The 115,343-nt window shown below is 47.1% G+C and carries 75 protein-coding genes, 1 tRNA gene, 1 other RNA gene, 2 pseudogenes, 1 riboswitch and 1 other annotated feature (2 of these 81 cut by a window edge); of the genes and pseudogenes, 58 read left to right on the forward strand and 21 right to left on the reverse strand.

Annotated features, from left to right (window positions below; all coding sequences use genetic code 11):
- The 9 genes from cdaS to ACXN9U_RS04990 all read left to right on the forward strand — a co-directional run.
- On the forward strand, positions 1-453 hold the 3' portion of the coding sequence (gene cdaS, locus ACXN9U_RS04950) for a sporulation-specific diadenylate cyclase CdaS (RefSeq protein WP_060962550.1). 174 nt of this gene lie to the left of the window's left edge; the window shows 453 of its 627 coding nt (coding positions 175-627); its start codon lies off the left edge, out of view; its stop codon occupies positions 451-453.
- 118 nt (positions 454-571) lie between these two features.
- Positions 572-1,783 carry a macrolide family glycosyltransferase gene (locus ACXN9U_RS04955; RefSeq protein WP_489202244.1) on the forward strand — a complete coding sequence of 404 codons (1,212 nt, stop codon included), beginning with the start codon at positions 572-574 and terminating at the stop codon, positions 1,781-1,783.
- 323 nt (positions 1,784-2,106) lie between these two features.
- Positions 2,107-3,348, forward strand: coding sequence for a C40 family peptidase (locus ACXN9U_RS04960; protein WP_489202245.1), 1,242 nt, complete (start codon positions 2,107-2,109; stop codon positions 3,346-3,348).
- An 80-nt stretch (positions 3,349-3,428) separates the two neighbouring features.
- The gene (locus tag ACXN9U_RS04965; protein WP_489202246.1) at positions 3,429-4,019 is read left to right on the forward strand and encodes a superoxide dismutase family protein; all 591 of its coding nucleotides are present in this window, start codon (positions 3,429-3,431) and stop codon (positions 4,017-4,019) included.
- Positions 4,020-4,096: 77 nt separating this feature from the next.
- Positions 4,097-4,987 (forward strand): AAA family ATPase, encoded by an 891-nt coding sequence (locus ACXN9U_RS04970; RefSeq protein WP_060962554.1) that lies wholly within the window; start codon positions 4,097-4,099, stop codon positions 4,985-4,987.
- Between the two features lie 10 nt (positions 4,988-4,997).
- Complete coding sequence (locus ACXN9U_RS04975; protein WP_489202247.1) at positions 4,998-6,914, forward strand: vWA domain-containing protein; 1,917 nt, start codon at positions 4,998-5,000, stop codon at positions 6,912-6,914.
- A 227-nt stretch (positions 6,915-7,141) separates the two neighbouring features.
- Entirely contained in the window at positions 7,142-9,976 is a 2,835-nt protein-coding gene (gene sucA / locus ACXN9U_RS04980) for a 2-oxoglutarate dehydrogenase E1 component (RefSeq protein ID WP_060962556.1), read from the forward strand.
- 15 nt (positions 9,977-9,991) lie between these two features.
- Complete coding sequence (gene odhB, locus ACXN9U_RS04985) at positions 9,992-11,239, forward strand: 2-oxoglutarate dehydrogenase complex dihydrolipoyllysine-residue succinyltransferase (RefSeq protein WP_047474626.1); 1,248 nt, start codon at positions 9,992-9,994, stop codon at positions 11,237-11,239.
- Positions 11,240-11,312: 73 nt separating this feature from the next.
- On the forward strand, positions 11,313-12,059 hold the full coding sequence (locus ACXN9U_RS04990; protein WP_060965032.1) for an MBL fold metallo-hydrolase: 747 nt from the start codon (positions 11,313-11,315) through the stop codon (positions 12,057-12,059).
- 27 nt (positions 12,060-12,086) lie between these two features.
- Here ACXN9U_RS04990 and ACXN9U_RS04995 read toward each other — a convergent pair whose 3' ends face one another.
- Positions 12,087-13,058 (reverse strand): bile acid:sodium symporter family transporter, encoded by a 972-nt coding sequence (locus ACXN9U_RS04995; protein WP_060962557.1) that lies wholly within the window; start codon positions 13,056-13,058, stop codon positions 12,087-12,089.
- Positions 13,059-13,262: 204 nt separating this feature from the next.
- Between ACXN9U_RS04995 and ACXN9U_RS05000 the strand changes: the two genes are divergently transcribed.
- Complete coding sequence (locus tag ACXN9U_RS05000; protein WP_060962558.1) at positions 13,263-14,600, forward strand: sodium-dependent transporter; 1,338 nt, start codon at positions 13,263-13,265, stop codon at positions 14,598-14,600.
- Between the two features lie 39 nt (positions 14,601-14,639).
- Here the strand turns inward: ACXN9U_RS05000 and ACXN9U_RS05005 are convergent, their stop codons facing one another.
- The 3 genes from ACXN9U_RS05005 to ACXN9U_RS05015 form a co-directional block, all read right to left on the reverse strand.
- Complete coding sequence (locus ACXN9U_RS05005) at positions 14,640-15,485, reverse strand: superoxide dismutase (RefSeq protein WP_060962559.1); 846 nt, start codon at positions 15,483-15,485, stop codon at positions 14,640-14,642.
- Complete coding sequence (locus tag ACXN9U_RS05010; protein WP_060962560.1) at positions 15,482-17,365, reverse strand: terpene cyclase/mutase family protein; 1,884 nt, start codon at positions 17,363-17,365, stop codon at positions 15,482-15,484. The genes ACXN9U_RS05005 and ACXN9U_RS05010 overlap by 4 nt, the downstream gene beginning before the upstream one ends.
- Before the next feature lie 95 nt (positions 17,366-17,460).
- Positions 17,461-18,948, reverse strand: coding sequence for an aldehyde dehydrogenase family protein (locus ACXN9U_RS05015; protein ID WP_060962561.1), 1,488 nt, complete (start codon positions 18,946-18,948; stop codon positions 17,461-17,463).
- A 182-nt stretch (positions 18,949-19,130) separates the two neighbouring features.
- On the opposite strand from ACXN9U_RS05015, the gene ACXN9U_RS05020 reads away from it, so the two are divergent.
- The gene (locus ACXN9U_RS05020) at positions 19,131-19,334 is read left to right on the forward strand and encodes a DUF6501 family protein (protein ID WP_007407979.1); all 204 of its coding nucleotides are present in this window, start codon (positions 19,131-19,133) and stop codon (positions 19,332-19,334) included.
- Positions 19,335-19,707: 373 nt separating this feature from the next.
- Positions 19,708-20,052 carry a PH domain-containing protein gene (locus ACXN9U_RS05025; protein WP_003153783.1) on the forward strand — a complete coding sequence of 115 codons (345 nt, stop codon included), beginning with the start codon at positions 19,708-19,710 and terminating at the stop codon, positions 20,050-20,052.
- Positions 20,053-20,096: 44 nt separating this feature from the next.
- Here ACXN9U_RS05025 and ACXN9U_RS05030 read toward each other — a convergent pair whose 3' ends face one another.
- On the reverse strand, positions 20,097-20,330 hold the full coding sequence (locus ACXN9U_RS05030) for a hypothetical protein (protein WP_003153785.1): 234 nt from the start codon (positions 20,328-20,330) through the stop codon (positions 20,097-20,099).
- A complete protein-coding gene (locus ACXN9U_RS05035) occupies positions 20,327-20,599 on the reverse strand; it encodes a hypothetical protein (RefSeq protein ID WP_060962562.1) in 273 nt (90 codons plus the stop codon). The genes ACXN9U_RS05030 and ACXN9U_RS05035 overlap by 4 nt, the downstream gene beginning before the upstream one ends.
- A 73-nt stretch (positions 20,600-20,672) precedes the next feature.
- On the opposite strand from ACXN9U_RS05035, the gene ACXN9U_RS05040 reads away from it, so the two are divergent.
- Complete coding sequence (locus ACXN9U_RS05040; RefSeq protein ID WP_060962563.1) at positions 20,673-21,155, forward strand: Hsp20/alpha crystallin family protein; 483 nt, start codon at positions 20,673-20,675, stop codon at positions 21,153-21,155.
- Here the strand turns inward: ACXN9U_RS05040 and ACXN9U_RS05045 are convergent.
- Positions 21,142-21,375 (reverse strand): hypothetical protein, encoded by a 234-nt coding sequence (locus ACXN9U_RS05045; RefSeq protein WP_045926173.1) that lies wholly within the window; start codon positions 21,373-21,375, stop codon positions 21,142-21,144. The genes ACXN9U_RS05040 and ACXN9U_RS05045 overlap by 14 nt on opposite strands.
- Before the next feature lie 92 nt (positions 21,376-21,467).
- Here ACXN9U_RS05045 and ACXN9U_RS05050 point away from each other — a divergent pair, with 92 nt between their 5' ends.
- The 7 genes from ACXN9U_RS05050 (at position 21,468) to ACXN9U_RS05080 (ending at position 27,148) form a co-directional block, all read left to right on the forward strand.
- Positions 21,468-21,848, forward strand: coding sequence for a hypothetical protein (locus tag ACXN9U_RS05050; protein WP_489202248.1), 381 nt, complete (start codon positions 21,468-21,470; stop codon positions 21,846-21,848).
- Between the two features lie 83 nt (positions 21,849-21,931).
- Positions 21,932-22,423, forward strand: a complete 492-nt coding sequence (locus tag ACXN9U_RS05055) for a TraR/DksA family transcriptional regulator (protein ID WP_438420048.1) — start codon at positions 21,932-21,934, stop codon at positions 22,421-22,423.
- A 144-nt stretch (positions 22,424-22,567) separates the two neighbouring features.
- Positions 22,568-23,194: an FMN-dependent NADH-azoreductase gene (locus ACXN9U_RS05060; protein ID WP_003153791.1), complete on the forward strand. Its 627-nt coding sequence runs from the start codon at positions 22,568-22,570 to the stop codon at positions 23,192-23,194.
- Positions 23,195-23,418: 224 nt separating this feature from the next.
- Positions 23,419-23,604: non-coding RNA, 6S RNA (ssrS, locus tag ACXN9U_RS05065), on the forward strand.
- A gap of 107 nt (positions 23,605-23,711) precedes the next feature.
- The gene (recQ, locus tag ACXN9U_RS05070; protein WP_060962566.1) at positions 23,712-25,490 is read left to right on the forward strand and encodes a DNA helicase RecQ; all 1,779 of its coding nucleotides are present in this window, start codon (positions 23,712-23,714) and stop codon (positions 25,488-25,490) included.
- A 235-nt stretch (positions 25,491-25,725) separates the two neighbouring features.
- Positions 25,726-26,592 (forward strand): 3D domain-containing protein, encoded by an 867-nt coding sequence (locus ACXN9U_RS05075; RefSeq protein WP_060962567.1) that lies wholly within the window; start codon positions 25,726-25,728, stop codon positions 26,590-26,592.
- Between the two features lie 163 nt (positions 26,593-26,755).
- Positions 26,756-27,148, forward strand: a complete 393-nt coding sequence (locus ACXN9U_RS05080; protein WP_060962568.1) for a hypothetical protein — start codon at positions 26,756-26,758, stop codon at positions 27,146-27,148.
- A gap of 33 nt (positions 27,149-27,181) precedes the next feature.
- On the opposite strand, the gene ACXN9U_RS05085 is transcribed toward ACXN9U_RS05080, so the two are convergent.
- Together ACXN9U_RS05085 and ACXN9U_RS05090 are read right to left on the reverse strand one after the other, a co-directional pair.
- A complete protein-coding gene (locus ACXN9U_RS05085) occupies positions 27,182-28,159 on the reverse strand; it encodes a S66 family peptidase (RefSeq protein WP_060962569.1) in 978 nt (325 codons plus the stop codon).
- A 65-nt stretch (positions 28,160-28,224) separates the two neighbouring features.
- Positions 28,225-28,728 (reverse strand): hypothetical protein, encoded by a 504-nt coding sequence (locus tag ACXN9U_RS05090; RefSeq protein ID WP_395941011.1) that lies wholly within the window; start codon positions 28,726-28,728, stop codon positions 28,225-28,227.
- Positions 28,729-28,917: 189 nt separating this feature from the next.
- Between ACXN9U_RS05090 and ACXN9U_RS05095 the strand changes: the two genes are divergently transcribed.
- The gene (locus ACXN9U_RS05095) at positions 28,918-29,700 is read left to right on the forward strand and encodes a VLRF1 family aeRF1-type release factor (RefSeq protein WP_101605456.1); all 783 of its coding nucleotides are present in this window, start codon (positions 28,918-28,920) and stop codon (positions 29,698-29,700) included.
- A gap of 144 nt (positions 29,701-29,844) precedes the next feature.
- Positions 29,845-30,381 carry a DUF420 domain-containing protein gene (locus ACXN9U_RS05100; RefSeq protein WP_060962570.1) on the forward strand — a complete coding sequence of 179 codons (537 nt, stop codon included), beginning with the start codon at positions 29,845-29,847 and terminating at the stop codon, positions 30,379-30,381.
- A 63-nt stretch (positions 30,382-30,444) separates the two neighbouring features.
- Here ACXN9U_RS05100 and ACXN9U_RS05105 read toward each other — a convergent pair whose 3' ends face one another.
- Entirely contained in the window at positions 30,445-31,110 is a 666-nt protein-coding gene (locus ACXN9U_RS05105; RefSeq protein ID WP_060962571.1) for a lysozyme family protein, read from the reverse strand.
- Positions 31,111-31,301: 191 nt separating this feature from the next.
- Here ACXN9U_RS05105 and czrA point away from each other — a divergent pair, with 191 nt between their 5' ends.
- Positions 31,302-31,634 carry a Zn(II)-responsive metalloregulatory transcriptional repressor CzrA gene (gene czrA, locus ACXN9U_RS05110; RefSeq protein ID WP_060962572.1) on the forward strand — a complete coding sequence of 111 codons (333 nt, stop codon included), beginning with the start codon at positions 31,302-31,304 and terminating at the stop codon, positions 31,632-31,634.
- Between the two features lie 29 nt (positions 31,635-31,663).
- Here czrA and ACXN9U_RS05115 read toward each other — a convergent pair whose 3' ends face one another.
- A complete protein-coding gene (locus ACXN9U_RS05115) occupies positions 31,664-32,185 on the reverse strand; it encodes a CcdC protein domain-containing protein (RefSeq protein ID WP_060962573.1) in 522 nt (173 codons plus the stop codon).
- Positions 32,186-32,409: 224 nt separating this feature from the next.
- On the opposite strand from ACXN9U_RS05115, the gene ACXN9U_RS05120 reads away from it, so the two are divergent.
- The 6 genes from ACXN9U_RS05120 to ACXN9U_RS05145 all read left to right on the forward strand — a co-directional run bounded on the left by ACXN9U_RS05120 (position 32,410) and on the right by ACXN9U_RS05145 (position 37,466).
- Positions 32,410-33,129: an MBL fold metallo-hydrolase gene (locus ACXN9U_RS05120; RefSeq protein WP_060962574.1), complete on the forward strand. Its 720-nt coding sequence runs from the start codon at positions 32,410-32,412 to the stop codon at positions 33,127-33,129.
- A complete protein-coding gene (locus ACXN9U_RS05125; RefSeq protein WP_060962575.1) occupies positions 33,129-33,695 on the forward strand; it encodes a TetR/AcrR family transcriptional regulator in 567 nt (188 codons plus the stop codon). Before ACXN9U_RS05120 ends, ACXN9U_RS05125 begins: the two co-directional genes overlap by 1 nt.
- Before the next feature lie 50 nt (positions 33,696-33,745).
- Positions 33,746-34,456: an AraC family transcriptional regulator gene (locus ACXN9U_RS05130; RefSeq protein ID WP_060962576.1), complete on the forward strand. Its 711-nt coding sequence runs from the start codon at positions 33,746-33,748 to the stop codon at positions 34,454-34,456.
- Between the two features lie 68 nt (positions 34,457-34,524).
- Positions 34,525-34,857 carry a chaperone CsaA gene (csaA, locus tag ACXN9U_RS05135; protein WP_060962577.1) on the forward strand — a complete coding sequence of 111 codons (333 nt, stop codon included), beginning with the start codon at positions 34,525-34,527 and terminating at the stop codon, positions 34,855-34,857.
- 331 nt (positions 34,858-35,188) lie between these two features.
- Positions 35,189-36,988 (forward strand): T7SS effector LXG polymorphic toxin, encoded by a 1,800-nt coding sequence (locus ACXN9U_RS05140; protein WP_060962614.1) that lies wholly within the window; start codon positions 35,189-35,191, stop codon positions 36,986-36,988.
- A gap of 13 nt (positions 36,989-37,001) precedes the next feature.
- Positions 37,002-37,466, forward strand: coding sequence for an SMI1/KNR4 family protein (locus ACXN9U_RS05145; protein WP_060962615.1), 465 nt, complete (start codon positions 37,002-37,004; stop codon positions 37,464-37,466).
- A 37-nt stretch (positions 37,467-37,503) separates the two neighbouring features.
- Here ACXN9U_RS05145 and ACXN9U_RS05150 read toward each other — a convergent pair whose 3' ends face one another.
- Both ACXN9U_RS05150 and ACXN9U_RS05155 read right to left on the reverse strand, forming a co-directional pair.
- Entirely contained in the window at positions 37,504-37,785 is a 282-nt protein-coding gene (locus tag ACXN9U_RS05150) for a hypothetical protein (RefSeq protein WP_060962616.1), read from the reverse strand.
- Entirely contained in the window at positions 37,778-38,356 is a 579-nt protein-coding gene (locus tag ACXN9U_RS05155; RefSeq protein ID WP_060962617.1) for a MarR family winged helix-turn-helix transcriptional regulator, read from the reverse strand. Before ACXN9U_RS05155 ends, ACXN9U_RS05150 begins: the two co-directional genes overlap by 8 nt.
- Before the next feature lie 177 nt (positions 38,357-38,533).
- Here ACXN9U_RS05155 and ACXN9U_RS05160 point away from each other — a divergent pair, with 177 nt between their 5' ends.
- On the forward strand, positions 38,534-38,758 hold the full coding sequence (locus ACXN9U_RS05160) for a hypothetical protein (protein ID WP_060962618.1): 225 nt from the start codon (positions 38,534-38,536) through the stop codon (positions 38,756-38,758).
- Between the two features lie 45 nt (positions 38,759-38,803).
- On the opposite strand, the gene ACXN9U_RS05165 is transcribed toward ACXN9U_RS05160, so the two are convergent.
- Together ACXN9U_RS05165 and ACXN9U_RS05170 are read right to left on the reverse strand one after the other, a co-directional pair.
- Positions 38,804-39,088, reverse strand: coding sequence for a hypothetical protein (locus tag ACXN9U_RS05165; RefSeq protein WP_060962619.1), 285 nt, complete (start codon positions 39,086-39,088; stop codon positions 38,804-38,806).
- Between the two features lie 83 nt (positions 39,089-39,171).
- Positions 39,172-41,226 carry a molybdopterin oxidoreductase family protein gene (locus tag ACXN9U_RS05170; protein ID WP_060962620.1) on the reverse strand — a complete coding sequence of 685 codons (2,055 nt, stop codon included), beginning with the start codon at positions 41,224-41,226 and terminating at the stop codon, positions 39,172-39,174.
- 146 nt (positions 41,227-41,372) lie between these two features.
- Positions 41,373-41,465, forward strand: a riboswitch (SAM riboswitch).
- A gap of 121 nt (positions 41,466-41,586) precedes the next feature.
- Between ACXN9U_RS05170 and ACXN9U_RS05175 the strand changes: the two genes are divergently transcribed.
- Genes ACXN9U_RS05175 through ACXN9U_RS05185 form a run of 3 tightly spaced genes read left to right on the forward strand, consistent with a single transcriptional unit; the run spans position 41,587 to position 45,367 of the window.
- Positions 41,587-42,588: a 2-hydroxyacid dehydrogenase gene (locus ACXN9U_RS05175; RefSeq protein WP_060962621.1), complete on the forward strand. Its 1,002-nt coding sequence runs from the start codon at positions 41,587-41,589 to the stop codon at positions 42,586-42,588.
- A gap of 18 nt (positions 42,589-42,606) precedes the next feature.
- A complete protein-coding gene (locus ACXN9U_RS05180) occupies positions 42,607-44,082 on the forward strand; it encodes an FGGY-family carbohydrate kinase (RefSeq protein WP_489202249.1) in 1,476 nt (491 codons plus the stop codon).
- Between the two features lie 37 nt (positions 44,083-44,119).
- Positions 44,120-45,367, forward strand: a complete 1,248-nt coding sequence (locus ACXN9U_RS05185) for an RbtT/DalT/CsbX family MFS transporter (protein ID WP_489202250.1) — start codon at positions 44,120-44,122, stop codon at positions 45,365-45,367.
- Positions 45,368-45,398: 31 nt separating this feature from the next.
- On the opposite strand, the gene ACXN9U_RS05190 is transcribed toward ACXN9U_RS05185, so the two are convergent.
- Entirely contained in the window at positions 45,399-46,160 is a 762-nt protein-coding gene (locus ACXN9U_RS05190) for a hypothetical protein (RefSeq protein ID WP_060962623.1), read from the reverse strand.
- Positions 46,161-46,224: 64 nt separating this feature from the next.
- Positions 46,225-46,530 (reverse strand): DUF948 domain-containing protein, encoded by a 306-nt coding sequence (locus ACXN9U_RS05195; RefSeq protein ID WP_489202251.1) that lies wholly within the window; start codon positions 46,528-46,530, stop codon positions 46,225-46,227.
- Between the two features lie 128 nt (positions 46,531-46,658).
- On the opposite strand from ACXN9U_RS05195, the gene ACXN9U_RS05200 reads away from it, so the two are divergent.
- The 4 genes from ACXN9U_RS05200 (at position 46,659) to proB (ending at position 50,191) form a co-directional block, all read left to right on the forward strand.
- Positions 46,659-47,375 carry a 3-ketoacyl-ACP reductase gene (locus ACXN9U_RS05200; protein WP_060962625.1) on the forward strand — a complete coding sequence of 239 codons (717 nt, stop codon included), beginning with the start codon at positions 46,659-46,661 and terminating at the stop codon, positions 47,373-47,375.
- 283 nt (positions 47,376-47,658) lie between these two features.
- Complete coding sequence (rtp, locus tag ACXN9U_RS05205; RefSeq protein WP_016936568.1) at positions 47,659-48,027, forward strand: replication termination protein; 369 nt, start codon at positions 47,659-47,661, stop codon at positions 48,025-48,027.
- A 175-nt stretch (positions 48,028-48,202) separates the two neighbouring features.
- Entirely contained in the window at positions 48,203-49,051 is an 849-nt protein-coding gene (gene proC, locus ACXN9U_RS05210; RefSeq protein WP_082761589.1) for a pyrroline-5-carboxylate reductase, read from the forward strand.
- A gap of 21 nt (positions 49,052-49,072) precedes the next feature.
- Positions 49,073-50,191: a glutamate 5-kinase gene (gene proB / locus ACXN9U_RS05215; protein ID WP_060962627.1), complete on the forward strand. Its 1,119-nt coding sequence runs from the start codon at positions 49,073-49,075 to the stop codon at positions 50,189-50,191.
- Between the two features lie 58 nt (positions 50,192-50,249).
- Here the strand turns inward: proB and gltC are convergent, their stop codons facing one another.
- Entirely contained in the window at positions 50,250-51,152 is a 903-nt protein-coding gene (gene gltC, locus ACXN9U_RS05220) for a glutamate biosynthesis transcriptional regulator GltC (RefSeq protein WP_016936565.1), read from the reverse strand.
- A gap of 145 nt (positions 51,153-51,297) precedes the next feature.
- Between gltC and gltB the strand changes: the two genes are divergently transcribed.
- Both gltB and gltD read left to right on the forward strand, forming a co-directional pair.
- Positions 51,298-55,857, forward strand: coding sequence for a glutamate synthase large subunit (gene gltB, locus ACXN9U_RS05225; protein ID WP_060962628.1), 4,560 nt, complete (start codon positions 51,298-51,300; stop codon positions 55,855-55,857).
- Positions 55,858-55,873: 16 nt separating this feature from the next.
- Positions 55,874-57,355: a glutamate synthase small subunit gene (gene gltD / locus ACXN9U_RS05230; RefSeq protein WP_060962629.1), complete on the forward strand. Its 1,482-nt coding sequence runs from the start codon at positions 55,874-55,876 to the stop codon at positions 57,353-57,355.
- A gap of 432 nt (positions 57,356-57,787) precedes the next feature.
- Here gltD and ACXN9U_RS05235 read toward each other — a convergent pair whose 3' ends face one another.
- Positions 57,788-58,768, reverse strand: a complete 981-nt coding sequence (locus ACXN9U_RS05235; RefSeq protein WP_060962631.1) for a zinc-binding dehydrogenase — start codon at positions 58,766-58,768, stop codon at positions 57,788-57,790.
- Between the two features lie 118 nt (positions 58,769-58,886).
- Here ACXN9U_RS05235 and ACXN9U_RS05240 point away from each other — a divergent pair, with 118 nt between their 5' ends.
- From ACXN9U_RS05240 to ACXN9U_RS05255, 4 genes are all read left to right on the forward strand, one after another.
- Positions 58,887-59,753, forward strand: coding sequence for a LysR family transcriptional regulator (locus tag ACXN9U_RS05240; protein WP_060962632.1), 867 nt, complete (start codon positions 58,887-58,889; stop codon positions 59,751-59,753).
- Between the two features lie 363 nt (positions 59,754-60,116).
- Positions 60,117-60,341, forward strand: a binding site (T-box leader).
- Between the two features lie 51 nt (positions 60,342-60,392).
- On the forward strand, positions 60,393-62,321 hold the full coding sequence (gene thrS, locus ACXN9U_RS05245) for a threonine--tRNA ligase (protein ID WP_489202252.1): 1,929 nt from the start codon (positions 60,393-60,395) through the stop codon (positions 62,319-62,321).
- Positions 62,322-62,352: 31 nt separating this feature from the next.
- Positions 62,353-62,655, forward strand: coding sequence for an ArsR/SmtB family transcription factor (locus ACXN9U_RS05250; protein ID WP_007407355.1), 303 nt, complete (start codon positions 62,353-62,355; stop codon positions 62,653-62,655).
- A 139-nt stretch (positions 62,656-62,794) separates the two neighbouring features.
- A complete protein-coding gene (locus ACXN9U_RS05255; RefSeq protein ID WP_489202253.1) occupies positions 62,795-63,970 on the forward strand; it encodes an MFS transporter in 1,176 nt (391 codons plus the stop codon).
- Between the two features lie 47 nt (positions 63,971-64,017).
- On the opposite strand, the gene ggt is transcribed toward ACXN9U_RS05255, so the two are convergent.
- The gene (gene ggt, locus ACXN9U_RS05260; RefSeq protein ID WP_489202254.1) at positions 64,018-65,793 is read right to left on the reverse strand and encodes a gamma-glutamyltransferase; all 1,776 of its coding nucleotides are present in this window, start codon (positions 65,791-65,793) and stop codon (positions 64,018-64,020) included.
- A gap of 243 nt (positions 65,794-66,036) precedes the next feature.
- Here ggt and ACXN9U_RS05265 point away from each other — a divergent pair, with 243 nt between their 5' ends.
- From ACXN9U_RS05265 to ACXN9U_RS05275, 3 genes are all read left to right on the forward strand, one after another.
- Positions 66,037-66,267 (forward strand): excisionase family DNA-binding protein, encoded by a 231-nt coding sequence (locus ACXN9U_RS05265; protein ID WP_058906086.1) that lies wholly within the window; start codon positions 66,037-66,039, stop codon positions 66,265-66,267.
- A gap of 316 nt (positions 66,268-66,583) precedes the next feature.
- Entirely contained in the window at positions 66,584-67,129 is a 546-nt protein-coding gene (locus ACXN9U_RS05270; protein WP_045926205.1) for a site-specific integrase, read from the forward strand.
- A 42-nt stretch (positions 67,130-67,171) separates the two neighbouring features.
- Positions 67,172-67,244: transfer RNA gene (locus ACXN9U_RS05275), tRNA-Arg, on the forward strand.
- Between the two features lie 301 nt (positions 67,245-67,545).
- Here the strand turns inward: ACXN9U_RS05275 and ACXN9U_RS05280 are convergent.
- On the reverse strand, positions 67,546-68,088 hold the full coding sequence (locus tag ACXN9U_RS05280; RefSeq protein WP_060962636.1) for a DL-endopeptidase inhibitor IseA: 543 nt from the start codon (positions 68,086-68,088) through the stop codon (positions 67,546-67,548).
- A 228-nt stretch (positions 68,089-68,316) separates the two neighbouring features.
- Here ACXN9U_RS05280 and ACXN9U_RS05285 point away from each other — a divergent pair, with 228 nt between their 5' ends.
- The 12 genes and pseudogenes from ACXN9U_RS05285 to ACXN9U_RS05340 all read left to right on the forward strand — a co-directional run.
- Entirely contained in the window at positions 68,317-69,705 is a 1,389-nt protein-coding gene (locus tag ACXN9U_RS05285) for an MATE family efflux transporter (protein WP_489202255.1), read from the forward strand.
- A gap of 115 nt (positions 69,706-69,820) precedes the next feature.
- Entirely contained in the window at positions 69,821-70,789 is a 969-nt protein-coding gene (locus ACXN9U_RS05290) for an aldose 1-epimerase (protein WP_489202256.1), read from the forward strand.
- A 19-nt stretch (positions 70,790-70,808) separates the two neighbouring features.
- Complete coding sequence (gene dacB, locus ACXN9U_RS05295) at positions 70,809-72,284, forward strand: D-alanyl-D-alanine carboxypeptidase/D-alanyl-D-alanine endopeptidase (RefSeq protein WP_060962638.1); 1,476 nt, start codon at positions 70,809-70,811, stop codon at positions 72,282-72,284.
- 475 nt (positions 72,285-72,759) lie between these two features.
- Entirely contained in the window at positions 72,760-80,418 is a 7,659-nt protein-coding gene (locus ACXN9U_RS05300; protein WP_489202257.1) for an amino acid adenylation domain-containing protein, read from the forward strand.
- 25 nt (positions 80,419-80,443) lie between these two features.
- Positions 80,444-88,141 (forward strand): amino acid adenylation domain-containing protein, encoded by a 7,698-nt coding sequence (locus ACXN9U_RS05305; protein WP_489202258.1) that lies wholly within the window; start codon positions 80,444-80,446, stop codon positions 88,139-88,141.
- A gap of 15 nt (positions 88,142-88,156) precedes the next feature.
- Positions 88,157-95,803 carry an amino acid adenylation domain-containing protein gene (locus ACXN9U_RS05310; RefSeq protein WP_489202259.1) on the forward strand — a complete coding sequence of 2,549 codons (7,647 nt, stop codon included), beginning with the start codon at positions 88,157-88,159 and terminating at the stop codon, positions 95,801-95,803.
- Between the two features lie 25 nt (positions 95,804-95,828).
- A pseudogene (locus ACXN9U_RS05315) lies at positions 95,829-106,605 on the forward strand (non-ribosomal peptide synthetase).
- 18 nt (positions 106,606-106,623) lie between these two features.
- Positions 106,624-110,427 (forward strand): non-ribosomal peptide synthetase, encoded by a 3,804-nt coding sequence (locus ACXN9U_RS05320; protein WP_489202260.1) that lies wholly within the window; start codon positions 106,624-106,626, stop codon positions 110,425-110,427.
- A gap of 72 nt (positions 110,428-110,499) precedes the next feature.
- Positions 110,500-110,880 carry a DUF1360 domain-containing protein gene (locus ACXN9U_RS05325; RefSeq protein WP_045927036.1) on the forward strand — a complete coding sequence of 127 codons (381 nt, stop codon included), beginning with the start codon at positions 110,500-110,502 and terminating at the stop codon, positions 110,878-110,880.
- Between the two features lie 117 nt (positions 110,881-110,997).
- Complete coding sequence (locus ACXN9U_RS05330; protein WP_489202261.1) at positions 110,998-112,536, forward strand: glycoside hydrolase family 10-like protein; 1,539 nt, start codon at positions 110,998-111,000, stop codon at positions 112,534-112,536.
- 140 nt (positions 112,537-112,676) lie between these two features.
- A complete protein-coding gene (locus ACXN9U_RS05335; RefSeq protein ID WP_489202262.1) occupies positions 112,677-113,819 on the forward strand; it encodes an acyl-CoA dehydrogenase family protein in 1,143 nt (380 codons plus the stop codon).
- Between the two features lie 32 nt (positions 113,820-113,851).
- Positions 113,852-115,343 (forward strand): annotated as a pseudogene (locus ACXN9U_RS05340) (AMP-binding protein) (its annotated part continues 161 nt past the right edge of the window); the annotation flags it as partial.

The following is a 115,343-nucleotide window of genomic DNA, read 5'->3' on the forward strand; positions in this document are numbered from 1 at the left end:
TCGTCATTTTACCTGCAGACATATATCGAACATTTTACGCCTTCTTATACAGAGCTGGCGAGAGCCGTGCAGCATCTGGCAGAAGAGAAGCACGGAGCGCTGATTGTGATTGAACGGGCAGATCCGCTGGACGGAATGATACAAAAAGGGACAAGTCTTCATGCTGAAATCAGTTCAGCTTTAATTGAGAGTATTTTTTACCCCGGCAATCCGCTTCACGACGGAGCCGTATTGGTCAGAGAAAACCGGGTTGTATCGGCCGCCAATGTGCTTCCGCTCACAACAAAAAATGTCGGCGTCAAATACGGGACGCGCCACAGAGCCGCGATGGGTCTTTCGGCCGTGACTGATGCGCTCGTGCTCGTTGTTTCAGAAGAAACGGGGAAAATGTCCTTTGCTAAAGACGGCGGGCTGTATCCGCTTGTTTCGCCGCGGGCGCTTCATACGAAATAATAAGAAAATGGGAATATTGTACCCATTTAATATTAATAAGGTGAACATCTTTACCTTTTTCTGTATCGATGTTATTGTTTAAATATACATAAAATTTAAAAGAACAGGGAGTGGGAAGATGGCAAATGTATTGATGATCGGCTTTCCGGGAGAAGGCCATATCAATCCGTCTTTAGGCGTTGTAAAGGAATTAAAGGCGAAGGGCGAACATGTCGTATATTACGGCGTGAAGGAATATGAGAATAAAATCGCGTCAAGCGGAGCGGAATTCCGTGAATACGAAGATTTCCGAAAAGATGAATTCGGAAAAAACGCAACGGGTGATGAACATCGGGACGCTACAGAGTTTTTACTATTAATGATTGAGACCTCTAAAAAAGCCGCACTCCGCATTCTTGAGGATGTAAAAGATGAATCCTACGACTACATCATGTACGATCATCATTTTCTGGCAGGCAGGCTTGTGAGAAACATGCTGAAACTGCCGGCATATTCACTTTGTACGACATTTGCAATGAATGAAGCATTTATTAAAGAAGTCTTCTCAAATACAAACCTTGTATCAGAGGAATCATCCCATTATCCGGCTTATACTGAAGCGGTCAGCCAGCTCAATGAAGAATTCAGTGCAGACATTAAAACGCCGTATGATATTTTCTCAAATGACGGCAGAAAAACCATCGTGTTTACTTCAAGAGCGTTTCAGCCGAAAGAAGAAGAGTTCGGAGATTCCTATCTCTTTGTCGGTCCGTCCATAACCGACAGGGCGGCGTCCCATGATTTCCCGTTTGAACAGCTTGAAGGGGAAAACGTCCTGTTTATTTCAATGGGAACGATTTTTAACAACCAGAAGGAATTGTTTAATAAATGCTTAAAAGCAGCCAGAAGCTTTAACGGGAAAGCCATCATGTCAATCGGCAAACATCTTGATCCGGATGAACTGGATGAAATTCCGGAGAATGTCATTGTAAAGCCTTATGTTCCGCAGCTTGAGATTTTAAAGAGAGCGGACTTATTTATCACGCACGGCGGAATGAACAGTACGAGCGAAGGGCTTTATTACAAAACCCCGATGATCGTCATTCCGATGGGCGCAGATCAGTTCGCCGTCGGAAGCCAAGTGGAAAACACGGGAGCGGGCAAGATGTTTAAAAAAGAAAATGTGACAGTGGAATTGCTTACTGAAGCAATAAAAGAATTGAGTGAAAATCCTGAATATCAGAAAAAAGCTGATGAGATCGGAGAATCCTTGAAAGCGGCCGGCGGAGCACAGCGTGCAGCGGAATTGATATTAGAAGACGTGAAAACTGCCGTGACCCGGGTGCTGTAATCGCTCATTACCTGCTTCCTTTAAAGGAAGCGGGCTTTTTTTTGCTTGTTTTTCGGGGAGGATTTTTCCTGCCGCAAAGAGAATTGTATGAAAAACAGACAAGAAAGGTGGAATGTCGCGGAAAAAAGCCATGTTATGAAAATGATTCCAAAGTCTTTTGTGAAATGATCTCTATTTATGTAAAATGTGTGGCATTAGTGATGATTTAAGGTGTAAATGAAACGGAAATGATGTCGACTTCTGCATGAATCCTGTATAACAGGCGGCGTTTGAAGAAAAGGAATGCCCCTTTCAGTAATGATAAATAGGAGGTTTTTCGTTATATGAAGAAAAAAATCGCAGCCGGTCTGGCTGTATCTGCAGTAATGACTTCAACCTTCGCCGTGCATCCCGCTGAAGCAAAAACCATTCAAGTAAAAAACGGCGATTCTCTTTGGAAGCTTTCCCGACAATATCATACAAGCATTTCAGCCCTCCAGGCGGAAAACAAATTGAAATCAACGATCCTTTACCCCGGACAGCGGCTGAACATTCCTGACGGCAGCAGCACACATAAAACAAATCAAAAGGAAAAACGAAGCACGGGCGCTTACACGGTTACATACGGAGATTCCTTATGGGTGATCGCAAAAAAATACCGCATGAGTGTTTCGGAGCTGAGAAGCCTGAACCGTTTGAGCTCAGATGTCATCTATCCGGGCCAAAAACTGAAAATTAAAGGGTCTGCCCCCGGCACGGACAGAGGCGGCAAACAGACAAAACCTGATAAAGCCGCATCAGGGACTTACACTGTAAAACCGGGTGATTCGCTTTGGAAAATCGCCAATCAAATCGGCATCACCATCGCTGAACTGAAAAAGCTGAATCAATTAACGTCAGACTTGCTGTATCCGAACCAAGTGTTAAAAACCAAAGGCTCTCCACATAACGGAAACAGCGGCACAACACCGCCATCTCATCCAAACCCTTCTGAGAAGCCGTCCACATACAAAGTAAAAGCAGGCGATTCCCTCTGGAAAATTGCCAATCGGTTCGGCATCACCGCCCAGCTCATCAGAGAAAAAAATAAACTGACAACTGATGTGCTGCAAATCGGACAAGTTCTCGTGATAAACGGGACGGAAAAAACGAAAGACCCTGTGCGCCAGCCGGAAAACAAGCCGGCAAAGCCAAACAAACCTCATATTCCCGAACCTCCGGTGACAGGGTCAAAGATTGACAGAATGATAGGCGAAGCAAAAAAATACGTCGGCGTGCCTTACCGATGGGGAGGCAATACGCCTGCGGGATTCGATTGCAGCGGCTATATCTATTACCTTTTAAATAAGGTAAGCTCTGTTTCACGTCTGAGCACCGCCGGATACTGGAATACAATGAAACAAATCAGCCAGCCGTCAGCAGGCGACTTCGTCTTCTTTACGACATATAAATCAGGTCCTTCTCATATGGGAATATATTTGGGCGGAGGAGATTTCATTCACGCAAGTTCCTCCGGGGTTGAAATTTCAAACTTAAGCAATCCATATTGGAAAAAAGCTTATTTAGGAGCGCGCAGTTATTTTTAAAAAAAGCCTTTCGGGGCTTTTTTTGTTTACCATATTTATGTTTTGACAAGACTGATGGGTAAAAATAAGGGGGAGAAAGCATGAACCGTCTCTTGCTTTTTCTCATGCTCGCATCAATCACGCTTGGCGGCTGCGGAGGCAGGACCGCTCCAGTTCCTCCCAAAAAACATGAAGAAAGCCGCGCATTGGAAGCGTCAGCATACCGCGAGCATGCCGGACTCATCAATCAAAAAGGTAAAAACATCGGATATATTGAAGTGAAAGATTCTGATGAGGAAGGGTCAGACATCCATATATCAGCAGGACATCTGCCGCCGGGCGCTTCTCTCGGGTTTCATATTTATGAAAAAGGGGTATGCCAGACACCTGATTTCGAATCAGCCGGCGGCCCGTTCAACCCTTTGAACAAAGAGCACGGCTTCAACAATCCGATGGGGCATCACGCCGGGGATCTCCCCAATCTTGAAGTGGGGGCTGACGGTAAAGTGGATGTCATTATGAACGCGCCGCAGACTTCTTTAAAAGAAGGAAGCAGACTCAGCCTGCTTGACCGGGACGGGAGCGCGTTCGTCATTCATGAACATACGGATGATTATTTAACAAACCCGAGCGGAAATTCCGGAGCCAGAATCGCCTGCGCTCCTCTGACAAAAAGCGCCCGCAGGGAATGAGCCCTTTTGTATTGAGTATACAAGGGCTTTTTTAGTATACTCGGTTATGGAATATGAATGGAAAGGAAACATCACCTATGACTTCAGAATTACAGCACTTATCACTGCCCCAAGATATACAAAACAAACTGCAAGCTTATCAGAATCATCCCGTTTCCCAAGAATTTCAGGAGTTAATCGGATCATCGGGCTATGAGGCCGAAGATAAAGCAATTATATTTGATGCGATCATCGCTTTGACAATGGGAAAAAATATCTTATTAAAAGGACCTACGGGTTCAGGGAAAACAAAATTGGCGGAAACGCTTTCGAACTATTTTCATAAACCGATGCACAGCGTCAACTGCTCTGTAGACCTTGATGCAGAAGCGCTTGTCGGTTATAAAACGATTGAAAATGAACACGGGCAGGCGACAATTGAATTCGTTCCCGGACCGGTAACAAAGGCAATGAACGAGGGGCATTTTCTATACATTGACGAAATCAATATGGCAAAGCCTGAAACCCTTCCGATTTTAAACGGCGTGCTTGATTACAGAAAAATGATGACAAACCCGTTTACAGGAGAAGTGATTAAGGCGAGCGAAGGATTCGGTGTCATCGCAGCCATTAATGAAGGCTACGTCGGCACCGTGCCGCTGAACGAAGCCCTTAAAAACCGCTTTGTCATTATTGATGTTCCGTATATTAAAGGAAGCCTTCTGAAGCAGGTTCTGACCTCTCAGTCTGTCTTAAAAGATGAGAAATTAATTGAGCGTTTCATGACATTGTCTTCTGATTTAATCGCACAAGCGCATAACGGACAAGTGTCAGAGGAAGCGGCGTCAATCAGGGCTCTCATTGATACGTGCGACTTGGCTGCGTATATTCCGCCGAAACGGGCGATTGAAAGAGGCATCGTGGAAAAGCTTGATGATGACAGGGAGAAAGCCGCTGTCAGAAATATTGCAGAAACGCTGTTCGAATGAGGGATATACAATGAAGTTTATCAAATTTAACGACAGCACGATCGATTCATTTTTGTTCATGATGCTGACTGATCTGGCCAAAACACTGACCAGGAGCAGTGAAGTGGAAGTGGAATACGGCGTGCAGTCTTACTACAATCCCTTTGAAAAGAAAATTTACATGAGCCACTTTTGGAAAGACAGATCAGCCGGGGATATGGAAGCCGGCTTGAAAAGCGATGTGTATTTGCGCGCTGTCGGAACACGCAGCAGCTCATTCCGTGAATTTGCCGGGTTTTTAAATGATGTCCGCCGGCACTTCAAACGCCAAAGCTTTGCAAAGCAGCTGTTCATGCTGCTTGAAGATATCAGAATTGAAGAGCTGATCAAAAAAGAGCGGCCGGGAACGAAACGTGTATTTCAGAAGCGGAGAGAAATGTACAGGAAATACTTCACAACACAGCTGACATTGAACTTAGAACGGAGTATTTTCACCGACGCTTTGTATTGCGCGATGTTTGTCAAACTGACGGCTGAGTCTCCGCTTGAAGGCATTCCCTCCATGCAGGAAGATATTGATATGATGATACCGTATATTGAACGCCAGCTCATCCGGGTGTATGAGGCCGAATCTACGCAACAGATCGCAAAAATAACAGAAGACCTCATCGAAGGCCTTGATGAAGTGCTGGAGAAAGATATGCTGAACACCTACTTCTTTCTGCCGGAACTTGATTACGAGAAAGCAGCTGAAGAGCCTTTATTCGAAAGCATCAAAAGAGCGCCGTCATTAAGCGACGATATCACGCTCCCTGAGTCTTCCGACGGAGATGAAGATATCCATGAAGAGAAAATGAATACGTGGCACCGGGAAACTGAAGCGCCGTCAAAAAGTTTCCTTCAATTTGATATTGAACACGGCGCGAAATCAGACCTTGGGAATGACGCCGCCAGAGAAGGCGATGACGGTGATCAGGCGCTCGCCTCCGTTCAAGGCTCAGCACGCCAGACGAAAAGAGAGGATTATTCCCAGCTGGAAGCGCTTGAATCCAGACAGGATGAACACGGGGGAGCGGGACTGGCTGACGGAAAAGAAAACAAATTTGCCTTCCCGGTTCACCAAACACCGCACAAAGCGTCTCTGGAAGATGAACAGTCCTATAAAGAGCAGGCGAAAACGATAGAATCATATCAAAAGCGCCTGAAGCAGATGATACAAAAAACACTTGAACACAAAAAAACGCTCCCGCGGACCGATCTTCATGCAGGCAGGCTGAATCGCAAGCTGCTCCGCTACTTTACAGAACAGAATCCGCGCCTTTTCTATAAAAAGCAGGACCCGTCTTCAGAAATTGACGCTGTGTTTACATTGCTTGTCGATTGTTCGGCCAGCATGTTCGACAAAATGGATGAAACAAAGAGAGGGATCGTCCTTTTTCATGAAGCATTGAAATCAGTGTCCGTTCCGCACCAGATCGTTGGTTTTTGGGAGGATACAAACGAAGCGACCGAAACGAGCCAGCCGAACTTCTTCAATACGGTGATTCCGTTTGAAGAGTCGCTGCTGCAGGCGGCGGGTCCTTTGATCATGCAGCTTGCGCCGGAAGAAGATAACAGAGACGGATATGCCATCAGACAAATGACAAAACAGCTGATGAGGCGGAGTGAGGCACAAAAGTTTTTAATCGTGTTTTCAGATGGGGAGCCCGCAGCGTTCGGCTACGAACAAAACGGCATCGTCGATACGAGCGAGGCTGTCATCGAAGCGAGAAAAAGAGGGATAGAAGTCATAAATGTTTTTCTGTCCAATACCGCGATAGAAGAATCCCAGATGAAAACCATTCAGGATATGTACGGAAAGTACAGTATTTTTGTTCCGGACGTCGATCAGCTCCCCGATGTGCTGTATCCGCTCTTGAAAAAACTGCTTCATAAAAGCATAGGATAAGCTTTTTCCTATGCTTTTTCGCTTTTTATTTTAAAATGATTTAATTTTTTCGTTATGGATCTGTTTTTTTTACTATTTTGTGAACAATCAAGGTAGAATCCAAACACAATCAGTGGTAAAATATCCTTGGAAGCGTTTTTATTACATAATTTTGGGCACAGCGTTCAAAAGTTATTTCAAGATAGTGAAATGATCACTTGATTATCTAGGTTGGGGGTAATATTCAAATGTTTCAAAATAATATGAAACAAAGAATGAATTGGGAAGATTTTTACGGACCGAACCTCGGCTACGCACTGGAGCTGTACGACCAATATGCTGAAGATCCAGACAGCATTGATCCGGATCTGAAAGACATGTTTGACGAACTCGGCGCTCCGCCAAGCCAGATAAAAGAGGCATCGGGAACAAAGGAACAGGGACGCGTCACCGCAGATCTGATTCAAAAGATCGCAGCAGCAGTTAAACTTGCAGAAGATATTCGAACCTATGGCCATCTGAACGCTTCCGTCAATCCGCTCAGAAAGGATCAAATAAAGAGCGAGCTCTTTCCGTTATCCGAGTACGGGCTTACAGAAGAAGAACTGAAAGCAATACCCGCGTCTGTCATCTGTAAAGACGCACCTGCCAATATAACGAACGGCTTAGAAGCCATCCAGCATTTACGCAATACGTATAAAAGAACCATCTCCTTTGAATTTGACCATGTGCATGATTTCGAAGAGCGCGCATGGATTACAAAAATGGTCGAATCCGGAGAACTGTTCCGGAAAAATTCACCGGAAAAACTGTCAGCCGTTTTAGAAAGACTGACGGAAGTAGAAGGATTTGAACAATTTTTACACCGGACATTCGTCGGTCAGAAACGTTTCTCAATTGAGGGATTAGACGCGCTTGTGCCGGTTCTTGACGACATTATCGCCCAGTCTGTGAAAGCAGGCACAACCAATGTCAATATCGGAATGGCGCACAGAGGCCGTTTAAATGTCCTCGCGCATGTGCTCGGAAAACCATATGAAATTATTTTCTCAGAATTCCAGCACGCGCCGAATAAAGATCTTGTACCGTCTGAAGGCTCGACCGGAATCAGCTACGGCTGGACGGGAGATGTAAAATACCACCTCGGTGCAGACAGACAGCTTCAGGATGCTGAAACCAAAAGCGCGCGGATTACGCTCGCGAATAACCCGAGCCACCTGGAATTCATCAATCCGATTATTGAAGGAAGCACGCGGGCGGCACAGGAAACAAGAACGCAAAAGGGGTACCCGGTTCAAGACGAAACAAAATCGCTCGCCATTTTAATTCACGGTGACGCAGCGTTCCCGGGAGAAGGAATTGTCGCTGAGACGCTGAACTTAAGCTCTCTGAAAGGCTATCAGGTCGGGGGGGCCATTCATATCATCGCCAATAATATGATCGGCTTTACAACTGAAAGCGATGAATCCCGTTCTACAAAATATGCCAGTGATTTGGCGAAGGGCTATGAAATACCGATCGTTCACGTCAACGCGGATGATCCTGAAGCATGCCTGTCAGCCGTTAAGTTTGCGGTCGAATACCGGAAGCGTTTCAATAAAGATTTCTTAATCGATTTAATCGGTTACAGACGGTACGGCCACAATGAAATGGATGAGCCGTCCACGACACAGCCGATGCTGTATGACGCCGTCAGAAAACACCCGACTGTCAAGCGGATCTTTGCGGAAAAACTCGTAAGTGAAGGCCTGATCAGCGAGGAAAAAGCGCAAAACATTGAAACGGCAGTGACAAAACGAATCGAAGACGCCTATAAAAAGGTGCCCGCCAAAAAAGAAGACGCCGTACGGGAAATCGAATTGCCGGAACCGGTGTCCAACGGTTTTCCTGACGTTGACACAGCCATTGATTTTGACGTTCTCCGCAAGCTGAACGGCGAACTCATCAACTGGCCGGAATCCTTTAACGTGTTCGGCAAGCTGAAAAGAATTTTGGAAAGACGAGCCAAAGCGTTTGATGATGATCGTAAAGTGGAATGGTCATTGGCTGAATCGCTTGCGTTTGCTTCCATTTTGAAAGACGGCACGCCGATCCGGCTGACCGGACAGGATTCAGAGCGCGGAACGTTCGCTCAGCGAAACCTTGTGCTGCATGACAGCGAAACAGGAGAAGAATTTGTTGCGCTCCATCATTTAGACGACTGTGCTTCTTCATTTACGGTGCATAACAGCCCGCTTTCTGAAGGGTCGGTTCTCGGTTTTGAATATGGGTACAACGTGTATTCGCCTGAAACGCTTGTGATGTGGGAGGCGCAGTACGGGGACTTTGCCAATGCGGCTCAAGTCTATTTTGATCAATTCATCTCTGCAGGACGGGCAAAATGGGGACAAAAATCAGGATTAGTCATGCTTCTCCCTCACGGTTACGAAGGACAGGGGCCTGAACACTCCAGCGCCCGCGTCGAGCGGTTCCTGCAGCTGGCGGCAGAAAACAACTGGACGGTGGCCAACCTGACAAGTGCGGCTCAATATTTCCATATTTTAAGAAGACAAGCGAAAATGCTGCTTCGTGAGGAAATCCGTCCGCTTGTGATCATGACGCCGAAGAGCCTGCTGCGCAATCCGAATACGGTATCTGAAGTGCAGGAACTGAGCGAAAGCAGATTCAAGCCGGTCTATGAGCAATCCGGTCTTTCCCACGCTTACGAAAAAGTGACTCGCGTCGTGTTATCAAGCGGAAAAGTGTCAATTGACATCAGCGATCACTTTAACAAAATGGAAGGCGATAAAGATTGGCTTCATATTGCCAGAATCGAACAGCTGTATCCGTTCCCGGCAAAAGACGCGAAAGAACTTTTCGCCAAACTGCCGAACCTGCAAGAGATCGTTTGGGTTCAGGAAGAGCCGCAGAACATGGGGGCTTGGAGTTATATCAGCCCGTATCTGACGGAAATCGCGCCGAAAGGAGTAAATGTTCAATACATCGGCCGAAGAAGACGATCCAGTCCCGCAGAAGGAGATCCGACAGTCCACAAAAAAGAACAGGAACGCATTGTATCTGATAGCTTGACTCGCAAAAACTAAGGGGGAAATGTAAAAATGGCGGAAATTAAGGTACCTGAATTAGCAGAATCAATCTCAGAAGGAACGATAGCCCAATGGTTAAAGCAGCCCGGTGACTATGTAGAACAGGGTGAGTATTTGCTTGAACTGGAGACGGACAAAGTAAATGTTGAATTGACAGCAGAAGAATCGGGTGTTCTAAAAGAGGTATTGAAAGATTCGGGTGATACCGTCCAAGTAGGAGAAATTATCGGCACCATTACAGAAGGCGCTGGCGAAAGTTCTGCACCTGCCCCTTCAGAAAGTGCTCCAGCCAATGAACAAACGAAAGAGGAAGCAAAAGCTGAACCGGCTGCTCAAGAAGTCAGCCAGGAAGCACAATCAGAAACAAAATCAAAAACGGTTGCGTCTCCGGCTGCACGCAAGCTGGCAAGGGAAAAAGGAATTGACCTTTCACAAATTCCGACGGGGGACCCGCTCGGCCGCGTACGCAAACATGATGTGGAAGCTTATGAAAAGCCGGCTCCAAAACCTGCGGCACAGCCGAAACAGCAGGCTCAAAAAACACAGCAAAGCTTTGACAAACCTGTCGAAGTGCAAAAAATGTCCCGCCGCCGACAAACGATCGCGAAACGATTGGTTGAAGTGCAGCAGACTTCTGCGATGCTGACGACGTTTAATGAAGTGGATATGACGGCCGTTATGAATTTAAGAAAACGCCGTAAAGACCAATTTCTTGAGCAAAATGAAGTAAAACTCGGTTTCATGTCGTTCTTCACAAAAGCCGTCGTGGCAGCATTGAAAAAATATCCGCTCCTTAACGCTGAAATTCAAGGCGATGAGCTGATCGTGAAAAAGTTTTATGATATCGGTATCGCTGTTGCGGCTGAAGAAGGGCTTGTCGTCCCAGTCGTGCGTGACGCTGATCGTCTGACATTCGCCGGCATAGAAAGAGAAATCGGCGAACTCGCGAAGAAAGCGCGAAACAATAAATTAACATTAGGTGAGCTGCAAGGAGGCTCCTTCACGATCACAAACGGAGGTACATTCGGCTCGCTTATGTCAACACCAATCCTAAACAGCCCTCAGGTTGGGATCTTAGGTATGCATAAAATTCAGCTGCGCCCTGTAGCGATTGATGCCGAGCGCTCTGAAAACCGTCCGATGATGTACATCGCTTTATCATATGATCACAGAATTGTAGATGGTAAAGAAGCGGTCGGATTCCTTGTCACCATTAAAAATCTGCTTGAAGATCCGGAACAGCTGTTGCTGGAAGGGTAATTTGTGTCAGATGAAAAGTACACTGCTTTTACAAGCGGTGTACTTTTTTTATTGAGGAAGGGGAGAAATGCAGATGAAAAACTGTTATCCGCTTGAGATTGAATTTGAACATAATGGAGAATGGCATTCTATCACGCCGGTTCTTCTGCAAGACGAACATGACACGATTTTAATAGACTGCGGATATCCCGGTTTTACAAACCATCTTCAACATGCTGCTGCCCGGCGCGGTATGCCGCTTCATTCATTGACGAAAATCATTGTAACGCATCACGACATAGACCATATCGGCTCACTCGCTGCATTGCTCCGATTGTATCCGGATATCAGCGTGACAGCACACGAACATGAAGCGCCGTATATTGACGGCTCAAAAAAATCTTTACGGCTTGAGCAGGCTGAATCAACGTTTTGTTCATTGCCAGAGGAAGCAAAAACTCATGCAAAACAGTTCATCCGCTCGCTTCAATCAGCCGAATCGGCTCCGGTTCACCGGACAGTTACTGACGGCGAGCTGCTGCCTTGGTGCGGAGGCATTCGCATTGTGGCCACGCCGGGTCATACACCCGGCCATATCAGCCTTTATCTGCCTGCCGAAAAAATAATGATCACAGGCGATGCGGTCGTTATTGAAGACGGAAAGCTGAATCTTGCTCATCCCGGCTATACGTTACATATGGGAGATGCGGTCCGTTCCGTAGAGCGGCTGCTCGATTACGATATCCGCCAATTGATTTGTTATCATGGAGGTTTATTTCAGGGGAATGTAAAAAAAGCGCTTTTGCGCCTGTTTCGTGATCTGCAGAAAAAACAAGGATAGAGCGGCAGCCGCCCTATCCTTGTTCAGTTATGAAAGCGGAATCTTTGCCGTTTCATCCTCTTCTGCGCTGTTTTTTCCTTTTTTCTTAGACCAATAGGTGGCAAGAGCAGATCCTGACAAATTGTGCCATATGCTGAAAATCGCACTAGGTACGGCTGACAGAGGGGAGAAGTGTGCTGTCGCAAGCGCCGCGCCCAGTCCGGAGTTTTGCATCCCGACTTCGATCGCAATCGCTTTTTGCGAAGCATAATCCATTTTGAACAGCTTTGCAGTCAGGAATCCTAACAAATATCCGATTCCGTTATGTAAGATGACGACTGTCACAATCAGCAGTCCTGATTGAAGCAGATGTTCACGATTTACGCTTACAACAGAGGAAACAATCGCTACGATGCCGATTACCGACACGAGAGGAAGCGCGTGAACGGCTTGGCCGACTTGTTTTTTGAAGAGCAGCTTCACAATCACACCGAGGATGATCGGTAAAAGCACGGCTTGAATAATGGAAACAAAAAGTGAGCCGAAAGAAACAGGGAGCCATTCTTTTGCAAACAGCATAATAAGTGCCGGCGTTACAATAGGAGCAAGCAATGTTGAGATTGTAGTGACCGCAACTGAAAGCGCCGTATTGCCTTTTGCCAAAAAGGTCATGACATTTGAGGCGGTGCCGCCCGGACAGCATCCGACCAGAATGACGCCCGCTGCAATTTCTGCGGGGAGGCGGAGCCCGGCTGATAAACAGAAAGCCGTAAGCGGCATAATCGTAAACTGAGCAACGACTCCGATGATGACATGCCAAGGTTTTCTGATTAATTCCTTAAAATCGTCTGTTTGAAGAGTAAGCCCCATTCCAAACATAATAATACCTAGAAAAACCGTCATATAAGAACTGATCCAAGAAAACAAATCAGGATAGGCAAATCCTAAACCAGCAAAGACGATCACCCATAAGCCGAAAGTTTGTCCCGCAAACCCGCTTATTTTTTTCATCCATTCCATAAACACAGCTCCTTTTTCATCCAATCAATCAAGTCAGAAAATCTGACTGACTTTTCTGTATTCCATTATAAATAATATTCTGAATAATTCAATATTAAATATAAGTTTTTTATAATTATATTATGTCAACTAATATCTTCTTGACTATTCAGACATATATTCTTACAATTGATTTTTATACTGAAATGAATTGGGAGTGCTGAAGTGAAAGAAGCTAATCAATGGTCATCTAAGCTGGGATTTATTTTAGCTACGGCCGGCTCTGCAATAGGGCTCGGCGCAATATGGAAGTTCCCTTACGTAGCGGGAACCAGCGGAGGCGGCGCTTTTCTGCTCGTTTTTATTTTATTTACTGTTTTAATCGGACTGCCGCTTCTGCTTGCTGAATTTATTATCGGCAGAAAAACGCAAAAAAACGCCGTTGAATCTTATAAGGCGCTTGCGCCGGGGAAAAAGTGGCATTGGATCGGATATCTCGGAATCATTACGTGTTTTATTCTATTATCCTTCTACAGCGTAGTGGGGGGATGGATATTAATCTACATTATAAAGGGCTTTACAGGCGGTTTATCGCTCACATCCGGATTTGATACGTTATTTATCGATACCATTTCAAACCCTTATGCAGCGGTTTTCGGCCAGCTGCTGTTTATCGTGCTGACGATTTTAGTTGTTGCAAAGGGGGTAAGCAGCGGTATCGAAAAAGTAAGCCAGGTGCTGATGCCGGCTCTGTTTATTCTCTTTATTCTTCTAATGATCCGCTCCGTCACGCTTCATGATGCAGCGAAGGGATTAAAATTCTTCTTCATGCCCGATTTCGGCGCGATGGACGCCAATACCATTTTATATGCGATGGGACAGTCATTTTTCTCGTTAAGCGTCGGAGTATCCGTAATGGTTACATACAGTGCGTATTTAGAAAAAGAAGAAAATATTGTTCAATCCGCTGTATCAGTGACGGTATTAAATGTCCTTGTTGCCGTGATGGCGGGCGTGGCGATTTTTCCGGCGGTGTTTTCATTCGGCCTAAAGCCGGATCAGGGCCCGCAGCTTTTGTTTAACGTGCTGCCGACCGTCTTTAACCATATGCCGTTCGGCATCGTGTTTTTACTCGCCTTTTTGCTGCTGTTTTTATTTGCGACGCTGACATCGGCTTTTTCAATGCTTGAGATTTTGGTTGCCGTTTTGTCAAAAGGCGATTCGGCAAAACGAAAGCGGTATGCATGGATTGGGGGACTTGCCATCTTTATTGTCGGCGTGCCTTCTGCGCTGTCGTACGGAATATTGAGTGATGTTTCAATTTTTCACCGCAGTATTTTTGACGCCGCAGACTTTCTCGTCAGCAATGTCTTAATGCCGCTGGGCGCGCTTTTAATTGCCGTATTCGTCCCGCTGAAAATTCCGAAACAGGCGCTGTTTGATGAACTGAAAAGCGGTTCAGGGATTAAACGGAAATGGTTTGCAGTCTGGCTCCTGTTAATCCGTTATGTGTCTCCTGTAGCCATTATTATCGTTTTTCTGCACGTGCTCGGTATTTTTTAAATGAAAAGAAGCAAGCCCCCGTTCAAAACGGGGGCTTTTTTAATAAAGCGGCCACATTACGCGGTGCGCTTGCTCGAACCGTTTCTCCGCCTCCCGCCAGTCAACGACATTCCACCATTGATCCACGTAAGCCGCTCGGTCGTTTTTATATTGTAAATAATAGGCGTGTTCCCACACATCTAAAGGGAGCAAAGGAATGACGTCCCACTGGCTGTAGAGCTGATGCTTCTCAGCGGCCAAAATCTCCAGCCGCCCGGCGCGCGGCGCCCAGACTAGGATAGCCCAGCCGACTCCTTCGACTTTTTTCGCCGCTTGAGAAAATTGCTCTTTAAAAGCGGAGTAGCTTCCGAATGACACATCAATCATTTGAAAGAGCGCCCCCGTCGGCCGTCTTTTTCCGTTTGGGTTCATGGAAAACCAGAAAATACTGTGCAAATAATGGCCGGCGCCGTGAAACGCCAATTGCCGCTCCCAATGCGCCACTAAGTCGTACTGTTTCATCTGCCGCGCTTTTTTCAGCTCCAGTTCAGCATGATTCAGGCCGTCAACATAGGTCTGATGGTGTTTTGTATGGTGAAGTTTCATGATTTCCCTTGAAATATACGGTTCCAGTGCGGAATAACTGTAAGGCAGTTTAGGCAGTACATGCTTGCCGATCGGCACAAAAGCTCTGCGCTCATCCGGCTCTTCCGATTGGGTAATGTCCCGGTAAAGTCCTGATGCCTGTTCGTACCATTCCGCCTCCGTTAATCCATCATCCTGAAGAGTGTGAAAAATCCGGTCGATTTGTGCCGCGAAGCGATCGAACCGGCCTTGCTGAATGACTTGTTCCTTCAAGGTTTCACACCAATTCAGCATCTCGGTTTGATAAGCGTGCCGTTTCATTTTTCTTCCTCCTTTTCACTCACTTTCATAAAAGTGCTGAGCGCAAGCAAAGAAAATACATACGGGTAGCTGTGATACTTGATGTAAAATTGTTTCGGAAGGCCGATTCCAGTCGGATAGCTGAAAGGAGCTCCCTCGTAATGCCGGTTTTCAATAAGAAAAGATATGCCTTTTGTGATGGCCTGGTGATGCGGTTTTTCGTATTGCAGCAAAGCTTCCGCAGCCCAGGCCGTCTGTATAACCGTTCCATAAGAAAGGGGCACATACGTTTTGATTTCTGCGCTTTTACAGGATTCTCCCCAGCTTCCGTCCTCATTTTGAATAGACTTCAGCCAGCGGATCGCTTTTTTTACGGCCGGGTGGTTTTGGCTGACACCGCAAGCTTTCATGCCCGTCAGCGCAGCCCATGTTCCGTAAATATAACACACACCCCATCTGCCGTACCATGAACCGTCCTCTTCTTGATGGCGGAACAGCCATTGAACGGCTTTTTCAATCTGGGGGTGATCAGAAGAAAGCCCCGCTTCCCCTAAACAGTGAAGCACCCGTCCGGTTAAGTCGCTTGTTGAAGGATCAATGGCAGCTTCCTCAGCCGATTCAAGCGGGAGCAGGCGGATCAGCGGATGATTGACATTTTTCTCAAAAGCAGAGAAGCCCCCGTCACTGTTTTGCATGGACAAAAGCCAGCTCAGTCCGCGTTCCCATGAGCCGGGATAAAGTTTTCGCGGGATGGCTTTGAGCACTGCCGCTGTGTCATCACAATCAGGATTATTCGTATTGATGTTTGAAAAACCCCATCCTCCCGGTTCTGCATGCGGGTTGTGGACGGCCCAATCCGCCACTTTCGTCTGCTGCCGTTCACGCAGAAAGCGGGCGGCGCTGGTTATCATCTGATCGTTATCTGAAATGCCGCTTTTCATGAGCGCATAGTTGAGAAGCGCCGTATCCCAAACGGTCGATGTTGAATTTTCCAGATACGGTATATTGCCGCAAGACGTGAGTAAGGCTTTCGTGCCGGCAAGCGCTTTTCTGATAACGGGGGAGTGGCGTGATACACCAAGAGCGAGCAGGCTGTACACCATAAAAATAGTGGCGCTCGCATAGCTGTACAATGTGCCGTCTTCTTCAATCCGGTCAAGCATATACGTTTTGGCCGTACGGAGACCAAGCTGATAAAAAGCGGCGGGAATCTGCAAAAGCCGTTTCCAATGCGCAAATAGAGAAGAGAGATCTCTGTCCTCTTCCTGATCGGAACGAAGCCATGTAAACGGATTTTTGGTCATATGCCGATCTAAGTGCGCGAGAGGCGGGACGTTGGGATTTTTCAGTGAAAATCTTTTATTAAGCGTCACAGCCATCGGCACAAAATGGATCCGCGCGTATGTACTGAACTGATAAAAATGCAGCGGAAAAGAGGGGGGAATCACTAAGAAAGATAATGGCAGGTGCAGTGCGGGCCACGGATAAAGGCCGTTTGCCGCAAGCATCCACTTTGTCATGAAATGAACGTTCCGCAAGCCGCCGTTAGAGATGATAAAACGTTCGGCCTGAATCATATGCGCCTCAGAACGGTTATATAAGCCGGAAGCCAGCAAGCCGACATAGCCCTGTACAGTGGCGGTCACATTTCCCTTCCGTTCATCGGGATAATTGGCAAATGTTCCGTCCGGACGCTGCTTTGCGCGGATGCCTTTTGCAAGCTCAGCGATCAGTTCTTTATCATTGTCTCCGAGAGAAGTGAGAAGGAGGATCAGAAAGGCGTTTGTCAAAATCGGGCCTTCAAAACAAAATGACCATGAGCCGTCAGCATTTTGCTTTTCTCTTAATAGGGAGATGGTTTTCTTTTGACGGCTTCTGACTTTTTCACGAATTGTGCTCACACTCGCTCAACTCCTTCAGAAGCATATATATTCATATGCAAAAGGCGGCATGACACAAAAAAGAAACTGCTGGCAGGCAGCAGTTTCTCGTTTTATTAATCTTCCAGACTGATCCAGACGCTTTTCACTTCTGTATAATTATCCAGTGCGTAAGAGCCCATTTCCCGTCCGAGGCCGGATTGCTTATAGCCGCCGAAAGGAGAGGCCGCGTCGAATACATTGTAGCAGTTGACCCAGATGGTGCCGGCCTGGAGACGGTCAGCAATGTAATGGGCGTTTTTTACATTCTCAGTCCAAAGTCCGGCTGCAAGGCCGTATTCCGAGCGGTTCGCACGCTCAATGACTTCATCTACTGTATCATACGGAATAGCGGCTAAAACCGGGCCGAAAATTTCTTCTTTTGCGATGGCCATGCTGTCATCCACGTCCGCAAATATTGTCGGGGAGACAAAATACCCTTCTTCAAACGGACAGCTTCCGCCTGTAACAGCTTTGGCGCCTTCTGCTTTTCCTTTTTCAATATAAGAAAGCACGCGTTCATGCTGTTCCTTACTGACGAGCGGACCGATTTGCGTATCTTGGTGAAGACCGGCTCCCTGCCGAAGCGATTTCGCATATGAAACCATTTCGCTTACGACCTCATCATATTTATCTTTGTGAATGAAGACACGGGAGCCGGCACAGCATACCTGCCCCTGATTAAACATGACCCCGTTTAAAGCGCCGGGAATGGCTTTTTTCAAGTTGGCGTCAGGCAAAATGATGTTAGGTGACTTACCGCCAAGCTCCAGCGTTACGCGCTTGATACTTTTCGCGGCTTTCTCCATAATCTTTTTGCCGATTTCTGTAGAACCGGTAAAAGCAAGTTTATCGATATCGTCATGGTTGGTCAGCGCTTCCCCGGCCGTCTCGCCGAACCCGGGAACAATATTGATAACGCCGTCAGGGAAGCCCGCCTGATCAATTAATTCAGCTAAATAGAGGGCGGTCAGCGGTGTCTGCTCCGCCGGTTTCAAAACGATTGTACATCCTGTGGCAAGGGCGGCGCCCATTTTCCACATCGCCATAAGGAGCGGGAAGTTCCAAGGGATGATTTGCCCCACGACGCCGACAGGCTCATGGCGGGTGTAATTAAAATATGAGCCGGCGACCGGAATCGTTTGTCCGGTTATCTTTGTGGACCACCCGGCATAATAACGCATATGCTCAATTGCCAGCGGAATATCTCCATTCGTCGTTTCATTAATCGGTTTTCCGTTATCAAGTGTTTCAAGCTGCGCGAGTTCAGTTTTGTGCTCTTCCATTAAATCGGCAAGCTTATACATCAGCCTGCTTCTGGAAGCGGCCGGCATAGTGCGCCATTCGCCGTGATCAAAGGCTTTGCGTGCCGCTTTCACTGCACTGTCAATGTCTTCTGCCTGTGCCTCGTAAAGCGTCATCAAAGTTTCTCCGGTTGCCGGATTCGGTGTGACAAAGGTTGATCCTGAAGCGCTCGGAACAAATTTTCCGTCAATATAAAGCTTCTTCGTGCCTTGCAAAAATGTTTCCAGCCTTTTTGTGATCTGCATCGTTAAAGAACTCATTCGTAACAAACCTCCCGAATTTTTTTATGGTCTGTTTTGAGCATCTTGATGTCCGCGCAAAGTAAGCGCATACAGTCATTCTATAATACAGACCCAGGTAAAATCAATTGATAACCGTTATTGCAATTCACAAGAAAAAACGGCTACAATAAGCTTATCGATGAAGAAAAGGAGTTTTACAGATGATTCATAATAATTGGCAGACAAAAGAAAGCGTTAAAAAGGTAAAATGCGTACATACAGATGCGAAAAAATACATTGTCAAAAACGTACTGACGCCCGGCAAAGAGTATGAAGTCAAAAATGAAACAGAAGAATTTATTTTTGTCGTGGACAATACAAATAAAGTCGGCGGCTTCTACAAAGAGTATTTTGAAGAAGTCTAAAGCTGAATGAATTTATTTTGCTTCAGCATGTTCGGAAAAAGGCACGGACAAATAAGGAACAATTGAAGATACGGATCGTTGATGTTTTGTTGAAACCGCGGCATTCAGAGGCCGCGGTTTTTTACAGCGGTAAGAAAAAACTGACTTTTCGAAAAAAATATGGTTTTCTTGAAACCTTTTCTTCTGCAAAACCGTATTACTTCATAACAGAGCACCTTTCGCGAAAAGGCTAATCCGATGAACGTTCTGAAAATGTAATCTGTTCGTAATGGTTTAAATGCTGTCTATGTCGTATTCTTATATAGGGATAAAGAACTTATTTTTTTATGTATTTGATAAAATATAGTATAGAAGCAGAAAGTGGGGTTCTTCATTGGGAATTTTTTCTGTCAGCAGATCAACCGACACAAAAAAGCTGGAGGCTTTGCTCGTTGAGGGAGAACGGATTGAAACGATTTATAAACTGCGGGTTGACCAAATATGCTTTACAAATAAACGAGTGATTTTCTTTGATAATAAAATGTTCTCCAAAAAGAAAGTGCGCGTCTTCCTTCCATATAAAACAATTGAAAGCTTCGCCATTCAAGAAGCAGGGATGTTTGATCCTGATACGGGCCTCGTATTAATGACAAGGGGAAAAACATTCGAATTGGAATTTGCAAAAGAAACGGACTTGACCGAGGTTCAAGCCATTTTAACAAAATACTTATGCAGCTAAATATGACATAAAAGCCATCCGAATGCAGGCGGATGGCTTTTTTATTAGATAATGCTTGTTTTTCCGGAGTTCGAATCAATGAGATCCGGATCAGCAATAGAACTGATGGGGATATAAATCGGCGCCAAATCACCGTTTTCTTCACCGAAGCCATAGTTAATCTTATTGGATAAAAAATAATCGATTTGCTGATACGGGCCGATCGTAATGGAAGAGCCCCGGTCGACCGCATTCACTTTAAAGCCTCCTACATTGACCAAAACCGGCGAAAACATCATAATGGGTCTCCTTTCCCGGCGGGGATTTTGCCGCATGCTGACTCGAAGGCAGACGGAGAATCAATTTGATCTCTGTCATCCACTTTGCCGTTCGTGCCGATGAAGCCGCTTGCATCCCCGAAGTTCTGTCCGTATCCTTGATTCTTTTTATCGGAATTCTGCCATTCCGCCAGTAAATTCTGTCCGACATTCACTGCTGAAGCATTTTCAAAGGAATTAATTTTCAACATGAAAATATTAATATTGATATATGGAGTTGGTTGAACCACAGGCAAACCTCCTTTAATACAGGTGTATGCCGGCTGTTATGACCGTATGCTTAGACAGGAGGGCGATAAAAAAATGGATTTCGACAAGATGAAGCAATGGATGGAAATGGCGCAAAACATGTCCGGCGGTGATTTTTGGAAAAACATTTTTGATGATGAGCAATTGAAAACATTTCAAAACGGTCATTCTCATTTTCCCTTTCAACAGGGAGATGGGCAAATGAGAAGAAATGAGGATGCTTTTCCTCTTATAGATATAGTGGAAACCCATGATGAACTCCAATTTTTGCTGTATCTGCCCGGCTATCGGAAACAAGATGTTCAGCTTTTGTCCTACGGAGAATACATTGTCGTAAAAGGCACGAGAAAATCCTACTTCAATGAACAGGATTTTAAACAGAAGGCCGGAAAATACGGCGATTTCGAAAAAAAACTCGATCTTCCTCATTCCGCTCAGGGAACGAAGGGGATGCAGGCGGTATTCAAAGACGGAATTTTATATATATCAATTGCTAAACATTTGGGGGATGCAAACCATATTATTATCGAAGGCTGACCTTATTTGCGGTGCCGTCTATCAGATCTGAATCATCAATACTCATGATGGGGATAGCGACCACAGTGCAATCTCCGCTTTGTTCACCATATCCTTCATTTCTTTTATTAGCGGCAGTGCGCCTCAGTATAACGGAAGAACCGGTGTTAAAAGTCGCTCCGCTGCTGATTCCGTTCATTTTTATATGCTCAAAGTTAATAACGGATGGAAAAAACATCATCATTCACCTCCTTTTTGTATACCATGTTTATATATTCGCAATGCGGGACGCCTAGAACTTTCCAAGAGTGACGGGGAAAGAAGTGATTTTCTTTGAAAAAAATAATGAAAGAGCTTTTCAAAAAAGTATGTGAAGAAGAATTAGACAGGCTTCAGAAAGTGGAACAGCAGCTTGATGAGCTTCAGAATAAATGTCATTCTGAACCCCAAACGGTTGAAGGGGAAAAAACGTATGTCCATATCGAGAGCGTCAAAGTGGACAAAGTGGAATACAACATTGACTTTGAAAAGCTGAGTATAACAGAGATGAGCGGTGTGCTGAATATCGGCGCCACATACCATACGCCGGAGCACCAGCTTAAAAAAGCCGGCGCTGAAGAATTTAGGGACAACCAGGATAATGATCCTGTGAGAGAAAAAAGACAGACAAAACAGCAGACACCGAGTATCAACATCAGGGGGAGAACACATTGAGACCCATTGTTTCAGCGGCCTTTTTCGAGGGTATGTAATAACTGAAAGCAACAGGAATACAGACGAAAAAGGAGATGCTGAATATGTCATTATCAAAAGAACAGCGGGACAGCCTTTACCATAAATTAATCGATTTAAAGGACGGTCTTCAAGGAGAATCAAAAGAAAAACATTCAATGAGCGAAGACACGGGAGAACTGTCAAACGGAGTAGATAATCACTTAGCTGATCACGGAAGCATTTATTTGGACAGGGTTACGAATCAGACTTTGGATGAAGTCGATCAGAATCTTTTAGATGAGGTGAATGCCGCACTTGAGCGGATGGATAAAGGAACATACGGGATATGCGAAAAAACGGGAAAAGAAATCCCTTATGAAAGGCTTGAAGCCGTTCCGTACGCCAGAATGACCGTTGAAGCGCAGCGGGAAGCAGAGGGGGATGTGGAAACAGACGCCCCTTCATATGAAAGGGAATTTCACGAGCAGGTGAAAGACCTCTCAAATAAAGAAACCGTTGATCAAAAAAGCTCACAAACTTACGAAATCCTGGATCGCGAGCAGGATTCACAATAATATCAGCAGGTACATTCATATGTACCTGTTTTTTTATTCCATAAAAAATCTCAGAATCGAAATAAAATCATTGACTTTATATAAAAAAGAAAGTAACATACTATTTGTAAGTAAATATTAAAAGTTTACCGGGAGGAATTTAGAATGTCTCAAGTATTATTTGTAAAATCAAGTGACCGTACGGCTGAAGAAGGCGTATCCGTAAAATTATACGAAGCGTTTCTGGCTGCTTATAAAGAAAACAATCCGAATGATGAAGTGATCGAACTTGATCTTCATAAAGAAAACCTTCCTTACCTCGGAAGAGATATGATTAACGGAACATTCAAAGCTTCAAAAGGAATTGAAATGACAGACGAAGAGAAAAAACAAGCGTCAACGGCTGACATTTACTTAAACCAATTTGTCAAAGCTGACAAAGTCGTGTTTGCATTCCCGCTTTGGAACTTCACAGTGCCTGCTGTGCTTCATACTTATGTTGATTACCTGTCTCGCGCAGGGGTTACTTTCACATACACGCCTGAAGGCCCTAAAGGTCTGATGGGAGATAAAAAAGTAGCGCTCTTAAACGCACGCGGCGGAGTATATTCTGAAGGACCGATGGCTTCTCTTGAAATGTCATTAAACTTCATGAAAACTGTTCTCGGCTTCTGGGGAGTTCAAGATCTTCACACTGTTGTCGTTGAAGGCCACAATGCTGCGCCTGATAACGCTCAAGCGATCATTGAAAAAGGACTGCAAGAAGCGAAAGATCTGGCTGCAAAATTCTAATCTAATTGCCGAAAACTCTTGCACCCCTATAGGGTGTGAGAGTTTTTTCTATTATATATAGAAGAAACTGGTGACAGCTTTCGCAGCAATCTTATATTGATATATTGATATTTTGTCGAAAAAACAACTTTTATGGAGAAAAAAGCATTTTTTGCACAGAAAAAAGGTTTTCTGTAAAAGAATTAACCCCCTTGCCAAAATACGACTGATGGTGTAGGATATAAGAGAAGCTACATTGTTCGTATTGTTAATTAAGTTTTAACCTTTAAGCTGTAATAGGGAGTTTTATATCGAAGCCGGAATGTCATGCCTCCATTGCAGAGGACGACAGGAACGCTTCTGCAAACACCCACTTTGAGGAGTGGTGGTTTAAAACTTTCTTACTTGCGTACGGCATACGTAGCGAAAGCCATTTCCCTTGCGGAGATGGCTTTTTATTTTGACTTGACCTTGAGCAGCGTACTTTATCAGTATGATAAAATAAAAGAATCAAAGACAAAGTGAGGTTTTACGACATATGCTGGATCAAGCCGAATCCCTTCTGGCGCATTATTTTGGCTACGACAGCCTTCGCGCGGGGCAAAAACAGGCGATACAATCAGTTGCAGAGGAGAGAAAAAACACGGTCTGCATTATGCCGACGGGGGGCGGAAAATCAATCTGCTATCAGATTCCCGCACTGCTGTTTGAAGGAACCACAATTGTTATTTCCCCTCTTATTTCCTTAATGAAAGACCAAGTCGACGCGCTTGAAGAAGCGGGTATCGCGGCAGCTTATATTAACAGCACTCAGACAAGCCGTGACATTCATGAGCGCCTGAACGGTTTGAAGGAAGGGGCTTACCGGCTCTTTTACATCACGCCGGAGCGTTTGACTTCTCCTGAATTCATTCACATCCTGCAGAATATTACGGTTCCTCTTGTCGCCATTGACGAAGCTCACTGTATATCGCAATGGGGGCATGATTTCAGGCCGAGTTACCGGAATATCGAAATTCTTTTTAATGAATTAAAAGAACCGCCCGTCATCATCGCGCTAACGGCGACGGCTACGCCTGAGGTTCATGATGACATCTGCAAGCAGCTTCACATCAATAAAGAACAAACTGTGTATACCGGCTTTGCCAGAGAGAATTTAACATTCAAAGTCGTAAAGGGCGAAAACAAAGACCGGTTTATCGAGCAGTACCTCGAAAGAAATAAACACGAAGCCGGCATTATTTATACAGCAACAAGAAAAGAAACGGACCGTTTATATGAGAAATTAAAACGCAGCGGCATCAATGCCGGCCGTTATCACGGCGGATTGGCGGATGATGACAGAAAAGATCAGCAGGAGCGGTTTCTTAACGATCAGATACAAGTGATGGTTGCTACGTCCGCTTTCGGAATGGGAATCGATAAGAGCAACATCAGATTCGTTCTGCACGCGCAGATTCCGAAAGATATGGAGAGCTATTACCAGGAAGCCGGACGGGCCGGGCGCGACGGCCTCAATAGCGAGTGCGTGCTCTTGTTTTCGGCGCAGGATATTATGGTGCAGCGTTTTTTGATAGATCAATCGGCTGCCGGAGAAGAAAAACAAAAGCAGGATCTCAAAAAACTGAGGCAGATGGTGGATTACTGTCATACCGAAGATTGCCTGCAGCGGTTTATTCTGAAATATTTCGGCGAGAATGAGGCGGAAGCTTGCGGAGCATGCGGCAATTGCACTGATACAAGAAGCGCGCATGACGTCACTAAAGAAGCGCAGATGGTATTGTCATGCATCATCAGAATGAATGAGCGTTTCGGAAAAACGATGGTGGCGCAGGTGCTTAGCGGGTCAAAAAATAAAAAAGTGCTGGAAAACGGCTTCAGCAGCCTGTCCACTTACGGCATTATGAAGCATCAAACCGCAGCGGAAATCAGTGATTTTATCGAATTCCTTATTTCAGATGAATACATCAGAATGGCAGATGGGACTTTTCCGACGCTTATGGTCACCCAAAAAGGAAGGGACGTTCTGCTTGGAAAGAGCGCAGTCGCGAGAAAAGAAGCCTTACAGGCCGCCGCCGTCACCGAAAATGATGAATTATTTGAGATTCTCCGGCGTCTCCGCAAAGAGATCGCAGCGGAACAGGGCGTGCCTCCATTTGTCGTGTTCTCAGATCAGACGTTAAAAGAAATGTCGGCGAAACTTCCGAAAACGGATCATGATCTTCTTTCTGTAAAAGGGGTAGGGGAACAAAAACGATTGAAATACGGAGCGCTTTTTTTAGAAGAAATCCGAAATTATGTAAGAGAAACAGAGTGAAAAAAACTTTTTTTAGAAATTTGCACATTGTGTTTTACAGCCGCGCCGGAAAAATCAGAAGCTTGAAAACCCTTGCTGTATCAAGGTTTCAGCAAGACTTACCAAGTGAGAGAAATGTTTCATGTAAAGGAACTGTAATCTAATTCAAATCGTTTTGTTATTGAACTGACATTTTCATATGTTACGATATCACCTGTTAGCCGCCAATAAAAAGCTAACAAGGGAGGATTTACTTATGAAGAAGACGATTATGTCCTTTGTCGCAGTTGCAGCAATTTCAACAACTGCATTCGGAGCTCACGCTTCTGCTAAAGAAATCACGGTGCAAAAGGGTGACACGCTCTGGGGGATCTCGCAAAAAAACGGAGTGAACCTAAAGGACTTAAAAGAATGGAATCAGTTATCTTCTGATTTAATCATTGAAGGAGAGAAACTGACTATTTCTTCAGTAGAAACAACCACATCTGGGCAGTACACAGTGAAGCAGGGCGACAGCCTCTGGAAAATTGCTCAGCAATTCGGAACATCAGTCGGTAATCTGAAAAGCTTGAATAACTTGCAATCAGATATCATTTACGCAGGCACAACATTAAAGGTGAAAGGTCAGGCGCAGGCTGCACAGCCGGCTCAAGCCAGCCAGCCGCAACCTGAACAAAAACCAGCTGCCGAGACAGAACAGCCGAAACAAGAAGCTGTCCAAAAAGAGCAGCCTAAACAAGAACCTGTTCAAGAACAACAACCTAAACAAGAAGTGAAGGCTGTCGAAGCAAAACAGCAGCCTGTTCAATCAAATACAAACCAACAAGAGCCTAAAAAGCAGCTGACAATGACTGCAACTGCTTACTCCGCTAACGACGGCGGCATTTCCGGTGTAACGGCAACCGGTGTTGACTTAAACAAAAACCCTGATGCAAAAGTCATCGCGGTAGACCCTAGTGTCATTCCGCTTGGCTCCAAGGTTTATGTTGAAGGTTACGGAGTGGCAACAGCAGCAGATACAGGCGGCGCAATTAAAGGAAATAAAATTGACGTATTTGTTGCAAAGAAAAGTGACGCTAACAACTGGGGCGTCAGAACAGTAAATGTTAAAGTGTTAGACTAGTTTCATATAGAGAGTAAAGGACACAAGGCTAAATGCTTTGTGTTCTTTTTTTCTTCCCTTTTTTGTCTGTGCATAATCGTTATATGCTGAAAAAGAAAAAGCGTTCCCCGAATAGGATATAGAGAGAATGAGTTTGAAAGCGGCATCTGAAGGGATGAATTGAATGGAGCCCGAACTTATATTTTTATGGAATACCTTCACAGAATCACCGGTATTTCAAGCAGGGATGTACACCGCTTGTGCCGTTGTGCTGGTCATCGGATTGTCTATGCCGGCTGTCAGGCTGTTTCAGGCGCTTGAAAGAGGGAAGGGAAGGCCCGCCGTTATTGAAAAGGTGAGACGTACTGGCGTGATGAAGAATGGCAGACACGAGCTTGTACTTATTTTAAACGTAACAAACCAAGACGGAACGCATGATAAACGTGAACTGTCACATGCCGCGTGTCATGAAGAAATCAGCTGTTTTTATGAAGGTGCGCCCGTATGGGTGACGACAGCGGCTGACGGCCGGTTCATGATCGCTCCGCGCACGTCGGGGCATAAGACACCGAAATAATAAAAGACGGGGCTGTTTTCCCGTCTTTTTGTGTTAATGCCGGCCGATCCATATCCGTCCGCCTTCTGAGCTGGCTTCTATTCTGCATGCTCCTCCGATCGGGAAAGTCATCAGAGGAGAAGTATGGCCGAAGTCAGCGTTTGCGATAACGGGCATAGACGACAGTTCTTTTTTTGTACGGATGACGGCGCAGAGAGCCTCTTCAGACACATTTGAAGCATGCTGGAACCGTCCGATGACAATTCCTTTCACGGCTGAAAAAGCGGGAAGATGAATGAGTGACTGCAAATCCCGATCAAACATATGAATGTCAGACATATGATCATCTTCTATAAACAGAATCACTTGTTCCATCTCCGGAAAGTATTCCGTGCCTTGCAGAAGATTCAGGGTGCATAGGTTTCCTCCGATCAGTGTTCCTTCCGCATAACCGGGTTGAATGACGAGCGGACCCGGATTCCGATAAAAACGTCTGTCCTCCTGGTTCATGTACCATTTATCATCACTCCACTCGGCCGAAGGCTTTACTTCATACGGCTTATCAGAAGCGCAGCAGGCTAAGAAAGAGTCAATCGTATAGTCCAATCCTTTTTTCATGGCGAATGAAGAAAAATGGGGGCCGGAATATGTGACAAGCCCGGTTTTTTGATAAATGGCATGGCCAAGGGCGGTAATATCTGAATAGCCGCAAAGGATTTTCGGGTGCCGCTTGATGTTTTCATAATCAAGATAACGGAGCAGCTGATTTGATTGGAACCCGCCGAGTGTCGTCAAAATCGCTTTGATGTCAGGATCAGCGAAAGCTTCGTGCAGATCCCGGACACGCGATTCAATGGATGACGAATCAAATTCATTTATTTCTTTCGCATGCTCTGAAAAAGAGACACAAAAACCCAGCTCCTCCAATTTTGTCTTTGCGGCATTTATATTTTCATCTGTCATAACGGACATGCTCGTTGCCGGAGAAACAATGCGAATGCCGTCACCTTTTTTCAGTTTTTCCGGATACAAAAAAAACCCTCCTTATATGGTTTTATCTATTACACCATAGAAAAGAGGGTTTTTCTATCACTTTTTTACAGGTCGACCCATTTAATGCCGCCTGATTGTGTATCCTTGTCAATCCAGACATCAAATTGATGCTTTTCATAAAAATGAACGAGTCTGTCGACATGATCCCAATCACGCTTAGCGATGTCGCCCGTTACTTTCGGGATATTCTGCTCCCTGGCGATATGTTTTAAAAATTTCATGCAGATCGAACCGTAGCCGTGGTTCGGCGGGCCTTTAATGTCCCCGATATGAATGGCATTTTCATAATAGGAAGCAATCAGTGAAAAACATCCTCTTCCCCGGTAGGCTGATTCACAGTCAGTCAGCATAATCTTACATGTTTGGCCATCATCAATCGAGGAAACAATGATCCAATCGTCATTGTTCGATTGATCAATACCAAGCACTCGCGCGTCTTTTGATACATCTATCAGATTCTCCCGCATTCTGAAAATCTGAAATTCAAGCTTATGAAGCTCTTTTTCCAGCTCTTTCTGATCTCTTTCTTCTGCAGTAAACAAAATCATACTCCTTTCACAGCGTAAAACGTCTTAGTCAAACACAAGTATCCATTGTAGTAAATGATGTCTTGGTTTGTAAATGGGTTTTGCAAAAACTTTTTTAGAAAAGTCTGCCGTATATATGCAGATTGACGTTTTTAAGGAGGCCGGGATAGGGAAAGGAACAGGGAACAGCGGAAAAAGGAGGAATCTATGATGGCAATTGATTCACTCATCGGCAAATTGAAGTACGTCATGACGGAATCTCCTGATAAAATACTTTCCTTATATGTAAATACGGATATGAGAAATCCGGATCAGCAGGGGGGAGAGTGGAAAATCGCTTTAAAAACCGGTTTTCGGAGATTAAAGGAGTATCTGACTGTCAGTGATCCAAAAGAAGAAAAATCCCTCGTCCGCATCATGGAACGTGTCTATCAATATATCGATGGGCTCGGTAAAGAAATGCCGCGAAGTCTCGTATTTTTTGCATCGGGAGAAAGCGGTATTTGGGAGACGATTGAGCTGCAGGTGCCTGTCGAAACACGGTTTTATTGGGAAGAAACGGCCGTCCTTGACCAATTGGAACTTCTCCGTGAACAATATCCGAGCACGGCTTTTATTCTCACCCAGCAAAATGAAGTGAAGATTATCGAAACCGTACTCGGAAAAATTGAAGGTGTAGAGCATTATCAATACGACGTCATCAATGAATCCTGGAAACCGCAGGATGTAAGCGAGAGCTCCGCATCAATGGCCGAAGATGCTGCTAAAGCCCACGTCGAAGAAAATCAAAACAGGCTGTATAAACGATTGGCTTCAAACCTTGATCAAAAGGCCGCATCACATAAATGGGAGCGCCTCGTAATCGCGGGGGATAAGGAAACAGCCGATATTCTCGATCAGCATATGAACAAACCGATTGATCGGATCATTCCAAAAAATCTGTTGAATGAAAACGAACATAAGGTGATAGAAGAACTGTTGAAGGAAGCTTAATATGACAAAAGGCCGGGCCTCAAACGCCCGGTCTTTTTAGGGCTTAAGTTTGTCTAATTTCTGACGAAGCGGGCGAAACCGTTGACATCAAAGCTGAATTCTCATACCATTTGGATAGTCAGTAAAATTGAGAGAGGTCATAAGATGAATCAGACAGAAAACAAACCTAAAAGTTATACCGGTATCGTGCTGACATTGACCGTTTTGATCAACGGGTTAATTGCGGTGCTGTTTTTTATGCCGAAATCAGGTCAGGTCAGCATTGCCAATATTCATATTCTGCCGATGTTAAATGCCATTTTTAACAGCTTTACTTTTATCTTTTTGCTGGCAGCGCTCTTTATGATTAAGCAAAAAAATATTCAAGCGCATAAACGCTTTATTTTAGCGGCGTTTACGACGACTCTGCTGTTTTTGATCTGCTATGTCGTGTATCACTCGATAGCTGAGAATACTTTATTCGGCGGCCACGGCATCATTCGGGGGATTTATTTCTTTATTTTGATTACGCATATTTGCCTTTCCGCCATCATCGTGCCGCTTGCGCTGTTTACGCTGATCAGAGGTTTCAGCATGCAGGTGGAGCGCCACAAAAAAATCGCCAGATGGACGATGCCGCTCTGGCTGTATGTCAGTCTGACGGGTGTCATTGTATACTTAATGATATCGCCGTATTATTAAAAAAAGCCGTGCTTCGCGCGGTTTTTTTCTATTGAAAAAAAGGCGCCTCATACAGGGCGCCTTTTACTCTTCAAGCGTTTCAAGTGTTGTTACATTTAAGGATTGTTCAACGGTTTTTGTTTTTGCTTTTACTTTTTCTGCGTACGTGTAATCACCATAGCAGTAGGGATAACGGAAATTGCCTTTGTTCCCTCCGCAAGTGTAAAGTTTCGGATTCTTTTTGACCTGCTGCTCGGAGTATTGTTTTGCCAGTTCCTCAGTATGCGATCCTCCATGTTCAGCCACAAAATCAATATAGCCGGCTCCCATGTTGTAGCTTTGTATAATCGTATCCAAGTCTACGCCTTTTTTCTTGCCTGTTTGGTACATGAGAGTGAATTGTTTGATTCCCTGTTTGATACTGGTTTGAGGGTTTTTGATTTGATTTCGCTTTAAACCCAGAGATTCTGAAGACTGCATGGGATCATTTCCTCTTCCTTTTGACTCCTGATATATCATGCCGAGTACCAGCGATGTATATCTAGTGAGCCCTTTTTCATCCAGCTCGTCCTCCACAAGCGGTTTGTAATCCGTCAGCCGTTCAAGCACGATCGGTTTGACATCAAACGGAAGACTTTTGAGCCATTCATTATTTGAAAATAACAGGATGAGAAAGAAGGACACCATGACAAAAACACATATCATCATAAGACCCGCAGCAGCGAAACAGCCTTTTTTCTTTTTCTCCACTGTGTTTCACCCTCAATTTCAGGAGCATTATGACTTTTTCATTATGACACAGATGAATGCGCGAAACCAAGCAGAAACCCGTATTTGAAACATAAATTTAAAATAACGGTTCTTTTGTCAGGCGCAGGATGTATCTGCATCAATTGACATTTGGTATAATTGGGCTACTTGAGAAAAGAAGGGTGAGGTATATGACTGAATTTCACGAATCCGGAAACACGAATGACCCCGCTATCGATTTAGATGAGGAAACATTATTTTTGGTTGCCCAGACTTTTAAGGCGCTGTCTGATCCGACCAGAATCAGAATTCTCCATTTGCTGTCACTGGGTGAGCACGCGGTAAATGATATCGCAGAAAAGCTGAATTTACTGCAGTCTACCGTTTCTCATCAGCTGCGTTTTCTTAAAAATCTGCGCCTCGTCAAATCACGCAGAGAAGGAACATCCATCTATTATTCTCCTGAGGATGAACATGTGTTAGATGTGCTTCAGCAAATGATTCATCATACGCGGCACGATTAAAAAACATCCCTGCTTTTTAGGCAGGGATGTCAGCCATATTGACTGTTATTTGTCTGGTCTCTGCTCGTTTTTAAAACATAAAAAGAGAAGCCGCTGTAATAAACAGCGATGAAATAAAAGACACTGATGGTCAGCGGATCGGCGCCGACCGTTTGGCTGTATGCCTCCGGATGGGTAAAATCCGCTGTGACCCGGTAAATTTCAATAACCCGATAAACAAATCTCGATAGGAATAACGTTAATAGAATAAGTTCAATCCACAGATGAGTCCGAAAATACATTTTTCCGCGGCGCTCTTCAAAAGAAATGTTTCGTTTGGCAAACAGAACCAGAAGCCAGCCGCAAAAAGTGCCGGATATAAGATACCCGTATAAAGCCGGGTGTGTGATGCTGAAAAACGCCAGAGCGGCGGCCAGCAATGAAAATAAAATCATTCTTGTATAAAGCCAGCGGGGTTTCAAAGGCTGAAAGCCGACGGACCGTTTCACCTTTTTATACAGAAAAAAGGCAATCATTAAGACAGGGCAGATGCTTTGAAGTGTGATATGCATGATGTGGAACTCCCCCTCCGTTGAGTAGTGTATGCTTATCCGGCTGGTTTTAGTAGTCTGAATTATTCGCAGGCTGAAAGCATCTTTTATCACAGTATGCGTGTTTCTTTTTTTGGCATGAGAGAAGCGCCCGCGCCTTTTTCAAGATTTAAACGGAAAATGCTTGATAAACTAACGGTATTAGTTATAATGAAACTAATAACATTAGTTTTAGGGGGATATTGATGAGAATTTTACAATACGGAAACGTTTGGCAGCTGACCTTTTTTCCTGCGCTTTTCCCGGTGAATTGTTATTTGGTTGAGGAGGAAGAAGGGGTAACCCTGATTGACGCCGGCCTTCCCAACAGCCATAAAGGAATCAAACAAGCTTTGCAGCAGCTTGGGAAACCGCTGAATACCATATTGCTCACCCACGCGCATGGAGATCATATCGGTTCGCTTGACTCATTATCTGCGGAATTTCCGGATGCTGATGTCTGTATTTCTGAACGTGATTCTTTCTTGCTGAAAGGTGACACTTCATTAATTGAGCATGAAGCACAAACGCCGATAAAGGGAGGAGTGCCGAAAAATATTCAGACCGAACCTGATCGTCTGTTGAAAGGCGGCGAGCGGATCGGATCTTTGCTTGTCATTCCCGCTCCCGGTCATACGCCGGGGAGTCTTGCTTTTAAAGATTTGAGAGATGATATGCTGATCGTCGGAGATGCCTTTCAAGTACGGGGCGGCCTTGCGGTTTCAGGAAAGCTGAAATGGAGATTTCCGTTTCCCGCCTTTGCCACCTGGAATAAAGAAGTTGCTGTAAAAACAGCAAGAACGCTTATCGCTCATCAACCAAGCTGTCTGGCCGCCGGTCATGGAAATGTTCTCTATCATCCTGCTGAAATGATGGCTGAGGCTGCTGATGAAGCCGAACGAAGCCTGCCGGGAGGCCGATTATAATGTCACCGAGAGTCGGAATGAGCCTGGACATGATATTGAGAGCCGCAGCAGGCATCGCTGACGAAAAAGGGCTGAATGAAGTGACGCTTGCGGCCGTGGCAAAGTCCTTAAACGTAAAACCGCCTTCCCTATATAATTTTGTCAATGGTCTTCAAGGAATTAAGACAGAGTTGGCCGTCTCCGGTTTAACCATGTTATATGAAAACATGGCGGCATCCTCAGAAGGACTGACAGGTGAAAGGGCCATGCTTTCACTTGCTGATGCCTATATCAATTTCGCTGAAGCCAATCCCGGATTATATGAAGCAACATTTCAAAAAATAAAAGACGGCCGAATGGAGAATCTGTCCAGCCGGCTTGTGAATCTTGTTGTCAGGCTGCTGACAGCAAACGGTTATGCACGTCCCGAAAACGCAATCCATGCCGCAAGAGGACTGAGAAGCCTGCTTCACGGTTTTGCTGCGCTTCGGAAACAGAGTGCATTTGAATTGACTGAATCAATTAAGGAAAGCCGGAAGTTTGCCGTTGTTGCTTTTTTAAGAGGTTTACAACTAGATAAACAATAATATTATTATGTAAACTAAAAACGGAACAGATTATTCTAAAGGAGGGGCAAATGGATTCATTACAGAACATCGTTTGTGAGCGGCGCACTTATTCACATATTTTTGATTCCCATGTTCACACATACTGTCAAATGCTCTTTCCTCTCGAAGGACAGCTGGACTTGGAGACAGAAAGACGTGAGGTGAGATTAAAACCGGATCAAATGCTGTATATTCCGCCAGGACATGAACACCGGTTCCGTTCTTTGGAGCGAAATGAATGTCTCGTTCTTGACATGCCGGCATACTTTTTAAAAGGCCCATTTGACCCCGGTGTGATCAATAAGCTTGATTCCTTTTGGACTTCGATCCGGTTTCTGCTGACAGAAGAGGCAAAGCAGCAGTCGTCTCATTCATTGAGTCTGCTCGCAGAATATATTGCTGAAAAGATACAAGAAAGCCGTACAAATGATTCAATCACATATATCCGCCGAAATCTCTCAAAGACTTTTACTATTAAAGAGCTTGCCGCAATCGAACATTACCACCCGGCTTATTATTCAGACTGGTTTAAAAGTCAGACGGGGAAAAGCCCGCAAGCTTATATTTCCGAGCTCCGTCTGAAGAAAGCGGAACAAATGCTTATTGAAACAAAATGCCGGCTGACAGACATCAGTCATGAGGTCGGCTTTCAAAATTTGTCTTCCTTTACCAGATGGTTTGTCAGACATAAGGGAATTACGCCGCGCGCCTATCGAAACACCTTTCAAACAGATAAATAAGCCCAAAGGCCGGTTAAATAAACTGTGTCTTTTTTTGGTATCATGATTGTAAAAAAGGAGTTTTTGATATGGCAGTCATCGAAGATTTTATGAAGCTTGATCTCAGAATAGGAACGGTCGTAAAAGCAGAAGTATTTCCGGAAGCAAAGGTCCCGGCCATTAAGATGACGATAGATTTCGGCGGAGAAATCGGCATAAAGCAATCAAGCGCCCAAATTACAAAACGGTATGAGCCAGGTGATTTAACAGGCAGGCAAGTTACCGCTATTGTCAACTTTCCGCCGCGGCGGATCGCCGGATTCAAGTCAGAGGTGCTCGTTCTCGGCGGCATCCCGGAAAAAGGAGACGTCGTCCTGCTTACGCCTGAGCAGACCGTACCGAACGGAACGAAAATCGGATAATAAAAAAAGACGTTTGCAGAAGCAAACGTCTTTTGCGTATTGAGGCGATACACCACACGCCACATTCGTGTGCGCCGCAAGGGCATGTGCATCGGCTTACACAATTCAGCTCATCGCTATATGAATATAGCATGGCGGCTGTAGAAATGCAAGAGATTTATATATATATGTTATATCTGGCTTTGTTTTGCTAATCATCATGACTACTTGGTGTAAGGTTTTGTTCAAATTCTATGATCTTGCATAAAACAGTGCGACAAATGAAAGAGGTTCAGCTTATCTTATATCCTATGGTAAAATTTAGACGGGAAGAAGCGGAAAGGAGACGTAAATGAAGATATTTGAAGCAGCCTCGTTCATTTCAGCTGCAGAAAAGCGGGCAAAACAATACAATCAGGTTAGAGACCAATTTATCAATCTCAGGAAAGCTTTTCAGGGAATGGCTGATTTAGATGACAGTGAGTTTTCAGGTAAAGGTGCTGATAACATCAAAGCATTCTTCCAAGATCACGCTGGTGTCACAGACAGCTGGCTTGATCTGATCGATATGAAGATTGCTTTTCTAAACAGTATCTCAGGAAAAGTAGCTGATGCAGGATTAGTCGATTCGTTTGTGGAAGAGTCATTTTTAGAACATGAGTTGATTCATGCGAAGAATAAATCAAAAGCCATCATGCAAGAACAGCGGAATGAAATGAGGGATATTCTTAACGAGATAAGCGATATTGTCCCTATGCAGGTTTTCTCAACAGAGGATGTCGATCAAAAGCTGGATTCAGCAGACAAGAAACGGGACAATACCATACACAAGCTCGGAAAGCTCGATCATGATCTAACGAAGGAATATGCAGAAACCGAGGCAAATGAACATTTCATTCAAGCAGATTTTCAACAGCTCCAAAATGCCACGGGAAAAGGGAAAAACGCAACACCACTTCACTATAACGCTAAGGCGTACAGAGAAAGTGACATACATAAGAAAAAAGGCGAGATTGCAAGACATTCAGATGCTTATTTGACAATGAAGAAGGAAGAAGCGAAAGAGCGGGAAATCAAGGATCTAAAGAAAAAGCTTGCTGATGGAGTAACTGATCCGGATGAATACTTAGAGGTTGCGAAGAAGATCGGGTACGAGAATCTTGAATCGTCCCAGCAACAATATGTCATTCAGCTTGAACAAGCAAAACAGATGGAAGAAGCAGGGGAAGTGACTTGGGATATTTTAAAAGGAGCCGGCGTTGGTTTATATGATGTTGGGAAAGACGCGTTAACCGGTTTATGGCAGCTGATTACCAATCCTGATGAAGTTGTTGAAGGTATCGTAGGGGCAGTTGCTCATCCGATTAACACTTATAATGCCATTTCAACAGCTATTGAGGAATCGTATCAAAAAGATATGGTGAACGGAGATGCTTACTCCAGATCAAGATGGGTGACATATGCAATTGGTTCAGCAGCTGTGGCTGTAGTCGGAACGAAAGGCGCAGGAGCCGTTAACAAGGCTGATGCGGCGGGGAAGGTCATAAACAAGGCAGGACAGGCAGGGAAGAAACTTAAGGATGTAAACCTTCCAGATCTGCTTCCCTATCATCCGAAGTACAAACTTGCTCTAGCTGATAACGTACCATACAATGTGGTAGACAGCCAAAACCTTAAAAATGAACTTTTGACCAATGCAAAGAAAATCCCGGATGGAACGAGAAAGCCGTTTACCGGTCAAGAAGTAAACCTTCCTTGGTTAAATAAAGAAAAGTACGGTGTTTTTGAAATAGACGGCAAAGTAAAAGTTAAAGGACAAATTAGAGATGTAAGCCGTAGAGTCTATACCTTAAATGACATTGATATTAATCAAAAAACTCCAAAAGGAAAAACCAACCTGGAATTAATGAAAGATGGTAAGTCTCCTTATGCTAAAGACGGAACACAGATTAACTTACATCACCTCATACAAGAAGAAAGTGGACCGTTGCTTGAGATACCTAATAGTTTACATACAAAGTATAGCGACGTAATACATGGCCTTAAAGGTAATGGAGAAAGCTTCAGGAATGATGTTTACCTGGAGAAACAGTACAATAATTTTAAGACAAGGTATTGGAAGTGGAGAGCAAAACAATATGAGAAAGAATAAGGGGTTATAAACAATGGATTTTTATTTGAAAGTAAAAGAATTCATAGCAGATAATGCAAAAGAAAAAGATTTTACGGGTGGGGTTGGAGAAGATAAAATTTTAAAAATTGAGCAAGATCTTCAAGTCGCGCTGCCAGATAGCTACAAATGGTTTCTTAGAAACTATGGTTCTGGCGGGGTTTATGGAATCGATTTATTAGGCTATGATTTTGGCGGTGCTTCAGTTGTAGAAACAACCAGGGAATATCATGAATATAGGGGGTTGCCAAGTGGCTTAGTAGTCATAGAACATGTTGATTTTTTTGGGTATTGCTTAGATACCAATAAAATCAACAGTGAAGGAGAATGTCCAGTTGTTATTTGGAGTGAATTCGGTGGCTATAAAGAACTTAATTCTGCCCATTTTATAAAGTTCTTTTATGAAAGACTTCATGATATGAAAGAAAACTGGGAAGAAGATGAAGACTGGGACGATTAATAAAAGAAAGCTCTCTTTTAGAGAGCTTTTTTCAGGCTTATTCTTTAACAGGATTTACAATGAGCAGACAGGCATTGCTCAAAATACTCGCGGCACCTATCCAAAGCAGCCATTGTGTTTCGGTCAGCCACGAGGCAGTTAGGATAAAGAGTCCAATGGCAATTGATATATAATTGCCGGCTCGGTCCAGTTTGCGTTTGCGATCAATTTTATATTTGGCATGAGAAATAAATTGATCAATTTTATCTTTCAGCTCATAGCTTTTTTCCTTTATCTTATTCTCTGCCTCTTTTACTTTTCGATAAAGCATATTATTCATCGTCTCCACTCCCGTATCGCCGTTTTGAAAATTCAGCCATGATTTTTTCTTCATAGCCATCTGAGATGAATTGAGCCTGGTCTTCAACTTTCAAATGTGCATTTTCTTCAAAACCATCCTGTTCTTCACCATCAAAACGATAAAGTTTTTGCAATAGCCTCCAGAATGTTTCAACTTCTTCAGTTGTGAACTCATGAAACATATCCGCTAAAAAATAGGTGGATTTTTCTGAACAGGAAATTAACGCTTTTGTTCCTTCAGGGGTAATCTCAATATTGATTGCACGTTTATCCTGTTTACTTGATACAGTGCGAACATATCCTTTTTTCGCAAGGCTTGAAATTAATTTGTTAGCGGTTTGTTTTGTTGTGCCCAGCTTTTTAGCGATATTCATAAGTGTGGTATCTTCCGTCGGTAAATGGGCAATAGCGATAAGAGTCATGTGCTGTCGTGAAGTCAACATGTCTAAGTATTCGTCTCCGCGAGTTTGCACCTTATTGACGACCGAAAACAGTGATGCGTAACTTTGTTGCATAAAATGCAGTTCTTTCATTAGTAAATTAATATCCATAAGTGATCTCCAATCTAAATTGTCACCATGTTGACAATTACAATATACATCGAAATAGGAAATAAGTCAACTTGGTGACTAAAAGGGGGGAGGTATGGCTGTTTTACAAATGTCACAGGCAGTCGGAGTGTTTTCAAAAGGTGAAATAAGTATAATAAATGCGAGAAGGTGTTTGACATGCAGAAAGTGAACTGGTCAGAACAGTATGAATGGTTCAATAAACAGGATGAAAAAGACGGGCGTTTAATGGCGCTCCTTCGTCATGAGCTTGCATACGAGGAAGTCATACGGTTATATACGAAAGGGTTTTATTTGAAATCCAAAGAAGGGGATGTTTCGTTAAGTAAGAACGATATCTGTCGTGTGTTTGGGGTTGAAGAGAGGCAGGGGGGCAAATCTTAATGAACGGGAAGAGAAGAACTCTCTTCCCGCTATTCACGGCAGCTGTTATTCTTTTTCCAGCATGGAAGTCAGCCATTCTCTTAATGCAGTTTTCTGTACATACCGCTTCCCGTTTCTGGTGATATGCGGAATGTCGGAAGTGTCAGGCACGATATGTTTTGCTTCTTCCTTAGTCACTCCTAAATAATAGCCAATATAATAGTGTAAGTCTTTTTCTTTAACGAGAATTTGGTCAGTGTGTTCATGAGGATCAGGTGATTTAAAGTTTTTTAATCCGTCTCCTATGAAATATCCTGCTAAAGCGATGCCAATGCCCGTAATGATATCCATACAGCAAACCTCCAATAAAAGTCATTATGTTTTATACGGTCAAATCCGCCGAAAGGATTCACCTTCAGTAAGAGCGGGGGAGCTTATTTTTGCTTTCCGATCTTTTCCACCTGCACCTTTCCGGAGAAGAAAACAGCGCCTCCGCCCATATCTGCAAGCCGATCGGGAGTGAGTGAATTGACCAGCTGTTTTTTATCATCCGCGTCGGCCCAAAGACCTTGGCTGACTGCAACGCCGGGAAGCACCTGTTCGCCGACTGAAGCTGTCAATTCACATTCGCCGCGGTTGTTCCAAATTCTCACGGTTTCTCCGTCTTCGATGTTCCGGCACTCAGCATCTTTTGAATGAATAAAAAGCTTTGGCGCTTTTTCCAGTTTTACGTGTTTTTCATTATTCGAAAATGTCGAATTTAAAAAGTTATGATTCGGTCCCGGGACAAATAACAGCGGGAAATTATCATCGCTCTCAAGAGGGATGTGCGTCGGCAGCGCCGGATAACCGTCCTGTTTCATCTTTTCAGAATATAACTCAATTTTTCCGCTCGGCGTCTTGAGCTTGCCCGGAAAAAGCGGTTTTTTCCGTTTCGCTCTCATGAAAGAATGGGATGAAAGCGAATCGTAATCAATATCCTCGATATACGGATTGGCGGGAAAGTCCAGCGCCTGTCTGATTAATCCTTCATCGGAATCCTGAAGCTCCTGCTCGGTAAAGCCCATCGCCCCGGCAAGCAAACGGAACACTTCCGTATTCGATTTGCTGTCCCCATATGGTTCGATCACCGGTTTTTGCAGCTGAATAAAATGGTGCCAGTAAGACGTGTAAAAATCCGTGTTTTCAAAAGCGGATGCAGCAGGGAGAACGATATCCGCATATTTGGCGGTTTCCGTTAAAAACAGATCGTGAACGACTGTAAATAAATCGTCCCGCTGCAGGCCTTTTCTGACTTTATTCGCTTCCGGCGCAACTACCGCGGGATTGGTTCCGTAAATAAACAAGGAGCGCACGGGCGGTTTTGTTTCTAAAAGAACGCTTCCGAGCCTGTTCATATTAAATGATCTTGGCTTCCTGCCGTAAAGCAGATCAGGCCGCTGGAGCGCTTGTCTGTTATAGTTTAATACCGCGCTGTTGTGCTTGATTGCGCCTCCCCCGGTGCGGAGCCACTGTCCTGTCACAGCCGGAAGGCAGGCGACGGTGCGGACGATCATACCGCCATTGTCATGGTGCTGAATGCCGTTTCCGATTCTGATAAGGGAAGGGGAGGTTTCCCCGTACATTCTCGCAAGGCGTCTGATATCGTCTGCTTTAACGCCTGTCATAACAGAAACCGTTTCCGGATCATACTGTTTGACATGCGCTTTTAATTCTTCACTGCCTTCGGTGTATTCTGTGAGAAATGCTTCATCGTGAAGGTTCTCGGCAAATAAAACATGCATGATACCGAGAGCGAGTGCGGCATCTGTGCCGGGGCGAATGGGAATAAACCAATCGGCAAGCCGGCCTGTTTGGTTCTTATGTACATCGATAACGACAATCTTAGCTCCTTTTTTCCGGGCTTTTTGAGCAATCATGACCTGATGCATATTCGTGCTGACGGCATTGATTCCCCAAAAAATAAAGAGCTTTGCATGTATGGTCTCTTCCGGATCAGTACCTGCGCCTTCTCCCATTGTATAGTTATAGCCCTCAGATCCGGCTTTGCTGCAGATCGTCCGTTCGAGCTGGCTCGCCCCGAGTCGGTGGAAAAAACGGCGGTCCATTCCCTCTGCCGCCAGTTTTCCCATATTACCGTAAAAGCTGTACGGGAGAATGCTTTCCGCTCCTTCTTCGGCAATAAGCTCTTTCCAGCGCGCACTGATCGTATTGATTGCTTCGTCCCATGAAATAGGCGCAAACACGGCTTCGCCTTTTTCGCCGATCCGTTTTAACGGGACGGTTAAGCGTTTTTCATCATAAATGCGCTCAGCCATGTGTCTGACTTTGTTGCAAATATTCCCTGATGTGACGGGGTGATCCGGGTCTCCCTGAATGTTAACGATTTTTCCGTCCTTTTTTGTCACAAGTAAGCCGCATTGATCGGGACAGTCCAGTGAGCACACCGACTTAAAGACCCCATTTGGCTGTTTTGCAGCAGAATTCATAGCCCATTTCTCCTCTTTTTTTATATTGTAAGCATTATAACATTTCGAAATAGATCGTCAATTCAGAAAAAAAGTGTTGACATCACGGAAAGACTTATCTATGATGAGTTTATTCTTTTAAAAGTCTGACAATTTCATCATTTTATTTTCTATCAAGAGAGGTGGAGGGACTGGCCCTATGAAACCTCGGCAACATTTATTGTGCCAATTCCAGCAAGCGTATGCTTGAAAGATAGGAAAGAATGGTCTATACATATTTGTGCGCTTCAAGCGGATAAAGACGGTATATGAATCTCTTTCCTTCTTCGGGGAAAGAGATTTTTTTGTGAAAAAATTTATGTGAAAAGGATGTTTTGCACCATGACGGTTTTAATTACCGCACCCTATCACGACGAGGGGCTGAAGGAGCTGACAGATCTGTTCGGCCGGACTGTGCACCTGCCGTGGAAGAAGCACGGCCGGGCCTATCGGGAAGATGAATTAATCCGGATGATTCAAGAGACAAACGCGTCGGGGCTTATTACCGAACTTGATAAGGTATCAGAGCAAGTGATTGATATATTGCCGGATTCCGCTTTTATCGGCGTCTGCAGAGGGATGCCGTCTAATGTGGATATCACGGCGGCGACTAAAAGAAAAATCCCTGTCTTCTATACACCGGCCCGCAATGCCCAGGCTGTTGCTGAAATGTTTATCGGAAATGTCATTTCGTTTTTGCGCCACACGTATTCTTCTCATCAGTGGCTGAAGGACGGGAAGTGGAATGGTGATTATTTGCAGGCTTACGTCAAATTCAGGGGAAATGAGCTGACGGGGAAAACAGTCGGCCTTATCGGTTTCGGAGCTGTCGGACAGAGAATCGCCCGGCTGTTGACGGCTTTTGACTGCAAGGTGCTGTACTATGACCCCTTTGTCAATCATGAGAACCGGGAGTATGAAAAAACGACGATTGAACGGGTATTTTCTGAAAGTGATATTGTCTCCGTTCATTTGCCGCGCACCGAAGAAACCATCGGCCTGATCGGCGCCCGGCACTTTCAATTGATGAAGCAAGAAGCTGTTTTTGTCAATACATCAAGAGCGGCGGTTACAGACAGAAAAGAGCTGCTGCGGGTGCTGAAAGAACGGCGGATTAAAGGAGCGATCCTTGACGTGTTTTATCACGAACCGCCTGAATCTTCTGATTATGAATTGATCTCACTGCCGAATGTGTTCGCGACTCCCCATTTAGCGGGCGCAACATTTGAGGTGGAGGATCATCATGTGAGGATTTTAAATGAGGCGCTTTTCAAATGGAAAAAAGATCAGCTCTGCTCAATACGTGAACTTTATAACAAAAGAGATCTTGAGATGGAAGGATAGAAAAAGGAGGAGGCTGTAATGGCTGAACAAAAAGGCTACCTTGTATTTGACATCGGGACGGGGAATGCGCGAGTCGCGGTTGTGACTGCCGGCGGCGACGTGACAGCATTGGAAAGGGAAGACATTGAATATGTGACGGATCCGCTTTATCCGGACGGCCGTTATTTCTCGCCGGAAAGATTATGGATGCAAATCAGCGCTATGGCAAAAAAGGCTATTGCCAAAAGCCCTCATATTACATTAATCGGAATCACCTCAACAAGCCAGAGGCAGGGAATTGTTCTGATTAATAAAGAAAAAAAGGCATTTCTCGGTCTGCCTAACATTGATAACAGAGGGCGCGAATGGGAGGGAGCGATCGAGTTAAAAGAAGAAGTGCACCAGCGCGCCGGACGCCTTCCGAGCGCTTTATTTTCTGCCATGAAACTTGTCGGGTTAAAAAAAAGACAGCCGTTATTATGGAAAGAAGTGAAGTACATCACAAGCATCAGTGACTGGGTGACATTTGAGCTGAGCGGAGTTTTAAGCTATGAACCGTCACAGGCCGCTGAAACACTGCTGTTTGACGTAAGGAAAAAGGCGTGGTCGGAGAAATTATGCAGCATCTTCGGGGTGCCTTCTGCCATTCTTCCTTCACTCGTCCGATCTGGGACGGTTGTCGGAATGTTAACGTTTAAGAAAGCGGCGGTTCTCGGTCTTTCTGAAAGAGTGCCTGTAATTGCAGGCGGGGGAGACACACAGCTTGCCATCAAAAGTGCAGATGCAAAGCCCGGAGATATCGTCATCGTATCCGGCACAACGACGCCGATTACAAAGATAACAGCGGAGACCGGAACCGAAAGTTTAGAGAATGCATGGCTGAATTGCCATACAGAAGAAGGTCAATGGCTTCTTGAAACGAATCCGGGTGTAACGGGACTCAATTATCAAAAATTAAAATCCATTTTTTATCCGAATGAATCCTACAGCGTCATGGAACGGGAAATCGCCAGTCTGCCGAAACATGATCAAGCTTGTGTTTCTGCGTTAGGCTCCTATTTATCGCCTGAGAAAAACGCACTCGCAAAAGGCGGATTTATTTTTGATGCCCCGCTGTCCCAAAGTTTAAGCCGAGCGCATTTTGTCAAAGCCGCTCTGATGGAAATCGCTTTTTCAATCAAATGGAACTATGAGGCGTTAACAGAAGTGACTTCCTTTTCCCAAAATGTGAAGGTGTGCGGCGGGGGTTTCCAAAGTGAATCGTTGACACAGTTTCTTGCTAACTTTCTGCAAAAGAAGATTTATAAGAGAGAAGGCTTCAGCCAGGCATCCGTAATGGGGGCGGCGATGATCTGCAACGAGGCTCTCGGTGTGAAAGAAGAACTTTCGAACCGCACAAAGCTAATTGAACCGGAATCGGATCAGACGGATCTCTTCCTATATGAAGAATGGAAACATACGCAAAAATTATTTGCGCATTTTCAGCCCAGCGGTGAAAGCCTGACTTGGGGATGAGATGACAACATGTAAGATTGCTGAGGAGGAACAAAAAATGCTTAATAAAATAGGAATTCCGAAACAGCTTGCCTGGGGATTTTTAGGGGTCGTGCTGTTTATGATGGGGGACGGCCTTGAACAAGGCTGGCTCAGCCCGTTTTTAGTTGAAAACGGCTTGACGGTACAGCAATCAGCATCCCTGTTTACGGTTTACGGTATTGCTCTCGCTGTGGCGTCTTGGTTTTCAGGCGTCTGTCTCGAAGCCTTCGGCGCAAAGCGGACAATGTTTATGGGGCTGTTATTTTACGTTATCGGAACATCCGCGTTTATCGCATACGGATTTGAAAATCTTAATTTGCCGGTGATGTATGTCACGTATTTTATTAAAGGGCTGGGCTATCCGCTGTTTGCCTATTCTTTTTTGACATGGGTGATTTACCGGTCGCCGAAAAGCAAGCTCAGTACGGCGGTCGGCTGGTTCTGGATTGCTTATTGCTGCGGCATGTTTGTATTCGGAGCCTGGTATTCGAGCTGGGCCATCAAATCTTTCGGCTATTTGAATACGCTGTGGAGTTCGATTTTTTGGGTATGCCTCGGCGCGTTTTTTGCTTTGATTTTAAATAGGGACCGCTTTGAAAAGAAAAAAGCAAGTAAACAGGAAAAGGTGCAGGAATTAATGAAAGGAATCACCATCCTTGCTGAAAATCCGCGTGTGCTTTCAGGGGGGATTGTTCGGATCATCAACAGTATCGGAACATACGGATTTCCGGTATTTCTCACAATGCATATGGGGCAGCACGGCATTTCTACAAATGTATGGCTGCAGATTTGGGGCACGATCTTTCTTGGCAATATCGTCTTTAACTTAATCTTCGGTGCAGTCGGCGATGCGTTCGGCTGGAAAAAGACTGTCATGTGGTTCGGGGGAGCGGGCTGCGGCATTTTTACCCTTTTATTATATTATGCTCCTGTTGTATCACATGGGAACTTGCTTTTCGTCAGCATTGTCGGCTTTATTTGGGGAGGGCTTCTGGCCGGATTCGTTCCGATCGGAGCTATCGTGCCGACAGCGGCCGGCAGTGATAAAGGTGCTGCCATGTCTGTGTTAAATCTGGCCGCGGGCCTGTCGGCATTTGTCGGCCCCGCGCTTGCCTGGGCGTTTATCGGGCTTGTCGGCGCACAAGGCGTAGTATGGATTTTCGCGGCGCTCTATTTCGCAAGTGCAATCCTGACAAATCAAATCAAAATACCTGAAGAAAAAACGGCAAAACACGATAAATCATTGCCTGAATATGCTTCTTAACAGAAACGCCCCGAAGGCTCGGGGGCGTTTTTTACAGCTTCTGAAGAAACCCGGCAAAGCGCTGAATTTGTTCACGTAACGATTGTTTGTTTTCGTGAAATTGTTTGAAACGATGTCCGTTTGCGCCGGACGGATGCGGGAAGCCTTCCAAAATGACCGCATGATTCATCCTCCCGTTCTTTTTCAGCATGCGGCAGGCGGATTCTGCTGCTTTTCCGAGAGGGACGAGCAGAATGTCCTTTTTCATCATTTCTATTTCGTCCGGAAAATATTTCAGCGCATAACGGCTGAGAAGAGCTGACCTGCTGATGGGCGGCTGATGTCCCGTATAGTTTTTCTGTTGATAAAAAACAGGGTGTTTGATAACGGATGTCGTATGAAGCAGCTCCCGTTTTGCACCAAATAAACAGGATGAATTCTCAACTCGGAACGCGGCCGGCAGACCGCATTCATTAAGCATTTCGATCATGTGCTGCCTCATTGAACCGGAAAGCCCGGCCGCTTTTTTTGTTTCATATGCAACCACCTCAAGAGATTCGCCGTTTTTTAAAAGCTGTGCCGCTGCTTTGTAAGCCCGCTGCATCTGAAAAAAACCGGGTGTAATTCCGGAGATGACAACTGCAGCATGAGGGTTGATATACTCATTATGAGGCGAATAATACATATCCAGATCTCCGTCCTTTGCTAAATGGAACTCCGGAGTCAGCAAATCCGATTTTGTAAATCCTCCCGAAGATGATAATGCTTTAAGCTGGCGCGAAAAATGTGCAAGCCGCTCACGATTGCAAATCATATTATGCCTCCTTGAACCCGCTCATTCTCTTAGTGTCAGCAAAAACGGCGGATGGCATGCAGGCTCATAAATCGCTTTTACCGGCGTTCCAGAGCATCTTCAGAACATGAGGCGTTCCTTTTGCTTCGGCAGCCGTCGTTTGCACGGCTGTTTTTTTAGTGAGAAAGTCTTCCTGCAGTTCTTTCTGCTTTTGTGATAACAGACGGGTTTCTGTTTTGATTTCTTCAACGGACGTCTGCATGGACGCTGCCGTGGCGTTAATCTTCTTTATATCAGGCGCTGTCTTTCTTTTAAAACGCACGGCTGATACGGCTAAATAAACCAAGGCGCCAGCCGCAACGGCAGCACTGATATACAAAATGATCATCATCTGCTTTTCACTCCTTTTTTCAGTTGATACCCTTTATGGAGTCTGTTGAATCGTTTTATTTGCTAATTGTTTTTTTTCTGCTTATAATGTGAAATCGTACTTAAGGACATTCAGAAAGGGTGAAAGACATGGAAAGCATACAGAACAAAACGGCTCTTATTACGGGTGCGGGCAGAGGAATCGGCCGCGCCGCCGCTATTGCTTTAGCGAAAGAAGGAGTCAATATCGGTTTAATCGGCCGCACTGAAGCAAATGTTAAAAAGGTTGCAGAAGAAGTGGAAGCCCTTGGTGTAAAGACATCATTCGCTGCTGCCGATGTGAAAAGTCAAAAAGAGGTCGAACAAGCCGTCGCTTCTATTAAAGAAGATCTCGGTGAGATTGACATCCTTATTAACAATGCCGGAATCAGCAAATTCGGCGGATTTTTAGATCTTACGCCAGAAGAGTGGGAAGACATCATTCAAGTTAATGTAATGGGTGTATACCATGTGACACGCGCCATTCTTCCTGAAATGATCGAGAGAAAATCAGGAGATATCATTAATATTTCCTCTACGGCTGGCCAAAGAGGCGCCGCGGCGACAAGTGCGTACAGCGCTTCGAAATTTGCCGTTCTCGGTCTGACTGAATCTCTCATGCAGGAAGTGAGAAAACACAATATCCGTGTCAGCGCAATGACTCCGAGCACGGTTGCCAGCGATATGTCAATTGAATTAAATCTGACAGACGGCAATCCGGAAAAAGTCATGCAGCCTGAGGATCTTGCAGAATATATGGTTGCTCAATTGAAATTACATCCGCGCATTTTCGTCAAAACTGCCGGTTTATGGTCAACCAATCCTTAAAAAAAACGGGATCTGTCTTTTTAGACAGGTCTTTTTTTGTTTCCTTAAAACCGAATGAGCAGATATAAAGGATTTGTGCGAAAAAAGGAATGAAAAAGAAACCGATATCAGTTATAATTTAAACTAAATAAACTATGTACCAAATGTTCAAATATATTTTTTCCGCCGTTCAAAAAAACAAATCAATACAAATTAAACTGTTCGCACAATGAAAGGGAAAACGGAATATAAAGAGAATATTTAGTACATGGAATAATTTGTTAGAGGAAAGGGTGTGCACATATTGAAAGAAGAAAAAAGAAGTTCAACCGGTTTTTTAGTGAAACAAAGGGCTTTTTTAAAGCTTTACATGATTACAATGACAGAGCAGGAACGGCTTTACGGACTGAAGCTTCTCGAGGTGCTGCGCTCCGAATTTAAACCCATCGGTTTCAAGCCGAATCATACTGAGGTATACCGTTCACTCCACGAACTCTTGGATGACGGGATCTTAAAACAGGTAAAGGTCAAAAAAGAAGGAGCCAAACTCCAGGAAGTCGTTCTCTATCAATTTAAAGACTATGAAGCTGCGAAGCTTTACAAAAAACAGCTTAAGACAGAGCTTGACCGCTGCAAAAAGCTGATAGAAAAAGCCCTTTCCGATAATTTTTAAATCTGTCCGGAACACACCCCGCCGCCCGGGCTCAGGCGGTGTGTTCTGTGATTCATTATACATAATAACAGGCTCGGAACAATACATATCAATAAAACCTTCAAACTTGACATTGACTCCTGACATGATAACATAAAAAACGTGTGAAAATGCGAACAAAATACGAACAAGGGAGATGTTACCGATCTTAGATCAAAAGAAAGTTGCTTTTATAGGAGCAGGATCAATGGCTGAAGGAATGATATCAGGCATGGTCCGCGCAAAAAAAATTCCCAATCAAAACATCTGCGTGACAAACCGCCGAAATACAGAGCGACTCGCTGAATTGGAACATCAATACGGAATTAAAGGCACGGATTTTGACAGCATGAAAACCGAAGACATTGATGTCTTTATTTTAGCTATGAAACCGAAGGATGCTGAAATCGCTCTGGAGACGCTGAAACGGCGTATTCAACCTCATCAAATCATCCTGTCTGTCTTGGCAGGCATAACAACCTCATTTATACAACAATCATTACATGAGAATCAGCCGGTTGTAAGAGTCATGCCGAACACATCCAGCATGATCGGCGAATCGGCAACAGCTGCGGCTTTCGGAGACCATGTCTCTCAAAGTTCAGCACAAACTGCGGTATCCCTTCTGGAATGTCTCGGTGAAGTATATGTGATCAAGGAAGATCAGATGGACATTTTCACCGGCATCGCAGGCAGCGGGCCGGCATACTTTTATTATTTAATGGAGTTTATCGAAAAAGCAGGTGAAGAAGCCGGCTTAGATAAAGAACTGTCCCGCAAAATCGGCGCGCAAACATTATTAGGCGCAGCCAAAATGCTGATGGAGACAGGGGAAAAACCGGGTGTGCTTCGAGAAAACATCACCTCTCCAAACGGCACGACTGCAGCCGGCCTTGATGCGCTCAGGTCTGAAGGCGGCGGGGAAGCCATTGCCAAAGCCATTAAACATGCGACTGAACGTTCTATTGAGATCAGCAAAACAATTGAAAAAACAGCAGCACTATAAAATAAAAACAGGAGTGATACAGTGACGTCTCGGACGGAGATCAAAAGAGTCGCGGTGAAAATCGGCAGCAGCTCACTGACGAGCCTGCACGGAGAAATCAGCAGAAGAAAACTGGAGACATTGGTGGATCAAATCGCACAGCTGAAAGACAGCGGTTATGAAGTGATTTTAGTATCTTCCGGCGCAGTGGCGGCAGGTTATCGGAAGCTCGGCTTTATTCAGAAACCGGAAAGCCTCCCTGAAAAACAGGCTTCTGCTTCCATCGGGCAGGGATTATTAATGGAAGCTTATTCAAAGCTTTTTTTAGCGCACGGTTATGTCGCGTCACAAATTTTAATTACAAGAAGCGACTTTTCTGATGAATACCGCTATCATAATGTCCGCAATACAATGAACGTCCTTTTGGAACGAGGCATTATTCCGATTATTAATGAAAATGACACCGTCACAGTCAATCGGCTGAAATTCGGTGATAATGATACACTCGCGGCAAAGGTCGCAGGCTTAATTGATGCTGACATGCTTGTGATTTTATCAGATATCGACGGATTATATGATGATAATCCGCGCAGCAACCCGGAAGCGGCACGAATCAGACATGTAAGTGACATCACCCCGGAAATAGAAGCAAGCGCGGGAGATGCCGGGAGTGAGATGGGAACCGGCGGAATGCGTTCAAAGCTGGATGCTTTTAAAATTGTGATGGCCTCCGGTATTAAAGGCTTTCTCGGGCAGGCTAATACCCCGGACATTCTGCTTCAAGCGGTAGAAGAGGCGGCTGAAGGAACTTATTTTGAAGCGGAAGGAACCCTCCCGTTAAACCACAAAGAACAATGGCTTGCATTTAATTCCGGCCCCGAAGGCGAGATTGTGATGGAGAAGAAAAGCAGCCGCGATATAGCGAACGGAAATGTGGCGCTCTCACCGCAGGATATCGAACAGATTAACGGCAGATTCAGCAGCGGGGCGGTTGTCAGACTGCTTGATCAGCAGGGAGAAGAGCTTGGGCTCGGCATCGTCAATTATTCCTCGGCTCAGCTGAAGACATATAAAGAAACGCCGCATAAACAGACCGGCCAATCAGTCATTGATCCGGAAGCGTTTGTCTGCCACGTTGAACTGTCCATCCCGATCGGCTGAGAAAAGTCAATAAAATATGGCAAAGCCCGAGGCTTCGTTTTGAAGCTCGGGTTTGTTTTTATTGATATTGTTCAAGTTTGGAGAAAAATTGAATGACAAAATGATAGAAATCATTCGCAGACGGAGCCAGTTCTCTGCCTTTTGGCTTAATAATGCCTACGGTGCGCTTCACTTGAGGGAATTCAATCGGAATTTTGACCGTGAACCGAGGTGTGGTTTCCGCAAAGGTGCTTTCAGGCAATAAAGTAACGCCCATCCCTGCGGAGACTAATCCTTTAATGGCATCTAAATCCTCGCCCTCCGTTGATACAAGCGGCGCAAAGCCTGCCTGTCTGCAAGCGTCAATCGCCATATTGCGGAGAATAAATCCTTCAGGAAATAAAACAAATTGGTCGCCGCGCAGATCAATTAAATGGATATTTTTTTGTTTGGCAAGCGGATGATGCAGCGGAACAAGCGCGTAAATCTTTTCTGTGAATAAGATATTGCCTGTTATGTCGGGAAATTCCGTCGGAACGGGGCCGAGAAGCGCCGCATCTATGTCCCTGTTTCTTACGGCTTCGATTAAAAATTTATAAGATCCTTGGCGGAGCAAAAACTCAACGTTCGGGTGCTCCTCTTTAAATGCTGAAATCACTGTCGGCAAAAGCTGACTTGCAAGGCTCGTCGGAAATCCTATTTTGACGGTTCCGCGATTAGGGTCAAGATATTCATCGATTTGTTCCTTCGCGTAATCAATTGCTTTCATCGCTGTTTTAACATGTTCTAAAAATTGTTTGCCGATCGGCGTTAACTTAATATTTCTGCCTTCCCGTTCAAATAAAGTGACCTTCAGCTCTTCTTCAAGATTTGCAATCTGCCTGCTGATGGCGGATTGGGCGACATGCAGATGATCAGCCGCTTCTGACACATGTTCCCGTTCTGCTACCTCCATAAAATACCGAAGCTGGCGTAATTCCATTGCGTTCACACCTATCTATCTCATTTTGAGATGTATTTGATCTAAATTATATATTGTTTATATTGTTTTGAAAACTTACAATTAATTTAAAGTTGTCAGATTTTATGACCGATAATTAACGGAAACTGATCGGGGGAGAGGAATTATGACTTACAATCAAATGCCGAAAGCACAAGGTCTCTACCGTCCGGAATTTGAGCATGATGCATGCGGAATCGGCTTGTATGCCCATTTAAAAGGGAAACCTTCACATGACATTGTCAAAAAAGGACTGCAGATGCTTTGCCAGCTGGATCACAGAGGAGGACAGGGCAGTGACCCGAATACGGGAGACGGCGCCGGCCTGATGGTTCAGATCCCTGATGCTTTTTTTAAGAAAGAGTGCGGAGAAATGAAGCTGCCTGAAAAAGGCCGTTACGGGGTAGGAATGGTCTTTTTCTCGCAAAATGAAGAAGAAAGAAAAAAGATCGAAAAACAGGTGAATGCATTCATTGAGCAGGAAGGGCAGACCGTTCTCGGCTGGAGAACCGTCCCTGTTAATGTCGGAAAAATCGGAACAGTGGCACAAAGTACTTGCCCGTACGTGCGCCAAGTATTTATCGGTGCCGCAAACGATTTGAAAGACAGCCTTGCTTTTGAACGCAAACTGTATGTCATCCGGAAGCAGGCTGAAAATTGGGGCGTTCAAGAACAGCTTGATTTTTACTTCGCAAGCCTGTCAAGCCAGACTATCGTTTATAAAGGTTTGTTAACGCCTGAGCAGGTTGACGCGTTTTATTTGGATTTGCAGGATGAAACCTTCGTATCTGCATTTTCACTCGTACATTCACGGTTCAGCACAAATACCTTTCCTACTTGGGAACGTGCCCATCCGAACCGCTATCTGATCCATAACGGAGAAATCAATACGCTCCGGGGCAATATCAATTGGATGCGGGCGAGAGAGCAGCAGTTCGTTTCAGAAAGCTTCGGAGACGATCTTCATAAAGTGCTGCCGATTTTAAATGCTGAGGGCAGTGACTCATCCATTCTTGATAATGCGTTTGAATTTTTCGTGATGGCGGGACGGAAGCCGGCACATACGGCAATGATGCTGATCCCGGAACCATGGACCGAAAACACTCACATGTCTAAAGCGAAACGGGCTTTTTACGAATATCACAGCTCTTTAATGGAGCCGTGGGACGGACCGACCGCCATTTCGTTTACAGACGGTAAACAAATCGGCGCCATCCTTGACCGTAACGGCCTGCGTCCGGCACGTTACTATGTGACAAAAGATGACCATATTATTTTCTCATCTGAGGTGGGCGTTATTGAAGTGGAACAGGAAAACATTCTTCATAAAAAACGCCTGGAACCCGGAAAAATGCTGCTCATTGACTTAGGGGAAGGCCGGATTATTTCAGATGAAGAAGTAAAAACGGAAATCGCCAATGAATTCCCGTATCAAAAATGGCTTGAAGAGGAATTGGTTCAAGTGAATCCTGATCCGGAAATCCGGGAAGAGGAACAATTCGATGATCTTCTCGTCCGGCAAAAAGCGTTTGGCTATACGTATGAAGATATTCAGAAATATTTAATTCCTGTTATTAAAGAAGGCAAAGACCCGCTCGGCTCCATGGGAAATGACTCGCCGCTCGCCGTTTTATCCGATCGCGCCCAATCACTGTTTCATTATTTTAAACAGCTGTTTGCGCAAGTCACAAACCCGCCGATTGACGCGATCCGCGAGCAGCTGGTGACCTCCACGGTGACATGGCTCGGAGCTGAAGGCGATCTGCTGCATCCGAGTGAAAGAAATGCCCGCCGCATAAAACTGTACACTCCTGTATTATCTAACGAACAGTTTTATGCGCTGAAAACACTTGTGCATCCTGACATTAAGAGCCAGAACATCCGCACGCTGTTTTCCGATGACCTAGAAAAAGGCCTGAAAGATTTGTTTCAGCAGGCGGAAAAAGCAATCAAGGAAGGCGTATCTCTGTTAATTTTATCTGACAGGGCAATGAGTAAAGAATTGACGCCGATTCCGCCGCTTTTGGCCGTCAGTGCGCTGCATCAGCATTTGATCCGTCAAGGTCTGCGCACTAAAGCAAGCATTATCGTTGAATCAGGCGAAGCGCGTGAAGTTCATCACTTTGCGGCTCTCATCGGATATGGGGCCGATGCTGTCAATCCGTATTTGACTTATGCTACGTATAAGCAGGAAATCGATGAAGGACGGCTTGATATTCCGTATGAAGAAGCTGTCAGCAAATACGGAAAGAGCGTGACAGAAGGCGTCGTGAAAGTGATGTCAAAAATGGGAATTTCAACTGTGCAAAGTTACAGGGGCGCCCAAATTTTTGAAGCGGTCGGCATCGGTGAAGACGTCATCTCCAAATACTTTACGGGAACTGCATCCCAGCTTGGCGGAATCGATAGCGAAACGATTGCGCAAGAAGCGAAACAGCGTCATCAAGCGGCTTACAAGGATGATTACAGCCAAACTCTTGAGCCGGGTAGTGAATTCCAATGGCGAAACGGGGGAGAGCACCACGCTTTCAATCCGAAAACCATCCATACCCTGCAATGGGCGTGCCGTAAGAATGATTACAGCCTGTTTAAGCAATATTCTCATGCAGCGGATGAAGAACGAATCGGATTTTTGCGTAATCTGTTCGCCTTCAAAGAAGACCGCAAACCTTTAAAATTAGAAGAAGTCGAATCAGCTGCGTCTATCGTGAAACGTTTTAAAACAGGGGCGATGTCGTTCGGTTCATTAAGCAAGGAAGCGCATGAAGCTTTGGCAATAGCGATGAACCGGCTCGGCGGAAAAAGCAACAGCGGAGAAGGCGGCGAAGACCCGAAACGTTTTATTCCGGATGAAAATGGTGACGACAGAAGAAGTGCAATTAAACAGATCGCATCCGGCCGTTTTGGCGTAAAAAGCCATTATCTCGTCAATGCGGATGAATTGCAGATCAAAATGGCGCAAGGGGCGAAGCCGGGAGAAGGCGGCCAGCTTCCGGGCAACAAAGTATATCCTTGGGTCGCGGATGTCCGCGGTTCTACACCAGGTGTCGGGCTGATTTCACCGCCTCCTCATCATGACATTTATTCAATTGAAGATCTGGCTCAGCTGATCCATGATTTAAAAAATGCAAATCGAAACGCGCGAATCAGCGTCAAGCTCGTGTCAAAAGCCGGCGTCGGCACGATTGCGGCCGGTGTGGCAAAAGGTACGGCGGATGTCATCGTCATTAGTGGGTACGACGGCGGAACGGGTGCTTCACCGAAAACGAGTATTAAACATACAGGTCTTCCGTGGGAGCTTGGTCTTGCAGAAGCACACCAAACGCTGATGCTGAACGGTTTACGGGATCGCGTGGTATTGGAGACGGACGGTAAGCTGATGACAGGGCGCGACGTCGTGATGGCCGCCTTGCTAGGCGCGGAAGAATTCGGCTTTGCCACAGCGCCGCTCGTCGTTCTAGGCTGCGTCATGATGCGCGCCTGCCACTTAGATACATGTCCTGTAGGTGTCGCGACGCAAAATCCGGAGCTGCGCAAAAAGTTTATGGGCGATCCTGATCATATCGTAAACTACATGCTGTTTGTCGCGGAAGAAGTGCGTGAATATATGGCGCAGTTAGGTTTTAAAACGCTGGATGAAATGATCGGCCGTACGGACGTTCTTCATGTCAGCGAACGTGCAAAAGCGCATTGGAAAGCGGGACAGCTTGATTTATCCACGCTGCTGTATCAGCCTGAAGGCGTGCGCACTTTCCGGACTGCGCAAAATCATAAAATCAGCCAGTCACTTGATATGACGGAAATTCTTCCGGCGGTGCAGGCTGCAATTGAAGCCGGTCAGGAAGCGGAAGCGGAAATCAAGATCAATAATACAAATCGCGTAGCCGGAACCGTGACGGGAAGTGAAATTTCCAAACGCTACGGAGCGGAAGGACTGCCGGATGATACGATCAGGCTTCATTTCACCGGATCAGCAGGACAGAGTTTCGGCGCATTTGTCCCTAAAGGGATGACGCTTCATTTGACCGGGGATTCAAATGACTATGTAGGAAAAGGGCTGTCCGGCGGAAAAATCATCGTGAAAGCGCCTGATGTGTTCAATTGCGAAACGCATGAGAACGTTATTATCGGGAACGTCGCCTTTTACGGAGCAACAAGCGGGGAAGCGTACATTAACGGGCGCGCCGGTGAACGTTTTGCGGTCCGCAACAGCGGAGTCAATGTCGTTGTAGAAGGTATCGGAGATCACGGCTGTGAATACATGACAGGCGGCAGGGTTGTCGTCCTCGGTGAAGTCGGCAAAAACTTCGGAGCGGGGATGTCAGGCGGTATCGCATACGTCCTGAGCGATGATGCCAAAGCATTTAAACGCAAATGCAACACGGAAATGATTTCATTTGAAAAACTGACGGATGAAACGGAGATCAAAGAAGTGAAAGAAATGGTCAAACGGCATGCGGCGCTGACAAACAGCAAAAAAGCCGCAGACCTCCTGGATCATTGGGAAGACGCCGCAAAGACCTTTATCAAAGTCATTCCGAAAAACTATAAACAAATGCTCCTCAGCATCGAAGAACAAAAAGCGGCGGGGTTATCAGAAGAAGACGCCATTATGTATGCTTTTGAAGCCAACACAAAGGCTCACAAAACGCCGGCCAAAGATCAAAAACAAGCGGTAGTGCAGTAAGAAAGGGGAGAGGAACATGGGGAAACCAACTGGATTCATGGAAGAAAAAAGAGAAAAACCGGCTGAGCGGGACCCTCTCACTCGCTTAAAAGATTGGAAAGAGTATTCGGCTCCATTTTCAGATGAAGCGTCAAAGCGGCAGGGGGCGCGGTGTATGGATTGCGGCACACCGTTTTGCCAAATCGGCGCTGATATTAACGGTTTTACATCCGGATGTCCGATTTATAATTTAATACCGGAATGGAATGACCTCGTCTATCGGGGGCGCTGGAAAGAAGCACTGGAGCGCCTTCTGAAAACGAACAACTTTCCTGAATTCACAGGGCGGGTCTGTCCCGCTCCCTGTGAAGGATCTTGTACACTGGCCATTTCAGATCCGGCTGTTTCAATTAAAAACATCGAGCGGACGATCATTGACAAAGGTTTTGAGAACGGATGGATTCAGCCGAGAATTCCAGCGAAACGCACAGGTAAGAAAGTCGCTGTCGTCGGTTCAGGCCCGGCAGGTCTGGCAAGCGCTGATCAGCTGAACCAAGCCGGTCATTCCGTAACGGTCTATGAGCGTGCTGACAGAGCCGGCGGCCTGCTGATGTACGGCATTCCGAGCATGAAACTTGAAAAAAATGTCGTCGAACGCCGTATTAAGCTTTTGACGCAGGAAGGTATAGATTTTGTGACAAATACCGAAATCGGCGTTGACATAACGGCTGATGAGCTCAAAGAACAATTTGATGCCGTCATTTTGTGCACAGGCGCCCAAAAGCAGCGCAATCTGCTGATTGAAGGCCGGGAAGCAAAAGGCGTCCATTACGCAATGGATTATTTAACACTGGCGACGAAAAGCTATTTAGATTCCAACTTCAAAGATAAACAATTTATAGACGCTAAAGGGAAAGACGTCATCGTGATCGGCGGGGGAGACACAGGAGCTGACTGCGTGGCAACCGCGCTGCGCCAAAAAGCGCGCAGCGTGCATCAGTTCGGGAAACATCCTAAACTTCCTCAGACGCGCACGAATGACAATATGTGGCCTGAACAGCCGCACGTCTTCACCATTGAATACGCCTATGAAGAAGCGCAGGCAAAGTTCGGCAAAGATCCGAGAGAATATTCAATTCAGACGACAAAAATGGTGGCCGATAAACAAGGCCGCTTAAAAGAGATCCATACCATCCAAATGGAAAAAGTCAGAAATGAATTCGGCAAGTATGAATTTCATGAACTGCCCGGAACGGAAAAAGTATGGCCTGCTCAGCTGGTGTTTATCGCCATCGGTTTTGAAGGAACTGAACAGCCATTATTGAAGCAGTTTGGTGTCGATTCGGCAAATCATAAAATTCAGGCGGCATATGGGGATTATAAAACGAATGTTGACGGTGTTTTCGCCGCAGGGGATGCGAGAAGAGGCCAAAGCCTGATTGTATGGGCGATTAATGAGGGCCGGGAAGCAGCGCGCGAAGTCGACAGTTATTTAATGGGGAGCACTGTTTTACCGTAAATAAAGGGGATTATTTATAGAACCGGCTGGGCTCAGCCGGTTTTTTCATATGTCATGGAACTGAACTGTCAGCATGATCTGCTTTCTGAAACAGAGCGCCGTATGATTTGTTCTTCCGTTCATCAGTTTCAAATCGGTGAAAGTTTAGAAGGCCTGTTTTGATAGCTGCCGCAAAACGTTACTTCAAGGATTGTGCTGACAAAAGTTATCTGGAAGCGCTGTGCAAGCTCGGACGGCGCCGTTTAAAGTCACCAACACATTTGCTGTGCATTTTATTGACGGGCACTTTAGCCGTCGTGTGGCTGTATCATCGAAAAGTTTTAAAAGCCGGGGGAAACACTTTTTTATTTTTTTTGATAGAAACATATCAAGAGTATGTCAGAGCGGAAGGCTCATAAACAAAAAAGAGAACGGAAGGGTCCGCTCCTCTTTTTAGACATCTATATGAAAGCCGATATTGCCGAACTGCCGTCCTTCCTGCAACCTCTTAATGGCATCAGCTGCTTCTCTTAGAGGGTACATACGGTCGATAATGGGGCGGATGCCGCAGCGTTTTATCAATTCCAGCATTTGCGCGAATTCCTCATTGCTTCCCATTGATGTACCGAGAATATGAATCTGCGGAAAAAACAGCGAGCGAATAGGAAATCCGAGCTGATCACCTGAACTGGCACCGAATGTTACGATCCGGCCATTCGGTTTCATAATGTCAAGGTAGTGCTGATATAAAGCGGGACCGACACCGTCAAGTATGATATCTGCTTTTTGGCCATTCAGCGCTTCATTCCAGTCGCCGTAACTGTCAATTGCCCGGTCTGCACCGTATGACAGTGCGGTTTGTTTTTTGTTTTCGCTGCGGGAGGTGACGCTGACTGTCGCTCCGATTGCTTTTGCCATTCGTAAGGCGTATGTTGCCACGCCGCTCCCGATGCCCGGAAGGATAAGGTGTTCGCCCTTTTTCAATTGTCCTTTTGTAAATAAGGCGCGATAAGCGGTTAATGCTGATAACGGCAGCACGCCCGCTTCCTCCCATGTCAGATGATCGGGTTTTACAATGGCATTTTCCGCAGGAACGATGACATAAGGTGAAAAAGTTCCGTCGCTTGGACCGCCTAAAATATCAGGGACGGCTGGTACATCCTCAACAGTCTTCCAATTCAGCACCGGGTTGATGATGACTTCCGCATGCAGTAAATGAGAACGGACGCCGTGTCCTATTTCAGTTACGATTCCCGCGCCGTCTGAACCGAGAATAAATTCACGGTTTCCGGTTTCGTGGTTTTTCATCAAAAATAAATCGCGATGGTTTAATCCGGCTGTTTTCAGCTTTATTTTGACTTCTCCGTTCCCCGGATGTTTGTCAGGTATCTGCCTGAAATGAAAGCTATTTTCGTGTATGATAATGGCATCCATTATTTTTCTCTCCTTTATGGTTGATGAGAAAAATTTTACAGGCTGTAACAGCTGCAGTAAATGAAGGAAAATTGATAGCCGGCTATCAATAAAAATCATAGCAAGAAGGTGTCCTTACATGGAAAGCGGAGACTTAAAGATTTTTCAGGCTGTCGCCCGCAAAGGCAGTATTTCAAAGGCGGCCGAAAGTCTGCATTATGTTCAATCAAATGTAACAAACCGGATTCAGCAGCTGGAACGGCAATTGCAAACACAGCTGTTTTACCGGACGAATCGGGGAATGACGCTGACGCCAGCAGGTGAAAGCTTATTGAAAGATGCAGACAGAATTCTGCAGCTGCTATATGAGGCGCAAAAAAATGCGCAAGAGGCAGGACATCCGAACGGCCCGCTCCGCATCGGTTCTTTAGAAACGGCGGCAGCCGTCCATCTCCCTCAATTTTTCACGGAGTATTGCAGACGATATCCGAAAGTACAGCTGTCACTGTCGACCGGTGATACACATACCTTAGTGCAGCGCGTCCTGCAGTATGAGCTGGACGGGGCTTTTGTTTATGGGCCGGTTGAACACGAAGACCTTAAACAATCCGCCGTATTCCAAGAAGAATTGATCGTGGTTTCAAATGTGCGGGAAGGCAGCTTGCAAAGCCTGCTGCGAGAGCCGATTCTGTTTTTTGCCGCCGGCTGTTCGCACCGCCGAAAAATAAAAAACATATTGAAAGAAGAGGCAGTGCCTGAACATAAAATCATTGAATTCGGAACGCTGGAAGCCATTATTGGAGCGGTGCAGGCAGGGCTGGGTGTTTCCTTTTTGCCTGCGTCAGCCGCCCGTTATTTTCAAAACCGGGAAAATCTTTTTCATCATCAGCTCCCTGAACGTTTTCGGGATATGAATATATCATTCATCTACCGGCGTGATTTATTTTTGACATCGGCGTTTGAAGAACTGCTGAATGGATTAAAAGCGTTACCGAATGGAAGATGACGTAACAGGACAGCTGAATATGCCGAATTTTTTACCGATTTTTTTAAAAAAACTTTCTTTTCACGGAAATTTATGTATAATAAAAGAAAGTTTTTTCGGATAAAGAATCTGCAATGATAAGGACATGAGTCATTTTAACCGGCCATACAGAGAGGGGAGGCAAGGCTGAGACCTTCCCGGCACGAAGAATGGGCTTACCGCCTTTTGAGCTGTATCGGTGAACGAAAGCAGCCGATACCGTACAGCCGCGTTACGGCAACAATGAGCCGCCGCTTGAAGTGGCGGGAATTTGGGTGGAACCGCGGGTCTGACACACACTCGTCCCTTCTTTTGGGATGAGTGTGTTTTTATGTTGATATAAGAAAAATGGCAATGATAAGGACATGAGTCATTCGAACCGGCCATACAGAGAGGGGGGGCAAGGCTGAGACCTTCCCGGCACGAAGAATGGGCTTACCGCCTTTTGAGCTGTATCGGTGAACGAAAGCAGCCGATACCGTACAGCCGCGTTACGGCAACAATGAGCCGCCGCTTAAAGTGGCGGGAATTTGGGTGGAACCGCGGGTCTGACACACACTCGTCCCTTCTTTTGGGATGAGTGTGTTTTTATTTTCTTAAAAATAAAGGAGAGATCAGACCGTGAAGAAACCGCACATTGTCATTACTTTTCCTGACGGGAAACAAAAAGAATACCAGAAAGGTGTTACGTTAGAAGAGATTGCCCAATCAATCAGTCCGGGTTTGAAAAAGGCGTCAGCCGCCGGCAAGGTAAACGGATCGTTATATGACCTTAGAAGAAGCATTCATGAAGACGCTGAAATTGAACTATGCAGTTTTCAGTCTGAAGAGGGGCTGGGAGTGATGAGACACACAGCAGCGCATGTATTGGCGCAAGCGGTAAAACGTCTGTATCCGAAGGTCTGTTTAGGGACCGGTCCCGTTATTGAAAATGGCTTTTATTATGATTTTGACATGAATGAAACGATTACAGAAAGAGAATTGGCCGTCATTGAAAAAGAGATGAACCGAATCATTTCTGAAAATCCGGAAATCATTAGAGAAGAAATCTCCAGAGAAGAGGCAGAGCATCTGTTTGCTCACGAGCCGCTGAAGCTCGAGCTTTTAGCCGATATTCCGCATCATGATACAATCAGTATCTACCGTCAGGGCGACTTCATTGATTTATGCCGGGGGCCGCACTTGGCGTCTGCCGGTCAGATAAAAGCTTTTTCGCTCACTCATGTGTCAGGGGCTTATTGGCGGGGCGACAGCAATCAAAAAATGCTGCAGCGCATTTATGGGAAGGCATTTTCTTCAAAAAAGGAGCTGAACAGGCATTTTCAGCTGATAAAACAGGCGGAGAAGAGAAATCATCGAAAATTGGGAGCGGAATTACAGCTTTTTATGTTTTCAGAAGAAGCGCCGGGTATGCCTTTTTATCTGCCGAACGGTCAGTTCATCCGAAATACGCTTGAATCATTTCTGCGTTCAAAGCAGGATGCCTATCATTATCAGGAAGTGCGCACACCTATGATGATGAACCAGCGTCTTTGGGAGCAATCAGGCCATTGGGATCATTATAAAGAGAATATGTATTTCTCAGAAGCCGAGCATCAGCGCTTCGCGTTAAAGCCGATGAACTGTCCCGGCCACATGCTCATTTTTAAAGAAAAGCTTCGTTCTTATCGCGATCTTCCGATTCGGATGGCTGAATTCGGCCAGGTGCACCGTCACGAATTCAGCGGGGCGCTCAATGGCCTGCTTCGCGTCAGGTCCTTTTGCCAGGATGATGCGCATATTTTTGTAACGCCTGATCAGATCGAGAGCGAAATCACTTCAGCGCTTCAGCTGATTCACGAGGTGTACACCGCATTCAGTTTTTCCTATGATATTGAGCTGTCAACAAGACCGGACAATTACATGGGAAGCGAACATTTGTGGAACCGAGCTGAGAGCGCATTAGAGAAAGTATTAAAAGAACAGGGATATCATTTTCGGTTTAATCGGGGGGATGGCGCATTTTACGGCCCGAAAATTGATATTCATATAAAAGATGCGCTGAATCGAAGCCATCAATGCGCTACTGTCCAGCTCGATTTTCAAATGCCGGAGAAATTTGATTTAACATATATTGATGAAAAAAATCAAAAAGTCCGTCCTGTAGTTATTCACCGGGCGGTATTCGGATCTCTTGACAGATTTTTCGGAATCATTACTGAACATTTCGGGGGAGCGTTCCCTTTATGGCTTGCTCCGGTACAGGCAAAAATCATCTCGGTATCCAATACCGCACACCGGGACTGCGCAGAACAGGCGCACCGGCAGCTGAAGAACGCGGGTATCAGGGCTGAGCTTGATCAGCGGGATGAAAAACTCGGGTATAAAATCAGAGAAGCACAAATGAAAAAAATACCGTATATTGCTGTTGTGGGTGATCATGAGTGCCGCCATCAATCTGTACAGGTAAGACAATACGGACGGGAAAACACATTTGAAGAGAGTGTGAGTGATTTTGTTTCCCGGATCATAAATGAAACAAAACAAGAGATTCAAGTAAATCGACATTGACATATCGTAAAATCACGATATAATAAAATGTATGAAACCTATTGATGTTTTTAAAGCGTTATCTAATGAGTCCCGGCTTGAGATTTTACAATGGCTGAAAGAGCCGGACCGTCACTTCGCCCCGCATGATGGCATTGATATGAATGAAATCGGAGTATGTGTGAGTCAGATCACCGATAAGCTTCAGATGACACAGTCAACGGCGTCTCAATATCTTTCCATCCTTCAGCGGGCGGGCCTTATCCAAACGAAACGGATCGGCAAATATACCTATTATAAAAGAGATGAAGAAGCGATAAAGGCGATGGCCGATTATTTTCAGCGCGAAATGTAGGGCTGAATCCTTTGAAGAGGGATTCAGTTTCTTTTTCTGATTACATATCGACATATTGCGATTTGTTTCTGTTTTAATCTTTTATATCGATATATCACAATATATCTTTATATAAATCATCAATGAAGGAGTGTATCAGATGCAAAATACATGGAAGGTTTACATTTTAGCGATTATCAGCTTTTTAGTTGGGACCTCTGAATATGTGATATCCGGGGTGCTTGATAAAATTGCAGGTTCTTTGGGCGTCACTGTGGCAGCCGCAGGGCAGCAGATTACAATTTTTTCACTCGTTTATGCAATCGGAACGCCCGTCGTGATGGTTCTGACAGCAAGGCTGGACAGAAGGAAGCTTGTGATCTATGCTCTGGGGCTGTTTGTTATCGGAAATATCATTTCTTTCCTTGTGCAGGGATTCGGCTTATTTGCGGGAGCGCGGGTGATCATGGCGCTTGGAGCGGGAACCGTGGTGGTAACCGCGCTTACGATCGCAGCAAAAATCGCTCCTCCGGGAAAGCAGGCAAGCTCTCTTGCGACAGTCATTATGGGATTTACGGCGGCGCTCATTATCGGTGTGCCGATCGGAAGAACCGTGTCTGAAGCTTTCGGCTGGAAGATGGTTTTCGCCGGTATTGCGGCACTCGGAATCATTGCCATGCTGATTATACGTTTCGCGCTGCCTGAGATAAAAGGAGATAAACCCGTGCCGCTCATTCAGCAGCTCTCTTTTTTGAAGAAACGCAAAGTGGCTGTCGGCTTGGCCATCACGTTTTTTTGGCTTGGAGGCTATTCGGTTGCGTATACGTACCTTTCGCCGTTTTTACTGAACGTTACTCATATCAGTAGTGGAATGCTGAGCACATTGCTGCTTATTTTCGGGGTTGCAAGTCTTGCCGGCTCTAAAGCGGGCGGTTTCAGCGCAGACAAATGGGGGGCGCGTGTCACATTAACCGGCGGAATGGCGCTTCACGCTATCATGCTCATGTTATTGCCCTTTGTTACACATTCTGCTGCCGGAGCGGCGGCAGTGCTTATATTTTGGTCCTTTTCCGCCTGGTCATCCGGGCCGGCTCAGCAATATCATTTGGCAACGATGGAGCCGGAATCATCAGGTGTATTACTTGGCCTCAACCAGTCTATGATGCAGCTGGCTATGGCGGCCGGGGCAGGTATCGGGGGCATTGTTGTCACTCATCTGTCTCTTGCGTCAGTGACATGGATTGGTGCAGGCGGTGTTGTCATTGCGATGTGCGGCGTGCTTTCACTTATGTTGTTAATGTCTGAAAAAACCTCATCTGAATACAGTGCCGAATAAACAAAAAGCCTCGTTTCTCAGTTTGAGAAATGAGGCTTTTTGTCTTGTTATTTTTCACATTTCTTCAAGTTTACGCCGATTGCAGCTCCATTTCGGCTGGAGTCGGCAACGCCGGTGAAGGTGCCGTTTTCACGATCGATCAGGATGCTTTGCACGTTTCCGATATCAACCGGACTGCTGCCGAATTTATGCCCCATTTCGTTCAGTTTTGCGCGGGCTTCTTCCGGCACTCCTTTTTCATAACGATAGGACGTCATGCTGTTTGTGTAAATTCTCGGCTCTTCGACCGCCGCTTTCAGATCCATACCGTACTCGACTTTGTTCAGGATCGTTTGCAGAACGGAAGAAATAATCGTTGCTCCGCCGGGGGAGCCCACAGTCAGGACGGGTTCGTTATTTTTAAATAAAATGGTCGGAGTCATGCTGCTGAGCGGACGTTTATTCGGCTGCACTTCATTTGCGCCGCCCGGCACCGCGTCGAAGTCTGTTAATTCATTGTTCAAAACAACGCCATATCCGGGAACCATAATGCCGGAACCGAACAGCTGTTCAATCGTTGTCGTATAAGATACAACATTGCCGAAGCGATCGGTTACCGTGAAGTGAGTCGTTTGACCCTCTTGTTTATCAGTCGGCTGTTCGACTTGTTTGTAGTTTGCAGAGCCTTCCTGATAAGCCCAAGGGTCGCCGGCTTTCGGTTTTTTATTCACTTTATTCATATCTATCAGCTGTCTGCGGGCATTGATATAATCTGGATTCAAGAGACCTTTGAGAGGGACGTTGACGAATTCTGGATCCCCGGCAAATGCGGCACGGTCAGCATAAGCCAAATGCATTGTTTCTGCGAGAAGCTGATATTTTTGCCAAGAACGGATATCATATTGGGAAAGCTTAAAATCATCCAGAAGGTTCAGCATTTGCAACAGGAAAACACCGCCGGAGCTTGGAGGAGGAGCAGTTGCGATATGGTAGCCCTGGTAATCTCCCCAGATCGGTTCGTCAATCGTCACATTGAAGTTTTTAATATCTTTTTCTGTCATTGAGCCGCCGAATTCCTGCACTGTTTCCGCGAGCTTTTTGGAGAATGCTCCGTCATAGAACGCTTTTGTGCCTTTGTACTTAATAGCTGTAAATGTTTTGGCTAAGTCTTTTTGGACGAGTGTGTCTCCTTCTTTCAGAGGTTCTCCGTTTGGAAGAAACACGTCTTTTGCAGCAGTGTGTGATAATTTGTCTTTATAATCTGAGATGGCGTCAGCTAAAACCGAATCAATCGGAAAGCCTTTTGAGGCAAGTTTAATGGAAGGGGTGATGAGTTGTTTCATGGAGCGGGTGCCCCATTTGTCGAGCGCTTTTTCAAGTCCTTTTAATGTTCCCGGAACACCGACTGCAGTCCCTTTCGTAACCCGCTCAGAGAAAGGAATGGCTTTGCCGTTTTCGTCCAGGAACATATCCGGTGCTGCGCCTTCCGGTGCGCGTTCCCGGCTGTCGATAATGGTGGTGTCTTTCGTCTTCGCATCATAAACCATCATAAATCCGCCGCCGCCGATTCCCGACATCATCGGTTCGGTTACGTTTAATGCAAATTGAATGGCAACCGCGGCGTCAATTGCATTGCCGCCTTTTTTCAGCACGTCGGCACCGATTTGTGAAGCGAGAGGATGGGCGGTGGCGACCATGCCGTCTTTGCCGACGTCTACCTGTTTGTAGTCATCATAGGAAAACGGGTGTTTCTTAGCCTGAGCGTGATAAGGGATGCTTCCGGCTGCGAGCAAAGTACTGAGCAGAACGATAAAACAGAGATTCATAAACTTTTTCTTTTTCATAGTCTGCCTCCTTTGTTTTCCGCTTACAATTATAGAGTAAGTAAAATGTGCTGTTTTCACAAGTGACAAACGGAATAGTCCGGTGTGCAAAAAGACGGGGTTTCTGTGTGAATGTAATCAGTCGCAAATGGGATAAATGGGAAACCGGACAGAAAAAGCTGTGAAACAAGCATTAAGGCAAAAAATAAGCTACAATAAACAAAACAGAATTCACTCACATGACATATGAAAGGAACGTGAGCCATGTATTTAACCATTAAAGAGACAGCGGAGTTTACCAGTCTTCCTGAAGAATATGTACACAATCTTGTTTTGACGAATAAAATAAGAGCGATCCATGACGGGCAGCAATATTTAATCAACAAAGAACAATTTCAAACCCACCTTGAACAGCTGGAAAAATATAAAGAAATGATACAGGAGTTTTTAAATGAACCGCTCCCTGAAGACATTGATGTAAAAGACGAAGATTAGGACACAATTTCATATTGTGTCTTTTTTTTGCATTTCTTCGGCTGTTCACAAAAAAACCGGACGCTCAGATTCCGTTTTAAGGGCGGTGTTTTCTTTTTTGAATACTAAGAGGCTCTGATGTCCCAAAATCCCGTCACGGGGATATAAACGATGTTTTTAGGGATCTTTTTGAAAAATGGTGTCTCATTCTCCTTATGTAACACTATGTATATTATGTTACATAAGAGGCTTTATCCTTTATCATTCAATGGGTTTCAGCTATAATAGTAACATAATGCTCAATATGTTACTTTAACCAATTATAAGGGGTTTTTTGATGCATATCGTACAGCCGATTCGAAGTTTGGAAAAGATCCAGGAAGTCAAACAGTATTTAATGAAGAAAAGTGAACGTGATTATTTTTTATTTATTTTCGGCATGAACAGCGCACTGCGGATTTCTGATGTTCTGCCGCTTCGCGTGAAGGATGTCAGAAACAAAGACCATGTATGGGCGACTGAGAGCAAAACGAGAAAGAAAAGAAAAATTCTGATATTGGAATCTCTAAAGGCCGACATATACGCATATACAAAAGACATGAAAGAGAATGACTATTTGTTTAAATCGAAACGGACGAATAAGCCCATTTCGCGGATTCAGGCATACAGAATATTAAAAGAAGCAGCTGCTGCGTGCGGATTGGAGGAGATCGGGACGCATACGCTGAGAAAGACGTTCGGGTATCATTTTTATCAGAGGACGAAAGATATTGCCGAACTCCAGCGGATATTAAATCATTCTTCTCCGTCTATTACGATGCGTTATATCGGAATAGATGAGGATACGACGCGAGCCGCTTATAAAGTGTTCGGCGGGCTGTAGGCTTGAAAAAAACGGCCGCCAGCGTTACTATAATATAAGCAGGCTCTAGTAGCACAGCGGATAGTGCAGCAGTTTCCTAAACTGCAGGTCGGGAGTTCGAATCTCTCCTAGAGCGTTTTATTTTAATCGCGTCTGCCAAACGACAAAAACCCTTGTATAACAAGGGTTTTTGTCGTTTTTGTAAGTTTTTTATTTGTGTAAGAACCCGCTGAAAAACGCTGTGATTTTATTTTTTTTGCACAAATTTTGCACATTTCTAAACAGATGTTTTCACGTTAGGCTTTTTTTCTAACAGATCAAGGGTGTTTCGTGTATCTTCTTCACGGAGTCTTTTATATTTCGTGACATGAAAAGCCTTTCGGTTATAATTACGCCATTGCATCATTCAAAAAAGCCCGCTGAAAGCGGGCTTTTCTTTATATAACAGCATCAAATTGATTGACTTTCCAAACATTGTTTTCTTTTACGAATGTAACGTCGCGTTTTGCTGACGGAGAACCGTCAAGAGTCGGTACAGTGAAGCGGTACGTTTGGACGCTTCCTTTTTTAGAAAGAAGGGTCATTTTTGCTTTTTTCCAATTCAGGAGGTTATCTCCGTCGCCGACCGGAACAGCCAATTTGCCGTCTTTTACAGTGAAGCGGTACTCTTTAAGCCCTTTATCAATCGCCTGCTTTGTAAAAGCGGGTGTCAGATATTTTACGGCTTTCGCTTTTGTTCCGAGTTCTTTGCACATGAATACATATTGAAGATTTTGATATTCGAACTGCTCGGATGTACAGTTTGCTTTTGACTTAAGCGTTCCTCCGCTCATGGTGTTCCAAAAATGTTCTCTTGCTGACAGAGCCAGCTGAAGTGCTTGTTTTTGCGTAAGGTCATTAGGCGTATTTTTGGCAGTCGCCGCAGTGCCCAGTGATAGAATTAATGTAATAGTCGTAAGGAATAATAGCCATTTTTTCATGATTTAATCTCTCCTTCAACGAATCTCTTTCTCTTATGTTACAAATGTTACAATAATTACGGTAAGATTACAATACCTTTTCAGAAATATTTTCCGCGCTTTTTATTTTTATGATTTATTTCCATGTAAGACGGAAGAAAAAGATAAAGAGTTTCATTGAACAAAAGGTTTTTACAAGCTGTCTGCTGAATAATAAAATGGAAGAAAATCAAAAAAGGAGTCCTACATATGGAGATACAAGATAATCTGGAGACAGCGGAAGGCCCCGGCCAGTCTGTCTGGCGGTCTATGTCATTATTTTTAGTCCCGCTGCTATTAAGCAACGTATTGCAATCTGTCGGCCAATTGGTCGGAATGGTGTTTGTCGGAAGGTGGCTCGGAGTCGATGCGCTTGCCGCCGTGTCGTCTTTTTTTCCGCTGTTTTTCCTGCTGATTTCCTTTACAATCGGAATCGGTTCAGGAAGTTCCATTCTGATCGGGCAGGCTTACGGTGCGAAAAACGAAGAGAGAATGAAGGCGATTGTCGGCACTACGCTGACGTTTACCTTTATGCTCGGAATTGTTCTGGCAGTTGTCGGCAGTGTGTTTACGCTTGATATTTTGCGGCTGATGGGAACGCCGGAAAACGTAATAGATGTAAGTGTCCGATATGCGCGCATTTTGTTTTGCGCGATGCCGCTGATGTTTTTATATTTTGCTTATACAACATTTTTACGCGGAACGGGAGATTCAAAGACCCCGTTTTATACGTTAATCGTCAGTACGGTCATTAACATCGGGCTTTTGCCTTTATTGATTCTCGGACTTTTCGGGCTTCCGAAGTTCGGCATTTACGGATCAGCGTATGCAACGGTCATTTCAAACATCGTGACATTTATCGTGCTAATGGTTTATTTGCGGAAAAAGAAGCACCCGCTTGCATTTGACCGGACTGCGTTCCGCTCTCTTAAAATGGACAAAAAGCTGCTCGCGCTTCTACTGCGGCTCGGTATTCCGTCAAGCATCAATATGATTCTCGTATCACTTTCTGAAATCGCGGTCATCTCTTTTGTGAATCATTATGGATCAAACGCGACGGCTGCTTACGGGGTCGTTAACCAAGTGGCGAGTTATGTGCAGATGCCGGCGGTAAGCCTCGGTATCGCCGTTTCAATTTTTGCCGCCCAATCCATAGGAGCCAATCAATTCGGCCGGCTGAAGCAGGTCATCAAAGTCGGCATCGGCCTGAATTATTTGATCGGCGGGGTTTTGATTGTGCTGATTTACACCTTCTCCCGGCAGATACTGGCTTTGTTTTTAACCGATCAGGACACGCTTCATATTGCCCGCCACCTTATTATGATTACACTTTGGAGCTATCTGATTTTCGGTCACGCTCAGATCGTTTCAGCGACAATGCGGGCGAGCGGTACGGTATTATGGCCGACTGTTATCAGCATTTTTGCGATTTGGGGAATTGAAGTGCCTGTCGCCTTTATACTATCTCATTACACGAAACTCGGCATTCTCGGCATTTGGGTCGGTTATCCGGCGGCTTTTGTCATCAGCCTGCTGCTGCAGTACGGGTATTACCGGTTTGTATGGAAGAAAAAACAGATTACCCGGCTGATTCAATAAGGTTTTACCGCACATCGCTCAGTTCATACGGGCGATGTTTTTTTCAGAGAAGGAAAATGAGTTTAGAAAATGGAATTCCTATACATGCTAGAAAACAAGGAAAGGGCAGGTGCTTATGACGATTGAACATACGACTTATTTAGGGGCTTCGGCCGTAAAAGCGGAAACTGAACAGGCTGAATGCATCATTGTGCCGGAATGGGGCTCACATGTCATTTCGATCCGGGATAAAAGAACCGGTATGCAGATTCTGAGAGAACCGGAAACCGCGGAACAATTTCGCGAAAAACCGATGCTGTACGGTATTCCCGTTTTATTCCCGCCGAACCGGATTACGGACGGGACGTTTCGTTTTGACGGCCGCACGTATCAATTTGACATAAACGAAGAGGATAAACATAATCATATTCACGGCTTTCTTCACAACCAGCATTGGAAATTGGCGGCGGCGAAAGAAGAGGCGGATGAACTGACAGTCGAAACAGAAATTGATCTTACAGAAATTCCCCGTGTCCATAAACAATTTCCGCACGATGTCATTGTTCGGATGACTTATACATTAAAAAACAATGTGTTTACGCAGCGGGCGCTGATTATCAATAAGGGAACGGAGGCTTTTCCTTGGGGGCTGGGCTATCATTCAACTTTTGTTTTCAACGAAGAGCGATCACGTCTTTTTCTGACGGCTGACCGCATGTGGGAATTAAATGAACGTTTCGTGCCGACGGGCCGTTTATTGGATGTGCCTGATAAAGAAGCGTTCCGTAACGGGATGTCTTTGAAAAATAAGCAGTTTGACGATGTTTTTCTTTCTTCCGGGCGGAATGGCGGCAATAACGAAGCTGTTATTTATCACCCTGATGACCAGCTATCCGTTTTGTATCAGGCAGACACGTCTTTCAAGCATTGGGTGGTATATAACGGTGACGGAAAGCAGGGGTTTGTCAGTCTTGAGCCTTATACCTCCGTTACAGATGCATTTAATCTGAATCAGCCTGCATCACTGACGGGGCTTCAGATACTGAAACCGGGCGAAGAAGCGGCTGCGTCATCCCGGATCACCATTTTGCATGACGAAGAATAAGAAAGAGGCGGGGATAACATTGAAAACATATGTCAAACGCTTGGCCGCGGTGTTTCTCCTTTTGGTCATAGCCGCCGTTCCTTATATTGATGATTCCGCCAAAGCGGCCGAACAAAAAAATGCGTTGCAAAAAGAGCTGGAACACATTCTGAATGAAGAACCTGCCTTAAAGGGCGCCGCGGCAGGCGTCAGTGTCCGATCGGCAAAAACAGGGGAGGTGCTGTTTGGCAGCCGGGAAGATATGAGATTGAGGCCTGCATCACTGATGAAGCTGCTGACGGCATCTGCGGCGCTTTCCGTTCTTGGTGAAGATTACACCTTTAAAACAGAAGTACGGGCAGACGGCGCCGTGAAAGGAAAACAGCTGCGCGGAAACCTTTATCTCAAAGGAAGTGGCGATCCGACCCTATTGGCTTCTGATTTTGAGAAGATGGCTAAACAAGTCAAAGCCAGAGGCATCCGTGTCATTCAAGGAGATCTGGTCGGGGATGATTCACGATATGACGATACCAGGTATTCAGTTGATCTGCCGTGGAGCGATGAAGGCCAATATTATGGCGCGCAAGTATCAGCTCTTACCGCTTCACCGAATGAGGATTATGATACCGGAACGGTGATTGCGGAAATCAGCCCGGCGAAACAGCCTGGTAAAAAGGCGCATATTACGATTTCTCCCCATACGGACGTCGTACGTGTGAAAAATGAAGTGAAAACCGTCGCTTCTGATGAAAAGAAAGATTTGACGGTTGAACGGGAGCATGGGGGCAATGTGATTACGGTAAAGGGAACCATGCCGGCGGGCGCGGCAAAGGCAAGAGAATGGGCGGCAGTGTGGGATCCGTCGTCCTATGCTTTAGATTTATGGAAACAAGCGCTTACTAAACAGGGGATCACTGTAAAAGGGAAGGTCAAAACCGGGCGCATGCCGCATCACACCCAGCCAGTCACATCACGGACATCCATGCCTCTTTCGGAATTATTGATCCCGTTTATGAAACTGAGCAACAACGGGCACGCCGAAATTCTGATCAAGGAAATGGGGAAAGTGAAAAAAGGCGAGGGCAGTTGGGAAAAGGGTTTGGACGTGATGAAATCGGAGCTTAAATCGTTCGGGCTGAATCCGGATGAATTGATTGCCAGAGACGGTTCCGGCGTTTCTCATATTAACGGCGTATCCGCCGGCCAAATCGGAGAGCTTTTGTATGCCGTTCAGAAAGAAAAGTGGTACCCGGCTTTCCTTCGTTCGCTCCCTGTCGCCGGTGCAAGTGACAGAATGACGGGAGGCACCCTTCGGAATCGGCTGAAGAATACTCCTGCAGAAGGCAAAATTAAAGCGAAAACCGGGTCACTAACATCAGTCAGTTCAATCGCCGGCTATGCGGAAACAAAAACAGGGGATACGCTTATTTTTTCCGTGCTTCAAAACGGATTGCTTGACGAAGATGACGGAAAAGACATTGAAGACAAAATCGCAGTCGTGCTGGCAAATCAATAAAAAAGCCGATCCTTATAGGATCCGGCTTTTTTTGATGGAAAACGAATATTATATTGCTATTATGAAACAATCTCTTCAAAAAGTAATATCTTCAATATTCCGCCTTTTTTGACACTTTCTTTTCTTAAGTGTTACCGATTTTTCATTTTTATTATAAAAACTTCTTTCCGGGAGGCAAAATCTTTTTAAAGACGCGATTTATTATACATTTTATTCCTTATTATAGTGTTTAAGAACCAGTTTGTACTGTGCATACATACCGTTTTACATGGTATAAAAATTATAGAAATGAAGAATCTAAGTAAGTATAATATACTATATTCTAAAAAATGTTAGAGAAAATTTAATTTTTTATTGTGATTTCTAAAATATGTTTTAAAATAATGCTATATGGATGATTTAGTCATATGATGTCGAATTTTAGTTGTAATTATTTCACTTTCTTATCCTCTTAAATTGAAATGGAGGGATTCCATTGAAGAACACTGTTTATTCTTTAACTCACGCCCAAAGAAGAGTCTGGTTTACAGAGCTGCTCGAGCCAGGCACAAGTATCTGCAATCTCGCGGCGTGCGTCAAATTCAGGGGGAACATCGACTTTGACGTATTGCGCCGTGCTTTAGATTTCTCTATCTTGCAAAATGATTCGCTCAGGTTTCAACTGACGGAAGGGGACGGCTCAGAACCCCAGCTGTATCTGGCCGGGCATCGGCCGATTTCTTTAGAGACCGTTGATTTTACTCATATGGATCAATCAGAGCGGGATGCATGGATTGACAAACAGACGCGTGTTCCGTTCAAGCTGTTTCATTCACCGCTGTATCAATTTACTCTGCTTGTCATGTCAGACGAAGAAGTTTGGCTTTATTCAAAATTTCACCATATTATCATGGACGGCATCTCGCTCAATCTGCTTGGCAATCAGCTCATTGAAATCTATCAAAAAATCATGCGAAGCGAGGATTTGGCCGACCATCAAAGTCCTTCCTATCTCAGCTACATGGAAAAAGAACAGCAATATTTACAATCTTCCCGTTTTCAAAAAGATCGTTCATTTTGGACTGAAACGTACCGAACTGTTCCTGAACACCTTTCACTTGCGGAACGAACCTCTCATCTTAGACAAAGCACTGCAGCTTCCAGAGATACAATCACTCTTTCCCACTCCTTAGAACAATCAATCCGGCGTTTTTGCAAAGATCATAATGTCAGCATCATCTCCCTGTTTATGGCTTCGTTATACATATGCATCAGCCGTCTGACGGCTAAAAAGGATATTGCCATCGGTACTTATTACGGAAACCGGGGCTCCAAGCTCGAAAAGGATATGCTCGGCATGTTTGTCAGCACACTGCCGATCAGAATGACGGCAGATCCGGATGCGGAGTTCCTGTCTTTTGTCCGCAGTGTAGGAAAACAGCAGCTGTCTGTTATGCGGCACCAGAAATATCCTTACAATCTTTTTGTCAATGAATTAAGGCAGATTCATCACGATCTGCAAAATATCATCGGGATTTCGATGCAATACCAGCCTCTCGCATGGCGTCAGGCGGAAGGTTTCGATTATGAAACGGCGATGTTTTTCAGCGGGCATACGGCAAATGAGCTGTCCATTTTAATTAAGGAGCGGACAGATACGGGATTGATTGAGCTGAATTTTGATTATCAATCCGCTTTATTTACTGAAATATCGATTAAACGGATTCAAACTCATTTGCTGACGATCGTTGAAAATGCCGTTAGAAATCCAAACTGGCTGATTCGGCATATTGATATGGCGGATGAAAAAGAAAAGAAACGGGTGTTAACTGCGTTTAACCGTACTGAAGCGGCTGAACCGCCGGCCCCGACGCTTCACGGGCTGTTTACCCGCCGCGCCGAGCTTTCGCCGCATCGTCCGGCGCTTCGTTTCCCGGACGGTATGCTGACGTACGCCGAGCTTGACAGGTACACAGACAGACTCGCTGTTCGGCTCCGCCAAAAAGGCGTCCGCAAAGAAAGCAAGGTCGGCGTGCTCGCTGAACGCTCGCCGGAGATGGTGATTTCAGTGCTTGCCGTGTTAAAAGCGGGCGGCGCCTACGTGCCGCTTGACCCGGAATATCCGGAGGACAGGCTGCGCTATATGCTCAAAGACAGCGGCGCCTGTCTCCTGCTTCAACAGTCGGGGTTATCCGTTCCCGGTTTTTCCGGCGAGACGCTAGAAGTGTCTCTTTCTGCCCTTACAGGTGAGACGGAGACAGGGGCTGTCTCTGAAGAAGCGGATGCCGATTCGCTCGCTTATATTATTTACACGTCCGGTTCGACGGGAACACCGAAGGGGGTGGCTGTTGAACACCGTCAGGCCGCCGCCTTTTTATCCGGGATGCAAGGGCAGTTTCCGTTAACGGAAGAGGATATAATCGTGCTGAAATCATCTTTTTCTTTCGACGCTTCCATCTGGCAATTGTTTTGGTGGATGATGTCAGGCGCCTCCGTGTATCTGCTTCCGGCCGGATGGGAGAAAGATCCCGCGCAGATGATTGAAGCGTTTGCCTCGGAAAAGGTGACGACCGCGCATTTTATTCCGGCGATGGTCAACAGCTTTTTAGACGCGCTGGAAACAGAGCCTGAGGAAACAAGAATCCGCCTCGGCAAAACCCTGACACGCGTGTTTGCCGGCGGGGAAGCTCTTTCACCGCTGACGGCTGCCCGTTTTGCCGATCTTCTGCCGGAAACCGTGCTCATCCACGGCTACGGGCCGACAGAAGCGACGGTTGATGCGGCGTTTTACGTCTGTGACCGAAAACGGGACAGCGGACGGACAAGGCTTCCGATCGGAAAACCCGTTCCGGGTGCCCGTCTTTATGTGTTAGACGGCGGGGGAACCGTTCAGCCTGCGGGCGTTGCCGGAGAGCTGTACATCGCGGGGACAGGGGTGGCCCGGGGCTATTTGAACCGTCCTGAACTGACGGAGGAGCGTTTTCTCGATGATCCGTTTTATCCGGGAGAGCGTATGTATCAGACGGGTGATATCGCACGCTGGACAGAAGACGGGCTTGTCGAATGGCTCGGCCGGACAGACGGACAGGTGAAAGTCCGAGGCTATCGGATCGAACCGGGGGAAATCGAAGCGGCGATCCGGCGCATCGACGGCATTCGTGAGGCGGCGGTCACCGCCCGGACCGAACACGGCGAAACCGCGCTTTACGCCTATATCGAAGGACGGGAAAGCGATGACGTGCGGGCGGAGCTTGCGACACGCCTTCCGGCCTACATGATGCCGGCTCAGTTTATAGAAATGAGCGAGTGGCCGGTCACACCGAGCGGAAAACTTGACCGCCGCGCGCTGCCGGCTCCTGACGGAGCGGCAGGCAGACAGGCGTACACCGCACCGCGGAACGTCACGGAAATGAAGCTTTGCGCCCTTTGGGAAGAAGTGCTGAAAAACGGCCCCGTCGGCATCCGGGATCACTTTTTTGAGCGGGGCGGCCATTCGTTAAAAGCGACGGCTCTCGTCTCCCGCATCGCCAAAGAGTTCGGCGTTCAGGTGCCGTTACAGGACATCTTCGCCCGGCCGACGGTGGAAGAGCTCGCTTCGGTCATTCAGGACCTCGAAGAAAGTCCGTATGAAGCGATTCAGCCGGCGAAAACACAAGACACTTATCCGGTGTCTTCAGCGCAGAAACGGATGTATGTGCTCCAGCAGCTTGAAGACGGCGGTGTCGGCTACAATATGCCGGCAGTGCTGGAACTGACGGGGCCGCTTGACCGCGGCCGGCTGGAGGAGACGTTCCGGCAGCTTGTGGAGCGGCACGAGTCGCTCAGAACGTCCTTTGAAACGGGGCCTGACGGCGAACCGGTGCAGCGCATCCATGACAGCGTGCCGTTTCAGCTGGATGAAGCCGAGTCAGCAGACGCGTTCGTCCGGCCGTTTTGTCTGGAGGAAGCGCCGCTCTTCCGGGCGGCCCTTGTGAAAGAATCGGATGAACGCCATCTTTTATTAACGGATATGCATCACATTATTTCTGATGGTGTGTCCGTCAACACCTTGATTAAAGAATTCGGCGAGCTGTACGCCGGCCGCCCGCTTGCACCGATGCGCCTTCAATATAAAGACTATGCCGTCTGGCAGCGGTCGTTTCAGGAGAAGGAAGGATATCAGAAGCAGGAAGCCTACTGGCTGAAGCGGCTTGAAGGCGAGCTTCCGGTGCTTGAGCTTCCGGCTGATAAGCCTCGTCCGGCTGTCAGAAGCTTTGCGGGCGGGAACGTATCGTGCACGCTTGACGCTGAAACGGCATCCGGTCTTCACCGCATCGCCCGCGATCACGGCTCCACTTTGTATATGGTGCTTCTCGCCGCGTACAATACGCTGCTCGCGCGATTGAGCGGGCAGGAAGACATCATCGTCGGCTCGCCGATTGCCGGGCGCCCGCATAAAGACCTTGAACCGATTCTGGGTATGTTCGTCAACACGCTCGCCATCAGAACGGAGCCGAAGGGGGACAAACGGTTTACCGATTACTTGGCGGAAGTCCGCCAGGCCGCACTGGAAGCGTATGAGCATCAGGACTATCCGTTTGAAGAGCTTGTGGAACGGCTCGGCGTGCAGCGGGACATGAGCCGCAATCCGCTGTTTGATGCGATGTTTATTCTTCAGAATATGGAGCGAGAAGAGATAAATCTGGCCGGGCTGAAGGCGTCACGATCAGAGCATACCGAACATGATGTATCAAGTTTTGACCTGACCTTATCAGCTGCTGAATCCGATGGAAACATCCGCTTTGAAATGGAATTCAGCACAGAGCTTTTTATGAAAGAAACGATTGAACGCTGGATGGGCCACTTACTGAATCTCTTGCGCCATGTTGCCGCCGAACCGGAAGGCACACTATCAAAAGCTGATATGTTGACAGAAGAGGAAAAGCAAAAGATACTGACTGATTTTAATAACACACAAACCGAGTTCTCGGAAAAATACAAACTGTTCCATCAGCTATTTGAAGCGAAAGCAGCAGAAACGCCTCATCAGACGGCCGTCATTGAAGGAACACAACAGATCAGCTATTCGCGGCTTAATGAGCGGGCAAATCAGCTTGCACGAACATTACACAAAAACGGATTCGGTCCGGGAAAAAGAGCAGCTATATTGGCAAATCGTTCGATTGAAGCGATCGTCAGTGTTCTTGCCGTCATGAAATCGGGAGGGGCGTATATCCCCATTGATTCACATTATCCGAAGGAACGAATTCGCTATTTATTAAAGGACAGCGCGGCATCCGTCTTGTTGGTGCAGTCTGAATACAAAGAGCTTGCTTTGCAGCTTGCGGATCACAATTTGTTGCTCATTCAGCTCGATCAGGAAGATCAATACGATATTTGTGCGGAGAATATTCATCCGGCAGTGTCTCCGGATGATACTGCTTATATTATATATACTTCAGGAACGACGGGAACGCCGAAGGGAGTCGAAGTCAGAAATCGCAGCTTTACCTATGCAGCACTTGCATGGCGCAGTATTTATGAGCTTGACCGTATACCGGTCAAGGTGCTGCAGATGGCGAGTTTCTCATTTGATGTCTTTTCAGGAGATCTTGCCCGCGCCTTGCTAAATGGGGGAACGCTTGTCATTTGTCCGGATGACGTCCGGCTTGAGCCGAAACAGCTTTATCAGCTCATTGATCAGCACCGTATCACATTTATGGAGTCGACACCCGCGCTGATTGTTCCGTTTATGGAATATATATACCGCCGGAACCTAGCGCTGCAAAGTGTAAAAGTACTGGTCCTGGGCTCAGATATGATCAAAGCGAAGGATTTTTATACGCTTCATAAGCGTTTCGGAGAAAACATGCGGATCATAAACAGCTACGGTGTAACAGAAGCGACAATTGATTCTTCGTATTATGAAGCCAAAATGAGCGAAAAGCCGCGGGAAGATGATGTGCCAATCGGTGTTCCGCTTCCGAATGTGCAAATGTACGTCTTAAACAAAGACAAACAGGTTCAGCCGATCGGCGTTTTCGGAGAGCTGTATATCGGAGGCGCCGGCGTCGCCAAAGGATATTGGGGACAGCCGGAGCTGACAAAGAGCGCATTCAGCGACCCGTTTCAAACGGGAGAAATACTTTACAGAACCGGAGATCAAGCCTGCTGGCTGCCGGATGGCACTCTTCGTTTTCAAGGGCGGATTGATAAGCAGGTAAAAATCAGAGGATACAGAATTGAGACGGGAGAAATTGAAAGTGTGCTTTTGAAACACGATCAAGTCAAAGAAGCGGCTGTTACCGTCATGAAAGATGCCGAAGGACAGGGCAGATTAGCGGCGTACATCGTACCTAAAACAGCTGATATCTTATCACTTCGCGAGTTTCTTATGCAGGAGCTTCCTGCTTATATGATGCCGTCTCATATTATCGGTTTAGACAGCATGCCTCTGACACTGAACGGCAAACTTGATAAATCGGCTCTGCCGGCAGAAGAGATACATTCATCACAGGCATTTGTCGCGCCCGGCGATGAAAAACAGGCGATGTTATGCCGGATTTGGGAAGATGTGCTTCATATTCAGAAAGCGGGAATTCATCACTCTTTCTTTGAACTTGGGGGAGATTCCATTAAGGCGCTTCAAGTGTCAGCCCGACTCGCCGGAGAAGGCTGGAACATGTCGATCCGCGATTTGTTTCAGTTCCCGACGATTGCAGAACTCGCGAAGCACCTCACGCCGGCTGTTGCAATGGCTGATCAGGGGCCGATAGAAGGAAGCGCTCCGCTGACACCGATCCAGAAGAGATTTTTTGAGGAACCGGGTGCTTTTGATCTTCATTATAACCAATCAGTCATGCTGTGCAGTGAAGAAAGATTCCAGATAAATGCTTTGTCTCAGGCGGTTCGCTCGCTGACAGAACATCACGATGCGCTGCGAATGACATTCACTGAAAATGAGCATGGGGAAGTTGTTCAATATAACCGCGGAATCACAGAGCGGCATGAAGAAATCTTTACGCTTAACGTCATAGATCTTTCAGAAGAAACACAGCCGGAAAAACGGATAGCCGCCGAAGAAAAAGAAATACAGCAGGCCATGCGCCTTGATCAAGGGCCTCTGTTTCATCTCGGAGTGTTCCGGCTGAAAGAAGCCGACCATCTGCTGATCACGATTCATCACCTTATCACGGACGGCGTGTCGTGGAGAATATTGCTTGAAGATCTGCAGACAGCTTATCAGCAGGCATTAGAAGGCCAACAAATCAAACTGCCGCCGAAAAGCGATTCTTATATCACATATGCCGAACAACTTTTTGACATATCCAAAAGCAAAGCGCTGCTTGAAGAAGCCGCGTACTGGGACAGTGTGATGTCTTTTGAAACAGCGCCGCTGCCGAAAATAAATGATGGAAATGCCGGACGGATGCAGGAAAACGCGCGCACGGCATCGTGGATATTAAGCAGGGAGCTCACAAAACAGCTGCTTTTAGAAACACAGCAGGCATACGGCACGGATGTTCATGAATTGCTTTTAACGGCGCTTGGAATGGCGCTTCATGAGTGGACGGGTTCTGAACAGATGCTTATCAGCACTGAAGGACACGGACGCCAGGGTCATATGCCTGACATTGATATTTCGAGAACGGCAGGCTGGTTTACATCTGTTTATCCGGTGCTCTTAGATATGAGAGTGCCGGACGGCTCAGGCGAAAAAACCGCTCACCGCATAAAGACGGTAAAAGACATGATGAGGCGGGTTCCTCATTACGGAACCGGCTACGGGCTGCTGAGATATTCGCGAAACATTCTTTATAAAGACCCAGAAATAAGCTTTAACTATCTCGGTGCGTTTGACGGTCTTGAGGGAGGACTGAAGATGTCGCCGTTCAAGCCGCAGCATGATATAGCGGCCGGGCGCCTCCGTGAGTTTGACCTGGATATTAATGCGATGGCGGCGGACGGACGTCTGGAGGTAAAAGCCGTTTATACCGGCGTATTTGCACCCGGGGCAGTTGAGTCTTTCATGAATCGTTTCCAAACTCATCTTGAGGACATTATCGCCCACTGTTCTGGCAGGAAAGAGCGGGAAAAAACATTGACTGATTACAGCCATACAGAATTGACCGCTCAAGCACTATCAAGCATTGAAGATCTCGTAAAAGGACTTTAATTTCATAAAAAGGTGTGTGGCATTCGTGACACAAGCGACAGAAATCCAAGATATTTATCCTTTATCATATATGCAAGAAGGCATGCTGTTTCATTCGCTTTTAGACTCCGGATCAAACGCATATGTCGAGCAGATTTCATTTACGGTCAGCGGAGATTTATGCGTTGATACATTTCAAAAAAGCCTTGATATGCTTGTCAGCCGCTATGATATTTTCAGAACGATTTTCATAAAAGAAGTACCTGACCTTGAAGGGCCGCAGCAAGTTGTCCTTTCACGCCGTGACACTGCCGTACGGACTGAAGACATTTCAGATTATTCGGAAGAACAGCAGCAAAGCATCATTGACGAATTCAAGGAAAACGACCGGCATAAGGGGTTTGATCTGCAAAAAGGCCCCTTAATGCGCCTTGCTCTTTTTCATACGGGAAAAAACCGCCATACATGTGTTTGGACTCACCATCACATTATGATGGACGGCTGGAGCCTGGGCATTGTGCTGAAAGATTTCTTCAGCATGTATTATTCGATCCGGAACGGGCGGCCTGTAAACCTCGGCAGTCCGGATCCTTACAGCACTTATATCAAATGGCTCCGAAGCCGGAATAAAGAAGAAACGTCAGCGTTCTGGTCCGGCTATTTGAAAGATTACGGAGAAACTGTTTCCGTTCCGCAAACGAAGAATAAACCGGCGCAAAACGGTTATACATCTGAGCATTTTCAATTTTCCCTTGAGCCTGAAACCGTACAAAAACTGACAGACATCGCCCGGGGCATCGGGGTCACGCTGAATACTATATTTACGGGGATTTGGGGCCTGCTTCTCCATCGTTACAACGGGACTGAAGATGCGGTCTTCGGTTCGGTTGTTTCCGGCAGGCCGTCAGCTATCGGCGGCATTGAATCCATGGCCGGGCTGTTTATCAATACCGTTCCGGTGAGGGTGCGCGCAGCTGAGGATATGACGTTTGCATCGCTTGTTAAAGCAGTGCAAAAAGATTCACTCGCAGCGGAAGAGCATAGCTATTATCCGCTTTATGACATTCAAAACGAGAGCGGTCTGCAAAAAGATCTCTTGAACCATATCCTTGTCTTTGAAAATTATCCGGTTCAGATGCAGGCTGCGGTAAACGGCTGGCAGCAGACTGAAAGCCATGCGCTCTCTCTTGAAAACTTTTCGATGGCGGAAGAAACGAACTATGATCTCAACGTCGTCATCGTTCCGGGGGAAGAGTTTTATGTGAAATTCAGCTACAATGCTGACATTTATGATCGGGAGGACATGAAACGGATCAAAGGGCATATTCTTGAGGTCATCTCCTGTGTAACGGAGGATCCGGACAGGCTCTTATCAAGCATCAGTCTCGTGCCGCCGGAGGAAGAGGCCTTGATTCATTCGTTTAACGACACAAACCGTCCGTATCCTGAGACAACCGTTCACGGGCTTTTTGAAGAACAGGCTGCCAAAACGCCCGACCAGGAAGCGTTGAGATATAACGGGGTAAGCTGGAGCTATAAGAAATTAAATCAGCGGGCGAATCAGATTGCGCACGCGTTAAGGGAAAAAGGCGCCCGTCCCGATCAGATTACCGCTGTTATGCTGCGCCGATCGATGAATACGGTCGCCGCTCTGCTCGGAATTTGGAAATCGGGCAGCGCTTATATGCCGATTGATGTGGAATATCCGCCTGAACGGATCTCATTTTTGCTGAGAGACAGTGGAGCTTCACTGCTCTTGACTGAAAAAGACCTGCTTCCTCTCATTCCGCCGCATTTCAAGGGCAGCGTCGTCATCTTGGAGGAAACGGTTTCCCGGCAGACCGAGCCGCTTCCGCCGGTGTCCGGCAGCGGAAAGTGGGCGTATGTCATTTACACCTCGGGAACGACAGGCCGTCCGAAAGGTGTGCTTGTACAACACAAAGCGATCAGCAATACATTGCAATGGCGGCGTGAAGAATACGGCATGTCAGAAGGCGACATAGCGCTTCATCTTTTTTCATACGTATTTGACGGCTCTTTGACAAGTCTTTTCACTCCGCTGCTGTCCGGCGCTTGTGTACTGTTGACTGATGAAGACGATGCAAAAGACGTTCTTTCAATGAAACAGAAAATCGCCCGCCACGGGGTAAGCCATCTTCTGATCGTTCCGTCTCTGTATCGCGTCCTGCTTGATTCTCTGACAAAAAAAGATGCACAGACGCTTCGGGCGGTGACATTTGCCGGGGAAGCGGCAACCCCTGATATCGTGGAAGCGAGCCGGAATATATGCCCGAATGCCGAGCTGCTGAATGAATACGGCCCGACGGAGAACAGTGTGGCAGCGACGATCCTGCGCAATCTGCAAAAAAGCAGCCGGATTACGATCGGACGCCCGATCGCCAATACATCCGTCTATATCATGCACGGTGTCCAGCTGCAGCCGGTCGGAGCCGTCGGTGAACTGTGTATTTCAGGAAAAGGTCTTGCACACGGATATTTTCAGCAAAAAGAGCTGACGGACAAAGCCTTTACCCCTCATCCGTTTCGTGAAGGTGAACGGCTGTACAGAACGGGGGATGCAGCCCGGTTTTTACCGGACGGAACGATTGAATATATGGGACGTTTTGATGATCAGGTGAAAGTCAGAGGCTACAGAATAGAATTAGGAGAAATCGAAACGGCACTCAGAAGTCTGTCCGGGGTAAAAGAGGCGGCAGTTACCGTGCGCAAAACGGCGGACGGAGAACAGGAGCTTGCAGCTTATGTCGTACTGCAAAACGCGGGTGTGACATTTGATCCGCACGCCGAATTGGCCGGGACATTACCTGCTTATATGATACCGGGAAGCTTTACCAAACTGACGGAAATGCCGCTGTCTGCGAGCGGAAAACTTGATAGGGCCGCACTTCCTGAACCGGAAGAAGCTGAGAGAACCGGTGATTATCAAGCGCCCCGCACAATGCTTGAGACTGAGCTGCTGTCTATTTGGCAAGATGTGCTGAAACGGAACCGCATCAGTATGAGAGATGATTTCTTCCAAATCGGCGGACAGTCGCTGAAAGCTGCATCACTTGTTTCAAATATACATAAACGGCTGCAAATTGAACTTGCCGTCCGCCATGTCTTTGAACATCCGACCATTGAGAGCATGGCCCGCTTCCTTGAACAGAGGACAAGAGGAGAATATGCGGAAATCACGCCTGCAAAGACGAAGGACTTATACCCGTTATCTTTTGCTCAAAAAAGGCTTTATGCCCTTCACCAGCTTGCTTCAGACAGCACAGGCTATCATATGCCCGCTTGTCTGGAACTGAGCGGCAGGCTCAATCGGGACCGTCTGCAAGAAGCCTTTTCAGCGCTGCTGCAAAGGCATGAAGCGTTACGCACATCATTTGTGTTACGAAACGGGGAGCCGATGCAGCACATACATTCACATGCTGATCTCGAACTCACAGAGCTTCACATGCCGTCCGAGTCACTTCTTCACGAGACGATGGAAACTTTCGTTAAACCGTTTGACGTGGAAAAAGCGCCGCTTTTGAGGGTGACTTTAGCCAAAGTCAATGAAGACCGCCATTTTCTGCTGCTCGATATGCATCATCTTATCGCAGACGGTGTGTCAATGAGCGTTCTAATTCAGGAATTGACGGATTTGTACAGAGGGAAGGAATTGCGGCCGTTAAAACTGCAGTACAAAGATTTTTCCGTCTGGCAGCATGACCGGTCTGCCGCTGAAGAGTTCAAAAAACATGAGCGGTATTGGCTGGATGCGATTGGGGAAAACATTCCCGTTCTTGATCTTCCGCTGGATAAAAAGCGCCCGCAGCTTCCTGATTTCAGCGGATCAGCGGTCCGAACGCGTCTTCAAAAGGAAACGGCGGAGAATTTGCGCCGGCTCATGGATGAGACGGGTTCCACGCTGTATATGATTCTTTTGGCCGGCTATTCCCTGTTCCTGTCTAAATTGAGCGGACAGGAAGATGTTGTCGTCGGTTCACCTGCGGCAGGCAGAAGCCGCGCTGAGCTTGAAGGGGTTATCGGCATGTTTGTTAACACCGTGGCCATGAGAAGCAGGCCGGAAGGTGATAAGACATTCCGCGCTTATTTAGAAGAGGTGAAAATGCTCGCCCTCGGCGCAGCCGAACATCAGGAATTCCCGTTTGAAGAACTCGCCCAAAAGCTTGATACACACCGGGAAGTCAATCGCAATCCGCTGTTTGATGCCATGCTCGTTCTGCAAAACAGTGATGATTTCAAAGTGAATCTTCCGGGCTTATCCGTTTCTGCACATGCAGTGAAGCATGACATTTCAAAATTCGACTTGACGCTACATGCTGAGGAACGGCCGGATGGCGCCCTGGATTTTCATTTTGAATACAGTACCGCATTGTTTGAAAAAGAAACGATCGAACGGTGGGCCGGTCATTTTAAAGAGCTTTTAGGACAAATCGCGTCGGGTTACGATCGGAAGCTGTCTGACATTCATTTGCTGGACACAAACGAGCGGCAGCTGCTTCTGGAAGCTGATCATCAAACGGCTGAGTATCCGCGGCATGAAACGATCGTCAGTTTATTTGAAAAACAGGCGGAAAAAACGCCGGATCAAATCGCAGCCGTCATGGCCGATGAGCGTCTCACCTACCGCGAGCTCAATGAAAAGGCGGATCGAATCGCCGATATGCTCTCAGAAAACGGGCTCCGCTCCGGACAGATCGTCGGGATGATGACTGAACGATCTCCGGATATGCTGATTGGGATTCTCGGTATTTTAAAAGCGGGAGGGGCGTATCTGCCGATTGATCCTGAATATCCGGACGAGCGGATTTCATTTATGCTGACTGACAGCGGCGCGCGTGTTCTTTTGACGCAATCGGGTCTCGGGATTTCCGGAATGGACGGTATGCCGGTTTTATATATCGATAAGCCGGAATCTGTTTCAGCAGACAGTCCGAAAGAAACGATAACGCCTGAACAGCCGGCTTACGTGATTTACACATCGGGCACAACAGGGAAACCGAAAGGCGTGATGACGGAACACCGTAATGTCATCAGCCTTATCACACATAAAGGGCTGCCGTTTGATTTTGGGTCAGAAGACGTCTGGACGCTGTTTCATTCCTATTGCTTTGATTTTTCTGTTTGGGAAATATTCGGTGCGCTTTTATACGGCGGAAAAGTAGTCATCGTGCCGAAAGAAACAGCCCGTGATCCGCATTTGTACCGGCAGCTGCTGCTAAGTGAAGGCGTAACGGTGCTGAACCAAACGCCGACCGCTTTTTCCGGACTCATTCATGAAGAAGCCGGGCATACGGACAAGCTGAAGCTTCGATATGTCATTTTCGGCGGAGAAGCGCTTCAGCCCGGCATGCTGAAAAGCTGGAAAGAGAAGTACCCGGAGACGGAGCTTGTGAATATGTACGGCATTACGGAAACCACGGTTCACGTCACATACAAAAAACTGAATATGGAAGATATCGAGAGAAATAAAAGCAATATCGGAAGACCGCTGGAAACCCTTCATGCTTTTGTCATGGACGCCTATATGAATCCGCAGCCGATCGGAATTCCCGGTGAGCTTTATATCGGCGGAGAAGGCGTCGCGAGGGGATACGTAAATAGAGATGATTTGACTGCCTCCCGTTTCATCACGAATCCGCACGTTTCCGATATGCGGCTTTACCGGACGGGCGATATCGCCAAAAGGCTCTCAAATGGCGAGCTGGAGTATGTCGGGCGGAAAGATGCGCAAGTAAAAGTCAGAGGCCACAGAATTGAATTGGGAGAAATTAAATCAGCGCTGCAGAAGCTTTCTTTCGTGAAAGAGGCCGCCGTGATCACACGTGCTGATCAGCACGGTCAGCACTCCATTTACGCCTATGCCGTCTTACACGGAAACGAAAAGTTAAAAGAAGCAGAGGTTCAGGCCTCTCTCAGAGCTTTCCTGCCGGAATATATGATTCCCGCCCGCTTGATGCAGCTTAATGAACTGCCTCTGACGGCGAATGGAAAGCTGGATGAGAAGGCGCTCCCGCAGCCTGAATTAAATGAAAATCCCGGAGATGATATCAGCCTGAGGAATGAAACTGAAGAAATGATGGCTGACATTTGGGAGGAACTCTTAGGTGTTGAAGGCCTTGGCCCCAATGCTCATTTCTTCCATCTCGGCGGAGATTCGATTAAAGCGCTGCAAGTATGTGCGAGGCTGAAGCAGCAGGGCTACGAAACGACCGTCCGTGAGCTGTTTGAGCACCAGACACTGGGAGAGGTGTCGATGCGGCTCCGGAAAGTCCGCCGCGTCATTGATCAGGCTCCCGTCACCGGAGAAGTGCCGTTGACGCCGATCCAGCACTGGTTCTTGTCACAATCATTGCCGCATGATCATTTTAATCAGACCGTTATGCTCCGCAGTGCGGACAGAATCAATGAATCCGCAATGAGAAAAGCGCTGGCACAGCTCGCGGTTCATCATGACGCATTACGGATGATATGCGGCACGCAAAATGGATCGGTGATGCAATATAACAGAGCTGAGAACCTTTCTGAAGAAGAACTCTTTACGTTTGAAACGCTTGACGTGAGAGGGACAGGGTCATTACAAGAGGAGCACGCCGCAATTGAACAGGCGGCCGCCCGTATTCAAACTTCCATCAGGCTGGAAACGGGTCCGCTCATAGCTGTCGGTTTATTTCACGCCGCTGATGGCGATCATCTGCTGCTTTCCATTCATCACCTTGTCATTGACGGAGTATCATGGCGGATTTTATTTGAAGATCTCACCGCGTGTTACAGGCAGGCGCTTGTTGGAAAAGAAGCCGTTCTTCCGGCGAAAACTGATTCCTATCAGACTTATGCAAAGCAAATTTCTGATTATGCAAAAAGCCGCCGGCTTCTGCAGGAAGCAGATTACTGGTCTGAAAGAGAAGAAGCGGCGGTCAAACCGCTTCCGAAAGATGCCCGCATCTCTTCCAATCTCCTTAAAGATACAGATGTGATGACCATTACATTGACAAAACAGGAGACTGAGCAGCTGTTAACGGAGGCAAACAGGGCATACACAACGGAGACAGGTGAATTATTGCTTGCAGCGTTAAGCCTTGCGCTGAACAGATGGACTGGAAATGAGACATTCAAAATCAGCATGGAAGGCCACGGAAGGGAAGAGCATCTGGAGCATCTTGATATCAGCAGAACCATCGGGTGGTTTACGTCAATTTATCCGGTATTGGTTGACGCAAGTTTTCAAGATCAGGCTGATGACGGCGGGCGTCTCGGTTATCACATTAAGCGGACAAAAGACATGATGCGCCGCATTCCGCATAAAGGAGCGGGATACGGGGTGCTGAAATATATAAGCAAATTCTGGGGAGAGGCTGAATCTGATTCTCCTGAAATCAGTTTTAACTATTTGGGGCAGTTTGACCGGGAGATCCGTTCAACCGGCTTCGATGTTTCTCCCGTAAAAGCGGGAAATGAAGTCAGCCCAGACTGGGAACGTCCGTACACACTTGATATCAGCGGCTCCGTATCATCGGAATGTCTCAGCTTGAATATGGTGTACAACCGTTTTCAGTACCAAAAAGAAACGATTGAAGTTTTGACGGGGCATTTTCATACCTTTCTCAAGCAGATCATCACGCATTGCACAGGCAAAGAGGAGCGTGAATGGAGCGCTGCTGATTTCAGTGATGAAGAGTTAACGCTGGAAGATCTGAGTGACATTATGGGAGCCGTCAACAAACTATAGAAAAGGAGAGGCGCAATGGGGCAGCAACCGGAAATACAAGATATATATCCTTTATCTTTTATGCAGGAGGGCATGCTTTTTCATTCTCTTTTGGATCATGACTCAAGAGCCTACTTCGAACAAGCAGTGTTTACGATCAGCGGACAGCTTGACCGGGAACGATTCCAAAAAAGTATAGATGCTGTTTTTGAACGATACGATATTTTCCGTACGACGTTTATTCATAAGAATGTGGCGAAGCCCCGCCAAGTCGTGTTAAAAAGCAGGCCGAGCCGCGTTCAGTTTCATGATATTTCTCATTTGGATGAAAAAGCGCAAGACATGTATGCCGACCGTTTCAGTAAAGAAGACAAAGATAAAGGCTTTGATTTGCAATCAGACCCTCTCATGAGAGTCTCCATTCTGAAAAAAGCGCCCGAACGCTATGTTTGTATTTGGAGCCACCATCATATCGTCATGGACGGCTGGTGCTTCGGAATTGTCATGAAGGAATTTCTGATGATCTATCAATCTCTCGGAGACGGGCGGCTCCCGTCTCTCGAGCCTGTTCAGCCATATGGAAAGTATATTAAATGGCTCATGAAGCAAGATCGTAAAGAAGCCGAGTCATTTTGGAAAACGAGACTTGCCGATCTTGAGCAAACGGCGTCTCTTCCGAAAAAATCCGCGGAACCAAACGGCGAGCTTGAGCAGGCTGTTTTCACTATTTCTGAAGAGCAGACAAATGAGCTGAAGAACATTGCGGCAAGGGCGGGGGCAACGCTGAATACGGTGTTTCAGGCACTGTGGGGCATTTTGCTGCAGCGAGTCAGCCGCTGCGAAGACGCCGTTTTCGGTTCTGTCGTTTCCGGCCGGCCGTCGGATCTGGCGGGCGTAGAAAAAATGGTAGGGCTGTTTATCAATACGATTCCCGTGCGGGTAAAAAGCGGTTCGTTTTCCTTCCTGGAGCTCGTCAGACATTTGCAGCAGGAGACGCTGCAAGCAGAAGCGTACAGCTATTATCCGCTGTATGACATTCAGGCGCAAAGCCCTCTGAAGCAGGCGTTGTTTGACCATATTATCGTGTTTGAAAATGTGCCGGCCCAGCGTGAAATTGAAAATGTGAGTCAGGCCGGTTCATTTGATTTTGCGGTAGAGGATTTCACGATGGAGGAAGTCACAAACTACGGATGCAGCGTAAAAGTGATTCCGGGAAGTTCTCTTTATATCCGCTTAAACTTTGATACCGGTATATACGATTGTGTTTTTATGAAGAAGATTGAAACCTTTTTACGGCATATGATGAAATCAGTCATTTCCGATCCTGAAATGAGCGCCTCCGAGATCGCATTGCTGGATGCGTGTGAAGCCAGAAATATGCTGGATGCGTTTAACCGTACAGAAGCGGCTGAACCGCCGGCCCCGACGCTGCACGGGCTGTTTACCCGCCGCGCCGCGCTTTCTCCGCACCGTCCGGCGCTTCGTTTCCCAGACGGTATGCTGACGTACGCCGAGCTTGACCGGTATACAGACAGGCTCGCTGTTCGGCTCCGCCAAAAAGGCGTCCGCAAAGAAAGCAAGGTCGGCGTGCTCGCTGAACGCTCGCCGGAGATGGTGATTTCAGTGCTTGCCGTGTTAAAAGCGGGCGGCGCCTACGTGCCGCTTGACCCGGAATATCCTGAGGACAGGCTTCGCTATATGCTCAAAGACAGCGGCGCCTGTCTCCTGCTTCAACAGTCGGGATTATCCGTTCCCGGTTTTTCCGGCGAGACGCTAGAAGTGTCTCTTTCTGCCCTTACAGGTGAGACGGAGACAGGGGCTGTCTCTGAAGAAGCGGATGCCGATTCGCTCGCTTATATTATTTACACGTCCGGTTCGACGGGAACACCGAAGGGGGTGGCTGTTGAACACCGTCAGGCCGCCGCCTTTTTATCCGGGATGCAAGGGCAGTTTCCGTTAACGGAAGAGGATATAATCGTGCTGAAATCATCTTTTTCTTTCGACGCTTCCATCTGGCAATTGTTTTGGTGGATGATGTCAGGCGCCTCCGTGTATCTGCTTCCGGCCGGATGGGAGAAAGATCCCGCGCAGATGATTGAAGCGTTTGCCTCGGAAAAGGTGACGACCGCGCATTTTATTCCGGCGATGGTCAACAGCTTTTTAGACGCGCTGGAAACAGAGTCTGAGGAAACAAGAATCCGCCTCGGCAAAACCCTGACACGCGTGTTTGCCGGCGGGGAAGCTCTTTCACCGCTGACGGCTGCCCGTTTTGCCGATCTTCTGCCGGAAACCGTGCTCATCCACGGCTACGGGCCGACAGAAGCGACGGTTGATGCGGCGTTTTACGTCTGTGACCGAAAACGGGACAGCGGACGGACAAGGCTTCCGATCGGAAAACCCGTTCCGGGTGCCCGTCTTTATGTGTTAGACGGCGGGGGAACCGTTCAGCCTGCGGGCGTTGCCGGAGAGCTGTACATCGCGGGGACAGGGGTGGCCCGGGGCTATTTGAACCGTCCTGAACTGACGGAGGAGCGTTTTCTCGATGATCCGTTTTATCCGGGAGAGCGCATGTATCAGACGGGCGATATCGCACGCTGGACAGAAGACGGGCTTGTCGAATGGCTCGGCCGTTCAGACGGACAGGTGAAAGTCCGCGGCTACCGGATTGAACCAGGAGAGATCGAAGCGGCGATCCGGCGCATCGACGGCATTCGTGAGGCGGCGGTCACCGCCCGGACCGAACACGGCGAAACCGCGCTTTACGCCTATATCGAAGGACGGGAAAGCGATGACGTGCGGACAGAACTTGCGACACGCCTTCCGGCCTACATGATGCCGGCTCAGTTTATTGAGATGAGCGAGTGGCCGGTCACACCGAGCGGAAAGCTTGACCGCCGCGCGCTGCCGGCTCCTGACGGAGCGGCAGGCAGACAGGCGTACACCGCCCCGCGGAACGTCACGGAAATGAAGCTTTGCGCCCTTTGGGAAGAGGTGCTGAAAAACGGCCCCGTCGGCATTCGGGACCACTTTTTTGAGCGGGGCGGCCATTCGTTAAAAGCGACGGCTCTCGTCTCCCGCATCGCCAAGGAGTTCGGCGTTCAGGTGCCGTTACAGGACATCTTCGCCCGGCCGACGGTGGAAGAGCTCGCTTCGGTCATTCAGGACCTCGAAGAGAGCCCGTATGAAGCGATTCAGCCTGCGAAAATACAGGACACCTATCCGGTGTCTTCAGCACAGAAACGGATGTATGTGCTCCAGCAGCTTGAAGACGGCGGTGTCGGCTACAATATGCCGGCAGTGCTGGAACTGACGGGCCCGCTTGACCGCGGCCGGCTGGAGGAGACGTTCCGGCAGCTTGTGGAGCGGCACGAGTCGCTCAGAACGTCCTTTGAAACGGGGCCTGACGGCGAACCGGTGCAGTGCATCCATGACAGCGTGCCGTTTCAGCTGGATGAAGCTGAGTCAGCAGACGCGTTCGTCCGGCCGTTTTGTCTGGCTGAAGCGCCGCTCTTCCGGGCGGCCCTTGTGAAAGAATCGGATGAACGCCATCTTTTATTAACGGATATGCATCACATTATTTCCGATGGTGTGTCCGTCAACACCTTGATTAAAGAATTCGGCGAGCTGTACGCCGGCCGCCCGCTTGCACCGATGCGTCTTCAATATAAAGACTATGCCGTCTGGCAGCGGTCGTTTCAGGAGAAGGAAGGATATCAGAAGCAGGAAGCCTACTGGCTGAAGCGGCTTGAAGGCGAGCTTCCGGTGCTTGAGCTTCCGGCTGATAAGCCTCGTCCGGCTGTCAGAAGCTTTGCGGGCGGGAACGTATCGTGCACGCTTGACGCTGAAACGGCATCCGGTCTTCACCGCATCGCCCGCGATCACGGCTCCACTTTGTACATGGTGCTTCTCGCCGCGTACAATACGCTGCTCGCACGCCTGAGCGGACAGGAAGACATTATCGTCGGCTCGCCGATTGCCGGGCGCCCGCATAAAGACCTTGAACCGATTCTGGGGATGTTCGTCAACACGCTCGCCATCAGAACGGAGCCGAAGGGGGACAAACGGTTTACCGATTACTTGGCGGAAGTCCGTCAGGCCGCACTGGAAGCGTATGAGCATCAGGACTATCCGTTTGAAGAGCTTGTGGAACGGCTCGGTGTGCAGCGGGACACAAGCCGCAATCCGCTGTTTGACGTGATGTTTGTGCTCCAGAATATGGAGCGTGAATCCTTGGTTTTAAATGAGCTGCATTTGACTCAAGCTGCGGATACCGGCCATAAAACAGCAAAATTTGATGCCACGCTTTATGCGGCAGAAGGGTCTGACGGCACCATCAGCTTTGATTTTGAATTCAATGCAGATATCTATCAAAAACAGACAATCGAAAAATGGCTTTCTTATTTTACCCGTATTCTTACGAAAGTGATTGAAGACCAAACAATACCGCTTGGTGACATTCACGTGCTGGATGATGCTGAAACAAATCGCGTCATTTATCAATTTAATCAGACGAAAAGCGATTATCCTAAACATGAAACCATCAGCCGTTTATTTGAGCGGCAGGCGGAAGAAACCCCTGATGCCCAGGCAGTTGTATATCGCGGACAAACCTTGACATACAGAGAGCTGAACGAACGGGCTAACAGAATTGCTGCGGCGCTCCGATCAAATGGCGCCGGTCCGGAAAGTGTGGTCGCAATATTAACCGGCCGCACAACAGAGCTTGTTTCCGGCATTCTTGGAATATTAAAAGCGGGGGGCGCCTACTTGCCTATCGCTGACGATGTGCCGCGGGAACGGGCTGAATGGATGCTTAAAGACTGCAAAGCTGATATTCTCCTTCAATCTGATAAAGTTGACGGTCTGCCGCTTTCAGGAAAACGTTTATTCATAGAGGATATTCAAACAAAGGCTGGATTGAGTGCAGTTAATCCCGAACCGCTCGGCGGACCTGAATCATTGGCCTACATGATTTATACGTCCGGGTCGACGGGTGCGCCAAAAGGCGTCATGGTTGAACAGCGAAGCGTGATCCGCCTTGTGAAAAATAGCAATTATATTGATTTCACGCCGCAAGACAGACTGTTGTTTACTTCATCATTAGGATTTGACGTCACGACATTTGAGATATTCGGCCCGCTTTTAAACGGTGCTTCTCTACATGTAAGTGACCAGGAAACCTATCTCGATTCTGATGTTTTGGATGCATTTATACAGCAAAACGGTATAACGACACTTTGGCTTACATCGTCTCTGTTTAACCATTTATCCGAACAAAATGAACATGTGTTTTCGGGATTATCACGATTGATTATCGGCGGAGAAGCACTGTCCCCAAGCCATGTCAACCGGGTTCGTGGAGCACTGCCGCATCTTGCAGTATGGAATGGATACGGGCCGACTGAAAATACAACGTTCTCGACATGCTTTTTGATTGAACAATCATACGATCATTCGATCCCGATCGGGCGCCCTGTCGGAAATTCAACCGCGTATATCATAAACGGCAGGGGAACACCTCAGCCGATCGGCGTCATCGGCGAATTATGCACGGGCGGAGACGGTGTGGCGAGAGGATATTTCGGACGTCCTGAGCTGACGGAAGAAAAATTTGTCCCTAATCCATTTGTTCCCGGAGAACGAATGTACCGCACCGGAGATTTAGCCCGCTGGCTGCCGGACGGAACGATCGAGTATGCCGGACGGATGGATGATCAAGTGAAAATCCGCGGTTATCGGGTGGAGCTGGGAGAGATCGAGGCCGCTCTGAGGAGCTTGGACGGCGTGAAAGAAGCCGCAGTGTCAGTCAGAACCGGACAGTCCGGCAATAAAGAACTGATCGCATACATGAGCCTGCAGGCGGACATGAACATAGAAACAGTGCGTTCTTTACTTTCTCAGCGCCTGCCGAATTACATGGTTCCGTCCTATATGATGGAGCTTGAGAGGCTGCCGCTTACGCCGAACGGTAAATTGGATCGGAAAAATCTGCCCGAACCGGAGCTCGCGCTTCAAACCGTATACACAGCTCCCCGCACTGAGCTTGAAGAACAGCTTTCCGTGATCTGGCAGGAAGTGCTCGGCGCAAAGCAAGTCGGAATTGAAGACTCATTTTTTGAATTGGGCGGCGATTCAATCAAAGCGCTGCAAGTTTCCGCGCGGCTCGGACGCTATGGGTGGAAAATGGCGGCAAGTGACTTGTTCCGCCATCCGACCATTAAGGAACTCGCGCCTCTTATCCGGAAAGCGGAAAGAGTCATCGATCAGCGGCCGGTTGAAGGGGATATTCCTTGGACCCCCGTTCAGCACTGGTTTTTATCACAGCGGATGGAAAACAGAAATCATTTCAATCAGTCCGTCATGATGTTCAGCTCGGACGCTTTGCGTAAACAGCCGCTCAAAGAAGCTTTGCAGCATCTCGTCATTCATCATGATGCACTCCGGATCACCGCCAGTGCAGAAAACGGAAGTCACAGACAAATCAATCACGGCATCCAAAAAGATGAACTGTACAGCTTGGATATATGGGATCTGTCTGAAACGGATTCACGGGAAAGAGAAATAGAAACTGAAGTGGCTGCACTCCAACAGCGGATGGATATTGAAAAAGGGCCGTTATTAAAAGCCGGCTGGTTCAAAACCCGGTCTGGGGATTATTTATTCATTACCATCCATCACTTGGCGGTTGACGGAGTGTCATGGCGTATTTTGCTGGAGGATTTATCAGCCGCTTACACTCAAGCTGTAAAAGGTCAGCCGGTTCAGCTTCCGCCAAAGACTGATTCCTTTAAGCAGTACGCAGAAAGGCTTTCCGAATACGCGAAAAGCAGCAAGCTGATGCGAGAAGAAGACGATTGGCGTTTTATTGAAGAAGAAACCGCCGCCGCACTTCCTTATGAAAAACCGCTGCATCAGACGGGAGCCGACAGTATTCGGCAAACGGTAAGCTTTACGCTTTCAGAAGAAGAAACGTCCGTTTTGCTGCAGCAGGTCAACCGGGCCTACCATACCGATACGCAGGATATTCTTCTGACTGCGGCAGCCTTGGCTTTACGGGACTGGACAGGAGGCAGACTCCGCATCGCGATGGAAGGGCACGGAAGAGAGCATATCATGCCGGAGCTTGACATCAGCCGCACCGTAGGCTGGTTTACTTCCATGTATCCGGTGCTCATTGACTTGAATACAGCCGGTTCAGAACTTGGGACGGCGGTAAAAACAGTAAAAGACACACTCGGAAGAATACCGGATAAAGGAATAGGCTACGGCATTTTAAAATATATGACACCGCCCGAGCAAAAAACAATTCGGTTCGGACAAGCGCCTGAAATCAGCTTTAACTATTTAGGGCAATTCAATGATACGGAAGATCAGCACACGTTCAGTTTATCCGGTCTTGCGAGCGGGCACGACATTACGCCGACATGGCAGCGGGAACAAGCGGTGGAAATGAGCGCGATGGCTGCACAGCACAAGCTTCACTTCAGTTTGAGCTATCCGCCGAGCCGCTTTCGCAAAGAAACGATGGAACAGCTGCTGCAAACCTTACAACAATATTTGCGTGGAATTATGGCGCACTGCACCGGCAAAGAAGAATCAGAAAAAACCGTTAGTGATTTTAGCAGCAAAACGTTAACATCTGATGATTTGGACAGCATAGCGAGTTTTGTCGAAGAACTGTAGAAAAAGGCGACGGGGAGATCATAACATGACAAAAAAGAATGCAATTCAGGATATTTATCCGCTGTCTTATATGCAGGAAGGAATGCTTTTTCATTCCCTCCTGCAAAAGGAATCACAGGCTTACGCCGAACAGGCCTCCTTTTCAATCACGGGGAAGGTTGACACCCGCGTGTTTGAAGAGAGCGTCCATGTTCTTTTCGAAAGACATGATATTTTCAGAACGATCTTTATCAGCCAGAACGTGTCCGTTCCGCAGCAGGTCGTATTAAAAGAGCGGAACGTCAGCATCATTGAGGAAAACCTCACCAATTTAAACAAGGCTGATCAAACCAAGTATATCGAAGAAGCCAAACGAAGAGATCGTGAGAAAGGATTTCATCTGCAAAAGGACATGCTGATGCGGGTGACGCTGCTGCAAACCGGAGAACGTGAATACACGTGCATATGGAGCTTCCATCACATCATTATGGATGGCTGGTGTCTCGGAATCGTGCTGAAAGAGTTCTTCCAGATATACGCCTCGCGGCTCCGCCGAACACCGTTAACGCTTGAGCCCGCTGTGCCGTACGGGACCTATATCAAGTGGCTGATGGAGCAAGATAAAGAAAAAGCAGCTTCGTACTGGGAGCGATACCTTGAAGGCTTTGAGCAGCAGACTGTTCTGCCGAAACAGAAAAAAGCCGGCGGCAGCAGACAGGAGGAAGTGACGTTTTCCTTTTCAAAAAGGGACACAGCCAAGCTGAAAGAGCTGGCCGTGAAAGAAGAGGTCACACTGAGCACCATTTTCCACACGCTCTGGGGCATTTTGCTCCAGGCGTACAATCAGACAGAGGATGCGGTTTTTGGTTCTGTCATTTCCGGAAGGCCGTCTGAAATCGAAGGCATCGAGCGAATGATCGGCCTGTTCATTAACACCGTCCCTGTCCGGATCAGCGGAGCGGACATCCCGTTTCAAAAACTGATCAAAAACGTACAAAAGGATGTTTTGAAAGGGCAGGCGTACAGCTACCATCCGCTTTATGACATACAAGCGAATTCACAAGTAAAACAAGGCTTAATTGACCATATTCTCGTCTTTGAGAATTATCCGGTTGAACAAGAGCTTGACGTGCTGAACAGCGAGGGAGATACGAAAGATCTTTTCCGCATCCATGATTTCAGCATGGAAGACGAAACCAATTACAGTTTTTATCTAATGGTGGCGCCGGGTGACGAGATTCATTTGAAAATGAGATACGATTCAAGCGTGTATGACCGCCAATTTATCGAAAATATCAAAGGTCATTTGACACATATCGTTTCCCAGATTCTCGACAAACCTGATATTACGCCGGATAACCTTGTAATCATAACTCCTGAGGAAAAAGAGCAGCTTCTTGCTCCAATTTCTGAAGAAACCGAAAAGCCTGAATATGACACGATTCATGCGATGTTTGAACGGCAGGCCGCACAAACGCCGGATCAAATCGCGATCAAGTATGAAGGCGAGTCAGTGACGTACAAAGAGCTGAACGAATCGGCTAATAAGCTGGCCCGTCTGCTGCAAAATCGCGGATTAAAGCGGGAGGAGCCGGTAGGCGTCATGCTCTGCCGTTCCCCTTCTTTAGCGGCGGCCGTTCTCGGTCTTTTAAAAGCGGGCGGCGCCTTTGTCCCGATAGATCCCGGCAGTCCAAAGGAGCGTATCCGCTATATCATTGAAAACAGCGGCTGCGTCCATGTTGTAACAGAGCGGCATCAGTCAGTTCCCGCAGAACAAATGCTGCAAGTTACATACATAGAAGAAGCCGGGACAGAAGCGGACGGAAGCAATGTGCAATCCATTAATACAGCGGACGATCTGCTTTATATGATTTATACATCCGGAACGACAGGGAAACCGAAGGGTGTGCTGCTTGAACATAAAAATATGGCCAACCTGCTTTCTCACCAGTTGACGAACACAGACATTGATTTTTGCACCAATGTGCTGCAGTACGCATCTGTGGCATTTGACGTCTGCTACCAGGAGTTATTTTCAGTATTCTTGAGCGGCGGCACTCTTTGTATCGTGCCGGAATCAATCAAACGAGATGTTTCTCAGTTGTATTCGTTTATCGATCAGCATAAAGCAGAAGTGGTATTTTTCCCGACTGCCTTTGTCAAAATGCTTTTCAATGAAGAAGATTATGCACAGTCTTTTCCCCGCTGTGTGAAGCATGTCATTACGGCCGGAGAGCAGCTGACCGTCTCGCGGTTGTTCAGGCAGACGCTCCGTTTACACGGTATGCATTTGCATAATCATTACGGCCCGTCAGAAACCCATGTGGTTTCAACGTATACGATTTCTGCGGGAGATGACATACCTGAACATCCGCCGATCGGGAAACCGATCCATCATAACAAGATGTATATTCTCAGCCAAAACAGACAGCTTCAGCCTCTCGGAATTGCGGGAGAATTGTATATTTCCGGAGCGAATACAGGAAGAGGCTATGTGAACAATCCGGCGCTCACCGAAGAGAAATTTTTGCCGGATCCGTTCAGAAAGGGCGCCGTCATGTACCGGACCGGAGATTTGGCAAGACTGCGTGCGGACGGTCAAATTGAATACATCGGCCGGACAGATGATCAAGTGAAGATCAGAGGGTACCGGATTGAACCGAAAGAAATTGAAACCGTCCTGGCAAATCATCATGCCGTGAAAGAAGCTGCCGTACTGATTCAAACGAATGAGTCGGGCGAAAATGAATTATGCGCCTACTGCAGCGTCTCACAAGCGACAGATCCTTCTCAGCTGCGGAGCGATTTGGCGAAAGAACTGCCTGATTATATGATTCCGGTTAAATGGGCTTTTGTTGACACGATTCCGCTCACTGCAAACGGAAAAGTCGACCAGCGTGCCCTTCCGGAAGCTTCGGGGTACGCCGCAGGCCGTCAATACACGGCTCCCCGGAATGTGACGGAGCTGAAACTTACCCGGATATGGGAAGAAGTGCTTCAGAGCGGCCCGATCGGTGTTCACGATCACTTTTTCGAGCTTGGCGGCCATTCATTAAAGGCGACGGCGCTCGTGGCAAAAATAGCCAAAGAGTGCAGCGTGCAAATTCCGCTGAGCGATGTCTTCAGCCATCCGACCGTAGAAGAACTCGCCAATATCATCAGCGAAGCAGAAGAGAATCCGTTCGCATCTATAGAAAAAACAGAAACGAAAGAAACCTATCCTGTCTCATCCGCACAAAAACGGATGTACGTCCTTCACCAGCTTGAAAATGGAGGGGTCAGCTATAACATTCCAGCCGTTTTAGAGGTGAAGGGGCCGTTTGACCGAGACAGGATGGAAGCCGTGTTCAAGGAACTGATCCGGCGGCATGAACCGCTCAGAACGTCCTTTGAAGAAAAAAACGGCCTGCCTGTGCAGAGGATTCATGATGACGTGCCGTTTGCATTTACAAAAGAACAATCAGCCGAAGCGTTTATCCGGCCGTTCGACCTCGGCAAAGTACCTCTTTTCCGGGCCGGATTTGTCCGAATTGAAAAAGACCGGCACCTGCTTTTAGCTGACATGCATCATATTATTTCAGACGGCGTATCCGTCAATCTTTTGATACGTGAATTCAGTGAACTGTATGCTGGGAGAAGTCTGCCTCCGTTACGGATTCAATACAAAGATTATGCCGTTTGGCAGCAATCATTTATGGCCGGCGCCGCATACAAAAAACAAGAGGAGTACTGGCTGAACCGTCTTGCCGGGGTGCTTCCCGTACTTGAATTGCCGGCTGATAAGCCGCGTCCGCCAGTGCGGAGCTTTTCCGGTGACCGGGTGTCATTTGTCATCAGCGAAAAACATACAGCACAGTTGAAAAAGCTGGCGAAAGAAAACAAATGCACACTGTATATGACACTGCTCGGTGTGTACACCGTTCTGTTAGCCCGTTTAAGCGGACAGGAAGATATGATTGTCGGGTCTCCGATTGCGGGAAGGCCTCATGCCGATCTTGATAGCGTTCTGGGCATGTTTGTCAATACGCTTCCTTTCAGGACGCGTCCCGAAGGAAGCATGACATTTAAAGATTATTTACAGGAGATTCGCCAAACGGCGCTTGAGGCCTACGAACATCAGGATTATCCGTTGGAGGAACTCGTCGATAAGCTCGGTGTGCCGCGGGATATGTCCCGAAATCCGCTGTTCGATACAACATTTGCGCTGCAGAACATGGAACAGCAAAAGCTTAGGGCAGACGGGCTTGAACTGCAGCCGGCAGACATCAGCCTGCCGATTTCTAAATTTGATATGTCGCTGTACATCTCGGAAAACGCTGGTGAATTGTACTGCCAGTTTGAATACAGTACTGATTTGTTTGAGAGAAAAACGATTCAAAAATGGGCGGGATTTTTTGCGACACTTTCCGAAAACGCCGCTGCTGATCCGGGATTGGAATTAGACGATATTTCCGTCTTATCAGAAAAAGAAGAAATGTCCCTGCTTCACGATTTCAGCCCCTTGCAGAAAACAGCGTTTCCGCTTGAGCAGCCTCTTCATGCTCTGCTGGAACAGCGGGCGGAGAAAACGCCGGACCGTCCGGCAATTTTAACTGACGACATTTCGATTACGTATCAAGAGCTGAACGAAAGGGCAAATGAGCTTGCGCACCAGCTGATAAAGCGGGGGATAAGGCTGGAGGATAAAACCGCCATCATGGGCCGGCGTTCTCCTGACATGCTGATCGGCATTTACGCCATCTTAAAAGCAGGCGGTGCATATCTGCCGATTGATCCAGATTACCCGAAAGAGCGGATTCGCTTTTTACTGAAAGACAGCGGCGTAAGGTTTTTACTTGCGGAACCGGAACTTTCGGCCGCAGATCTTTTTGATGGAGAGATCATATCGCTGAAAAGCGGGCAAACAGGAAACCCGGAAGCCGCGGCCAACCCGAATGTTCCCGTAAAATCCGATTCATTGGCTTATATTATCTACACATCCGGTTCTACCGGACGCCCAAAAGGCGTGCAGGTTGAACATCAGTCAGCCGTAAACTTTTTATACTCGCTGCAAACGCGTTATGGATTAAGTGATTCTGACATCATTTTGCATAAAACATCATACTCTTTCGATGCTTCGATTTGGGAGCTGTTTTGGTGGCCGATCGCGGGAGCTTCTGTTTTCCTTCTTCCGCAAGGCGGCGAGAAAGACCCTGAAATAATACTGAACGCACTGGAGAATAACCGCATAACGGCGGCCCATTTTGTGCCTTCTATGCTTCATGCGTTCTTGGAATATATAAATTCCAGAAAACAGTCCGTCAAAAAGACCAGCTTAAAAAGGATTTTTGCCGGCGGCGAACAATTGGGCCCACACCTGGTTTCCCGTTTTTATGACCTTCTGCCGAAAACGGAATTGACAAATTCCTACGGACCGACAGAAGCGACTGTGGAAGCCTCGTACTTTGATTTACGGCGAGGAAGTGAATTTCACAATGTTCCGATCGGCATTTCAGGACATAACATGCGGCTGTATATTTTAAATCAAAAGAAACGGCTTCTCCCGCCGGGATGTATCGGAGAACTGCACATCGCGGGGACAGGGGTGGCCCGGGGCTATTTGAACCGGCCTGAGCTGACGGTTGAACGTTTTCTCGATGATCCGTTTTATCCGGGAGAGCGCATGTATCAGACGGGCGATATCGCACGCTGGACAGAAGACGGGCTTGTCGAATGGCTCGGCCGTTCAGACGGACAGGTGAAAGTCCGCGGCTACCGGATTGAACCGGGGGAAATCGAAGCGGCGATCCGGCGCATTGACGGCATTCGTGAGGCGGCGGTCACCGCCCGGACCGAACACGGCGAGACCGCGCTTTACGCCTATATCGAAGGACGGGGAAGCGATGACGTGCGGGCGGAGCTTGCGACACGCCTTCCGGCCTACATGATGCCGGCTCAGTTTATAGAGATGAGAGAGTGGCCGGTCACACCGAGCGGAAAGCTTGACCGCCGCGCGCTGCCGGCTCCTGACGGAGCGGCAGGCAGACAGGCGTACACCGCACCGCGGAACGTCACGGAAATGAAGCTTTGCGCCCTTTGGGAAGAGGTGCTGAAAAACGGCCCCGTCGGCATCCGGGACCACTTTTTCGAGCGGGGCGGCCATTCGTTAAAAGCGACGGCTCTCGTCTCCCGCATCGCCAAAGAGTTCGGCGTTCAGGTGCCGTTACAGGACATCTTCGCCCGGCCGACGGTGGAAGAGCTCGGCATCGGTCATTCAGGACCTCGAAGAGAGCCCGTATGAAGCGATTCAGCCGGCGAAAACACAGGATACTTATCCGGTGTCTTCAGCGCAGAAACGGATGTATGTGCTCCAGCAGCTTGAAGACGGCGGTGTCGGCTACAATATGCCGGCTGTGCTGGAACTGACGGGCCCGCTTGACCGCGGCCGGCTGGAGGAGACGTTCCGGCAGCTTGTGGAGCGGCACGAATCGCTTAGAACGTCCTTTGAAACGGGGCCTGACGGCGAACCGGTGCAGCGCATCCATGACAGCGTGCCGTTTCAGCTGGATGAAGCCGAGTCAGCAGACGCATTTGTCCGGCCGTTTTGTCTGGATGAAGTGCCGCTCTTTCGCGCGGCCCTCGTGAAAGAATCGGATGAACGCCATCTTTTATTAACGGATATGCATCACATTATTTCCGACGGTGTGTCCGTCAACACCTTGATTAAAGAATTCGGAGAGCTGTATGCAGGGCGCCCGCTTGCGCCGATGCGTCTTCAATATAAAGACTATGCCGTCTGGCAGCGGTCGTTTCAGGAGAAGGAAGGATATCAGAAGCAGGAAGCCTACTGGCTGAAGCGGCTTGAAGGAGAGCTTCCGGTGCTTGAGCTTCCGGCTGATAAGCCTCGTCCGGCCGTCAGAAGCTTTGCGGGCGGCAACGTATCGTGCACGCTAGACGCTGAAACGGCATCCGGCCTTCACCGCATCGCCCGCGATCACGGCTCCACTTTGTACATGGTGCTTCTCGCCGCGTACAATACGCTGCTCGCGCGGTTGAGCGGACAGGAAGACATTATCGTCGGTTCGCCGATTGCCGGGCGCCCGCATAAAGACCTTGAACCGATTCTGGGGATGTTCGTCAATACACTCGCCATCAGAACGGAGCCGAAGGGGGACAAACGGTTTACCGATTACTTGGCGGAAGTCCGCCAGGCCGCACTGGAAGCGTATGAGCATCAGGACTATCCGTTTGAAGAGCTTGTGGAACGGCTCGGCGTGCAGCGGGACACAAGCCGCAATCCGCTGTTTGATGCGATGCTTGTCGTACAAAATATGGAGCATGAGGAATTGCTTCTGGACGGTTTGCATATTCAGCCTGCGGACATGTCCCGTCCGGTTTCCAAATTTGATTTCACTTTGCAGGCTTCTGAAGGCGGGGGACAGATACATTTTCTGTTTGAATATGCCGCGGCTTTATTCCGGAAAGAAACGATGGAACGCTGGGCTTCCCACTTTTTGACGATGCTTGAACACATTGTCCGTGAACCGGAATCCTCTTTACGGGAGATCAATATGCTGACAGAACCGGAACGAAACCGGATTCTTGCGGATTTTAACGGCATGACGGATAAACAGCTGCCGGAAAAAACAGTTCATGAACTGTTCATCACCCAGGCACAAAAAACACCTGATGCTGCGGCCCTTATCAGCAGGGAAACATTGGTCACATATAAAGATTTAGATGAATGGTCGAATAAAATCGCCAGAGCTCTGCAAAAACGGCAGATCGGACCTGATGCAGCCGTCGGCATTGTGATACCAAGATCGCCGGAACAAGCAGCGGCAGTCTTCGGAGTTTGGAAAGCCGGAGGCGCCTACGTCCCGATAGATCCTGAATATCCGGAGGAACGGAAGCAATATATCACCTCAGACAGCGGCGCAGCGATTCTTCTTACCGTACGGGGCGCGATAGATCAAGTGCCTGATCGTTTTAAAGGTGAAGTACTCGCATTGGAAGATATACAAGAACAGGACGCTTCACCGGTTCAGTCACTATCGGCGCCGGAGGATTTGGCTTACATCATTTATACGTCAGGGACGACAGGCAGGCCGAAAGGGGTTATGGTCGAACATCGATCCGTCAGCCAGACCCTTCAATGGCGGAGCGGATTTTATGATCTGAATGAGAAAGATACGGTTCTTCAGCTCTTTTCATTTTCCTTTGACGGATTTGTAACAAGTATGTTCACACCGCTGATTTCCGGCGCGAAAGTGGCCGTTTTAGCTGAAGACGAAGCAAAAGATATTCTGGCCATTAAACACTATCTCGCTTCTTGCCGCATTACTCACATGATTATTGTTCCCGTGCTGTACCGTACACTGCTTGACGTACTGGAGCCGGGAGATGCCGAGTCTCTCCGGATTGTCACATTAGCGGGAGAAGCGGTCGATCAAAACATGATCAGCCGCAGTTTATCGGTTTGTCCTCACACGGAACTTGCCAACGAGTACGGTCCGACGGAAAACAGCGTCGCCACTGCAGCGGCAAGACATATAGAACAAAATGAGGAGATTACGATCGGCCGGCCGATTGATCATTCACACGTTTATATTTTAAACGGGGATCATCTGCAGCCGATCGGTGTAACAGGGGAACTTTGCATCTCAGGTTCCGGCCTTGCAAGAGGGTACCGCAATCTTCCTCAACAAACAGCTCAAGCCTTTGTCCAAGACCCGTTCCACAAGAACCGGCGCATGTACCGCACGGGCGATCTGGCAAAATGGCTGCCGGACGGCACGCTGCAATATATCGGCCGAATGGACGAGCAAGTCAAAATCAGAGGCTACCGGGTGGAGCTGCAAGAAATTGAGGCCGCCTTAACAGGCATAAAAGGTGTCAAAGAAGCCGCCGTCACTGCTCTGCCCGCGTCAGCAGGCCAAACGGAACTATGCGCTTATATCGTGACAGAAGAAGGAACAGAAAGCGAAACGGTGAAGCAGGCGCTCAGAAATGAAATGCCCGCTTATATGGTGCCGGCGCTCTTTGAAACCCTTGAGGCCCTGCCGGTCACACCGAACGGGAAGCTTGACCGCCGCGCGCTTCCTGAGCCGCGGAAAAAAATGCAAACGGGACAGATGTTTACAGAACCTGCCAGCTCCATTGAAAAGGAATTGGCCGCGATTTGGAGCGACGTGCTCGGAACTGAAAACATTGCAGCGGATCAATCATTTTTTGAGCTTGGCGGCGATTCCATCAAAGCCCTGCAAGTCTCAGCCCGATTACACCAGACAGGAAAACAGATCGCTGTAAAAGATATTTTCAGCCGGCCGACAATTAAAGAACTGGCGCCTTATGTCCGTACAGAGCGGCAGCCGGTCAGCCAAGCTCCCGCAGAAGGAGAAGTGAAGTGGTCGCCTGTTCAAAAATGGTTCTTCGCACAGGACATGAAGGAAGCAAACCATTTTAACCAGTCCGTTATGCTGACGAGAACAAATGCAATTGATGAAGAGGCTTTGAGGAAGACGTTAAAAGCCATTACCGTTCATCATGATGCCTTGCGTCTTGTGTGCAAAAAAGACGGAGAGAAAGGCCTTTTCCTCTTCAACAGACCGGCTGGCCTCCCAGATGAGCAGCTCTACAGCCTGACTATTTTGGAAGCGGCAGGCGATGAGGATGAAAAGGAACGTTTTATAAAACGCCGCGTCGCAGAGCTTCAGAGAAACATGGATTTGGAGAACGGGCCGCTTGTACAGGCGGGGCTGTTCCGCTCTGAAGCAGAAGATTACTTGTTTCTTACCGTCCATCATCTAGCCGTTGACGGGATGTCATGGAGGATTTTATTGGAAGACTTGGCTTCTGCCTATGAGCAGGCCATCTCCGGAAAAGAAATCAATCTTCCGCCGAAAACCATGTCATTCAAATCATATACGGAGCATCTAGGAGATTATGCTGAAAGCCGTCAGCTGCTTCAGCAGGCGGAGTATTGGCGGGAGATAGAACACTATGAAACAGAAAGTCTCCCTTGTGAGCAGGCAGAACGATCTCAAACTTCTGCGGAAAAACGGAACACGGTATCTTTCACATTAACAGAAAGTGAAACAAGTGCGCTGTTGAAAGATGTGCACAGCGCCTACAATACGGATACGCAAGATGTGCTTTTGGCTTCCGCCGTGCTCGCTGTTCAGAAATGGTCACCGCGGCACGCTTTGAAAATCGCCCTTGAAGGACACGGACGCCAATCGGAGCAGGGCGGTGCGGACATCAGCAGAACGGTGGGGTGGTTCACTTCCATTTATCCGGTGCTTTTCCGGGCGGGAGCTTATGAACCTCTTGAAGAATATGAAATTCGCACATTAAAAACCGTCAAAGACACATTGCGGCGCATTCCGGATAAAGGGAACGGATACGGCGTCCTTAAATATTTGACACCGCCGAAGCTTGCCGGGATGACTTTCGGGAAAGCACCGGAGATCAGCTTTAACTATCTCGGACAATTCTATGCGCCCGGCGGGAATCCGGCAGAAACGGAACAGCTTGACGCGTTTCAGTTTTCTCCTTTGGGCAGCGGAGATGATGTGACGGATACATGGAAACGGGAGCAGTCACTTGAAATCAGCGCGATTGCGGCAAAAGGCCGGATGACCGTCAGCATTTCCTATGAAACGGGACGCTTCCGGCAGGATACGATCGAACGGCTGTCCGAAAGCTGCCGGTATTTTCTCCTGAAACTGTCGGAACATTGCCTCAGTAAAACCGATACGGAGAAAACCGTCAGTGACTTTGATGATCGGGAGCTGACTGAGGAAGCATTGCAGGATATTGCCGACTTACTCAGCTTCCACTAAACCGAGCGGGAGGAACACATGGACAAAACGAAAAATATCCAAAATATTTATCCCCTCAGCCGAATGCAGGAAGGAATGCTTTTTCATTCCTTTCTGCAAAAGGAGGGGGCTGCATATATCGAACAATCCGTCTTCACCATAAAAGGCCGGCTTCGTCCGGAATTGTTTGAGCAAAGCGTACAGTCTGTCATCAGCCGCCACGATATTTTCAGAACGGTTTTTTTACCTCATGTCGCTCAGCTGAACGGCCCCCGCCAAGTTGTGCTGCGTGAGCGGGAATTCCGGCTGCACCGCGAAGATCTTACACATTTGGATGAAGCGGGACAAAACAGCTATATACAGCGATTTAAGGAACGTGACCGCTTAAAGGGCTTTGACTTGCAAAAGGATATGCTGATGCGTGTTTCTTTGTTTAAAACGGCTGACGAGGAATATGTATGCGTCTGGAGCCATCATCACATCCTCATGGACGGCTGGTGCCTCGGCATCGTCCTTCAGGAATTTATGCATATGTACCGGGCGATTGAATCAGGCTCACCCGTCACCTTGGAGCCCGCTAAGCCGTACAGCACTTATATTACATGGCTGACCGATCAGGACAACGACGCAGCTTCTGAGTATTGGAAAGGATATTTAGCGGGCTTTGAGACCCCATCAGGACTGCCGAAAATATCGGTCCGGCCCCAGGAAAAAGGCTACCGCAAGAAAGAGCTGCTGTTTTCTTTAGATCAAAACCTGACGGACAAGCTGAAAACGATCGCCAAAGAAGAGGGCGCAACGCTTGCAGTTCTTATGCAGACCGTATGGGGCCTGATGCTGCAGCGCTACAACCGGATGGACGATGCTGTGTTCGGAGCCGTCGTATCAGGGCGGCCTTCTGTCATTGACGGCGTGGAAAGCATGATCGGACTGTTTATCAATACTGTCCCAGTACGCATTAAAACGGGTGATGAAAGCTTTAGAGAACTGCTGGGCCGCTGTCAGAAGGAAATGCTTGATTCAGAGGCGTTCAGCTATCATCCGCTTGCCGACATCCAATCTCAGACTGAGCTGAAACAGGATTTAATCGACCATATTATCGTGTTTGAAAATTATCCGATTCAGCAGCAGATGAAAGACGCGGAAAAGGAATCGGATGCACCGTTTAGAATCGGGAATGTCAACGTGTCGGAACAATCGGGCTACGACTTTAACCTCATCATAGCGCCCGGCGATGAGCTGCTCATCAAATTCAGCTACAATGCGAACGTGTATGACGAAGTATGGATAGAGAGCGTAAAAGGACACTTGGAAGAAGCGCTGCGCTGCGCCGCTTTTCATCCCGATGTTCCTGCTGACCGGCTTCCGATGCTCGGACAAAAGGAAAAATCAAGAATAATCAGCGAATTTAATAACACGAAAACAACTTATGAAAGAGACGAAAGCATCATCAGCCTGTTCAGCCGTCAGGCGGAGAAAACCCCGGATCATCAGGCGCTTCACGCCGGCGGACTGACGTTGACGTACCGGGAGCTTGATGAACGGTCAACTGCATTCGCCAGCACCCTGCTGGAAAACGGTTTGGCGCAAAAGGGAATTGCCGGGATTTTAGCCGAACGCTCACCTGAATTTATCATCGCAGTTCTCGCTGTTTTGAAAGCGGGAGGGACGTACCTTCCGCTCGATGCAGATCTGCCTTCCGACAGGATCGCCGATATGCTCACTGAGAGCGGAGCACAGCTGTTAACGGTACAAAACGGGATTGAGACTCATATTGACTTTTCTCACATCATCTCTATCCCGGCAGCCGCTGAGAAACAAACCGCTGACGCGGGAAAACTGAATACAGTTACATCGCCTGATGATCTTGCCTATATTATGTATACATCCGGTTCAACAGGAAAACCGAAGGGCGTGATGATTTCCAACCGCAACGTCGTATCGCTCGTGTCAAACAGCAATTACACGTCGGCCGGCACGACGGACCGTCTCATTTTGACAGGGTCCATCGGTTTTGACGCAGTGACGTTTGAAATCTTCGGAGCGCTTTTGAACGGAGCGTGCCTTCATGTAGTTGACCGCACGACAATGCTTGCGCCTGAGAGGTTCGGCCATTATCTTTGTTCCAATCGTATTACGATTCTGTTTTTGACGACGGCGCTCTTTAACCAGTTTGCCCAGGCTGATCCGGAGATGTTTTCCGGATTGCACACCTTATATGTCGGCGGAGAAGCTTTGTCCCCGGCGCTCATCAATAAGGTCAGACACCGCTGTCCGAATCTCAGTCTTTATAACATATACGGACCGACGGAAAATACGACATTTTCCACCTTTTATGAAATCAGGCATGATTTTTCTCAGCCGATCCCAATCGGAAAACCGATCACTAATTCAACCGCGTATATCATTGAGAAAAATGGCAGACTTGCGCCGATCGGCGTGCCCGGTGAGCTGTGTGTCGGCGGTGACGGGGTTGCCAAAGGCTACTTAAACAGGCCTGACTTAACAAGTGAAGCATTTGTCAGCCACCCGATTCATCCTGAAGAAAAGATTTACAAAACAGGCGACTTGGCTTATTGGCTGCCGGATGGAAGCATCGGATACATCAGCCGTATCGACCGTCAATTCAAGATTCGCGGAAAGCGTATCGAGCCGGCCGAAATTGAAGCGAGGCTGATTGAAATTGATGGAATCAGGGAAGCGGCAGTCATCGTGTCAGACGAAGGACAAGAAGCAATCCTTTGTGCGTATTATACGGGCGCGCATGTTGAAGAAAGAACCATTCGCTCCCTATTGGCAAGGCTGCTTCCCGACTATATGATTCCGCAGTATATGGTAAAGCTTGACCGTATGCCGCTTACCGCAAACGGCAAAGTGGACCGCCGCAGACTCCCTGCGCCAGAACGGAAAAAGACGTCATCAAAAGCCGTTCCCCCGCGAAACTGGGTAGAGCGTGAGCTGATCGACATTTGGTCGCCGATACTCGGCTGCGGGGAGCTGGGCATACAGGATGACTTTTTTGAGCTTGGCGGGCACTCTTTGAAAGCATTGCAAGTCATTCACCAGCTGAAGACCAGACAGCAGATGGATGTCCCGATTGAAATGATATTTGAATATCCGACAATTGAACAATTGGCTGAAAATCTGTATTCCAGCAAACTGTCAGAAGCCGCCGAACAGCATATCAGCAGACTGAATCAGCCGAAAGGCCGCAACCTTTTCTGTTTTCCGCCAATTTCAGGTTTCGGCATTTTCTTCAAAGATCTGGCGGCGGCATTAAACGAACGGGCTGCTGTGTACGGCTTTAACTTTATTGAAGAAGACAGCAGAATGGAACAATACATTGATAAAATGCTGGAAATCCAGCCGGAAGGCCCTTATATCCTCTTCGGATATTCAGCAGGGGGCAATACGGCATTCGAGGCTGCAAAAGCAATGGAAAAGCGCGGCTTAGAAATCAGCGACATCATTATCGCAGACGCGTACAGAAAGCTTGACACACTGCCGCCGCAGCCAACAAACGCAACAGCCGAAAATGTCCCGGAAGCCGTCAGGGAAGCGGTCATCAGAAAAACAGAGCGCTATCAAACGTACTGGGCGGAACTGATAAATGACGGCCAAATTGCGGCAAACCTCCATTTTATTGAGGCCGGCATAAAGGAAGAGCACAATGCTGAGCCTGAGCCGAAGAAATGGGAAGGCGCCACAACGGGACTCTATCAGGAATATCAGGGCGAGGGAGCCCATAAAGATATGTTTGAACCCGAGTTTGCACACAAAAATGCCGAGGTCATACTGGACATCGTTGCAAACAGCGGCAGACGCTTGGAACGGAATCTGTAGCATCCGGCAGAATGGTTCAGGATGACAGAGGGCAAGATAGGGGAATCAAACCAGGTTTTTGGAGGCTTTGTCATGACGAACCTATCTTGGCTTACATATGTAATGATCATCCTTGCCAGCTATCGGCTGACCCATTTAATTGTATTTGATAAGATTACCGAATTCATAAGAAAACCCTTTTTAAAACAAGAAAAAACCATTGATCAAAACGGGCGCGCCGTCCAAAAAAAAGTCCCATCCTCCGCATTCGGTTATATGCTGCAATGTTATTGGTGTGCGGGTGTCTGGTGCGCCATATTGATCGGCATCTGCTACTTGGTCTGGCCCCGCTATGCACATCCGGTTATTTTCATTTTGTCCATTGCCGGAGCGCAGGCCATTCTTGAAACCTGTGTCGGCGTCGGAACGAAGGTCATTGACGTGCTCGCCGCCATGAAACATAAAAAGTCCTGAAGCGTTTCATCCGCTTTAGGACTTTTTTCTTTTTTTAGGCTGAGAGGAATAAAGCAGGCTTTTTGATTCACCGCCCGGAATGCTTCGGAATACCGTAAAGCTGAGAGGGGGAAAAACATGAAAGGCTGCCGTTTCAGCATCATATGGTTTTTGGCCGTTTTACTGACAGCCGGCATCTTTACAGTCTCAGCACCAGCAAAAGCTGGCGGCACTCAGGCGGAGAGAGAAATGAGAGCCGTATGGATCGCGTCTGTCACCAATATCGACTGGCCCTCTAAAAAAGGGCTGTCACCCGATGAGCAAAAAAAAGAATACAGCAAGCTGCTGGATGACGTTCAGGCAATGGGGATGAACGCCGTGGTCGTTCAAATTAAACCGACGGCTGATGCTTTTTATCCATCAGATTACGGTCCTTGGTCAGAGTATTTGACAGGAACTCAAGGCAAAAATCCGGGGTACGATCCGCTTGCTTTTTTAGTTGAAGAGACACATAAACGGAATCTTGAATTCCACGCTTGGTTCAACCCTTACCGGATCACGATGAATCACACAAATTTGAATGCGCTTTCAGATGATCATCCCGCCCGTTCTCATCCGGACTGGGTCGCCGCATACGGAAATCAGCTGTATTATAATCCGGGCATTCCCGAAGTACGGCAATTTATAACGGATGGGATCAAAGAGGTGGTCAGCCGATATGACATTGATGCGGTTCATATGGATGACTATTTTTACCCTTATAAAATCGCCGGAAAGGAATTTCCCGATCAGGCGGCATACGAACGGTACGGAAAAGCTCACTTTGCATCAGTTGATGACTGGCGCAGGGATAACGTCAACCAGCTTGTAAAAGAGATCAATCAGGCCATTAAACGAGAAAAATCTTATGTCAAATTCGGAATCAGCCCATTCGGCGTATGGAGAAATGCCGCAGATGACCCGACAGGCTCCAAAACGGCCGCCGGGGTGCGGAACTACGATGACTTATACGCTGATACGCGTGAATGGATCAGAAAAGGATATATTGATTACATCGCACCGCAGATTTACTGGAGTATCGGCTTTAAAGCGGCGGCATATGACGTCTTAGCGGATTGGTGGGGCAATGAAGTGAAAAATCGTCCCGTGCATTTATATATCGGGCAGGCAGCCTATAAAATCAACAACAACGCTGATCCGCCTTGGGCCGATCCGGAGGAATACGGAAGACAGATTGCTCTTAACAGGGAATCAGCTTGGATTAAAGGCAGCATGCATTTCAGTTTAAAGGATCTGAACCGTAACCCGCTCGATGTGAAAAACCGCTTGATCAATGACATGTACAGCCGTCCCGCATTAATACCCGAGATGCCTTGGCTCGGACATTCCGCTTTAAAAAAACCGGCTGTCAAACGGGCGGAGAAGAACGCTTCAGGCAATACACTCTATATCGAAGATGCGAAATCCAACGGTAAAAAAACGGCTTATTACGCCATTTACCGCGCAGAAAAGGGAAAGCAGCCTTATTTAGTGGATACAGTCAGAAAGACAGCATCACGGACGCAGACATTTTCAGATACTGATATCCAGGCGAAAGGCGCCTGCACCTATATCGTTACTTCCGTTGACAGGCTTCACCATGAAAGCCGTCCTTCCGCAAAACGGACGGTTAAATAGCATTTCTAAAAAAAACTGACAGTTGCCGCGCTGTCAGTTTTTTTGCGGCAGATGAGTCCGAATGTTCAGACTTTATTTGGATGGAATGAATAAAGACCCCCATTAATAAAATGTAGAAAGCAGCAGAAGGAGGAAGGTTAATGAATTTTCAACTGACAAAAGAACAGCAGATGGTGCGCGAAATGGTCAGAGATTTCGCCAAAAATGAAATTGCCCCGAAAGCCCATGAGGTTGATCAATCAGCCGTCTTTCCGATAGACACATTTAAGAAAATGGGCGAACTCGGCCTTCTCGGAATTCCGTTTCCGGAAGAATACGGAGGAGCGGGCGGTGACACCATTTCCTATGCAGCGGCAGTTGAAGAAATCGGAAAAGCCTGCGGAAGCACGGGGCTGAGCTACGCGGCAGCCGTGTCACTCGGTGCAAGCCCATTGTACTATTTCGGTACGGAACAGCAAAAACAAGAACATCTTACTCCGCTAGCTTCCGGAAAAGCGCTCGGATCATTCGGATTGACGGAGCCGAATGCCGGTTCAGATGCCGGCGGAACACAGACAAAAGCCGAGAAAATGGGTGCTGACTATGTGATAAACGGAGAGAAATGCTGGATCACTAACGCCAATTACGCGCGCACGGTCATTGTCACCGCCGTTACGGGAAAGAACTCCGCCGGAAAACCGATCATTTCAGCTCTCATCGTCCCGACAGACACACCGGGATTTACGATCACAAGTCCGTACGACAAGATGGGTGTGAGAGGATCTGATACGGCCGAGCTTGTGCTGGAGGATGTCAAGGTGCCTGCCGACAACCTGCTCGGTGATCCTGAAAAAGGTTTCAAGCAATTTTTATATACATTAGACGGCGGACGGATCTCGATTGCGGCGCTGGCTGTCGGTATCGCTCAAGGAGCGTTGGAGGCGTCGCTCTCATATGCGAAGGAACGCAAGCAGTTCGGCAGCCCGATATCGTCATTTCAAGCCATCCAATTTAAGCTCGCTGACATGGCGATGGAAATTGACCTTGCCAGACAAATGGTGCTTAAAGCGGCCTGGCTGAAGGATCAAAACCTGCCATTTACGAAAGAAGCGGCATTCGCCAAGCTCTATGCTTCAGAAATGGCTGTCAGAACATGCCTTCAGGCCATCCAAATTCACGGCGGTTCCGGCTATATGAAGGAGTGCGGTGTAGAACGCATGCTTCGTGACGCAAAGCTGATGGAGATTGGCGAAGGAACGTCAGAAATTCAAAGAATGGTCATTGCAAGACAGCTCTTGAAGTGAAATGAAAACGTTTACCAAAACAAGAATGGAAGGAAGCAGGTCATATGGCTGAACTTATCCATTTAACAGCGGGGAAGCTGCTTGAGCGGACCGCGGAGCTTTTTCCGGATCATGAAGCGGTTGTTTACCCTGAGCGCGGCCTTCGTTATACGTATGCGGAGTTTGACCGGTTATGCCGGCAAACCGCAAAAGGGCTGATGAAGCTGGGAGTTGAAAAAGGAGATCATGTGGCCATATGGGCATCCAACATACCGGAATGGCTCGCGGCGCAATTTGCAACGGCGAAAATCGGCGCCGTCCTGGTCACCATCAATACGAATTTTCAAATCGCAGAGCTCGATTACCTGCTGGCACATTCAGACGTCACGTCCCTGATTATCATGGATTCCTACAGGCAGACATCTTATGTTGAAATGGTGAATAAGCTGATTCCGGAGCTGAAAACTTGTGAGCGCGGCAGGCTGCGTTCGAAACGGTATCCCTTTTTACGGACGGTGTTATATATCGGGGATCAAAGACCGCCCGGAATGCACCGTTGGGATTCTTTGCTGAAGGATGCCGAGTCTGTAACGGATGCAGCGCTTGACGGAAGGATGGACAGCCTGGATAAGGATGATTGCATTCATATGCAATATACATCGGGTACGACCGGATTTCCGAAAGGCGTCATGCTCTCACATTTTAATATCGTCAATAACGCGGCCAATATCGCAGAGTGCATGAAGCTTACCCCAAGGGACCGTTTATGCATTCCCGTGCCGTTTTTCCACTGTTTCGGGTGTGTGCTCGGCGTGCTGGCATGTGTTTCCGCGGGTGCAGCGATGATCCCGATTGAACAGTTTTCTCCGCCAGCCGTTCTGAAAACGGTGGAGCAAGAAGCCTGCACGGCTCTGCACGGTGTGCCGACGATGTTTATCGCCCTCCTAAATGACAGCCGTTTTTCTGAATATGATCTTTCTCACATCCGAACCGGAATTATGGCCGGCTCGCCATGTCCGGCGGAAGTCATGAAAGAAGTGATCGGCAAAATGGGGATGACCGGCATTACCATTGCCTACGGACAGACCGAAGCATCACCTGTTATTACGCAGACAAGAACGGATGATCCGTTTGAAAGAAGAGTGGAAACAGCCGGGCGGGCGCTTCCTCATATCGAAATCAAAATCGTTCGGCCCGGAACATCCGAAGAGGCCGCCCGGGGCGAACAGGGAGAGCTCTGCACCCGCGGATATCATGTCATGAAAGGCTATTATAAAAATCAAGAAGCGACCGAAGAAGCGATAGACAAAGACGGCTGGCTGCATACGGGTGATTTGGCGGTCATGGATGAAGACGGGTACTGCAAAATCACGGGCCGTCTGAAAGACATGCTGATAAGAGGCGGCGAAAATATCTATCCCCGGGAGATTGAAGAAATGTTATATCGGCATCCCGCAGTAGCAGACGTTCAAGTTGTCGGCGTGCCTGATCCGAAATACGGAGAAGAAGCCGCGGCGTGGATCAGGCTCAAAGACGGACAAACCG

This window comes from Bacillus sp. BACIII (assembly GCF_057836745.1).

Bases quoted from the DNA above. Each gene is read 5' to 3' on its own strand.
- ACXN9U_RS04955 (WP_489202244.1), top strand. From the start codon at position 572: ATGGCAAATGTATTGATGATCGGCTTTCCGGGAGAAGGCCATATCAAT.
- ACXN9U_RS04960 (WP_489202245.1), top strand. From the start codon at position 2,107: ATGAAGAAAAAAATCGCAGCCGGTCTGGCTGTATCTGCAGTAATGACT.
- ACXN9U_RS04965 (WP_489202246.1), top strand. From the start codon at position 3,429: ATGAACCGTCTCTTGCTTTTTCTCATGCTCGCATCAATCACGCTTGGC.
- ACXN9U_RS04970 (WP_060962554.1), top strand. From the start codon at position 4,097: ATGACTTCAGAATTACAGCACTTATCACTGCCCCAAGATATACAAAAC.
- ACXN9U_RS04975 (WP_489202247.1), top strand. From the start codon at position 4,998: ATGAAGTTTATCAAATTTAACGACAGCACGATCGATTCATTTTTGTTC.
- sucA (WP_060962556.1), top strand. From the start codon at position 7,142: ATGTTTCAAAATAATATGAAACAAAGAATGAATTGGGAAGATTTTTAC.
- odhB (WP_047474626.1), top strand. From the start codon at position 9,992: ATGGCGGAAATTAAGGTACCTGAATTAGCAGAATCAATCTCAGAAGGA.
- ACXN9U_RS04990 (WP_060965032.1), top strand. From the start codon at position 11,313: ATGAAAAACTGTTATCCGCTTGAGATTGAATTTGAACATAATGGAGAA.
- ACXN9U_RS04995 (WP_060962557.1), bottom strand. From the start codon at position 13,058: ATGGAATGGATGAAAAAAATAAGCGGGTTTGCGGGACAAACTTTCGGC.
- ACXN9U_RS05005 (WP_060962559.1), bottom strand. From the start codon at position 15,485: ATGAAACGGCACGCTTATCAAACCGAGATGCTGAATTGGTGTGAAACC.
- ACXN9U_RS05015 (WP_060962561.1), bottom strand. From the start codon at position 18,948: ATGAGTTCTTTAACGATGCAGATCACAAAAAGGCTGGAAACATTTTTG.
- ACXN9U_RS05020 (WP_007407979.1), top strand. From the start codon at position 19,131: ATGATTCATAATAATTGGCAGACAAAAGAAAGCGTTAAAAAGGTAAAA.
- ACXN9U_RS05030 (WP_003153785.1), bottom strand. From the start codon at position 20,330: ATGATGTTTTCGCCGGTTTTGGTCAATGTAGGAGGCTTTAAAGTGAAT.
- ACXN9U_RS05040 (WP_060962563.1), top strand. From the start codon at position 20,673: ATGGATTTCGACAAGATGAAGCAATGGATGGAAATGGCGCAAAACATG.
- ACXN9U_RS05045 (WP_045926173.1), bottom strand. From the start codon at position 21,375: ATGATGTTTTTTCCATCCGTTATTAACTTTGAGCATATAAAAATGAAC.
- ACXN9U_RS05055 (WP_438420048.1), top strand. From the start codon at position 21,932: ATGTCATTATCAAAAGAACAGCGGGACAGCCTTTACCATAAATTAATC.
- ACXN9U_RS05060 (WP_003153791.1), top strand. From the start codon at position 22,568: ATGTCTCAAGTATTATTTGTAAAATCAAGTGACCGTACGGCTGAAGAA.
- recQ (WP_060962566.1), top strand. From the start codon at position 23,712: ATGCTGGATCAAGCCGAATCCCTTCTGGCGCATTATTTTGGCTACGAC.
- ACXN9U_RS05075 (WP_060962567.1), top strand. From the start codon at position 25,726: ATGAAGAAGACGATTATGTCCTTTGTCGCAGTTGCAGCAATTTCAACA.
- ACXN9U_RS05080 (WP_060962568.1), top strand. From the start codon at position 26,756: ATGGAGCCCGAACTTATATTTTTATGGAATACCTTCACAGAATCACCG.
- ACXN9U_RS05090 (WP_395941011.1), bottom strand. From the start codon at position 28,728: ATGATTTTGTTTACTGCAGAAGAAAGAGATCAGAAAGAGCTGGAAAAA.
- ACXN9U_RS05095 (WP_101605456.1), top strand. From the start codon at position 28,918: ATGGCAATTGATTCACTCATCGGCAAATTGAAGTACGTCATGACGGAA.
- ACXN9U_RS05100 (WP_060962570.1), top strand. From the start codon at position 29,845: ATGAATCAGACAGAAAACAAACCTAAAAGTTATACCGGTATCGTGCTG.
- czrA (WP_060962572.1), top strand. From the start codon at position 31,302: ATGACTGAATTTCACGAATCCGGAAACACGAATGACCCCGCTATCGAT.
- ACXN9U_RS05115 (WP_060962573.1), bottom strand. From the start codon at position 32,185: ATGCATATCACACTTCAAAGCATCTGCCCTGTCTTAATGATTGCCTTT.
- ACXN9U_RS05120 (WP_060962574.1), top strand. From the start codon at position 32,410: ATGAGAATTTTACAATACGGAAACGTTTGGCAGCTGACCTTTTTTCCT.
- ACXN9U_RS05125 (WP_060962575.1), top strand. From the start codon at position 33,129: ATGTCACCGAGAGTCGGAATGAGCCTGGACATGATATTGAGAGCCGCA.
- ACXN9U_RS05130 (WP_060962576.1), top strand. From the start codon at position 33,746: ATGGATTCATTACAGAACATCGTTTGTGAGCGGCGCACTTATTCACAT.
- csaA (WP_060962577.1), top strand. From the start codon at position 34,525: ATGGCAGTCATCGAAGATTTTATGAAGCTTGATCTCAGAATAGGAACG.
- ACXN9U_RS05140 (WP_060962614.1), top strand. From the start codon at position 35,189: ATGAAGATATTTGAAGCAGCCTCGTTCATTTCAGCTGCAGAAAAGCGG.
- ACXN9U_RS05145 (WP_060962615.1), top strand. From the start codon at position 37,002: ATGGATTTTTATTTGAAAGTAAAAGAATTCATAGCAGATAATGCAAAA.
- ACXN9U_RS05150 (WP_060962616.1), bottom strand. From the start codon at position 37,785: ATGAATAATATGCTTTATCGAAAAGTAAAAGAGGCAGAGAATAAGATA.
- ACXN9U_RS05155 (WP_060962617.1), bottom strand. From the start codon at position 38,356: ATGGATATTAATTTACTAATGAAAGAACTGCATTTTATGCAACAAAGT.
- ACXN9U_RS05160 (WP_060962618.1), top strand. From the start codon at position 38,534: ATGCAGAAAGTGAACTGGTCAGAACAGTATGAATGGTTCAATAAACAG.
- ACXN9U_RS05165 (WP_060962619.1), bottom strand. From the start codon at position 39,088: ATGGATATCATTACGGGCATTGGCATCGCTTTAGCAGGATATTTCATA.
- ACXN9U_RS05170 (WP_060962620.1), bottom strand. From the start codon at position 41,226: ATGAATTCTGCTGCAAAACAGCCAAATGGGGTCTTTAAGTCGGTGTGC.
- ACXN9U_RS05175 (WP_060962621.1), top strand. From the start codon at position 41,587: ATGACGGTTTTAATTACCGCACCCTATCACGACGAGGGGCTGAAGGAG.
- ACXN9U_RS05180 (WP_489202249.1), top strand. From the start codon at position 42,607: ATGGCTGAACAAAAAGGCTACCTTGTATTTGACATCGGGACGGGGAAT.
- ACXN9U_RS05185 (WP_489202250.1), top strand. From the start codon at position 44,120: ATGCTTAATAAAATAGGAATTCCGAAACAGCTTGCCTGGGGATTTTTA.
- ACXN9U_RS05190 (WP_060962623.1), bottom strand. From the start codon at position 46,160: ATGATTTGCAATCGTGAGCGGCTTGCACATTTTTCGCGCCAGCTTAAA.
- ACXN9U_RS05195 (WP_489202251.1), bottom strand. From the start codon at position 46,530: ATGATGATCATTTTGTATATCAGTGCTGCCGTTGCGGCTGGCGCCTTG.
- ACXN9U_RS05200 (WP_060962625.1), top strand. From the start codon at position 46,659: ATGGAAAGCATACAGAACAAAACGGCTCTTATTACGGGTGCGGGCAGA.
- proC (WP_082761589.1), top strand. From the start codon at position 48,203: ATGTTACCGATCTTAGATCAAAAGAAAGTTGCTTTTATAGGAGCAGGA.
- gltC (WP_016936565.1), bottom strand. From the start codon at position 51,152: ATGGAATTACGCCAGCTTCGGTATTTTATGGAGGTAGCAGAACGGGAA.
- gltB (WP_060962628.1), top strand. From the start codon at position 51,298: ATGACTTACAATCAAATGCCGAAAGCACAAGGTCTCTACCGTCCGGAA.
- gltD (WP_060962629.1), top strand. From the start codon at position 55,874: ATGGGGAAACCAACTGGATTCATGGAAGAAAAAAGAGAAAAACCGGCT.
- ACXN9U_RS05235 (WP_060962631.1), bottom strand. From the start codon at position 58,768: ATGGATGCCATTATCATACACGAAAATAGCTTTCATTTCAGGCAGATA.
- ACXN9U_RS05240 (WP_060962632.1), top strand. From the start codon at position 58,887: ATGGAAAGCGGAGACTTAAAGATTTTTCAGGCTGTCGCCCGCAAAGGC.
- ACXN9U_RS05250 (WP_007407355.1), top strand. From the start codon at position 62,353: ATGAAACCTATTGATGTTTTTAAAGCGTTATCTAATGAGTCCCGGCTT.
- ACXN9U_RS05255 (WP_489202253.1), top strand. From the start codon at position 62,795: ATGCAAAATACATGGAAGGTTTACATTTTAGCGATTATCAGCTTTTTA.
- ggt (WP_489202254.1), bottom strand. From the start codon at position 65,793: ATGAAAAAGAAAAAGTTTATGAATCTCTGTTTTATCGTTCTGCTCAGT.
- ACXN9U_RS05265 (WP_058906086.1), top strand. From the start codon at position 66,037: ATGTATTTAACCATTAAAGAGACAGCGGAGTTTACCAGTCTTCCTGAA.
- ACXN9U_RS05270 (WP_045926205.1), top strand. From the start codon at position 66,584: ATGCATATCGTACAGCCGATTCGAAGTTTGGAAAAGATCCAGGAAGTC.
- ACXN9U_RS05280 (WP_060962636.1), bottom strand. From the start codon at position 68,088: ATGAAAAAATGGCTATTATTCCTTACGACTATTACATTAATTCTATCA.
- ACXN9U_RS05285 (WP_489202255.1), top strand. From the start codon at position 68,317: ATGGAGATACAAGATAATCTGGAGACAGCGGAAGGCCCCGGCCAGTCT.
- ACXN9U_RS05290 (WP_489202256.1), top strand. From the start codon at position 69,821: ATGACGATTGAACATACGACTTATTTAGGGGCTTCGGCCGTAAAAGCG.
- ACXN9U_RS05310 (WP_489202259.1), top strand. From the start codon at position 88,157: ATGGGGCAGCAACCGGAAATACAAGATATATATCCTTTATCTTTTATG.
- ACXN9U_RS05320 (WP_489202260.1), top strand. From the start codon at position 106,624: ATGGACAAAACGAAAAATATCCAAAATATTTATCCCCTCAGCCGAATG.
- ACXN9U_RS05325 (WP_045927036.1), top strand. From the start codon at position 110,500: ATGACGAACCTATCTTGGCTTACATATGTAATGATCATCCTTGCCAGC.
- ACXN9U_RS05330 (WP_489202261.1), top strand. From the start codon at position 110,998: ATGAAAGGCTGCCGTTTCAGCATCATATGGTTTTTGGCCGTTTTACTG.
- ACXN9U_RS05335 (WP_489202262.1), top strand. From the start codon at position 112,677: ATGAATTTTCAACTGACAAAAGAACAGCAGATGGTGCGCGAAATGGTC.